The 114153-nt window shown below is 60.8% G+C and carries 106 protein-coding genes and 1 pseudogene (1 of these 107 only partly in view); 87 read left to right on the forward strand and 20 right to left on the reverse strand.

Annotation, left to right across the window (positions count from 1 at the left end):
• Nucleotides 1-3279 (forward strand): type I secretion C-terminal target domain-containing protein (locus MKS85_RS05760; protein WP_310662768.1); only part of this gene is annotated, 3279 nt, incomplete at its 5' end.
• Nucleotides 3280-3407: 128 nt separating this feature from the next.
• Here MKS85_RS05760 and MKS85_RS05765 read toward each other — a convergent pair.
• Together MKS85_RS05765 and MKS85_RS05770 are read right to left on the reverse strand one after the other, a co-directional pair.
• Complete coding sequence (locus MKS85_RS05765; protein WP_188251122.1) at nt 3408-3803, reverse strand: YbaN family protein; 396 nt, start codon at nt 3801-3803, stop codon at nt 3408-3410.
• An 8-nt stretch (nt 3804-3811) separates the two neighbouring features.
• Nucleotides 3812-4399 (reverse strand): YecA family protein, encoded by a 588-nt coding sequence (locus MKS85_RS05770; RefSeq protein ID WP_047226200.1) that lies wholly within the window; start codon nt 4397-4399, stop codon nt 3812-3814.
• 420 nt (nt 4400-4819) lie between these two features.
• Here MKS85_RS05770 and recQ point away from each other — a divergent pair, with 420 nt between their 5' ends.
• From recQ to MKS85_RS05785, 3 genes are all read left to right on the forward strand, one after another.
• Nucleotides 4820-6946, forward strand: coding sequence for a DNA helicase RecQ (recQ, locus tag MKS85_RS05775; RefSeq protein ID WP_139050842.1), 2127 nt, complete (start codon nt 4820-4822; stop codon nt 6944-6946).
• Nucleotides 6947-7064: 118 nt separating this feature from the next.
• Nucleotides 7065-7499 carry a MarR family transcriptional regulator gene (locus MKS85_RS05780; protein ID WP_047226202.1) on the forward strand — a complete coding sequence of 145 codons (435 nt, stop codon included), beginning with the start codon at nt 7065-7067 and terminating at the stop codon, nt 7497-7499.
• Nucleotides 7500-7592: 93 nt separating this feature from the next.
• Nucleotides 7593-9518: a FimV/HubP family polar landmark protein gene (locus MKS85_RS05785; protein WP_310662769.1), complete on the forward strand. Its 1926-nt coding sequence runs from the start codon at nt 7593-7595 to the stop codon at nt 9516-9518.
• A gap of 126 nt (nt 9519-9644) precedes the next feature.
• On the opposite strand, the gene MKS85_RS05790 is transcribed toward MKS85_RS05785, so the two are convergent.
• The gene (locus MKS85_RS05790; protein WP_188251124.1) at nt 9645-11846 is read right to left on the reverse strand and encodes a patatin-like phospholipase family protein; all 2202 of its coding nucleotides are present in this window, start codon (nt 11844-11846) and stop codon (nt 9645-9647) included.
• 71 nt (nt 11847-11917) lie between these two features.
• On the opposite strand from MKS85_RS05790, the gene MKS85_RS05795 reads away from it, so the two are divergent.
• Nucleotides 11918-12205, forward strand: a complete 288-nt coding sequence (locus MKS85_RS05795) for a SelT/SelW/SelH family protein (RefSeq protein ID WP_047226205.1) — start codon at nt 11918-11920, stop codon at nt 12203-12205.
• On the opposite strand, the gene MKS85_RS05800 is transcribed toward MKS85_RS05795, so the two are convergent.
• Both MKS85_RS05800 and MKS85_RS05805 read right to left on the reverse strand, forming a co-directional pair.
• Nucleotides 12199-13092: a DMT family transporter gene (locus MKS85_RS05800; protein ID WP_188251125.1), complete on the reverse strand. Its 894-nt coding sequence runs from the start codon at nt 13090-13092 to the stop codon at nt 12199-12201. The genes MKS85_RS05795 and MKS85_RS05800 overlap by 7 nt on opposite strands.
• A 92-nt stretch (nt 13093-13184) precedes the next feature.
• Complete coding sequence (locus MKS85_RS05805; RefSeq protein WP_076385868.1) at nt 13185-13934, reverse strand: AraC family transcriptional regulator; 750 nt, start codon at nt 13932-13934, stop codon at nt 13185-13187.
• 134 nt (nt 13935-14068) lie between these two features.
• On the opposite strand from MKS85_RS05805, the gene MKS85_RS05810 reads away from it, so the two are divergent.
• Nucleotides 14069-14887: a UDP-2,3-diacylglucosamine diphosphatase gene (locus MKS85_RS05810; protein ID WP_047226208.1), complete on the forward strand. Its 819-nt coding sequence runs from the start codon at nt 14069-14071 to the stop codon at nt 14885-14887.
• A 123-nt stretch (nt 14888-15010) separates the two neighbouring features.
• Here the strand turns inward: MKS85_RS05810 and MKS85_RS05815 are convergent, their stop codons facing one another.
• Together MKS85_RS05815 and MKS85_RS05820 are read right to left on the reverse strand one after the other, a co-directional pair.
• On the reverse strand, nt 15011-15601 hold the full coding sequence (locus tag MKS85_RS05815) for an HD domain-containing protein (RefSeq protein ID WP_188251126.1): 591 nt from the start codon (nt 15599-15601) through the stop codon (nt 15011-15013).
• Nucleotides 15602-15621: 20 nt separating this feature from the next.
• Nucleotides 15622-15933, reverse strand: coding sequence for a DUF962 domain-containing protein (locus tag MKS85_RS05820; RefSeq protein ID WP_047226210.1), 312 nt, complete (start codon nt 15931-15933; stop codon nt 15622-15624).
• Between the two features lie 161 nt (nt 15934-16094).
• Here MKS85_RS05820 and MKS85_RS05825 point away from each other — a divergent pair.
• Nucleotides 16095-17151: pseudogene (locus MKS85_RS05825) on the forward strand (AraC family transcriptional regulator).
• Here the strand turns inward: MKS85_RS05825 and MKS85_RS05830 are convergent.
• A complete protein-coding gene (locus tag MKS85_RS05830) occupies nt 17108-18562 on the reverse strand; it encodes a TrkH family potassium uptake protein (RefSeq protein ID WP_076385864.1) in 1455 nt (484 codons plus the stop codon). The pseudogene MKS85_RS05825 and the gene MKS85_RS05830 sit on opposite strands and share 44 nt — an antisense overlap.
• A 183-nt stretch (nt 18563-18745) precedes the next feature.
• Between MKS85_RS05830 and MKS85_RS05835 the strand changes: the two genes are divergently transcribed.
• Entirely contained in the window at nt 18746-19315 is a 570-nt protein-coding gene (locus tag MKS85_RS05835) for an NAD(P)H nitroreductase (RefSeq protein WP_139050839.1), read from the forward strand.
• A gap of 97 nt (nt 19316-19412) precedes the next feature.
• Here the strand turns inward: MKS85_RS05835 and MKS85_RS05840 are convergent, their stop codons facing one another.
• From MKS85_RS05840 to MKS85_RS05855, 4 genes are all read right to left on the reverse strand, one after another.
• The gene (locus tag MKS85_RS05840) at nt 19413-20606 is read right to left on the reverse strand and encodes an amino acid aminotransferase (protein WP_076385860.1); all 1194 of its coding nucleotides are present in this window, start codon (nt 20604-20606) and stop codon (nt 19413-19415) included.
• A complete protein-coding gene (locus tag MKS85_RS05845) occupies nt 20606-20962 on the reverse strand; it encodes a 4a-hydroxytetrahydrobiopterin dehydratase (RefSeq protein WP_003184087.1) in 357 nt (118 codons plus the stop codon). The genes MKS85_RS05840 and MKS85_RS05845 overlap by 1 nt, the downstream gene beginning before the upstream one ends.
• Before the next feature lie 99 nt (nt 20963-21061).
• Nucleotides 21062-21847, reverse strand: a complete 786-nt coding sequence (gene phhA / locus MKS85_RS05850) for a phenylalanine 4-monooxygenase (RefSeq protein WP_047226214.1) — start codon at nt 21845-21847, stop codon at nt 21062-21064.
• Between the two features lie 147 nt (nt 21848-21994).
• Nucleotides 21995-22186 carry a hypothetical protein gene (locus tag MKS85_RS05855; RefSeq protein WP_188251127.1) on the reverse strand — a complete coding sequence of 64 codons (192 nt, stop codon included), beginning with the start codon at nt 22184-22186 and terminating at the stop codon, nt 21995-21997.
• Between MKS85_RS05855 and MKS85_RS05860 the strand changes: the two genes are divergently transcribed.
• The 64 genes from MKS85_RS05860 to MKS85_RS06175 all read left to right on the forward strand — a co-directional run bounded on the left by MKS85_RS05860 (nt 22185) and on the right by MKS85_RS06175 (nt 91574).
• On the forward strand, nt 22185-23744 hold the full coding sequence (locus tag MKS85_RS05860) for a sigma-54-dependent transcriptional regulator (RefSeq protein WP_076385858.1): 1560 nt from the start codon (nt 22185-22187) through the stop codon (nt 23742-23744). The genes MKS85_RS05855 and MKS85_RS05860 overlap by 2 nt on opposite strands.
• Before the next feature lie 345 nt (nt 23745-24089).
• Entirely contained in the window at nt 24090-24827 is a 738-nt protein-coding gene (locus tag MKS85_RS05865; protein WP_047226216.1) for a flagellar basal body rod protein FlgF, read from the forward strand.
• Nucleotides 24828-24876: 49 nt separating this feature from the next.
• On the forward strand, nt 24877-25662 hold the full coding sequence (gene flgG / locus MKS85_RS05870) for a flagellar basal-body rod protein FlgG (protein WP_047226217.1): 786 nt from the start codon (nt 24877-24879) through the stop codon (nt 25660-25662).
• Between the two features lie 51 nt (nt 25663-25713).
• On the forward strand, nt 25714-26409 hold the full coding sequence (gene flgH / locus MKS85_RS05875) for a flagellar basal body L-ring protein FlgH (protein ID WP_047226218.1): 696 nt from the start codon (nt 25714-25716) through the stop codon (nt 26407-26409).
• Nucleotides 26410-26454: 45 nt separating this feature from the next.
• The gene (locus MKS85_RS05880; protein WP_160892017.1) at nt 26455-27540 is read left to right on the forward strand and encodes a flagellar basal body P-ring protein FlgI; all 1086 of its coding nucleotides are present in this window, start codon (nt 26455-26457) and stop codon (nt 27538-27540) included.
• A 10-nt stretch (nt 27541-27550) separates the two neighbouring features.
• Nucleotides 27551-28855, forward strand: coding sequence for a flagellar assembly peptidoglycan hydrolase FlgJ (gene flgJ / locus MKS85_RS05885; RefSeq protein ID WP_188251128.1), 1305 nt, complete (start codon nt 27551-27553; stop codon nt 28853-28855).
• Between the two features lie 10 nt (nt 28856-28865).
• Nucleotides 28866-30932 (forward strand): flagellar hook-associated protein FlgK, encoded by a 2067-nt coding sequence (gene flgK / locus MKS85_RS05890; RefSeq protein WP_047226220.1) that lies wholly within the window; start codon nt 28866-28868, stop codon nt 30930-30932.
• A 13-nt stretch (nt 30933-30945) separates the two neighbouring features.
• Nucleotides 30946-32511, forward strand: a complete 1566-nt coding sequence (locus MKS85_RS05895) for a flagellar hook-associated protein 3 (RefSeq protein ID WP_139050836.1) — start codon at nt 30946-30948, stop codon at nt 32509-32511.
• A 93-nt stretch (nt 32512-32604) separates the two neighbouring features.
• Nucleotides 32605-36171 carry a glycosyltransferase gene (locus MKS85_RS05900; protein ID WP_188251129.1) on the forward strand — a complete coding sequence of 1189 codons (3567 nt, stop codon included), beginning with the start codon at nt 32605-32607 and terminating at the stop codon, nt 36169-36171.
• A 255-nt stretch (nt 36172-36426) separates the two neighbouring features.
• Nucleotides 36427-37200 (forward strand): glucose-1-phosphate cytidylyltransferase, encoded by a 774-nt coding sequence (gene rfbF, locus MKS85_RS05905; protein WP_139050834.1) that lies wholly within the window; start codon nt 36427-36429, stop codon nt 37198-37200.
• Complete coding sequence (gene rfbG / locus MKS85_RS05910; protein ID WP_188251130.1) at nt 37182-38264, forward strand: CDP-glucose 4,6-dehydratase; 1083 nt, start codon at nt 37182-37184, stop codon at nt 38262-38264. The genes rfbF and rfbG overlap by 19 nt, the downstream gene beginning before the upstream one ends.
• The gene (locus tag MKS85_RS05915; protein ID WP_188251131.1) at nt 38261-38821 is read left to right on the forward strand and encodes a dTDP-4-dehydrorhamnose 3,5-epimerase family protein; all 561 of its coding nucleotides are present in this window, start codon (nt 38261-38263) and stop codon (nt 38819-38821) included. The genes rfbG and MKS85_RS05915 overlap by 4 nt, the downstream gene beginning before the upstream one ends.
• Nucleotides 38818-40044 carry a class I SAM-dependent methyltransferase gene (locus tag MKS85_RS05920; RefSeq protein WP_160891898.1) on the forward strand — a complete coding sequence of 409 codons (1227 nt, stop codon included), beginning with the start codon at nt 38818-38820 and terminating at the stop codon, nt 40042-40044. Before MKS85_RS05915 ends, MKS85_RS05920 begins: the two co-directional genes overlap by 4 nt.
• Nucleotides 40041-40898 carry an NAD(P)-dependent oxidoreductase gene (locus MKS85_RS05925; protein ID WP_076385844.1) on the forward strand — a complete coding sequence of 286 codons (858 nt, stop codon included), beginning with the start codon at nt 40041-40043 and terminating at the stop codon, nt 40896-40898. Before MKS85_RS05920 ends, MKS85_RS05925 begins: the two co-directional genes overlap by 4 nt.
• A complete protein-coding gene (locus tag MKS85_RS05930; protein ID WP_188251132.1) occupies nt 40888-41958 on the forward strand; it encodes a class I SAM-dependent methyltransferase in 1071 nt (356 codons plus the stop codon). The genes MKS85_RS05925 and MKS85_RS05930 overlap by 11 nt, the downstream gene beginning before the upstream one ends.
• A 15-nt stretch (nt 41959-41973) precedes the next feature.
• Complete coding sequence (locus MKS85_RS05935; RefSeq protein ID WP_139050828.1) at nt 41974-42711, forward strand: cephalosporin hydroxylase family protein; 738 nt, start codon at nt 41974-41976, stop codon at nt 42709-42711.
• Between the two features lie 50 nt (nt 42712-42761).
• Nucleotides 42762-45695, forward strand: a complete 2934-nt coding sequence (locus tag MKS85_RS05940) for a TIGR00180 family glycosyltransferase (protein ID WP_188251133.1) — start codon at nt 42762-42764, stop codon at nt 45693-45695.
• 104 nt (nt 45696-45799) lie between these two features.
• Nucleotides 45800-46969, forward strand: a complete 1170-nt coding sequence (gene pseC / locus MKS85_RS05945) for a UDP-4-amino-4,6-dideoxy-N-acetyl-beta-L-altrosamine transaminase (protein ID WP_139050826.1) — start codon at nt 45800-45802, stop codon at nt 46967-46969.
• Nucleotides 46970-47057: 88 nt separating this feature from the next.
• Nucleotides 47058-47759 (forward strand): pseudaminic acid cytidylyltransferase, encoded by a 702-nt coding sequence (gene pseF, locus MKS85_RS05950; protein WP_139050825.1) that lies wholly within the window; start codon nt 47058-47060, stop codon nt 47757-47759.
• Nucleotides 47756-49261 carry a UDP-2,4-diacetamido-2,4,6-trideoxy-beta-L-altropyranose hydrolase gene (gene pseG, locus MKS85_RS05955; RefSeq protein ID WP_139050824.1) on the forward strand — a complete coding sequence of 502 codons (1506 nt, stop codon included), beginning with the start codon at nt 47756-47758 and terminating at the stop codon, nt 49259-49261. Before pseF ends, pseG begins: the two co-directional genes overlap by 4 nt.
• Nucleotides 49254-50306, forward strand: coding sequence for a pseudaminic acid synthase (gene pseI / locus MKS85_RS05960; protein ID WP_139050823.1), 1053 nt, complete (start codon nt 49254-49256; stop codon nt 50304-50306). The genes pseG and pseI overlap by 8 nt, the downstream gene beginning before the upstream one ends.
• Nucleotides 50307-50502: 196 nt before the next feature.
• On the forward strand, nt 50503-51429 hold the full coding sequence (locus MKS85_RS05965) for a ketoacyl-ACP synthase III (RefSeq protein WP_047226235.1): 927 nt from the start codon (nt 50503-50505) through the stop codon (nt 51427-51429).
• An 84-nt stretch (nt 51430-51513) separates the two neighbouring features.
• A complete protein-coding gene (locus MKS85_RS05970; protein WP_139050822.1) occupies nt 51514-52806 on the forward strand; it encodes a motility associated factor glycosyltransferase family protein in 1293 nt (430 codons plus the stop codon).
• Nucleotides 52803-53072 carry a hypothetical protein gene (locus tag MKS85_RS05975; protein ID WP_139050821.1) on the forward strand — a complete coding sequence of 90 codons (270 nt, stop codon included), beginning with the start codon at nt 52803-52805 and terminating at the stop codon, nt 53070-53072. The genes MKS85_RS05970 and MKS85_RS05975 overlap by 4 nt, the downstream gene beginning before the upstream one ends.
• Before the next feature lie 253 nt (nt 53073-53325).
• Nucleotides 53326-54177 carry a flagellin domain-containing protein gene (locus tag MKS85_RS05980; protein WP_139050820.1) on the forward strand — a complete coding sequence of 284 codons (852 nt, stop codon included), beginning with the start codon at nt 53326-53328 and terminating at the stop codon, nt 54175-54177.
• 72 nt (nt 54178-54249) lie between these two features.
• The gene (locus MKS85_RS05985) at nt 54250-54615 is read left to right on the forward strand and encodes a flagellar protein FlaG (RefSeq protein ID WP_047226239.1); all 366 of its coding nucleotides are present in this window, start codon (nt 54250-54252) and stop codon (nt 54613-54615) included.
• Between the two features lie 80 nt (nt 54616-54695).
• Nucleotides 54696-56132, forward strand: coding sequence for a flagellar filament capping protein FliD (fliD, locus tag MKS85_RS05990; RefSeq protein WP_139050819.1), 1437 nt, complete (start codon nt 54696-54698; stop codon nt 56130-56132).
• A 132-nt stretch (nt 56133-56264) separates the two neighbouring features.
• Nucleotides 56265-56660, forward strand: coding sequence for a flagellar export chaperone FliS (gene fliS / locus MKS85_RS05995; protein WP_047226241.1), 396 nt, complete (start codon nt 56265-56267; stop codon nt 56658-56660).
• An 11-nt stretch (nt 56661-56671) separates the two neighbouring features.
• Entirely contained in the window at nt 56672-56968 is a 297-nt protein-coding gene (locus MKS85_RS06000) for a hypothetical protein (RefSeq protein WP_047226242.1), read from the forward strand.
• 169 nt (nt 56969-57137) lie between these two features.
• A complete protein-coding gene (locus tag MKS85_RS06005; RefSeq protein WP_047226243.1) occupies nt 57138-58613 on the forward strand; it encodes a sigma-54 dependent transcriptional regulator in 1476 nt (491 codons plus the stop codon).
• Nucleotides 58614-58724: 111 nt separating this feature from the next.
• On the forward strand, nt 58725-59933 hold the full coding sequence (locus MKS85_RS06010; protein ID WP_076385832.1) for a PAS domain-containing sensor histidine kinase: 1209 nt from the start codon (nt 58725-58727) through the stop codon (nt 59931-59933).
• Nucleotides 59934-59938: 5 nt separating this feature from the next.
• Nucleotides 59939-61327 carry a sigma-54 dependent transcriptional regulator gene (locus tag MKS85_RS06015; RefSeq protein ID WP_047226245.1) on the forward strand — a complete coding sequence of 463 codons (1389 nt, stop codon included), beginning with the start codon at nt 59939-59941 and terminating at the stop codon, nt 61325-61327.
• A 215-nt stretch (nt 61328-61542) separates the two neighbouring features.
• The gene (gene fliE / locus MKS85_RS06020; protein WP_047226246.1) at nt 61543-61869 is read left to right on the forward strand and encodes a flagellar hook-basal body complex protein FliE; all 327 of its coding nucleotides are present in this window, start codon (nt 61543-61545) and stop codon (nt 61867-61869) included.
• 15 nt (nt 61870-61884) lie between these two features.
• The gene (gene fliF, locus MKS85_RS06025) at nt 61885-63669 is read left to right on the forward strand and encodes a flagellar basal-body MS-ring/collar protein FliF (RefSeq protein WP_047226247.1); all 1785 of its coding nucleotides are present in this window, start codon (nt 61885-61887) and stop codon (nt 63667-63669) included.
• Nucleotides 63662-64681: a flagellar motor switch protein FliG gene (gene fliG, locus MKS85_RS06030; RefSeq protein WP_003199086.1), complete on the forward strand. Its 1020-nt coding sequence runs from the start codon at nt 63662-63664 to the stop codon at nt 64679-64681. Before fliF ends, fliG begins: the two co-directional genes overlap by 8 nt.
• Before the next feature lie 7 nt (nt 64682-64688).
• Nucleotides 64689-65534 (forward strand): flagellar assembly protein FliH, encoded by an 846-nt coding sequence (gene fliH, locus MKS85_RS06035; protein WP_188251134.1) that lies wholly within the window; start codon nt 64689-64691, stop codon nt 65532-65534.
• A complete protein-coding gene (gene fliI, locus MKS85_RS06040) occupies nt 65524-66882 on the forward strand; it encodes a flagellar protein export ATPase FliI (RefSeq protein WP_047226249.1) in 1359 nt (452 codons plus the stop codon). Before fliH ends, fliI begins: the two co-directional genes overlap by 11 nt.
• A gap of 6 nt (nt 66883-66888) precedes the next feature.
• On the forward strand, nt 66889-67338 hold the full coding sequence (fliJ, locus tag MKS85_RS06045; protein ID WP_047226250.1) for a flagellar export protein FliJ: 450 nt from the start codon (nt 66889-66891) through the stop codon (nt 67336-67338).
• A gap of 102 nt (nt 67339-67440) precedes the next feature.
• Nucleotides 67441-67836 carry an STAS domain-containing protein gene (locus MKS85_RS06050; RefSeq protein ID WP_331717220.1) on the forward strand — a complete coding sequence of 132 codons (396 nt, stop codon included), beginning with the start codon at nt 67441-67443 and terminating at the stop codon, nt 67834-67836.
• Nucleotides 67837-67845: 9 nt separating this feature from the next.
• Complete coding sequence (locus MKS85_RS06055; protein WP_188251135.1) at nt 67846-69552, forward strand: fused response regulator/phosphatase; 1707 nt, start codon at nt 67846-67848, stop codon at nt 69550-69552.
• Between the two features lie 31 nt (nt 69553-69583).
• A complete protein-coding gene (locus MKS85_RS06060) occupies nt 69584-69928 on the forward strand; it encodes an Hpt domain-containing protein (protein ID WP_092458410.1) in 345 nt (114 codons plus the stop codon).
• 88 nt (nt 69929-70016) lie between these two features.
• Nucleotides 70017-71384 carry a flagellar hook-length control protein FliK gene (locus MKS85_RS06065; protein ID WP_139050817.1) on the forward strand — a complete coding sequence of 456 codons (1368 nt, stop codon included), beginning with the start codon at nt 70017-70019 and terminating at the stop codon, nt 71382-71384.
• Nucleotides 71385-71618: 234 nt separating this feature from the next.
• A complete protein-coding gene (fliL, locus tag MKS85_RS06070; RefSeq protein WP_139050816.1) occupies nt 71619-72122 on the forward strand; it encodes a flagellar basal body-associated protein FliL in 504 nt (167 codons plus the stop codon).
• Between the two features lie 9 nt (nt 72123-72131).
• On the forward strand, nt 72132-73100 hold the full coding sequence (fliM, locus tag MKS85_RS06075) for a flagellar motor switch protein FliM (protein ID WP_003184019.1): 969 nt from the start codon (nt 72132-72134) through the stop codon (nt 73098-73100).
• Nucleotides 73101-73154: 54 nt separating this feature from the next.
• Nucleotides 73155-73613, forward strand: a complete 459-nt coding sequence (fliN, locus tag MKS85_RS06080) for a flagellar motor switch protein FliN (protein WP_047226255.1) — start codon at nt 73155-73157, stop codon at nt 73611-73613.
• Entirely contained in the window at nt 73614-74051 is a 438-nt protein-coding gene (gene fliO, locus MKS85_RS06085) for a flagellar biosynthetic protein FliO (RefSeq protein WP_047226256.1), read from the forward strand.
• On the forward strand, nt 74051-74800 hold the full coding sequence (gene fliP, locus MKS85_RS06090; protein WP_047226257.1) for a flagellar type III secretion system pore protein FliP: 750 nt from the start codon (nt 74051-74053) through the stop codon (nt 74798-74800). Before fliO ends, fliP begins: the two co-directional genes overlap by 1 nt.
• Nucleotides 74801-74824: 24 nt before the next feature.
• On the forward strand, nt 74825-75094 hold the full coding sequence (gene fliQ / locus MKS85_RS06095; protein WP_047226258.1) for a flagellar biosynthesis protein FliQ: 270 nt from the start codon (nt 74825-74827) through the stop codon (nt 75092-75094).
• A 3-nt stretch (nt 75095-75097) separates the two neighbouring features.
• Entirely contained in the window at nt 75098-75880 is a 783-nt protein-coding gene (gene fliR / locus MKS85_RS06100) for a flagellar biosynthetic protein FliR (RefSeq protein ID WP_047226259.1), read from the forward strand.
• Between the two features lie 3 nt (nt 75881-75883).
• Complete coding sequence (flhB, locus tag MKS85_RS06105) at nt 75884-77020, forward strand: flagellar biosynthesis protein FlhB (protein WP_047226260.1); 1137 nt, start codon at nt 75884-75886, stop codon at nt 77018-77020.
• A gap of 181 nt (nt 77021-77201) precedes the next feature.
• Nucleotides 77202-79331 carry a flagellar biosynthesis protein FlhA gene (gene flhA / locus MKS85_RS06110; RefSeq protein ID WP_047226414.1) on the forward strand — a complete coding sequence of 710 codons (2130 nt, stop codon included), beginning with the start codon at nt 77202-77204 and terminating at the stop codon, nt 79329-79331.
• 11 nt (nt 79332-79342) lie between these two features.
• Complete coding sequence (gene flhF / locus MKS85_RS06115; protein ID WP_047226261.1) at nt 79343-80692, forward strand: flagellar biosynthesis protein FlhF; 1350 nt, start codon at nt 79343-79345, stop codon at nt 80690-80692.
• Between the two features lie 117 nt (nt 80693-80809).
• A complete protein-coding gene (gene fleN / locus MKS85_RS06120) occupies nt 80810-81640 on the forward strand; it encodes a flagellar synthesis regulator FleN (protein ID WP_003184001.1) in 831 nt (276 codons plus the stop codon).
• On the forward strand, nt 81637-82380 hold the full coding sequence (gene fliA / locus MKS85_RS06125) for an RNA polymerase sigma factor FliA (protein WP_003184000.1): 744 nt from the start codon (nt 81637-81639) through the stop codon (nt 82378-82380). The genes fleN and fliA overlap by 4 nt, the downstream gene beginning before the upstream one ends.
• A 166-nt stretch (nt 82381-82546) precedes the next feature.
• A complete protein-coding gene (locus MKS85_RS06130; protein WP_003183998.1) occupies nt 82547-82918 on the forward strand; it encodes a chemotaxis response regulator CheY in 372 nt (123 codons plus the stop codon).
• An 18-nt stretch (nt 82919-82936) separates the two neighbouring features.
• Nucleotides 82937-83722 (forward strand): protein phosphatase CheZ, encoded by a 786-nt coding sequence (locus tag MKS85_RS06135; protein ID WP_047226262.1) that lies wholly within the window; start codon nt 82937-82939, stop codon nt 83720-83722.
• 27 nt (nt 83723-83749) lie between these two features.
• Nucleotides 83750-86014, forward strand: coding sequence for a chemotaxis protein CheA (locus MKS85_RS06140; protein WP_188251137.1), 2265 nt, complete (start codon nt 83750-83752; stop codon nt 86012-86014).
• Between the two features lie 48 nt (nt 86015-86062).
• Nucleotides 86063-87169, forward strand: coding sequence for a chemotaxis response regulator protein-glutamate methylesterase (locus tag MKS85_RS06145; RefSeq protein WP_188251138.1), 1107 nt, complete (start codon nt 86063-86065; stop codon nt 87167-87169).
• Entirely contained in the window at nt 87169-87909 is a 741-nt protein-coding gene (locus MKS85_RS06150; RefSeq protein WP_018606553.1) for a flagellar motor protein, read from the forward strand. The genes MKS85_RS06145 and MKS85_RS06150 overlap by 1 nt, the downstream gene beginning before the upstream one ends.
• 15 nt (nt 87910-87924) lie before the next feature.
• Nucleotides 87925-88809, forward strand: a complete 885-nt coding sequence (gene motD, locus MKS85_RS06155) for a flagellar motor protein MotD (RefSeq protein ID WP_047226265.1) — start codon at nt 87925-87927, stop codon at nt 88807-88809.
• Nucleotides 88810-88858: 49 nt separating this feature from the next.
• Complete coding sequence (locus tag MKS85_RS06160) at nt 88859-89650, forward strand: ParA family protein (protein ID WP_047226266.1); 792 nt, start codon at nt 88859-88861, stop codon at nt 89648-89650.
• Between the two features lie 96 nt (nt 89651-89746).
• A complete protein-coding gene (locus MKS85_RS06165; RefSeq protein WP_188251139.1) occupies nt 89747-90619 on the forward strand; it encodes a CheW domain-containing protein in 873 nt (290 codons plus the stop codon).
• Between the two features lie 72 nt (nt 90620-90691).
• Nucleotides 90692-91177: a chemotaxis protein CheW gene (locus MKS85_RS06170; RefSeq protein ID WP_024778681.1), complete on the forward strand. Its 486-nt coding sequence runs from the start codon at nt 90692-90694 to the stop codon at nt 91175-91177.
• 1 nt (nt 91178) lies between these two features.
• On the forward strand, nt 91179-91574 hold the full coding sequence (locus MKS85_RS06175; RefSeq protein WP_047226268.1) for a DUF2802 domain-containing protein: 396 nt from the start codon (nt 91179-91181) through the stop codon (nt 91572-91574).
• Nucleotides 91575-91772: 198 nt separating this feature from the next.
• Here MKS85_RS06175 and MKS85_RS06180 read toward each other — a convergent pair whose 3' ends face one another.
• Nucleotides 91773-92102 (reverse strand): EscU/YscU/HrcU family type III secretion system export apparatus switch protein, encoded by a 330-nt coding sequence (locus tag MKS85_RS06180; RefSeq protein WP_047226269.1) that lies wholly within the window; start codon nt 92100-92102, stop codon nt 91773-91775.
• The gene (locus tag MKS85_RS06185) at nt 92099-93685 is read right to left on the reverse strand and encodes a flagellar hook-length control protein FliK (RefSeq protein ID WP_188251140.1); all 1587 of its coding nucleotides are present in this window, start codon (nt 93683-93685) and stop codon (nt 92099-92101) included. Before MKS85_RS06185 ends, MKS85_RS06180 begins: the two co-directional genes overlap by 4 nt.
• Before the next feature lie 199 nt (nt 93686-93884).
• Between MKS85_RS06185 and ccmA the strand changes: the two genes are divergently transcribed.
• From ccmA to MKS85_RS06245, 12 genes are all read left to right on the forward strand, one after another.
• A complete protein-coding gene (gene ccmA, locus MKS85_RS06190; RefSeq protein ID WP_047226271.1) occupies nt 93885-94520 on the forward strand; it encodes a cytochrome c biogenesis heme-transporting ATPase CcmA in 636 nt (211 codons plus the stop codon).
• Nucleotides 94517-95185, forward strand: coding sequence for a heme exporter protein CcmB (gene ccmB / locus MKS85_RS06195; RefSeq protein ID WP_047226272.1), 669 nt, complete (start codon nt 94517-94519; stop codon nt 95183-95185). The genes ccmA and ccmB overlap by 4 nt, the downstream gene beginning before the upstream one ends.
• Before the next feature lie 94 nt (nt 95186-95279).
• Complete coding sequence (locus MKS85_RS06200) at nt 95280-96035, forward strand: heme ABC transporter permease (protein WP_047226273.1); 756 nt, start codon at nt 95280-95282, stop codon at nt 96033-96035.
• Entirely contained in the window at nt 96032-96208 is a 177-nt protein-coding gene (gene ccmD / locus MKS85_RS06205; RefSeq protein ID WP_007939192.1) for a heme exporter protein CcmD, read from the forward strand. The genes MKS85_RS06200 and ccmD overlap by 4 nt, the downstream gene beginning before the upstream one ends.
• Entirely contained in the window at nt 96205-96660 is a 456-nt protein-coding gene (ccmE, locus tag MKS85_RS06210) for a cytochrome c maturation protein CcmE (protein ID WP_076385818.1), read from the forward strand. The genes ccmD and ccmE overlap by 4 nt, the downstream gene beginning before the upstream one ends.
• Nucleotides 96661-96663: 3 nt before the next feature.
• Entirely contained in the window at nt 96664-98649 is a 1986-nt protein-coding gene (locus MKS85_RS06215) for a heme lyase CcmF/NrfE family subunit (protein WP_047226275.1), read from the forward strand.
• The gene (locus MKS85_RS06220; protein ID WP_047226276.1) at nt 98646-99182 is read left to right on the forward strand and encodes a DsbE family thiol:disulfide interchange protein; all 537 of its coding nucleotides are present in this window, start codon (nt 98646-98648) and stop codon (nt 99180-99182) included. The genes MKS85_RS06215 and MKS85_RS06220 overlap by 4 nt, the downstream gene beginning before the upstream one ends.
• Nucleotides 99179-99652 (forward strand): cytochrome c-type biogenesis protein, encoded by a 474-nt coding sequence (locus MKS85_RS06225; protein ID WP_139050810.1) that lies wholly within the window; start codon nt 99179-99181, stop codon nt 99650-99652. Before MKS85_RS06220 ends, MKS85_RS06225 begins: the two co-directional genes overlap by 4 nt.
• A complete protein-coding gene (gene ccmI, locus MKS85_RS06230; RefSeq protein WP_076385814.1) occupies nt 99645-100847 on the forward strand; it encodes a c-type cytochrome biogenesis protein CcmI in 1203 nt (400 codons plus the stop codon). Before MKS85_RS06225 ends, ccmI begins: the two co-directional genes overlap by 8 nt.
• Nucleotides 100848-100861: 14 nt before the next feature.
• Entirely contained in the window at nt 100862-101269 is a 408-nt protein-coding gene (locus MKS85_RS06235; RefSeq protein WP_047226279.1) for a lipoprotein, read from the forward strand.
• Between the two features lie 167 nt (nt 101270-101436).
• Nucleotides 101437-102312 carry a polyamine aminopropyltransferase gene (gene speE, locus MKS85_RS06240; RefSeq protein WP_076385812.1) on the forward strand — a complete coding sequence of 292 codons (876 nt, stop codon included), beginning with the start codon at nt 101437-101439 and terminating at the stop codon, nt 102310-102312.
• Between the two features lie 291 nt (nt 102313-102603).
• Nucleotides 102604-104697, forward strand: coding sequence for an LTA synthase family protein (locus MKS85_RS06245; RefSeq protein WP_188251141.1), 2094 nt, complete (start codon nt 102604-102606; stop codon nt 104695-104697).
• A gap of 59 nt (nt 104698-104756) precedes the next feature.
• On the opposite strand, the gene MKS85_RS06250 is transcribed toward MKS85_RS06245, so the two are convergent.
• Nucleotides 104757-104909, reverse strand: a complete 153-nt coding sequence (locus tag MKS85_RS06250) for a DUF3309 family protein (protein ID WP_018606531.1) — start codon at nt 104907-104909, stop codon at nt 104757-104759.
• A 367-nt stretch (nt 104910-105276) separates the two neighbouring features.
• On the opposite strand from MKS85_RS06250, the gene MKS85_RS06255 reads away from it, so the two are divergent.
• From MKS85_RS06255 to csrA, 3 genes are all read left to right on the forward strand, one after another.
• A complete protein-coding gene (locus tag MKS85_RS06255) occupies nt 105277-106092 on the forward strand; it encodes an SDR family oxidoreductase (RefSeq protein WP_076385809.1) in 816 nt (271 codons plus the stop codon).
• 57 nt (nt 106093-106149) lie between these two features.
• Nucleotides 106150-106482 carry a YnfA family protein gene (locus MKS85_RS06260; protein WP_139050807.1) on the forward strand — a complete coding sequence of 111 codons (333 nt, stop codon included), beginning with the start codon at nt 106150-106152 and terminating at the stop codon, nt 106480-106482.
• Between the two features lie 151 nt (nt 106483-106633).
• Nucleotides 106634-106834: a carbon storage regulator CsrA gene (csrA, locus tag MKS85_RS06265; protein ID WP_047226284.1), complete on the forward strand. Its 201-nt coding sequence runs from the start codon at nt 106634-106636 to the stop codon at nt 106832-106834.
• On the opposite strand, the gene MKS85_RS06270 is transcribed toward csrA, so the two are convergent.
• The 5 genes from MKS85_RS06270 to mnmC all read right to left on the reverse strand — a co-directional run.
• Nucleotides 106823-107050, reverse strand: coding sequence for a YheU family protein (locus MKS85_RS06270; protein WP_047226285.1), 228 nt, complete (start codon nt 107048-107050; stop codon nt 106823-106825). The genes csrA and MKS85_RS06270 overlap by 12 nt on opposite strands.
• A gap of 222 nt (nt 107051-107272) precedes the next feature.
• Entirely contained in the window at nt 107273-108463 is a 1191-nt protein-coding gene (locus tag MKS85_RS06275; protein WP_139050806.1) for an osmoprotectant NAGGN system M42 family peptidase, read from the reverse strand.
• Between the two features lie 189 nt (nt 108464-108652).
• Nucleotides 108653-110389: an N-acetylglutaminylglutamine synthetase gene (ngg, locus tag MKS85_RS06280; RefSeq protein ID WP_139050805.1), complete on the reverse strand. Its 1737-nt coding sequence runs from the start codon at nt 110387-110389 to the stop codon at nt 108653-108655.
• Nucleotides 110390-110392: 3 nt separating this feature from the next.
• Nucleotides 110393-112165: an N-acetylglutaminylglutamine amidotransferase gene (locus tag MKS85_RS06285; protein WP_047226288.1), complete on the reverse strand. Its 1773-nt coding sequence runs from the start codon at nt 112163-112165 to the stop codon at nt 110393-110395.
• 283 nt (nt 112166-112448) lie between these two features.
• Nucleotides 112449-114153, reverse strand: partial view of a bifunctional tRNA (5-methylaminomethyl-2-thiouridine)(34)-methyltransferase MnmD/FAD-dependent 5-carboxymethylaminomethyl-2-thiouridine(34) oxidoreductase MnmC gene (gene mnmC, locus MKS85_RS06290; protein ID WP_188251142.1) — the 3' portion only. 278 nt of this gene lie beyond the right edge of the window; 1705 of the gene's 1983 nt are visible here — the last part of the coding sequence; the start codon falls outside the window, past its right edge; the stop codon is at nt 112449-112451.

Genomic DNA, 114153 nt, shown 5'->3' on the forward strand with positions numbered 1-114153 from the left:
GGTCCGAATGTCCTGAGTGAAAGCTTTACCTATCAAGCCACCGATTCGCTGGGCAATACCGTCACCAGCACCATCGTTATCAACATCGTTGACGACGTACCCAACGCCCAGGCCGATTTGGCTTCGGTAGTGGAGGGCGGCACGGTCAGCGGCAATGTGCTGGACAACGACGTACTCGGCGCCGACGGTGGCGCAGTGATCGGCGTACGTGCTGGCAACGACACCTCAAACCCTGCAACAGGTGGTCTCAACACCCAGATCAACGGCACCTACGGCTATCTCACGCTCGACGCCAATGGCAACGCGGTCTACCACAGCAACCCGGACGCCGTCGGCGCGCCGGGGGCCACTGACGTATTCACCTACACCGTGCGCGATGCCGACGGCGATGAAAGCACCACCACCATCACCATTGATGTCTACAACAGCTGCCTCGTCGCCGAAACCGATCAGGACATCACCGTCTACGAAAAAGCCCTGGACCTGAATCAGGACGGCCAGGACCTGGCTCCCGGCACCGTCACCGGCAGCGAGCCGAGCGCCACCAGCGAAACCGCCAGCGGTAGCCTGGTCGGTTCGGTGACCGGTGCCAGTGGTGCGCTGACGTTCAGTCTGGTGGGCAACGCCACCGGCGCCTACGGCCAGTTGTTGCTCAACCCCGATGGCTCGTACACCTACACGCTGACTTCGCCCGCCACGACGGCGCCCAACGCCAACGACGGCCCAAATGTATTGAGCGAAAGCTTCACCTACCAAGCCACGGACGCCTTGGGCAACAGTGTCACCGGCAACCTGGTGGTGAGCATCGTCGACGACGTGCCCACGGCCGTCGCGTCCGAGCGTTCGGTGACGGCGGTGGAGATCGACTCGAACCTGTTGATTGTGCTCGATGTGTCCGGGAGCATGGCCGACCCCTCGGGTGTACCGGGGCTCTCGCGGCTGGACCTGGCGAAACAGGCCATCAGTGCCTTGCTCGATAAATACGACGATCTGGGGGATGTGAAAGTCCAGCTCGTGACCTTCAGCAGCAGCGCCACCGACCAGACTTCCGTGTGGGTGGACGTGGCGACCGCCAAGTCGCTCCTCTCCGGCCTGTCAGCGGGCGGTGGGACCAACTACGATGCGGCGGTAGCGGCGGCCAAGACCGCGTTTGTCACCTCGGGGCAACTGACCGGCGCACAGAACATTGGCTATTTCTTCTCCGACGGCAAGCCCACGACGGGCCAGGGGATCGATGCGGCGGACGAAGCGGCGTGGAAAGCATTCCTCGACGCCAACGGCATCAAGAACTACGCCATCGGTCTGGGCGGTGGGGTCAGTGACACTCACCTTGACCCGCTGGCCTACGACGGCAGTACCCACACCAACACCGACGCGGTGCTGGTCACCGACCTGAACCAGCTCAACTCGGTGCTCTCCGGCACCGTGCAGGGTGTGCCCGTCACTGGCGGCCTGCTGGGCGAGGGCGGCTCGTTCGGCGCCGACGGCGGGTTTGTCAAAAGCCTGGTGGTCGATGGCACCACCTACAGCTACGATCCGGCCGCCAACGCCGGACAGGGTGCGCTGACCGCCAGCGGCGGGGCCAACCATGGCACCTTCAACACGGCCAACAACACGCTGAGTATCGCCACCGACCACGACGGCACGCTGGTGGTGAATCTCGACACCGGCGAGTACAGCTACACCTCCCAGACCGCCACCAGCACATTGATCACCGAGACCATCGGCTTCACTGTCAGCGACCACGACGGCGACCTGGCCAGTTCCAGCCTGGTGGTCAAGGTTCTCCCCAACAGCCCGCCCGTGGCAGTCGACGACAACATCATCACCAACGTCCTGTCGGGCAACATCGTGATCCCGGGAGAAATGCTGCTGGGCAACGACAGCGACGCCAACGGCGACCCGCTCACGGCGTCGCCCACCGGCTTCAACACCGGCTGGGTTGCCAGGGGCGCAGACTTCACCGGCAGTACCGGCACGGTCAGCTTCACCGGTAACAACGTGCAGTCGATCAACCTCAACCGCGGCGCTTTTGTCGCCAATGCCGCGACCATGACCGCGGTGCTGGTGGTCAGCGGCGCACTGGGGATGGTGTCCAACCACAACACCAACGATGAAGACCGGCTCAACATCAGCCTCAAGCAGGGGGAAACCCTCACCCTGGACCACAACCTGGCGGCCGGACGGATCGCCCTGGAGTACTCCCTCAACGGCGGGCCTTTCATCGCGATCACCGACGGTGCCTCGTTCACCGCGGCGGCGGATGGCAACTACCAGATCCACGTCACCAACATCGCCAATGGCAGTGGTGGCAACCCCAACGGCGCGGAAAACTACCAACTGACCTTGACCGTCAACTACGCCGGCGCCCAGGACAGCACGCCGGATTACCACGGCAGCTACACCGCCAGCGACAATCACGGTGGCAGCGACAGCGCAGCGGTCGGCATCAGCTATCAGGCAGGCCACACCCTGACGGGTACGACAGGGGACGACGTGCTGATCGCCGGCGAGGGGGACAACATCCTCAACGCGGGCGACGGCAACGACATACTCAGCGCCGGTTCGGGCAACAACGCCTTGCATGGCGAGGCGGGCAACGACTTGCTCTACAGCGGCGCCGGCAACGACCTGCTCGACGGTGGCACCGGCAACGACACCGCCAGCTACGCCCACGCCAGTGCCGGGGTTACGGTGAACCTGGGTCTGTTAGCCGCGCAAAACACCGTGGGCGCCGGCATCGACACCCTGGCGGGCATCGAAAACCTGGTCGGCTCGAACTTCAACGACACCCTCACCGGCGATAGTGCCAGCAACCGCATCAACGGCGGCCTGGGCGACGACGTGCTCAATGGCGGTGGTGGCGATGACGTGTTGATCGGAGGCCTGGGCAACAACACCCTGACCGGAGGCAGCGGCGCTGATACCTTCCAATGGCAGGTGGGCAACAGCGGCCATGACCTGGTCACGGACTTCACTCCAGGTCTCGACAAACTCGACCTGTCGCAACTGTTGCTGGGGGAGAACGGCAGCAGCGCGTCCCTGGACGACTACCTGCACTTCAGCGTCACCGGCAGTGGTGCGTCGGTCATGACCAGCATCGACGTCAGCTCCACGGCCGGCGCCGCGCCGAACCAGACCATCGATCTGGCCGGCGTCAACCTCGCCAGCTACTACGGCGTCACACCGGGCGTGGACGGCATGATCGCCGGCGCGGATACGGCGACCATCATCAACGGAATGTTGAATGATCACTCGTTGAAGGTGGACACCGTGTGAGGTGACCTGAAACAACAAAACCCGTCATGTTCAAATAGGATATGGCGGGTTTTGTGTTTTTGAGGGGATGCACGCTTTTCGGGTGAAGGACATCCATACTCCTGTGGCGAGGGAGCTTCGCGCCGACTTCAGGGCTTATGCAGGGTTTTTTGCTTGAGGATATAAACCGTCACCAGTACCGCACTGGTCAGCATGAATGCGCGCGCCCACGGCAGGGGCACCAGGTAGCAGGACAGGAGGATGCTCACCCACATCAGGCCGATGGCGTAGACCTTGCCCTTGAGCGGGATGCCGTTGCCGCTGAGGTAGTCAGCGATCCAGGGCCCGAGCCGCGGATGGCCCACCAGCCAGCGATAGAAGCGTGGCGAGCTGCGGGCGAAGCAGGCCGCGGCCAGTAGCAGGAAAGGGGTAGTGGGCAATACGGGAATGAAGATCCCGATGACCCCCAGCACCACGCTCAACCAGCCAATGGCCAGCAGGGCGTAGCGCAGGATCAGCGAGCGGTTGCCGATGGGCGCGGGCACCCGGTGGCTCAGTGGTGGCGCGGCTTGAGGATCGCCGGTTTCTCGTCCGGGGCGTTGCACAGCAGGTACAGGGCGGTGAGGGCTTCAGGGATCTGCACGATCATGTCGTCCATCAGGTTCGCGTCGGCGGCGATGTCGGAAAACTCCGGTTGCTCGTCGAACAGACCGGAACCGACCATGATCGGCAGCAGCATTTCGCTGACTTCTTCCTCGGCGGTTTCGAACCAGGCGGCTTCGCGCAGGAACACGCCTTCCATGAAACCGATGCACCAGCCACGCAGTTCCGAATCGTCCGGGTCATCGCCCAGGTCCAGCTCGCATGGCAATTCGAATTCTTCGTCGGAAGCCAACTGACGGGCGATGTGGGCCTTGAGCAACACCAGCGTGGTTTCGATGACCTCACGCTCGGCATCGTCGGCGTAATGCGGCTCTTCGGCGAACAGCGCGTCGATCCACTCACGCTCCGGCACCTGTTCGGAGCAGATGGACAGGGCGGTCAGGTAGCCGTGAGCGGCCACGTAATCCAGCGCCTCTTCGTGCAGCTCATCGGCGTCGAGGAAGACTTGCAGGCGGGTCAGTTGCTCAGCGAAGGACATTACAGGCTACCTTGGGGAATAAACAATGCGGGAATTCTAGGCCTTCTTGAGCGCCCAGGCCAGCCGCGTGGTGTATTTGCCTCTCCAATGCCCGGGGTGGACACAAATTTGCGCTCGCCCACAGATCAAATGTGGGAGCGAGCCTGCTCGCGATAGCGGTGGAGCAGCTTGCATTGATGTTGAATGGGCCGATGTCATCGCGAGCAGGCTCGCTCCCACAGGGACTGATGGCAACCGGAAGACCCCGGACACCTCTTGTCAGCATCACCCTTTACAACGAAACCCTCGGGTATACTGCCGCGTTTTGTGATGCCCTGCGGCGTCCCGGCGTTTCGAAACGCGCACTTACGATTTGCCGGTGCAGCGTTTTTGATTCTGAACCAGCCTTGCAGGGATGTTTCGGTGATTTTTGGAGTTTTTATGCTCGAACAGGCTCAACGCGTCCTCAAGGACATCTTCGGCTACGACAGTTTTCGTGGCCGCCAGGGTGCCATTATTGAGCGCGTGGCCAGCGGTGGCGATGCCCTGGTGCTGATGCCCACCGGCGGCGGCAAATCGTTGTGCTTCCAGGTGCCGGCGCTGTTGCGCAACGGCCTGGCGGTAGTGGTCTCGCCGCTGATTGCGTTGATGGACGACCAGGTCGCGACCCTTGAAGAGCTGGGGGTTGCAGCCGCTTCGCTGAACTCGACCCTCAGCGCCGAGCAGCAACGGGACCTGGCGGCGCGAATCAAGCGCGGTGAAATAAAAATGCTCTACCTGGCCCCGGAACGCCTGGTGCAGCCGCGCATGCTGGCCTTCCTGCAGAGCCTGGAAATCGCTCTGTTTGCCATCGACGAAGCCCACTGTGTGTCCCAATGGGGCCACGACTTCCGCCGTGAATACCTGCAACTGGGGCAACTGGCCGAACTGTTTCCCGACGTGCCACGCATCGCCCTGACCGCCACCGCCGACAAACGCACCCGCGAAGAAATCGTCGATCGCCTGCATTTGCAGAACGCCGAGCGCTTCCTTTCCAGCTTCGACCGCCCCAACATTTTCTATCGCATCGTGCCCAAGGAGCAGCCGCGCAAGCAGTTGCTGGCGTTTATTGCCGAGCGGCGCAGCGATGCCGGCATCGTTTATTGCCTGTCGCGCAAAAAGGTCGATGAAGTGGCGGCGTTTCTCTGCGAACAAGGTTTTCCGGCGTTGCCGTATCACGCCGGCCTGCCCAATGACTTGCGGGCCTATCATCAGAAACGCTTCCTCAATGAGGAAGGCCTGATCATGGTGGCCACCGTGGCGTTTGGCATGGGCATCGACAAGCCCAACGTGCGTTTCGTCGCGCACCTGGACCTGCCCAAATCCCTCGAGGCGTATTACCAGGAAACCGGGCGCGCCGGCCGTGATGGCTTGCCGGCCGACGCGTGGATGGCCTACGGCCTGCAAGACGTGGTGATGCTCAAGCAGATGCTGCAGAACTCCGAGGGCGACGAGCGCCACAAGCGTCTTGAGCAGCACAAGCTCGACGCCATGCTTTCGCTGTGCGAAGAGACCCGCTGCCGGCGCCAGACCTTGCTGGCCTATTTCGACGAAGACATGCCCCAGCCTTGCGGACATTGCGACAACTGCGTCGACGGCGTGGAAACCTGGGACGCCACCGAACCGGCCCGCCAGGCGTTGTCGGCGATTTATCGCACCGGCCAGCGCTATGGCGTGGGGCATCTGGTGGACGTGTTGCTGGGCAAGGACAACGAAAAGGTGCGCAGTTTTGGCCACCAGCATCTTTCGGTGTTCGGTGTGGGCAAGGCACGCACGGAAAGTGAATGGCGTTCATTGTTCCGCCAGCTCGTGGCCCGCGGGTTGGCCGATATCGACCTGGAAGGCTACGGCGGCCTGCGCCTGAGTGCGAGTTGCCGGCCGTTGCTCAAAGGCGAGGTCTCCCTTGAACTGCGCCGTGATCTCAAGCCGGCAACGGCGATCAAGAACAGCAAGAGCCAGGCCAGCCAACTGGTGCGCGGCGAAGAGCGCGACCAGTGGGAAGCCTTGCGCGCCTTGCGTCGCAAGCTGGCCGAAGAGCATGGCGTGCCGCCGTATGTGATCTTCCCCGACTCGACGCTGCTGGAAATGCTCCGCAGCCAACCCACCTCCCTGGCGGAAATGGCCCGGGTCAGTGGCGTGGGCGCGCGCAAGCTGGAGCGTTACGGCGAAGCCTTCCTCCAAGTGCTGGGCGGCGAGGTCGAGGCGCCGAAAGCGGTGGCCGATGTTCGTCACGAATTGATCACCCTGGCCCGCGCCGGCATGACCCCGTTGCAGATTGCCGGACAACTGCAATGCTCGGAAAAGAACGTTTATACGATGCTGGCCGAGGCCATCGGCAAGCAGCAGTTGTCTTTGGAGCAGGCGTTGGATTTACCCGAGGAATTGATGGGCGAGGTGCAGGATGCGTTTCTGGACGGCGAAGGCGAGTTGCCAGCGGTGTCGGAAGTCGCAGCACTGTTTGTCGGTCGGGTTCCGGAAGGTGTCCTGTATTGTGTCAGGGCTGCGTTGCAGTCGGAATTTGAAGTCTGATCAGTGAGTTACCTTCCTTTAACGATTCACTACAGGGTAAACCTTGCCTGAATCCGAAGCTCATGCTTAGCTGACTAATAATTAGTTTTTCTCTATTTCAGATCTGATGAGTTTTTTTATGCCGTTAACCGATCAACACCGTTTTGGCATGCAGTTGGCGCAAATGTCTCGAGGCTGGCGTGCCGAGCTGGATCGTCGCCTGGCCGGGTTGGGTCTGTCTCAGGCCCGCTGGCTGGTGCTGTTGCACCTGGCCCGTTTCGAACAGGCGCCGACCCAGCGCGAACTGGCCCAGAGTGTCGCTGTCGAAGGCCCGACCCTGGCCCGGTTGCTCGACAGCCTGGAAGCTCAGGGCCTGGTGCAGCGTCAGGCCGTGGCCGAGGATCGTCGTGCCAAGAAAATCGTGCTTTGTGCACCGGCGCTGCCGCTGATCGAACAGATCGAAACCATTGCCACGCAACTGCGCCGTGAGTTGTTCGAGGGGGTCGATGAAGCCGACATGCGCGTGTGCATGCGGGTCCATGGCACGATTCTGGCCAATCTGGAAAAATCCTGAGGCATATCCCAGGCATCAGACTTTTGAGATTCGGCGGTTCGCGAACTATAACCAGTACTTAGGCGCTCAGTCTGGTAATCAAAAGGGATGCCCATGCTTGTAAGTTTGCAGTGCACGTTGCGCAGTTGGCTCAACGTGTTGGTAGTTGTGGCAGCCATGGGGTATTCGGCGTTGGCATCGGCGCTGGGGCTTGGGGAGATCACCCTCCATTCCGCCCTGAATCAGCCGTTGCGTGCCGATATCGCTCTGGTCGATGTGACCGGGGTAAGTGAAAGCGATTTGTCGGCCAGCCTGGCGAGCGCGGACGATTTCAGCCGTGCCGGCGTGGAGCGGGTGTTCTATCTCAATAGCTTGCGCTTCACGCCAGTGCTGCGCGGCGAGCGCGGCTACATTCGGGTGACCTCCAGCAAACCGGTGGAGGAACCCTTCCTCAATTTCCTGGTGCAGCTCAATCAACCCAACGGGCGTCTGCTGCGCGAATACACCGTGCTGATCGACCCGCCGGGCACGCCGGGTATCGTACCGGCGCGGGACGAGCCTTCCGCCGCGGCCCAGGCAACGCCTGCGATCAAGCCGCCTGCGGCTACTCAAGGCAAGCGCTATACCGTCGTGCAGGGAGACAACCCCTGGTCCATCGCCAAACGACTGCATGACGCCGGCAGCAATGCTTCGGTCAATGAGCTGATGCAGGGCATCCAGGCCCTGAACCCCGGCAGTGACCGGCTTTCCGTGGGCCAGCGTTTATTGCTGCCCGATTCTGCGGTGCTGCCATCAGCGGCAGAAACGGCTGCCGTCCCGGCCTCCGCCGTGTCCGACGAGCAACTGGCCGCCAGCGTGCTGCAAAACGAGCAGCAACAAAAAACCATCGAGCAACTGCAGGCGCTGCTCCAATCCCAGGACGAAGAAATCGCGAGTCAGCGCAAGCAGATCAGCGAGTTGCAGACACAACTGGCCGAGCTCACGCCAGCCCCTGCTGAATCTGCGCAGCCGGAGTCTGTGCCTGCCGCAACCCCCGCGCCGCCAGATCAAGCACCACCCGTCACAGAACCGGTCCCGGAACCAGAGGAGGGTATTAACTGGTTGTGGATAACGGCGCTGGTGGGGCTGTTGGGGTTGCTCGGGTTATTGCTGTTTCTTCGTCGACGGCAGCAAGAACAGGCGGAAATGGAGCCCCTGCCCGAGCGTCCTGAACCGATGCTTGAAGACGACACCCAAACCTACGCTTCGACCGCCGACACGGAACAGCCTGAGGCCGCCACGTCGTTCAGTAACGGTGATGCACCTTTGGGGGACGTGCTGGAAGGGGTCGGGATTTACCTGACCTACGGTCGTTTCACCGAAGCGGCGGGATTGCTGCGCGCCGCGCTGCTGACAGAGCCCGCGCGCACCGACCTGGGCCTCAAGTTGCTGGAAGTGCTGGGCAAGCAGGGCGATACCATCGGTTTCCAGGCCCAGGAACATCATTTGTTGGCGCAGGGCATTGACGTCAGCACACTCGAAGAAATCCGCGGGCGTTATCCGAAGGTCGCCGCGGTGGCCGCGCCCATGGTCACAGAACCTCAGCCGCCGCTGACTGACGTCGCCCCTGAGTCCAGTGACGAGTTCGAACTCGATCTGGATGCGCTGTCCATGGAAACCAGTTGGGATCTTGCCGAACCGCAGCACAGCGCCACTGAAAAAACACCTGTTGCGTCCGAAGGCTTTGGGGACTTGTCGCTTTCGAGTTTCGACGCGCCGGACCTGCAGTGGAGCGCACCGTCTGAAACCGAATCGCTGGACGATGCATTTCTCGACGGGTTTGCTGATGAAGAACAGTCCCTGGAACTGGAGCCGATGGCCCTCGAACCTGTCCGCCAAGAGCCTCAGGTACCGGAACACTCCGACAAGCTGGAGCAGGCGCAGAACTGCATTGACGATGGCGATCTGAAAACCGCCGTCGCACTGCTGGAAGAGTTGCTCGAAGAGGGCAACGAACCTCTCAGGCAAACCGCGCGCGTGCTCCTGGCGGGGATTCGCTGAAGTCCTTTATTGGTGAGCCTGCTGGCCCCTTCGCGAGCAGGCTCGCTCCCACAGGGGATTGACGGTGAACGCCAAGCCCGCGAACGACACGAAACCAATGTGGGGGCTGCTGCGGATACAGGGCCATCAAAACGTCTGCCCCAGATTCAGATACACCGCCCGCTCATCATCATCGTTAAACCCATAGCTGAAATTCAGTGGCCCCAACGGCGTATCAAACCCCAGGAAAATACTGGCGGCATTGATGTAGCCGCTGTCGAACTCATTGTCGTTGTTCCACGCCCGGCCGCGTTCCAGGGAGCCGCCGATGTACAGCGGGAAATCCAGCGGCAGGTAGGCTCGCGGTGTGAGCCTTCGGTAATACACAGCGCGCATCAGGCTCATGTTCTGCCCGGAGATGCCGTCTTCGCGAAAGCCCGACAGTTGCCGCGCACCACCGAGGACAAAGCTTGAGGTCACCACTTCAGCGGTGTCCAGGGTACGCCCGTAACGCCCGCCGAGGATGAAGGTGTCCGGGCCGTGGCTCAGCGCCTTGTCCAGATTGAGTTCCCATTGGCGGTAACGCTGGTCGGAACCCAATCCTGGCTCATACTGGCGCCAGGTCAGGCCGATGTCTTCGCCTTCATGGGGGAAGTACACATTGTCGAAGGAGTCGAATGAATACTTCAGGTCGTAGAAGCCTTCATTGAAACTTTCGCTGGGCTGGTCGTGATCGCCAATGCGTACATCTGCCTCGCCCCAGGCTTGGCCGACACCGAAACGGATTTCGCCGCTGTTGCCAATCTGCCGGCCCAGGTTCAGGCCAAAGCCATAACGTTCGACGCGGTACTGGGCCACCGGGTCGTTGTCCAGGATGGACTCGACGTTGCGGGATTCGAATTGCCCGTAGGGTGCGATGAAGTAGCGCGAGCCGACATCCAGCGGCTGGTAGAACTCGCTGTACAGCTCCTGCTTGTCGCCAATCTGTGCCCGGGTCAGCCACTCGGCGCCGAGGCGATTGATGCCATTGACCCGATAGCTGGCGCCAAGGTTGAAAGCGCTGTCGCCGCGCATGTCGTCCGACAGGCTCAACCCCAGCCGCAGGTAATCGGTGCCGGTGCGTTTGCCCCGGGCACTGATGACCAGCGTATGGTCCGGGGCCTTGTGCACTACGCGGTACTGCACCTGCTCGAAGTAATCCAGCCCGTACAACGTGCCCATATCGGTCTGCAAACGACCCAGGTCCAGCGGCTCGCCGACTTGCTGGCGAACGTAATAGCGAATCACGTCGTCACCGACTTTGGAGTCATTCTCCACACGAATGGCGGTGATGACCGGCGTGCGCTCGCTTGGGGTACGCGCCGCCATGAGCTCGGGGTCGGCCGGCTCCGTGGGGCGCAGGTGCGCCAGGCGGGCCTCGAGTATTTGGGTGGCACGGTAACCGGCGTCGATCATTTCCTGGGCGCGGCCGAAGTCTGTGGCGCCGAAGCTCGCCAGCGCCGGCTGGATCAGCACATCGTCTTCTCTGAGCGTTGCCAATTGTTCTTCTGAGTTGCGCCGGGTCATCAGGGTGGTCGACTGGTTCAGGACGTCGATCACGGTGACCAATTGCTTGCGGGTGCTCAGCGGGGTGCCGATGTCCACCACGATGGCCCTGTCCACGCCCATTTCCCGGGCCACATCCAGCGGGATGTTGTCGGTCATGCCGCCATCCACCAGCAACCGGCCGTCCAGTTCCACCGGCGCGAATACCGCCGGGATCGACATGCTGGCGCGGATGACCTTGGGCAGGTGGCCCTTGCGAAACACCACCTTCTCGCCACTGGCGATGTCGGTCGCCACGGCGCGGAAAGGGATTGGCAGTTTGTCGAAGTCCCGGGTGTCGCTGGCGTGGGCCAGCAGGCTTTCAAGCAGCAGGGCCAGGTTCTGCCCCTGGATAACGCCCAAGGGCAGGCCGAGGCTGCCGTCATCACGAAAGCTGAGTTTCTGTTTCACCAGAAAGTCCCGATCGTCCTGCTTGCGCCGGAACGGTACGTCCTTGCGCGGCGGAGCGTCGGACAGGGCCTGTTGCCAGTCGATGCCCAGGGCGAGTTTTTCCAGCTCGTCGATTTTGTAACCCGAGGCATACAGCCCACCGATCACTGCGCCCATGCTGGTGCCCGCGATGGCGTCGATCTGGATGCCTTGTTCTTCCAGGGCCTTGAGCACCCCGATGTGGGCCAGGCCCCGGGCGGCGCCGCCGGACAGTACCAGGCCGATTTTCGGACGCGGCGCCTCGACGGCGGGCTCGTTGGCATGAACGAGCAGGGGCAGCAGTAGCAGAAGCAGGCAAGGCAGCAGGCGGCGCATCGTCAATCTCGGGGCGGGCAATCAAAGGCAGGTATTATAGCGATGCCTTTGCCCCCAGGAGTTCACCCGCAATGACCGAGCACAAGCCGGAAGTCGTCATCACCTATTGCACGCAATGTCAGTGGCTGCTGCGCGCCGCCTGGCTGGCTCAGGAACTGCTCAGCACGTTTAGCGACGACTTGGGCAAGGTGTCGTTGGTGCCGGGCACCGGTGGGGTGTTTCATATCAGTTGCGACGGCACGCAGATCTGGGAACGCAAGGCCGATGGTGGTTTTCCCGAGGCCAAGGTTCTCAAGCAGCGGGTCCGCGACCGGATCGACCCGGAGCGGGACCTGGGCCACAACGACCGGGTTCAGTGAGGCGCGGCTTGGGCGCTTACACCCGGTTTCTTTGTGCCGCCACTGAGTTGGCTCGACATCACGATCGCGACGATGATCAGCGCGCCACCCAGCAGCATGCGCAACGTCGGGTTTTCATCGAATAGCAACCAGGCGATGGTGATGCCGTAGACCGGTTCCATGGCAAACACCACCGCCGCCGTGCGGGCCTTGATCACCGCCAGGCTGGCGACAAACAGGCTATGGGCCAGGCCGGTGCAGAACACCCCCAGCAGGGCGATCCACAGCCAGTCGACAGGGCGCACGTCAATCAGTTGCGGCGCTGCCATTGGCAACAGGCAAAAGCCGACCACCAGGTTCTGGCACAAAGCGGCCTGTACCGGCGGCACCCGTGTGGAACCGGCGCGGTTGACCAGCGAAAGCAGCGAGAACAGCAACCCCGAAAGCACGGCCCACAGCAGGCCGGTGGTGGCGCCGCTGGCCAGGTCGAAGTGCGGTGTGACCAGCACCAGGCCGATGCTTACCATTGCCACCAACAGGATTTCATTGGCACGGATCCGCTCGCGGAAAATCAACCCTTCGAGCAGCACCGTGAAGGCCGGGAAGCTGGTAAAGCCCAACGTGGCGATTGCCACACCGGCGACTTTGACCGATATGAAGAAGCTCACCCAGTGCCCGGCGAGCAATAGGCCGCCCAGCAGCAGGCGTCGAAGGTCCTGTGCGTGGAGCTTGTGCCAGCGGGCGCTGCTGGCGAAGCGGGCAAAAAACGCCAGGGCCAGCACGGCGAATACGGCGCGGCCGAACACAATGACCGCTGGCGAGGCGGCGGCGAGCTTGCCGAATACACCGGTCAGGCCAAACATGAGTGCGCCAATGTGCAGGGCGCCGAGGGCGGTACGGGGAGTCATTGCGATCCTTGTCCAACGGTTGAGCGTCTGGGTATTGAACCCGCTACCGGCCGTTCATGTCTGTCGCGATCCTCGCGTTTTTTAGCGCGAAGCTAGCGCTGGCGCCGCAGCTTGCCCGGTGAGGCGCCGAATTCGCGCAGCACTGCGGCGGCAAAGGCGCTTTGCGAGCTATAACCGACCCGGTGGGCGATTTCACCGATGGGCAGTTGCGAATCACGCAGCAGGTCCACCGCCTTGTGTAGACGGCGACTGCGGATGTAGTCCATCGGGGTTTGCCCGCATTCGGCGACGAAGCGTGCATGCAAGCGGGCACTGGAGAGCCCGGCGACCTGGGCCAGGTCCGCCACTTGCAGCGGATAGGCGGCGTACTGGTCAATGTGGGCGTTGAGCGCCGCATAGGGCAGGCGCCGGCCGCCGACGATGTCCTGGCCAGTGCCATTGAGGCTGGCCAGGAGCAGCACGGCCCCTTGTTGGGCGATCACCGGGTCGTCCACCGGGCTGCCCGCCAGCCAGCTGACCAACTGGCTTTGCCCCGCATCCAGGGGCCTGCGCGCGGCATTGTCGAGCAATCGGCGGCTGGCGTCGGCGTGATCACCCAAGGCTTGCCCGATCCAATCATCGCTCGGCACATCCAGCACCAGGCAACGGCTGCCACGGGGGCTGCCGCAGGCGTGATGGGCACCGGCGGGTATCACCACGAAACTCTGCTGCACGACCTGGCTGCCACAACCTTCGACCTCGAAATCCAACAGCCCGGACAACCCGAACACCAGTTGGGCGTGGTCGTGGCTGTGGACAATCAGGTCGTGGCTGTAATGGCGTAGCGTCAGGGTCGGTCTCATCTCGGTCTCCCGGGGCAGGCCGTCAGCATACACCGAGGCCACGCTGCTTCGCGCTGTCATGTAACGGACTTGTGTTTGTCATGGGGTATTAACCGCAGGAAGGCACAGTGGCTAAAACGATCAGAGGGTTGCCCATGACCAGCGCCGAGCTCGCCAGACCCAGCCGCAAACAGCGTGTTCGCACCTTATGGATTTCCGATGTGCACCTGGGCACCCGGGACTGCCAGGCCGAGCATTTGTCGCAGTTTCTCAAGGGCTACCATACCGACAAGATCTACCTGGTGGGTGACATCATCGACGGCTGGAAGCTGCGCGGCGGCATGTACTGGCCACAGGCTCACACCAACGTCATTCGCCGCTTGCTGACCATGAGCAAGCGCGGCACCGAGGTGATCTACGTCACCGGTAACCATGACGAATTTCTGCGGCGATATTCGAAGCTGATCCTGGGCAATATCCAATTGGTGGACGAAGCGGTGCACGTCACCGCGGACGGCCGGCATTTGCTGGTGATCCATGGCGATCAGTTCGATGTCATCACCCGGTACCACCGTTGGCTGGCATTCCTTGGCGATTCGGCCTACGAGTTCACCCTGACCCTGAACCGCTGGCTCAACCATTGGCGGGCCCGTTATGGCTACGGTTACTGGTCGTTGTCGGCGTACCTCAAGCACAAGGTCAAGACGGCGGTCAGCTTCATCAGCGACTTCGAAGAAGCCATCGCCCATGAATGTGTGAAGCGTGAACTGCACGGTGTGGTGTGCGGACACATCCACCATGCCGAGATGCGCAGGGTGGGCGAGGTGGAGTATCTCAATTGTGGCGATTGGGTCGAGTCGTGCACGGCGCTGATCGAGCATTGGGACGGCTCGATCGAGTTGTATCGGTTGGCCGATGCCCAGGCGCGGGAGGCGTTGATCCGGGCTGAGTTGAAAGTCACCGAACCGGCGTGAGCCGATCTGACGCCATCGCGGGCAAGCCTTGCTCCCACAGGTATTCACAGCCTGCGAGAGCAAGCACTACCTGTGGGAGCAAGGCTTGCCCGCGATGGACCGCATAGCGATCCCAGCAATCAGTCAGGCTTGAACCTGTTCAGCCATCGCCGCCTTGTAGATCGACTGCTTCGGTGCGGCAAACAGCCTTTCCAGCATCGGCTCGAAGAAACTCAACGGCAGGGTGTCGTACTCGGCATCGAACGCCGCGGCGTCGTATCGGGCGCAGAAATCAATGGTCGCCTGGTATTGGGGATGCGCTTTGAATTGCTCGCGCAGGTGCCGGTCCATGCCCAGGTGATGGAAGAAGTAATAGCCCTGGAATATCCCGTGTTTCTCCACCATCCACAGGTTTTCGGCGCTGACGAACGGCTTGAGGATGGCGGCGGCAATGTCCGGGTGGTTGTAGCTGCCCAAGGTGTCGCCGATGTCGTGAAGCAAGGCGCAGATCACATATTCCTCGTCCCGTCCGTCACGATAGGCGCGGGTGGCGGTTTGCAGGGAATGGGTCAGGCGATCCACCGGAAAACCGCCGAAATCGCCGTCCAGCAACTTCAAATGGGTCAGGATTCGACCCGGTAATTGCCGGGCATAGGCGCTGAAGTCGGCAGCGATGATTGCCCAGTCTTCCTCAGTACCGTCCTTCATGTGGGTAAAGCGCGCGTGGGAGTTCATGGGCAGTCCTTTGAGAGTGGCTAGAACGCAACTTTGCCCCGCAGCATGTCGCGGTACATGACGAAATCGCCGAGCAGGCTGTAGAACGGGTGCTGGAACGTGGCGGGACGGTTCTTTTCAAAGAAGAAATGCCCGACCCAGGCAAAGCCGTAGCCGGCAATGGGCAAGACGATCAGCCACCAGCCGTTGCCGACGATCAGAGCCAGGGCAACAATCAGGATGACCAGGGAGGTGCCGATAAAGTGCAAGCGCCGGCAGGTGCTGTTGCTGTGTTCGCTGAGGTAATAAGGGTAAAACTCAGCGAACGTATTGAAGCGTCTGGTGTTTTCCACGACTGCGGGCTCTGTGGTTATTGTTCTGTTGGTTCTGGGCGACCAACGGTTTGATTGAAGTCTAGAGCGATCACTTGCAACGACCAGTGACAATGGGCGCCACTTTAGTATCCTTCGCAAATCCAGCCGTACCCTGCGGCTCGTCATGCAAGTAAAACGTCATGAGCGAACGAACGACTTCTTCAAGCTGGGCGATGGGGATTGTCAAGGCACTGGAAATGGACGGCCTGGATTGTCGGATGCTGTTCAAACAGCTGGGGCTGGACTATGACGCGCTGGAAGATCCGGATGCACGTTTCCCCCAGGATTCGATGACCCGACTCTGGCAACGCGCCGTGGAGTTGTCGGGCAACCCGGCCATCGCCTTGAACATGGGTAAAGTGGTGCGCCCGGCGTCGTTTCACGTGGTCGGGTATGCCTTGATGTCCAGCCGCACGCTGGTCGAAGGTTTCCAGCGGCTCGTGCGTTATCAGCGGATCATCGCTGAAAGCGCCGACCTGAGCTTTCGTCAGATGGAGGGGGGCTACGGGTTGGTTCTGACAGTGCATGGCGACCATCTCCCGCCCACCCGCCAGAGTGCCGAGGCTTCCCTGGCTTGTGCGCTGGCCATGTGCAACTGGTTGACCGGACGCACCCTGCACCCGATGAAGGTGCTGTTCCAGGGCGCCGAACCGGTTGATCTGGCGCCTTATCAACAGGCGTTTCCCGCGCCACTGATGTTCGGCGCACCTTACGACGCGTTGATCTTCGAACGTAGTGACATGGAAGCACCGTTACCCACCGCCAACGAGGCCATGGCGCAGCTCCACGACCGGTTTGCCGGTGAATACCTGGCGCGTTTTTCCGAAAGCCGCGTGACCCACCAGACCCGGCAAGTGTTGTGCCGGCTGCTGCCACGGGGCGAGCCTAAGCGTGACGTGGTGGCGCAGACGCTGCACCTGTCCCAGCGCACCTTGCAGCGACGCTTGCAGGAAGAGGGCACCACGTTCCAGAGCTTGCTCGATGATACCCGCCGCGAACTGGCCGAACAGTATCTGGCGCAGCCGGCCCTGACCCTGCTGGAAATCGCCTATCTGCTGGGCTTCGCCGACCCGAGCAATTTTTTCCGGGCCTTTCGACGCTGGTTCGACACAACGCCCGGCGAATACCGGGCGCGGTCAAACGGCCAGCCCGGTCAGTGACGCCAGAACGCCGGGATACACAGCACGAACACGGTGATGATCTCCAGTCGGCCCAGCAGCATGCCAGCCGACAGAATCCACTTGGCCGCATCCGGCAGCGGCGCAAAGTTGCCGGCCGGGCCGATGGTCTCTCCCAGTCCCGGGCCGACGCCGGACACGGTGCTGGCCGCGCCGGTCAGGGCGGTCATCCATTCCACGCCCAATAGCGAGAGCAGCAGGGCGATCACGCAGATGGTGATGGCGAAGAAGAATGAGAAGGTGAGAATCGAGCGTACGATTTCTTCGTCGAGGCGGTGGCCGTTGTATTTCTGCTTGATCACCGCGCGCGGGTGGATCAATTGCTTGAGGTTGGCCCTGAGCAGGATGTAGGCAACCTGGAAGCGGAAGATCTTGATCCCGCCGGCCGTCGAACCGGAACAGCCGCCGACGAAACCCAGGTAGAAGAACAACATCAGCGAGAAATTGCCCCACAGGCTGTAGTCTCCCAGCGCGAAGCCTGTGGTGGTGACGATCGACGTCACGTTCAACGCCACATGCCGCAGGGCCTCCAGCCAGTGCAGGTCGGTTGTCGCCCAATACCAGGTGCCCAGTACCACCCAGGTCACCAGCAGCACCGCCAGCAGGCCTTGGACCTGTTGGTCCTTGATCAGCGCCCGGCGATTGCCCCGCAGTGTCGAGACGTACAAGGCAAACGGCAGGCTGCCGAGAATCATGATGACGATAGTGACCCAATGCACCGCCGGTTCGGTCCATTTGGCCAGGGATTTGTCCGACGTCGAGAACCCGCCGGTGGAGATCGCCGACATCGCATGGTTGATGGCATCGAACAGGTTCATCCCCGCCCACCACAGTGCGAGGGTGCCGAGAATGGTGATGCCTACATAGGACGCCACGATCAGCCGCGCCACCATGTGGGAGCGGGGCATGACTTTCTCCGAGCGGTCGGAGGATTCGGTCTGGAACAGCCTCATGCCACCGATGCGCAACAGCGGCAGGATCGCCACCGCCATCGCAATGAAGCCGATCCCGCCGAGCCAGTGCAACAACGACCGCCACATCAGGATGCCGGGGGACATGTTATCCAGGCCGCTCAGGACCGTGGCGCCGGTGGCGGTGATCCCGGACATGCTTTCGAAAAACGAGTCGGTGTAGCTGATGTGCTGGGTCAGCAGGAAGGGCAACGCGGCAAAGATACACACCACCAGCCAACTGCTGACGGTCAGCAGGTACATGTCCCTGGGCCGCAGATGCACGTGTTCCGGGCGTCCGGGAAGGATCAGGGCCAGGCCGGCGACAAAAGTGATCATGCTCGACCAGAGGAACGATGGCAGGTCGTTGGTGCGCTCGAAGATCAGCAAGGTGGCCATGGGCACGACCATGAAGATCGCCAGGGTGATCAGGAAGATGCCGATGATGAAACCAATGATCCGTAGGGTCGGCAACGCCATGAAGTCCGCTCGGGCTGAAAGGGAAGGGCGTCATTCTACCCGCGACAAGCGGCATGTAAACCGGCACCCGGTGGCGCGTGAGGCCAGTGGCCTGCGTAATGGACTTCTGGTTGCGGAATTTGAGCTAACGAACTCGCCGTACAAGCCACTAGAATAGCTGGACATTTTTTCAGGAGGTGGCCGATGCAGGCTCTCGACGCTTTGCTCAACCGTGTTTCCGTCCCGCGCCTGGTGGACCCGGCGCCTACCGCCGAACAGCGCGAGGTCATGTTCGCCGCGGCGATGCGGGCTCCGGATCATGGCCAGTTGCGGCCATGGCGTTTTCTGACGGTCGAAGGGCAGGCGCGTCATCGCATGGGCGAGCTGCTGGCCGAAGCAGCGCGGTTCAATGATCCGCTGGTAGCCGAGGCCGTCGTGGAGAAGGCGCTCAACGGCCCGCTGCGCGCGCCGCTGGTCGTGGTGGTGATTGCACGGTTGCAGGACCATTTCAAGATTCCCAAATCCGAACAAATGCTGGCGGCCGGCTGTGCGGCCCACGCAATCCTGTTGGCGGCGTATGCCCAAGGGGTGGGCGGAGTCTGGCGTACGGGTGAGCTGGCGTATTCACCTCATGTGGCCAAGGGGCTTGGTCTTGAGGACGGGGAAGAGGTGATCGGTTTTCTCTACTTGGGCACACCGCAGAAAGAAGCACGCACGGCGCCGAAGGAAGACGTCGGTCAGTTTGTCCGGGAGTGGACGGGCCCGCAGGTCTAGCGTCTGGCGCAGCTCTTGTGGTGAAAAGGACTTATCTGTGGCGAGGGGATAAATCCCCCTCGCCACAAGGGGATGTGTTCAGCTATTCAAAGGCTGGTTACTTGCACACGTCAGCAATAGCCTCAGCCAGCAAATCCAGGCGCGTGGCGTCGATGCCTGCCACGTTGGCCCGGCCTGTGCCGACCATGTACACGCTGTGGCGTTCGCGCAGGAGCCTGACCTGTTCCGGCGTCAGGCCGGTGTAGGAAAACATTCCCCGTTGCACGCCGATATGGGCGAAGCGCTCACGCAACCCGTGGGGTTCGAGCGCTTCCAGCAGGCCGCTGCGCAACTGCGCAATGCGCAGGCGCATGGTCTGCACTTCGTCGGCCCACAGGCTTTTGAGGTCCGGGTTGCCCAGGATCGTCGCCACTACCGCCGCGCCATGATCCGGCGGCGTCGACCACAGGTTGCGAGCGATGTTCGCCAGTTGGCTGCGGATATCCACCAGTTTGTCGGCATCGCCGGCGCAGACGATCAGCGCACCGGTGCGGTCGCGGTACAGGCCGAAGTTCTTCGAACAGGAACTGGTGATCAGAACTTCAGGCAGTGCCTGGGCAAACAGCCGGACGGCCCAGGCGTCCTGCTCCAGCCCATCGCCGAAACCTTGATAAGCGAAGTCGATCAACGGCAGCAGGTTGCGGCTGCGCATCACTTCCAGCACCTGGCGCCATTGTTCCTGGGTCAAGTCGAAGCCGGTGGGGTTATGGCAGCAGGCATGCAGCAACACCACATCGCCCTTGGGTGCCTGGCTCAGGGTCGCCAGCATCGCTTCGAAATCCAGGCGGTTGTCGGTGCCTACATAGGGGTAATGGCTGGCCTTGACCCCGGCGGCGGCGAAGATGGTTTCGTGAATCGGCCAGGTCGGGTTGCTCAACCAAACGCCGCGGCCCGGCAGGCACTGGGCAATGAAGTCGGCACTCAGGCGCAGGGCGCCGGTGCCGCCCGGCGTCTGGGTCGCACCGGCACGTTTGTCCTTGATCAGCGTCGAGTCGGCGCCCAGCACCAGTTCATTGATCAACTGGCCGAACGCGGCGTCGCCATGACCGCCGATGTAGGTCTTGGTGCTCTGGCGGTCCACCAGGCGCTGCTCGGCCTGTTTGACTGCCGCAAGAATCGGCGTCAGGCCTTGGGCGTCTTTATAGACGCCCACGCCCAGGTCGAACTTGCCCGGATTGCTGTCCGCCGCGTAAGCCTCCATCAGGCCGAGGATCGGATCGCCGGGCACCCGGCCGATGGCATCGAAATGCATTACTTGCGGCCCTCGGCGGTCTTGGCCACGTCATCGGTGCGGGCGGCCATGATGAAGTCGTTGCGGTGCAAGCCCTTGATGGAGTGGCTCCACCAGGTCACGGTGACTTTGCCCCATTCGGTGAGCAGACCCGGGTGATGACCTTCAGCCTCGGAGATTTCACCGACGGCGTTGGTGAAGGCCAGGGCGTGCTTGAAATTCTTGAACAGGAAGACTTTTTCCAGCTGCATCACGCCGTCGCGCACTTCGATGTTCCAGTCCGGGATCTGCTTGATCAGTACCGGCAGTTCTTCGTCGCTGACTTGTGGCGCGTCGGCGCGGCAGGCTTCGCAATGGGCTTGGTTCAGAGTGTTCATGGTGTGTTCCCGGATCGAATATTTGAAAAACGTCGATGCACTCACGCTAAAGCAAAGCCGCGTTGTGCAACAGACTCAATTGAGATTAAAAGACGCGGTTCACGCAGCTTTTGGCGGAAATTTCGGAGCGTGCAGGCCCAGTTCGCGACCGCGCTTGACCATGCCCATGATGTCTTCGTGGGCCAGGTCGAACAGGCGCTTGAGCTCGGGGAGCACGAAATACACCGGCTGCAGGATGTCGATGCGATACGGCGTGCGCATGGCTTCCAGCGGATCGAAGGCTTGATGCTCCGGCTCGTCCGACAGGCAGTAAACAGTTTCCTTGGGCGAAGACAGGATGCCGCCACCGTAGATGCGTCGGCCTTGCGGGGTTTGCACCAGGCCGAACTCAATGGTCATCCAGTACAAGCGCGCCAGGTAGACGCGTTCTTCCTTGGAAGCCTGTAGGCCGAGTTTGCCGTAGGTGTGGGTAAATTCTGCAAACCAGGGGTTGGTCAGCAGCGGGCAGTGGCCAAATATCTCGTGGAAAATGTCCGGCTCTTGCAGGTAATCCAGTTCTTCGCGGGTACGAATAAACGTCGCGACGGGAAACTGCTTGCTGGCGAGCAATTCAAAAAAGGTCTGGAAGGGGATCAGCGCTGGTACCCGGGCCACTTGCCAACCGGTGGTTTCACCCAACACCTTGTTGATTTCACCCAATTGCGGAATACGGTCGTGGGGCAGGCCCAGCTTGTCGATACCGTCCAGGTACTCCTGGCACGCACGGCCTTCGATGACTTTGAGCTGGCGGGTGATCAGCGTGTTCCACACCGCGTGTTCTTCGGCGGTGTAGTGAATAAAACCTTGCGCATCGGGCTCGCGGGCCACGTATTGCGTCTGCTTCATGCTGCTCTCCTGCTGATTTCCCTCTGGGGGACGGCTTGTTTGTTGTTATGTCCAGCGATGCATTAGAGATAACCCGAAGCAGGGATGTGTGCAGCAGGCAGGCAAGAGTGGGTATCGCGATAAAGGTGTGGTTTCGTAAAGTTTTCGTTACGGCTCCAGCTGTTCTTCGATATTGTCGGGTTTTTCGACTGGGAAATGGCCTACAACTGTCACATAATCTTGACGTTTATTTGCGCTGCCACGCAGAAAAAACTTGTGGCGAGGGAGCTTGCTCCCGCTGGGCGGCGAAGCAGCCCGCTCTCCCATGCTTGCATACACATCGATATCGGGCCTTTTCATGCGCATCAAAGTCCATTGCCAGAACCGCATCGGCATCCTGCGAGACATCCTCAACCTGTTGGTGGAGTACGGCATCAACGTCGCCCGCGGGGAAGTGGGCGGTGAGCACGGCAATGCCATTTATCTGCACTGCCCGAATCTGATCAACATCCAGTTTCAGGCGCTTCGCCCGAAGTTCGAAGGCATTGCCGGGGTCTTCGGCGTCAAGCGGGTGGGGTTGATGCCCAGTGAACGTCGGCACATGGAGCTCAACGCGCTGCTCGGCGCCCTGGAGTTTCCGGTGCTGTCCATCGACATGGGCGGTTCCATCGTCGCCGCCAACCGGGCTGCGGCGCAGTTGCTCGGGGTGCGAGTGGACGAAGTGCCGGGGATTCCACTGTCCCGGTACGCCGAGGATTTTGACCTGCCGGAGCTGGTGCGCGCCAATCAGTCACGCATCAACGGTTTGCGGGTCAAGGTCAGGGGCGATGTGTTTCTGGCGGACATCGCGCCACTGCAATCGGAGCACGACGACAGCGAGGCCATGGCCGGTGCGGTGCTGACGTTGCATCGGGCGGACCGGGTTGGCGAGCGCATTTATAACGTGCGCAAGCAGGAACTGCGCGGCTTCGACAGCATTTTCCAGAGTTCGAAGGTGATGGCGGCGGTCGTCCGGGAAGCCCGGCGCATGGCGCCACTGGATGCGCCGCTGTTGATAGAAGGCGAAACCGGCACTGGCAAAGAGTTGCTGGCTCGCGCCTGTCACCTGGCGAGTCCGCGCGGGCAGTCACCGTTGATGGCACTCAACTGTGCGGGGTTGCCCGAATCCATGGCCGAGACCGAACTGTTCGGCTACGGCCCCGGTGCTTTCGAGGGGGCCCGGGCCGAAGGCAAGCTCGGTTTGCTCGAACTGACCGCCGGAGGCACGTTGTTCCTCGACGGGGTAGGGGAAATGAGCCCGCGCCTGCAAGTGAAATTGCTGCGCTTTTTGCAGGACGGTTGCTTCCGTCGTGTAGGCAGCGATGAAGAGGTGTACCTGGATGTCAGGGTGATCTGTGCGACCCAGGTGGATTTGTCTGAGCTCTGCGCCCGAGGGGAATTTCGTCAGGATCTGTACCACCGTTTGAACGTCCTTTCGCTGCACATCCCGCCCCTGCGCGAATGCCTCGATGGCTTGATGCCGCTGGTGGAGCATTTTCTTGACCAGGCCAGTCGGCAGATTGGTTGTGCGCTACCGAAACTGGCCCCGGCGGCGATGGACCGTCTCAGCCACTACCACTGGCCAGGCAACGTTCGGCAGTTGGAGAACGTGCTGTTCCAGGCTGTCTCCCTGTGTGATGGCGCAACGGTGAAAGCCGAGCATATCCGTCTGCCGGACTACGGCGTGCGTCAGCCTCTGGGGGACTTTTCCCTGGAGGGTGGGCTGGACGACATCGTCGGGCGATTCGAGAAAGCCGTGTTGGAGCGGCTGTATTCCGAACACCCCAGCAGCCGGCAACTGGGCAAGCGGCTGGGGGTTTCCCATACCACCATTGCCAATAAGTTGCGTGAGTATGAGGTGGGTAAGGCCGGCTCATAATAGTTGCTTACCTGTTGTGTTTGGTGGGGACTTCTATCGCGAGCAGGCTCGCTCCCACAGGGGTATCGAGTCTTCAAAAATCCTGCGAGCACCCAAGATCCATGGTGGGAGCGAGCCTGCTCGCGATGACGGCAGTAGCCGTTGCCAGAAGGTCAAGCGTTGCCACCAAACGGCATGACACCGCCGGTTTTTCGTCTTCGATACATTTCCCCAAATCCCTTCAATAACCCTGAAGCCCTTTGTTTGTGCGGCTCGACGGCGCCAGAAAAAAGTTGGTCTGCAAATTGCTTAGTGCTCAGCAGTACAGCAGTGGACGGCAAACGTCCGGCATGCAGAGGAACGACAGTGGACAAGTACCTTTATGTGGCAATGACCGGCGCCAGCCAGAACGCACTGGCGCAGCGGGCCCATGCCAACAACCTGGCGAACATCTCCACCAACGGTTTTCAGAAAGACCTGGAGCAGGCTCGTTCGATGCCGGTGTTTGGCGACAGCTTTCCGGCGCGGGCATTTGCCATGTCCGAGCGTCCAGCCACCGACTTCACCCCTGGCGCGCTGGTGGAAACCGGCCGCGACCTCGACGTGGCAGTCAGCGGGCCGGGCTGGATGGCTGTGCAGAACCCTGAAGGCGGTGAAAGCTACGTGCGCACCGGCAGCCTCAACGTTGACGCCCTGGGCGTGCTGCGGGCCGGCAACGGTATGCCGGTGATGGGCAACGGTGGTCCGATCGCCGTGCCGCCAGAGCAGAAAATCGAAATCGGCCAGGACGGCACCATCAGTATCCGCGCCATGGGTGAAGGCCCGCGCGTGATGGCTGAAGTCGACCGCATCAAGCTGGTCAACCCGGATCTTCGCAACATGACCAAGGGCCTGGACGGCACCATCCGCACCAAGGACGGCCAGCCGGCTGTCATTGATGCCAACGTGCAACTGGTGTCGGGTTTCCAGGAAGCGAGCAACGTCAATGCCGTGGACGAGATGACTTCGGTGCTGGCCCTGGCCAAGCAGTTCGAGCTTCACGTCAAGATGATGAACACCGCCAAAGAAGGCGACGAAGCCATGGCTCGGGTCTTGCAGATCTAATCATTAATTACAGCGTCGCGCCGAAAAACAGGCGTACGAGGAGAATCGAATGCTTCCGGCTCTTTGGGTTGCCAAAACAGGTCTGTCCGCCCAGGACACCAACCTTTCTACTATTTCCAACAACCTGGCGAACGTGTCGACCACGGGCTTCAAGCGTGATCGCGCCGAATTTCAGGACCTGCTGTACCAGGTCAAACGCCAGCCAGGCGCCCAATCGACCCAGGACAGCGAATTGCCGTCGGGCCTGCAAGTGGGTACCGGTGTGCGCATCGTCGGCACCCAGAAAAACTTCACCGCCGGTAGCCTGCAAACCACCGAGCAGCCGCTGGACATGGCCATCGACGGTCGCGGTTTCTTCCAGATCCTGCAGCCCGATGGCACCACGTCCTACACCCGTGACGGTACGTTCCACCTCGATTCCAATGGCCAGATCGTCAACGCCAGCGGTTTCGCCCTGGAACCGGCGATCATCATCCCGAACGACGCCCAAACGTTCACCGTGGGCCGCGACGGCACCGTGTCCATCACTGTGGCGGGCAACCCTGCTTCGCAGGTGATCGGCAACCTGCAGACTGCCGACTTCATCAACCCGGCCGGCCTGCAAGCGGTGGGTAACAACCTGTTCCTGGAAACCGCGGCCAGCGGCGCGCCACAAGTCGGCACGCCAGGCCTGAACGGCTTCGGTACCACGCTGCAGAACACCCTGGAAACGTCCAACGTGAGCACCGTGGAGGAGATGGTCAACATGATCACCACCCAGCGCGCCTACGAGATGAACTCCAAGGTGATCTCCACCGCCGACCAGATGCTCTCGTTCGTTACGCAGAATCTGTAATCACGTCTATAGGGCGGCCTGAGGCCGCCTGCAACACCAAGAGGTAGGGTCATGAATCGCTTCGTATCTGTTCTGGCACTGAGTGGAGTTACTGCGCTCGCGGGCTGTGTCGCGCCAACGCCCAAGGCCAATGACCCGTACTACGCTCCGGTGTTGCCGCGCACGCCGTTGCCGGCCGCTGCCAACAACGGTTCGATCTACCAGGCTGGCTTCGAGCAGAACCTGTATAGCGACCGTAAGGCTTTCCGGGTTGGGGACATCATCACCATCACCCTGAACGAACGGACCCAGGCCAGCAAGAACGCCAACTCGCAGATCGACAAGACCAGCGAGACCAGCGTTGGCCTGACGTCGTTGTTCGGCTCCAGCCTGACCACCAACAATCCCATCGGTGGCGGGGACCTGAGCCTCAACGCCGGTTATGGCTCCGACCGGGCCACCAAGGGCGACAGCAAGTCCGGACAGAGCAACAGCCTGACCGGCTCGATCACCGTGACCGTCGCCGATGTGTTGCCCAATGGCATCATCGTTGTGCGGGGCGAGAAGTGGCTGACCCTCAACACCGGTGACGAGCTGGTGCGCATCGCCGGCATGGTTCGCGCCGATGATATCGCTACCGACAACACCGTCTCGTCGACCCGTGTAGCCGATGCACGTATTACCTACTCGGGCACCGGTGCTTTTGCCGATGCGAGTCAGCCAGGCTGGTTCGACCGTTTCTTCCTCAGCCCGAAGTTCCCTTTCTAGGTGGCCCAGTTGAATCTTAAGCGGTTGAATCTCAAGCAGCTGTTGATGGGGGCACTGCTGATGTCGGCGGCCTTCACCGCTCAAGCCGAGCGTCTGAAGGACATCGCCAGCATTTCCGGCGTGCGCTCCAACCAGTTGATCGGCTATGGCCTGGTCGTGGGTCTCAATGGCACGGGCGACCAGACCACCCAGACCCCGTTCACCCTGCAAACCTTCAACAACATGTTGTCGCAGTTCGGCATCAAGGTGCCGGCGGGTTCGGGCAACGTGCAGTTGAAGAACGTGGCGGCGGTGTCGGTCAGTGCCGACCTGCCGGCGTTCGCCAAGCCCGGGCAGCAGGTGGATATCACTGTTTCGTCCATCGGTAACTCCAAGAGCCTGCGCGGCGGCACCCTGTTGTTGACGCCGCTCAAGGGTATCGACGGCAACGTCTACGCCGTCGCCCAGGGCAACCTGGTGGTGGGTGGCTTTGACGCCGAAGGCCGTGACGGTTCCAAGATCACCGTCAACGTTCCGTCGGCTGGCCGCATTCCTGGTGGTGCGTCGGTGGAACGTGCGGTGCCGAGCGGTTTCAACCAGGGCAACAGCCTGACTCTGAACCTCAACCGTTACGACTTCACGACCGCCAAGCGCATCGTTGACAAGATCAATGACATGCTCGGCCCTGGCGTGGCACAGGCCATCGACGGCGGCTCGGTGCGCGTCACCGCGCCTCTGGATCCGAGTCAGCGGGTCGACTATTTGTCGATCCTGGAGAACCTCGAAGTCGATCCGGGCCAGGCGGTTGCGAAAGTCATCATCAACTCGCGCACCGGCACCATTGTGATCGGCCAGAACGTCAAGGTTTCACCCGCCGCGGTGACCCACGGCAGCCTGACCGTGACCATTACCGAAGACCCGATCGTCAGCCAGCCTGGACCCCTGTCCAACGGCCAGACCGCCGTGGTGCCCCGTTCGCGGGTCAATGCCGAGCAGGAAGCCAAGCCGATGTTCAAGTTCGGCCCGGGCACTACCCTGGATGAAATTGTCCGGGCGGTGAACCAGGTCGGCGCGGCGCCGGGCGACTTGATGGCGATCCTCGAAGCCTTGAAGCAGGCCGGCGCGTTGCAAGCCGACCTGATCGTGATTTAAGGAACGAGCCATGGATATGCGCAAGGGCGCTTTGATCAGCGGGGATTCGGGTTCCTACTCGGACCTCAATCGCCTGAACCAGCTCAAGGTCGGCGACAAGAACAGTGACGGCAACCTGCGCAAAGTGGCGCAGGAATTCGAGTCGCTGTTCATCGGTGAAATGCTCAAGTCCATGCGTGCGGCGACCGAGTCGATGGGCAAGGACAATCCGCTCAATACCGCTGAAGCCAAGCAGTACCAGGAAATGTACGACCAGCAGTTGGCCGTTTCCATGTCTCGCGAGGGCGGTGGTATTGGCCTGGCTGACGTGCTGCTGCGCCAGATGTCCAAGAACAAACCCCTGGTGTCAGGCGAGGCGGCAACGCTGTCGGCCGGCAAGCAGGAGCAAGCGTTGGACGAGGCCGTCAAGGCCCCGGTGCCGACGCCCATTGCCGCCGGCACGTTGCCCGACGGGCCATTGTCGCGCTCCAACGGCCAGCGTCCGCTGTGGGCTTCGCGGGCCGTGAGTGCGCCGCAAGGGGCGGGCGAGGGCGTTCACCGCAACGACATGGAATTGCTCAACCAGCGCCGCCTGGCCCTGCCGCCCAAACTGGCCGATCGGCTGCTTGCCGGGTTGGTGCCTTCGGCTGCCGTCGCGCCTGACGTCAAGGCGCAGAATATTTTGCCGGATCGTGCCATCACCGCCGTCAAGCCTGCCACCGGCGAACTGGCCAATGGCGACTGGCTGGCCGCGCTCAAGGCGTCAGAGCCGAGCGGGTCCATGCAGGTGTACGGGCGTGCCGTGGCGCAGCCACCCCTGGCGCCAGCCCGCAAAGCCTTCCGCGATGCTGACGAGTTCGTCGATGCCATGCTGCCAATGGCCAAGGAAGCCGCGGACCGTATCGGCGTGGACCCTCGTTACCTGGTGGCCCAGGCGGCCCTGGAAACCGGCTGGGGCAAGTCGGTCATGCGTCAGCCTGATGGCAGCAGCAGCCACAACCTGTTCGGTATCAAGGCCAGCAAGAACTGGACGGGCGATTCGGCGCGGGCGATCACCAGCGAATTCCGCAATGGCGAGATGGTCAAGGAGACGGCTCAGTTCCGTTCCTACGCCTCGTATCGCGACAGCTTCCATGACCTGGTCAATCTGCTGCAAAGCAACAGTCGCTATCAAGATGTGCTGAAGTCGGCCGATAACCCGGAACAGTTTGTGCGTGAGTTGCAGAAGGCCGGTTACGCCACCGACCCGAACTACGCCAGCAAGATTTCGAATATAGCCCGGCAGATGACCAGTTACCAAAACTACGCTTCGGCTGGCGCCACTACGACTTTATAAGGTCTGAACCATGAGTTTGCTCAACATCGGGATGTCGGGTCTGTCCGCAAGTCAGACCTCATTGGTGACCACGGGTAATAACATTGCCAACGTTGATACCGCCGGTTATTCGCGTCAGCAGACCGTGCAGACCACCAAGGCGTCCAATCAATACGGCAACGTCTTCATCGGCTCCGGCACCACCTTGGCCGATGTGCGCCGGGTCTATAACGCCTACCTTGAAGCGCAGTTGAAGACCACGACCTCGCTCAACAGCGATGCGGCCGCGTATCAAGGGCAGATCACCCCGCTCGATGCCTTGCTGTCGGACAGCGGCACGGGCCTCAATGGCGCGCTGACCAAGTTCTTCGCCTCGGTGCAGAACGTCAACGCCAAGCCGGGCGATGATGCATCCCGTCAGCTGCTGCTCAGCGATGCGCAAGCCTTGAGCAATCGTTTCAATTCGGTCGCCAGCCAATTGACGGAGCAGAATCAGAACATCAACGGCAACCTGTCGAGCATGGTCGATCAGGTCAACAAACTGGCTACCACCGTCGCTCAGTTGAACAAGAAAATCGCCGAAGTCTCCAACTCCGGCGGTGCTCCCAACGACCTGCTCGACGCCCGCAACCAGACCATTCTCCAGCTCTCGGCCTTCACCGGCACTCAGATCGTGGAGAACGGCAGCAGCCTGGACATCTACTTGGGGTCCGGCCAGCCGTTGGTGATGGGCAATACCGTCAACACCCTGGAAACCGTGCCGGACAAGAACGATCCGGGCCGCCTGGGGATCCAGCTCAATAGCGGTTCCAGTGTCATGGACCTCACCCAGGTACTTACCGGCGGCGAGATCGGCGGCCTGATGCGCTATCGCAGCACTGTGCTTGACCCGGCCATGAATGAACTGGGCCGCGTGGCCCTGGTGGTCGCCGACCAGATGAACGCGATCCAGGCCTCGGGCATCGACAAGAACGGCGCCTTCGGTTCCAACCTGTTCACCAACATCAACAGTGCCGCGCAGATGAGTCAGCGCAGTATTGCCGCGTTGAACAATAGCGCCGGTTCCGGCAACTTCAACGTGGCCATCGAAGACACCGGCGCGCTGACCACCAATGATTACAAGGTGAAGTTCACCAGCGCCACCGACTACACGGTCCAGCGCCTGCCTGACGGCACTTCGATGGGTTCGTTCAATACCGCGACGACGCCGCCGCCGGTGATCGACGGCTTTTCGATGACCTTCGCCAATGGCACCGCTGCCGCTGGCGATTCGTTCAAGATCACCCCGACCCGCAACGCGGCGACCAGTATCAAGACCGAGATGACCGACTCCAAGCGGTTGGCGATTGCCGCGCCGCTGGGCGCAGCCATCGTGCCGGGCGGCAGCGGTACGCTGACCATTCCGGCCAGCGGCCAGCCGACCATGACGTCGCAGTTGGACATCTACGACGAAGCCACCACCACCATCATCCAGAACGGCATCAAGACCTCGATGCCAGTCAAGGTGGTCTTCGGCGCGACGTCCGCCGACGGTACCAGCCAGGCTTACCAGTTGCTCGATGCCACGGGTGTCGAGATCAGCAATGGCACGATCAAGCCCGGCCAGAGCAATACCTTGAGCCTGAGCGTTCCACTCAAGGATGCCAGCGGCAACCCGATCATGGACTCCTCGGCACCGCCGGTGCAGCGTACCGTCACCTTCGACATGTCGATTGCTGGCGCACCGTCCAACGGTGCCGCGATCGATGTGAGCGTCAGCCAGGCCGGCAGCCTGGATAACCGTAACGGCACTGTCCTGGCCGGTTTGCAGACTGCCAAGACCGTGGACACCGGTTCCGCCAGCAAGGGCATTTCGTTGAACGATGCCTACGGCAAGCTGGTGGAGGGCGTAGGTTCCAAGGCCGCCCAGGGCAAGCTCGACAGCGCTGCCACCGGCGCGATCCTGGATAACGCCAAGGGCGCTCGCGATTCGCTGTCGGGCGTGGACCTGGACGAAGAAACCGGCAACCTGGTCAAGTATCAGCAGTACTACACCGCGTCTTCGCAGATCATCAAGGCTGCGCAGGAAATCTTCAGCACATTGATCAACAGTCTTTAAGGAGTCGTAGCCCATGCGAATTTCTACCGCCCAGTTTTACGAATCCACGGCTGCGAACTATCAGAAAAACTTCGCCAATGTGGTCAAGACCAGCGAAGAGGCCAGCAGCCTGGTGCGCGTCAATACCGCTGCTGATGACCCGGTAGGGGCTTCACGTCTGCTGCAACTGGGCACACAGGCCTCGATGCTGGCTCAGTACGAAACCAACGCCAACACCATCAAGGCGACGCTGGGCACCACTGAAGCGGTGATGACCAGCATTGGCAACGTGCTGCAGCGCGCCAAGGAATTGGCCGTCGGTGCCGGCAACGCTGGCTACACCGACGCCGACCGCCAGGCCAACGCCTCGGAGCTGGCGCAGATCGAAGAGCAGTTGCTCAGCCTGATGAACAGCAAGGACGAAAACGGCAAGTACATTTTCGCCGGTTCCAAGGGCGATACCATCCCGTTCACCCGCAACACCGATGGCAGCTACAGCTACAACGGTGACCAGGTGACCCTCGACCTGCCGGTCGGCGATACCATGTCGATGGCCACCAACAGCACCGGCTGGGAAGTGTTCCAGCAGGCCGTCAACACCAGCCGCAGCCAGGTCACCATGACCGCGCCGGCGGTGGACGATGGTCGCGTGGTGCTGTCCAACGGTCAGGTCTCGTCCAGTGTCAGCTACAACAGCAAATTCCGCAGCGGCGAACCCTATACCGTTGAGTTCACCAGCGGTACGCAGCTGAGAATCACCGACTCCGGCGGCAACGACGTCACCGCCGAAGCCAGCCAGGGCGGCGCTTTTGATCCCAGCAGCAAAAAAGGTCAGGCGGTGCAGTTCCGTGGTCTGGAACTGACCCTGAACATCAATCTGCAAACCGGTGATGATGCCAATACCGTGTTGCCGGGCCATACCTTCACCCTGGCCGCCAAGCCGGACACCTTTGCCGCGACCCGCAGCCCGGGCAACCCGACCACCGTCCAGGTCACGGGCAGCGAGATCACCGACCCGGTGGCGTATCACGCCAGTTTCCCTACCGGTTCGGCCGTATTGAAGTTCACCAGCGCCACCGACTTCGACCTGTACGCCGCGCCGTTGACCGCCAACAGCCAGCCGGTGTCCAGCGGCACCCTGGCCGGCAACGTGGCCACCGCCTCGGGCGTGAGCTTCACCCTGGACGGTACGCCCGGTGCGGACGATCAGTTCAGCATCGCGGTCAATACCCACGAGACCCAGAACATTCTGGACACCGTGAACCAACTGAAAACCGCGTTGAGCACGCCAACCAACAACGATCCGATTGCGCTGCAAAAGCTGCAGGCTTCGCTGGCCTCCGGTATTGGCAACCTGGCCAGCGGTACCGATCAGTTGTCCAGCGCCTTGAGTTCGGTAGGTGGGCGTGGTCAGGCTCTGGAAACCCAAAGCGACACGAACCAGAGCCTGTTGTTGGCCAATAACCAGACCCAATCGTCGATCCGCGATTCCGATCCGGCCGAAGTGATGACCCGCTTGACGTTGCAACAGACCATGCTGCAAGCCTCGCAACTGGCTTTCAGCAAGATCACCCAACTGGGCCTGTTCAACAAGATCTGAGCCGGTATCGACCGAGCCGCCAACCGTCTTTTTTAAGCGGTTCCGGGGCTCCGGCCTGAAAAGGTCGGGGCCCGCCGCTCGAGAGTTTTCGCCGTGAAACCATTGCCCCTCGTCAGTATTGTCATTCCTGCGTACAATCCCCGGTTCTTCGACCAGGCACTGCTCAGTGCCCTGGCCCAGACTTACGAGCAGATCGAAATCGTTGTTTGCGACGATTCGCCTGGCGATGAAATTCGCCGGACAGTCGATTCCTTCACTGAGCCGTCCCATCCGATCCGCTATCTGCGAAATCCGCAGCGACTGGGGCTTCAGGGCAACCTGTTGCGTTGTGTCGAAGAGGCCAGGGGCGAGTTCATCAAAGTGTTGTGCGACGATGATCGGCTGTTTGCGCCGAGCATTGCGATGCAGGCCCAGGCGTTGATGGATCATGCTGACGTCAGCGTTGTGTTCGCGCTTCGGTTGTTGTGTGACGCCGGTAACTTCATCTTGCCGCCTCGCGTCGATAATTGCCGATTCTCGCCGAACGATGCTCTGCTCAAGGGCGATGACATGCTGGCGATTTTCGAGAGCACGCCGACTAATTTCGTTGGTAATTTCAGTTCCGCCCTGATGCGCCGGGCCGATGTGCTCGAGCTGCTACCAGCGCTGGTCCAGGGCGGAGCCGGTTTCGTTGCCACCCTCGACTTTGCCTTGTTTGTCTGTCTGATGCGCCGCGGTAACCTGGCAGCGCTCAATACGGTTTTGAGTATCGAGCGCTTGTACCCTGAGCGTTTGAGCAAGACTGCTGAAATGCTCAAGGCTGCGAAAGTGGAGTGGCAATGGTTGGCGCAGATGCTCGCCGCACGCAACGGTGAAGCGGCTCCGGCCTCTGGCTGGGTGCGTTGCGTTGATCTGGACAAAGTCACCGATCAGCCTCACGCCTGGCAGGAATTATGTGTGACCCGCGTGCTGGGCAATCGCAATACGGTCGTCAATGGCCGGGTAGGTGCCCAGAGCGAGAGTTATGCCGAGTTCTACCGCGAGTGGCTGTCGATTCGTCGCTTCAGCGAGGTCGAGCAGCGTGTCATGCCTGCGCGCATCGACAGTTGGCCATTGCGTCCCAACATCGTGCCGATTGTCATCGACAGTGCCGGCGACGACGTGGCATTGGCGACCACGCTGCGCAGCATAGAGGGCCAGCTCTATCCGGCCCAGGCTGTCATGGTGCTTTCCGACGCCCGTTGTGAGGTCAATGATCGGGTGTTGCAGTTGCCTTATCAGTCCGACTGGGCGCGTCAACTCAATGCCATCGTTGCGCAGTTGGAGGGCGCACATTGGTTCTATCTTCTGCGTGCTGGCGATACCCTCCGTGATTCAGCGTTGTTGATCCTGGCCGAACGCGTGGCGGGCAAGAGCGGAGTTCTCTGCGCTTACAGCGACGAAGGCGCGCTGGTAAACGGCGAGTCCATCGAACCGGTGTTCAAGCCTGATTTCAACCTCGACCTGATGCGCGCCTATCCCTACGTCGGTCGGGCCCTGGCCTTCGAGCGTGAACGCTTCATGACCCTGGGCGGGTTCGACCCGGCTCGCGGTGAGCTGGCGCCTCACGATCTGCTCTGGCGGCTGGTGGAAGAGGCCGGCCCGCAAACCATCGAACACATTGCTGAGATCCAGGTTGAATCCACACTGAGCTTCGCCCAGTGGTTGTCGTGGCCCGAGGTGATCGAGGGCAACGCTCCTATGGTCGGCGCTCACCTGGAGCGTATTGGCGCACCTCACGAGATTCGCCAGGATGTGTTGCCGCTGATCAATCGCATCGACTACCGCTACGGCACCCGTCCGTTGGTGTCGATCATCCTGCGCACGGGTGATTCACTGGCAGCCTTGCAGCGCTGCTGCGAAAGCCTGATCGAGCGCACTGCCTATACGCGCTATGAAATCCTGATCGTGGACAGCGGCGTCCGGGATTCGGCCATGCTTAGCTGGCTCGAGGACATGGCGCAGCTGGGCGCGAGCATGCTGCGCGTGCTTCGCTACGCCGGTGACGACAATGACGCCTCGGTGCGTAACTTTGCCGCGGGTCAGGCTCAGGGCGACTACCTGGTGCTGCTGAGCCCGCAGATTGTCATTTGCGAAAGTGACTGGTTGGACGAGATGATCAACCATGCCCTGCGCCCGGAAGTCGCGGTGGTCGGCGCAAGGATACTCAGCCCCCAGGGCACGGTTGTCGGTGGTGGGCAAATTCTTGGGTTGGCCGGGCCGGTGGGAACACCGTTTTATGGCGAACCGGCGGCCGCTCGTGGCTACATGCAACGTCTGCACACGACCCAGAACTGGAGTTCGGTCAACAGCGACTGCCTGATGGTGCGCAAGCAGGTGTTCGAGGAACTGGGTTGTCTTGATGACGCGACATTCAGCCAGGGCCTCAGTGACGTCGATTTGTGCTTGCGTGCAGGTAAAGATGGCTACCTGGTGGTCTGGACACCCTACGCCAGCGTCATGCATACGACCGGACAATCGTCAGCCCAGTCGGAAGAAGTGTTGCAGGAGCGCGAGCGCGAAGTTTTCTATCGCAAATGGTTGCCGCAGATTGCTCGTGACCCGGCTTACAGTCCTGCCTTGAGTCTTGGGGCTTCCAGTTTCAGTCTGGAACCGTCACTGCGCAATAACTGGAATCCGTTCTGCACCCGTGCATTGCCCTTGGTACTGGGACTGCCGGTCAACTCCACCGCGGTCGGCCACTATCGGGTCACCGCCCCGCTGGCCGAACTCGAAGCCAGCGGGCGGGTGATTGCCCGGGTGGCCTACGAGTCGCCTTCGACCGTGGAAATCGAGCGGCTGTCCCCGGATACCATCGTTTTGCAGGGGCGCTACAGCGAAGGCGCTGCCGGTGACATCCTGCGGATGAAGAAGTACTCCGGCGCCTTGCGGATTTTCGAGCTCGATGACTACGTCGTCAGTGCCCCCAAGAAAAATACCCACGCCCGCAACAAACCGGTCAACACTGAGCAGATGCTGCGCGAGGGAATTGGCTTGTGTGACCGGGTGGTGGTGACGACCCAGGCGCTGGCCGATGCCTTGTCGAGCATGCATAGCGAAATTCGGGTAGTGCCCAACATGCTGCCGCCCGAACCGTGGACCCGGTTGACCAGCCGGCGCGGAACATCTTCCAAGCCGCGGGTTGGCTGGGGCGGCGGGACCAGCCACAGCGGTGACCTGGAAATCATTGCCGACGTCGTCCGCGAACTGGCCAATGAGGTGGAGTGGGTGTTCTTCGGGATGTGCCCGGACGCGTTACGCCCCTACATTCATGAGTTCCACGGCTCCGTCGGGTTGCAGACTTACCCGTTCAAACTGGCCAGCCTGAACCTTGACCTGGCGCTGGCGCCGCTGGAGTTCCACATCTTCAACGACTGCAAGAGCAACCTGCGCTTGCTGGAATACGGCGCCTGCGGCTACCCGGTGATCTGCACCGATACCAAGGCTTACGACGGCTTCCTGCCGTGTACCAAGGTACGCAGCAACAGCACCGAGGAATGGATCGCGGCGATCCGCATGCACCTGGCCGACCCTGACGCCAGCTACCGCATGGGCGATGAACTGCGCGAAGCGGTGCTTCGTGATTTCATGCTCAGTGGCGACAACTTGCAGCATTGGTTGTGGGGTTGGTTGCCGGACTGAGCATGAGCTGTTTGGGCCGGAAGGCCGTGGCGAGGGGATAAAATTCCCTCGCCACTAAGATCAGTATTCAACCCTGTTTTGATTCAAATCCCCTCCGGCGAGCTGGCGCGTTTCCTGCAAGCCCCCCTCATATCGCCATAAAACGAGCGCTTGCGGCATACCGCGGCGCCCGGATCGGCATCGAAGGTGTAATCCCCGCGCCCGCAAAGCGAAACAACGCTTGGCCGAGCCCGGTGATGGACAAGAGGGGAGACGATGAAGGCAGTTATCTTGGCAGGTGGTCTCGGCACGCGGATCAGCGAGGAGTCGCACCTCAAGCCAAAACCGATGATCGAAATCGGTGGCAAGCCAATTCTTTGGCACATCATGAAGCAGTATTCCGCTCATGGAATCCACGACTTCGTCATTTGCCTGGGCTACAAGGGCTACGCCATCAAGGATTTCTTCGCCAACTACTTCCTGCACACCTCCGATGTCACGTTCGACATGTGCAACAACCGCATGGACGTTCACCAGAACTACAGCGAGCCGTGGCGCGTGACCTTGATCGACACCGGTGAAGACACCATGACCGGCGGCCGGCTGCGGCGGGCGGCGCGTTATCTGGAAAACGAAGAGGCGTTTTGCTTTACCTATGGCGACGGCGTCTCGGACCTCAACATCGGTGCGCTGGTGGATTTTCACCTGGCGCACGGCAAGCTCGCCACGGTGACGGCAGTCCAGCCTCCTGGACGTTACGGTGCGCTGGAGCGCGACGGCGATAGCGTCTTGGGTTTCACCGAAAAACCTCGGGGTGACGGCGGCTGGATCAACGGTGGTTTTTTTGTCCTATCGCCGAAGGTCCTGCCCTATATCGCTGACGACCAGACTTCCTGGGAGGCCGAGCCGCTGGCAGCGTTGGCAACGCAACAGCAACTGCAGGCGTTCCAGCACGACGGTTTCTGGCACCCGATGGACACCCTGCGCGATAAAAATCATCTTGAGGCCCTGTGGCAAAGCGGGGAGGCCCCATGGAAACAATGGGGTTGAGCCCGGAGTTCTGGCGCGGCAAGCGGGTGCTGGTCACCGGCCACACCGGTTTCAAGGGCAGTTGGCTGGCGCTGTGGCTGCAAAGCCTGGGCGCTCGGGTCAGCGGTTTTTCCCTGGATCCGGCCACCGAGCCCAGCTTGTTCGAGCTGGCACGGGTAGGCGAGGGCATCGATGATCGGCGCGGTGATTTGCGCGACCTCGGCGCGTTGCTGGAAGTGCTCGCCGACGTGCAGCCGCAGATCGTCCTGCACCTGGCGGCTCAACCATTGGTACGCGAGGGTTATCGCGATCCGCTGGGCACGTATTCCAGTAACGTCATGGGCACCCTGAACCTGCTCGAAGCGGTCCGCCAGATCGGCGGCGTGCGAGCCTGTGTCCTGGTCACTACCGATAAGGTCTACGCCAATCAGGAATGGCTGTGGCCCTACCGCGAAAACGAAGCCCTGGGTGGCCATGATCCTTACAGCAGCAGTAAGGCCTGCTGCGAGTTGCTGGCGCAGTCTTATGCCGCCTCGTTTTTCTCCGCCGATCGTTACGCCGAACACGGCCTGGCCCTGGCCACGGCCCGGGCTGGAAACGTACTGGGTGGCGGTGATTTTGCCCCTGAGCGGCTGATTCCAGACGTGCTCAAGGCCTGGTCGGCGGACGAACCGGTGACGCTGCGTTATCCCCAGGCCGTACGCCCCTGGCAGCACGCCCTGGAGCCGTTGGCCGGTTACCTGCAATTGGCCGCGCGCCTCTATGAGCAAGGCCCGGAGTTTGCCGGTGCCTGGAACTTTGGCCCCGGCGAGGCCGACATGTGCAGCGTCGGCGAAGTCGTCCAGTTGCTCGCCGAGCGCTGGCCGCTGGCGCCGGGCCTGCGGATCGAAGCGAGTGATTTGCATGAAGCCGGCCTGTTGCGCCTGGACAGCAGCCGTGCTCGTCAGTTGCTGGGTTGGCAACCGCGCTGGTCGTTGCAGCAGTGTCTTGCCCAGACCCTCGATTGGCATTTGGCGTGGCAAAACGGCGATGACATGCGTCAGGTCACCCTCGGCCAATTGAACCTGTACCGAGGCGCGTTGTGAGCGAGTTTTTGTTAAAGGCATTGCCTCTTGCCGGGCTGTTCAGCGTCCAGCACAAACGCTTCGAAGACCAGCGCGGGCATTTTGCCCGGCTGTTCTGCGAGGGCAGTCTGAGCGCGTTCGGCCAACCGTTTCATATCCGTCAGATCAACCATTCCTGCACCCGTGAGCGAGGTAGCGTACGGGGTCTGCATTACCAGAGCGCGGCGCAACCGGAGGCCAAATTGATCACTTGCCTGCGCGGTGAGGTCTGGGATGTGGCGGTGGATTTGCGCCCCGATTCCGACACTTTCCTGCACTGGCATGCCGAACAGTTGATAGCGGGTGACGGCCGCAGCCTGTTGATCCCGGCCGGGTTTGCCCATGGGTTCCAGACCCTGACCGACGATGCCGAGCTCCTGTATCTGCACAGTGCCGATTACGCCCCGGAGCATGAGGGTGGCGTATCGGTCAATGATCCGCGGCTGGCGATTGCCTGGCCGCTGCCTGTCAATAATCTGTCGATGCGGGACAGCAGCCATCCCTTGCTCGACGAGCATTTCGCTGGAGTGCGTGTATGAATTGCCGAGGTTGCGGGACTGCCCTGGTGTTGCCACTGATTGACCTTGGCACGTCGCCGCCGTCCAACGCATACGTGCGGGCCGACCAACTGGAGCAGGCCGAGCAGTGGGTGCCGCTCAAGGTTGCGGTATGCCAGCAGTGCTGGCTGGTACAGACCGAGGATTACACCCGCGCCGACAGTCTGTTCGATGCCGACTACGCCTATTTCAGTTCGTTCTCCAGTACCTGGCTGGCCCATGCCGAGCGCTATGTGGCCGAGATGGTCGAACGCTTCGATTTGACCCCGGACAGCCGCGTGGTGGAGATTGCCGCCAACGACGGTTACCTGTTGCAGTACGTGGCCAAGCGCGGCATTGCGTGCCTGGGCGTCGAGCCGACCCGCAGCACCGCCGAGGCGGCTCGTGAAAAAGGTCTGGAAATTCGCGAGCTGTTCTTTGGCCGCGATACCGCGTCGCAACTCATGGGTGAGGGTTGGGCAGCCGACCTGATGGCGGCCAATAACGTGCTCGCCCATGTGCCGGACATCAATGATTTCCTCGCCGGTTTCGCCACGCTGCTGAAGCCGACGGGCGTCGCGACGTTTGAGTTTCCGCAATTGCTCACGCTGATGGCCGGGCAGCAGTTCGACACCCTGTATCACGAACATTTTTCCTACCTGTCGCTGACGGCCGTGCAAACACTGTGCGAGCGCAACGGGCTGGAAGTATTCGATGTCAGCCAACTGTCGACCCACGGCGGCTCGTTGCGGGTGTTCGTCCAGCGCTCCGATGGCGAGCGTCGTCCGGTGCTGGCCACGGTGCAACAGCAATTGCAGGCTGAGCTGTCCGCTGGCGTGAAAACCTCTGCGTATTACGCCACCCTGGCGCCGGCCGCTGAGGCCATCAAGCATGGTTTGCTGCGCTTCCTGTTGCAGGCCAAGGCTGATGGCAAGCATGTGGTCGGTTATGGCGCGGCCGCCAAAGGTAATACGTTGCTCAACTATGCCGGGGTCAAACCCGACCTGCTGGCATGGGTAGCCGATGCCAATCCGCACAAACAGGGCAAGTACTTGCCGGGCAGCCGAATCCCGGTCGTATCGCCCGAGCGTATCGCGCGGGAGAAACCCGATTACGTCCTTGTCCTGCCCTGGAACCTGTTGAGCGAAGTCAGCCAGCAGTTGGCCGAGGTTCGTCAATGGGGTGGGCAGTTCGTGATCGCCGTGCCTGAGTTGACGGTGCTATGAAGGTCCTGGTGACTGGCGCTACAGGGTTCGTCGGCCGTCATCTGGTCCAGGCGTTGCTAGCGCGTGGCTGTGAGGTAAGGGCTGTTGCTCGTCGGGTCGAACCGGCGAGAGCATTGCCTTGGTTCGACCAGGTCGAGTTCGTGGCGGCTGATGTCCACGACGAGGCGCTGGACGTCGCGGCGCTGGTCGAAGGGGTCGATGCGTTGGCGCACCTGGCCTGGCCTGGGTTGCCGAATTACCAGGCACTGTTTCATTTCGAACACAACTTGATGGCTGATTATCGCTTCATCAAAAAGGCCGTCGAGGCAGGCATTTCCCAAGTGCTGGTCACTGGCACCTGTTTCGAATACGGCCTGCAAAGCGGGCCGCTCGACGAGCAGACTGCGCCGCAACCGGCCAATCCTTACGGATTGGCGAAAAACACCTTGCGCCTGTTTCTCGAACACCTGCAACGCGAGCATCCCTTCACCTTGCAGTGGGCCCGCTTGTTCTACCTGCATGGCGCTGGCCAGAACCCCAACAGCCTGCTGGCAGCGCTGGACCGGGCCATCGATGCGCAAGCAGCGGTATTCGATATGTCCGGGGGGGAGCAGTTGCGCGATTACCTGCCGATCGAGACTGCGGCCGCCCATTTGGCTGGCCTGCTGCTGCGGCGCCGTTTCAATGGCGTGGTCAATTGTTCCAGCGGCGAACCGGTGTCAGTGCGCGCGCTGGTGGAAGCACACCTGCGCGAGCGTGGTGCCGCCCTTCGCCTGAACCTGGGCCATTATCCTTACCCGACTCACGAACCCATGGCGTTCTGGGGCGTGGCTGACCGTTTGCAAAACTTATTGGGAGCCGCACATGACGCGTGAGCTGTACCGGGCCACCGGTCTTCCGGTTTTGCAAAACCGGACCTTTGTCGATGAGCAGTCGGCCAAAGCCTCGGCGTGTGCCGATATGGTACTCGTCCAGGACGAAGTGAGCGGGTTGGTCTTCAACCAGGCATTCGATGCCGACAAGCTCAGCTACGACAGTGATTATCAGAACGAACAGGCCCACTCGGAGCAGTTCCAGCGGCATCTGTCTGAGGTAGAAGGCATCATTGCCCGGCACTTCAGCGCTCAGGAGCTGATCGAGGTCGGTTGTGGCAAGGGCTATTTCCTGGAACTGCTCAAGCAGCGTGGCTACGCCATCACGGGCATCGACCCGGCCTACGAGGGCGATAACGCCGATGTGATCAAGGCGCCGTTCACTCGTGACCTGGGCCTGTCGGCCGACGCGGTGGTGCTTCGTCATGTGCTTGAGCACATCCAGGACCCGCTGAGCTTTCTCACCGAAATCGCAGCGGCCAATCAGGGCGGCCAGATCTACATCGAAGTGCCATGCCTGGACTGGATCCTGGAGCATCGCGCCTGGTTCGACCTGTTCTACGAGCATGTCAATTATTTCCGCCTCGATGACCTGCGCCGAATGTTCGGCACGGTGCATGAAGCCGGACATCTGTTCGGCGGCCAGTACCTGTACATCGTGGCTGACCTGGCTACGTTGCGCCTGACGCCGGAAGAACCCGCGGTGGAACTTGCGTTGCCGGACGGCTTCACTGCCAGTCTCGAGCGCGCGGTGCAGATTATCCAGGCTGCGCCGCAGCAGGGCTCGGCGATCTGGGGGGCTTCGTCCAAAGGTGTGATCTATTCGCTGTTCCTGCAACGCGCTGGTGTTGCGGTGGACTGCGTGGTGGATATCAACCCGGCCAAGCAGGGACGGTATCTGCCCTTGAGTGGCGCACGTGTCTGCTCACCGGATGAGGCGATGGATACCTTGCCTGAAGGGGCGCACGTGTTTGTGATGAATTCCAATTACCTTGAAGAGATCAAGCGGATGACCGGTGGGCGTTACGTCTACCACGCCGTTGACAGTGCTTCGTTCCAATAACCACGAGATTCGAACATGACCGACAACACGATCCATAAAGCCTTCGAAGCCCAATGCCAGACCGAAATCGCCGGTCAAGGCCAAGACCAGAAACTCGTTGGCCTGGCCAAAGAGTTCTTCAACGAATCGGCCCGTCACAAGTACAGCTACCATTTTTCCTGGATGGGCCGCCCCATCATACAGTTGCCGCAGGACATGATGGCCATGCAGGAACTGATCTGGCAGATCAAGCCTGACCTGATCATCGAGTGCGGCATCGCCCACGGCGGTTCGATCATCTACTACGCCTCGTTGCTGGAACTGCAAGGCCACGGTGAAGTGCTGGGCATCGACCTGGATATCCGCCCGCATAACCGTGAAGCCATCGAAAACCACCCGATGAGCAAACGCATCTCGATGATCGAGGGTTCGAGCATCGATGCGGCTATCGCCGAGCAGGTCCATGCAGCGGCCAAAGGCAAGAAAGTCATCCTGGTGCTCGATTCCAACCACACCCACGACCATGTGCTCGAAGAACTGCGTCTGTACGCGCCGCTGGTTTCGGTAGGCAGCTATTGCGTGGTGATGGACACCGTGGTCGAGGACATGCCGGCGGACTTTTTCCCGGATCGTCCATGGGGCCCGGGCGACAACCCGAAAACCGCGGTGTGGAAATACCTCGAGGAAAATGGCGATTTCGAAATTGACCGGCAGTTGCAGAACAAGCTGCTGATCACCGTCGCACCGGATGGCTATCTGCGCCGGGTTCGTTAATTCATCCGTATCAAATCATTGGCGTCTGGCAGGTTGTGGGGACAGGAAATATGCAGGTTCGAAACAATGCTCAAAGCAACGTGGCACCGCTGAACGAGCGGTTCACAGTGGTGGTGATCTCCCACAACCGCAGTGCGTTCCTGCGCCGGACATTGCATTACTACAGCGGTTATCCATGTTCGGTGCTGGTGCTTGATTCATCGGTCGAGCGCGATGAGCAAATTGCCCGGGACTTTCCCTCGGTCGATTACCGGCACTTGCCTCAGTTCACCTACAAGGGGCTGCAAGACAAGCTGGTGTACGGCGTCAATCAGGTCACGACGCCCTACATGGTGTTCGCCGCCGATGACGATTTCCTGCTGCACGATGCCTTGACCGAATCGGTGGAGTTCCTCGAAGCCAACCCTGACTATGGCCTGTGCCATGGCTACGGGATCATGTATTTGTCCTGCGCCACAGAAGTCTGCTATTTCCGCCGTGATCGCAAGGTGCATGAGGACTACAACAGCGAACTGGCCGAGGACCGTGTGATTCGCTTCATGGATCAGTTCCTTCCGCCGTTCTACGCCGTGACCCGCACCGACCTGCTGCAGCAGTGGTACGGCATGCTGCCGCCAGGCACCAGTTTCGAATGGCAGGAAATCGGTCATACCTTTTACTTGCTGGCGTGCGCCAAGGCGCGGATCCTGCCGATTCCGTTCGCCGTGCGCGAACTCAACTACGGCGGTTCCGAACACAACACCAATGTGTTGACCGTGCTTAGCTACAAGGACGCCAAAAGCGTTGCCGAGCGGGAACAGTTCGCCGAGTTTCTCGCATCCGTGCCTACCCAGCTTACCGAGCAGGCTCCGGAGCGTATCAAACAGATTGCTTTGGACAGTTTTGCGGCCATGGCTGACTGCTTGCAGCAGGGGCGCTCACTCAAAGGTACACAGATCATTCGTTCCGCCTGGCTGGAAGCAGGGGGCGAGCCGATACGTTCGTTTGGCCCACAGCAGTTTGTCGAAATGCCATTTTATAATCAGAGGGTTTTCGATCTGCTGACCCAGTTTGAATTCCTGCTGCATGCAATGCCGGCCGGTCGCCTTCAGCTTCAGCAACTGGAAGGCATCCTGCTGCGCCAGCACGAATTGATGCAGGTGCAACCCAACGACAACGAACGCACGATACGCAGCCGCTTGTGGGAAGCCCAAGGTCTTTATGCGTTCAACCGTACCGTGGTCAAGCGCCTGGCCGAGTCGTTGAAGAACAGCGACGAGCCTGAAGAGGCGGTGAAATTGCAGGCCTGGCTCGAGCGTCTGGACTCGGTGCCGGGGCAGCAGGATCGCCGGTTACTGGAGAACATGCACTCTGGTCGCTTGTTGAGCTGGCTTGAAGCACGTAACCCTGATGAACAGCAACTCAAGTCCATCGCCGCCCACCTGGTCGAGCATCAGGGCGGGCCGCGGTTTGGCATCCTGTTGCTGGATCTGGACGCTGACATGTTCAAGTTGCAGGCCACCTTCGACAGCCTGGTCAACGGCCATTGCAAAGCATTCAACGTCGTGGTGTTCACCACGGGTGACTTGCCGGCGACCACCACCGTGCGTGACACCGTGCACTTCGTCAAAGTCAGCACCACCAATTACGTCGAGCGCATCAATCAGATCGTCGGGCAATCCACAGCCGACTGGCTGTTGCTGGCCGAAGCGGGTGACCAGTTCACCCAAAGCGGCCTGCTGCGCGCCAGTCTCGAACTGATCGGTGCCGAGGGCGTGCGCGCGGTGGCCATGGATGAAATCCAGCGCAAGGCCGATGGCGGCCTCACCGACGTATTCCGTCCGGGGGTCAACCTCGATCTGTTGCAATCGGTACCTTCGTTGATGGCGCGGCACTGGCTGATTCGCCGTGAGGTGCTGACCCAGGCCCGTGGCTTTACCGCGCAATACACCCAGGCCCTGGAACTGGACCTGCTGTTGCGCCTGATCGAGGACGAAGGGCTCAGCGGCCTGGCGCATCTGGCCGAGCCGTTGTTGATCTGCAACGCCCCGACGCAGGAAGAAAACCCTCAAGAGCGTCAGGTGTTGACCCGTCACTTGACTGCCCGGGGCTATCGCGCCCAGGTCACTTCGGCCCAGCCGCTGACCTACCAGATCGATTACCAGCACGCCGAACGGCCGCTGGTGTCGATCATCCTTGAGAGCCGCGACAACTTCGAACACATCCAACAGGCGTTGGTCAGCGTGCTGCAGCGTACCCGCTACCATCGTCATGAAATCGTGATTGCCGACAACCACAGCCAATCCGAAGACCTGATCCAGTGGCTGGATAGCCTGGAAGGCAAGGGCGACCGGATTAGCATCCTGCGCAGCGACCGGCGCTTGAGTACTTCGGCGTTGTACAACTGGGCCAGCGGCCAGGCCAAAGGTGACTATCTGGTGCTGCTGTCGGCCCAGGTGCAAGTGATCAATGCCAACTGGCTCGACAGTCTGCTCAACCAGGCCCAGCGGCCTGAAGTGGGGATCGTCGGCAGCAAACAGATGGACATCCGCGGTGTCACCACCCAGGCCGGTCTGGTGCTTAAACCCGACGGCCAGGTGGGCTCGGTGTTTGTTGGCGAACGCAAGGACGCCAAGGGCTACCTCAACGGTCATCAGGTGGAGCAGAGCTACTCGGCGGTGTCGGGCGCTTGCCTGATGATCCGCAAGGAGCTGTTCGAAGCCGTGGACGGCCTGGACGAGGAGCACTTCGCTGACGCGTTAGCCGATGTCGATCTGTGCCTGAAAGCGGCCGATGCGGGGTATCTCACCGTCTGGACCCCTCAGGCCCAGATGCTGCACCCCGGCACATTCGCCCAAGCGCCACAGGCTGCCGGCGCTCTGCAGGACAAATGGCAGGCGCGCTTTGAACACGACCCGGCCCGTAACCCCAATTTGGCCTTGACCGGCACCGGCTTTGCGCTGGGCACTGCTACGGTCGTGGACTGGGCGCGGTTGCTTGCATAGGCCTGGCTGTCAGGCAAAGGGACTCAAGGTATGCTCAACGACAAGCTGAAAGTTAACGAAACTCGCATGTGCTGGCTGGATACGTCTTGTGTTGAGTGCCAATTATGATGCCGTATCGGATTCCTTATGGCAGGCAAAGCATCAATCAGGCGGATATCGACGCTGTTATGGAAGTGCTTAATTCGCCTTGGCTGACACAAGGCCCCACTATTGAGCGCTTTGAGAAAGCCCTGGCCGATCATTGCCAAGCGAGTTATGCAGTCGCCGTTTGCAATGCCACTGCAGCTTTGCATATTGCCTGCCTTGCCGCAGGGTTGGGGCCAGGAGATCGCCTTTGGACGAGCCCCAATACCTTCGTAGCGTCGGCAAATTGCGGCCGCTATTGCGGGGCAGAGGTCGATTTCGTTGACATTGATCCGGGCACGCTCAACCTTGACGCGAATTTGCTGGCAGACAAGCTCGCAGCAGCTGAGGTAGCCGGAAAGCTGCCCAAGGTGGTAGTAGCTGTTGCATTTGCAGGGCAGAGTTGCGACATGCGGGCTATTTCGCAGTTGTCTGTGCGTTATGGATTCACGTTGATAGAGGATGCTGCTCACGGAGTAGGTGCCTCATACCTTGGACGACCGGTAGGCTGCGGCCAATACGCTGCGATGACCATCTTCAGTTTCCATCCTGTCAAAATCATCACCAGCGCCGAAGGCGGCATGGTACTCACTAATCATGCGGATCTTGCCGAACGCCTTCGACGATTGCGAAGCCATGGAATTACAGGTGATCCTGCGCAGATGAACCTGCCCGCCACTGGCCTATGGTATTACCAGCAGCTGGAGTTAGGCTTCAATTACCGAATGACCGACCTTCACGCCGCGCTGGGCTTGTCTCAACTGGCGCGTCTGGATGCTTTTGTTGCCAGGCGTCGTCAACTGGCTACACGTTATGAGGTGCTGTTGGCGGATGTAGCGGTCACCTTGCCAGCCATTCAACCGGGCGCCGAGTCCGCATGGCACCTTTATGTGGTGCGATTGCAGTTGGCTCAGATCAAATTGAGCCAGACACAAATTTTTGATGCCTTGAGAGCTGCGGGACTGGGTGTGAACTTGCACTACATTCCGGTACATCTACAGCCTTACTATCAAGCCCTGGGATTCAGACAGGGTGACTTTCCTGAAGCCGAGCGCTATTTCAGTGAGGCTCTCAGCTTGCCACTTTATCCTGACCTCACGGACGAACAGCAGGTTGAAGTGGTGGAGATTTTGAGGCGGGTGTTGGGTTGAACATGGGAAAAAGTCGGTCAAAAGCGATTTGTTCAAGGGGCCGGGGGCGACTTTTTTATGGCCAAAGAACGTCGTCGAGAAGTTTCACTTGAACGCCATCGCGATCATTCCCGCCCGGGGCGGCAGCAAGCGGATTGCGCGCAAAAACCTGAAGCTGTTCGCTGGCGTACCCATCATTGTCCACTCGATTCGCACGGCCCTGGCCTCGCGGCTGTTCGATGAGGTGATTGTCAGCACCGACGACGAAGAAATCGCCGAGCTGGCGCAGGTTCATGGCGCGCGGGTACCGTTCATGCGTCCGGGCGCGCTGGCTGATGATTTCACCGGGACGGCAGCGGTGATCGCCCATGCGGTGGGCGAGTTGCGCGAGCGGTCGTTCGATTTCGCCTGTTGTATCTATGCCACCGCGCCGCTGTTGCAGGCGCGGTTCCTGCGTGAGGGATTTGAGTTGTTACGCGAGCACCCCGACAAGTCGTTCGCGTTTTCAGTGACCGGTTTTGGTTTTCCCGTACAACGGGCCTTGACCCTGGATGAGCAGGGCGCGCTGACCCCGCTTTATCCGCAGTTTCGCGACACTCGCTCTCAGGACCTGCCGGAAGCTTTCCAGGATGCCGGCCAGTTTTATTGGGGGCGTCGGGAGGCCTGGTTGCGGGGTGACGTGCTGTTTTCTCCCAACAGCCTGCCGGTGATCCTGCCCCGCCATCTGGTGCAGGACATCGATACCCCTGAAGACTGGAAACGGGCCGAATACCTCTACGCCGCCTTGAAAGCAGGCGGGGAGCTGCAATGAGGGTACTGATTCGCGCGGACGCCTCGCCAACCATTGGCAGCGGGCACATTGCTCGCTGCCTGACGCTGGCTCGCGTGCTGCGCGGGCAGGGGGCGCACGTCGCGTTTGCCTGTCGCTCGCTGTCAGGGCATCGATTACAGGCACTAGAAACCGAGGGCTTTGAAACATTTGCCTTGCCGGATCTTTATCCCAGCGAGGACCCGCTGCAGGCGATCGAGTCGTTGCTGCCCTGGCAGGCGGATATCACTGCGTTGGAACAGGCCTTGAGCGCTCAGCAGCGTTTTGACTGGATCATCGTCGACCATTATGGCCTGGATCATCATTGGCAAACCGCCGCACGGCGCTTTGCGCCCCGGATCATGGCCCTGGACGACCTGGCAACACGCACCTATAGCGTCGATCTACTGCTCAATCAGAACCTGTCCGGCACCCGGGACGCGTACGCAGGGCTATTACCCGAGCACTGCCAGACACTGCTCGGGCCGCGGTACGCGTTGTTACGTGATGAGTTTTGTGGTCGGGCGATTGAGCCAAAACCCAATGTCAGACGGGTACTGGTCAACTTCGGCGGGTTTGATGCCGCGATGCAAACCCATCACGCCATGCAAGCGCTGGCGGATTTTCATGATCTTGACGTCGATTTTGTCGCCGGTGCCGACAACCCGGCCTGGGCTCAGATGCAGGCGATGGTGGCGACTCGGCCGCGCTGGCGGTTGCACAGTTTCGTGCGCAACTTTCATCAGCTCATGTTCGAGGCGGACCTGTTCGTCGGCGCCGGTGGAGGTACCAGTTGGGAGCGCGCCGCGATGGGCCTGCCTACGATTTGCATTGCGGTGTCGAACAATCAGCAGGCCAATGGCGAGGTGATGGCGACGTTCGGCGCACACGTTTATCTCGGACCTCGGGAGACGGTCAGCATCGAGCAGTTGCGCCAAGCCATCGGGTTCGTTGCGGACAATCACGGCATGCGCTGTAGTTTGGCCCAGCGCTCACGGCAATTGGTCGATGGCTTGGGCGCAAAAAGGGTCGCAGCGACGCTGGCCGGTGCTTTGCTGCGGATTCGCCCGGCCACGCAAGCCGACGCCCGGCTGCTTTTTGACGGACGTAACGCCGAGGCCGTGCGCCGCGTATCGCTGGATACGTCGATCATTGACTGGGACGGCCATTGCCAATGGCTGCAAGCAAGCCTGGTGAACGCACAGCGCCTGTTGCTGATCGGTGAAACCACGGACGGGCCCGTGGGCGCGTTACGTTATGACTTGCAAGGCACCGAGGCGCTGGTGTCGATTTATCTGTTCGAAAGTCGCCTGGGGCTGGGGTGGGGCAGGGCGCTGCTGGCCCATGGCGAAGCCTTTGCCAGCGCCCATTGGCCTCAACTGCGGACTCTCACCGCGCAAATACTGCCCGGTAATCAAGCATCCCTGAACCTGTTTCGGCAGGCCGGTTTTATTCAAAGTACCTGCGTGTTTACGCGTGTATTGAAGGATCACCCCCATGAGTAGTTTCAAGATCGGCCACCGCAGCATCGGGTCGCAGGTGCCACCGTTCATCATTGCCGAGATGAGCGGCAACCATAACCAGTCCTTGGACGTGGCGTTGCAGATCGTCGAGGCCGCCGCCCGGGCCGGTGCCCACGCCTTGAAGCTTCAAACCTACACCGCCGATACCATGACGCTGGATTTGAGCGAAGGTGAGTTCTTCATCAAGGACCCCAACAGCTTGTGGGCCGGGACCTCGCTTTATGACTTGTACGAAAAGGCTCATACACCGTGGGAATGGCATGCGCCGATTTTCGCCCGGGCCAAGGCGCTGGGCATGCTGGCGTTCTCGACGCCGTTTGACGAGACAGCCGTGGATTTCCTCGAGAGTCTGGAGGTGCCGGCCTACAAGATCGCCAGTTTCGAAAACACGGACCTGCCGCTGATCCGTCGGGTCGCCGCCACCGGCAAGCCGTTGATCATTTCCACCGGCATGGCCAGCATCGCAGAACTCGACGAAACCGTGCGTGCCGCCCGCCAAGCCGGCTGCAAGGATCTGGTGCTGCTCAAATGCACCAGCACCTATCCGGCCACGCCGGCCAACAGCAACGTGCGCACCATTGCTCATTTGCGAGAATTGTTCGGCTGTGAGGTGGGCTTGTCGGACCATTCCATGGGCGTCGGGGTGTCTGTCGCCGCCGTGGCGTTGGGCGCCACCGTGGTGGAAAAACATTTCACTCTTGACCGCGCCGCCGGCGGAGTGGACGCCAGTTTCTCGCTGGAACCGGCGGAACTCGCGGCGCTGGTGATCGAAACCGAGCGCGCCTGGCAGGCGCTTGGGCAGGTGCACTATGGCGTGACGGAGGCTGAGCGCAAGTCGCTGGTCTATCGTCGTTCGCTGTACGTGACGCAAGACATGAACCCTGGTGATGCGTTTACACCGCAGAACCTGCGGGCCATCCGCCCGGGTCTGGGACTGGCTCCCAAGCATGCGGACGCCGTGATGGGCCGGCACGCGCGCCAGGCGATCGCGCGGGGTACACCCCTGGCCTGGGCACTGGTTGAATAGCTTTGTGATCGAGCTAATCAGTAAAATCGCGTGACCTGTGAGTCATAACGCGCATCTTCACTGTATTGTATTGACCGGGAAGATGGCGCCTGGCCCTTATCAGGCCCAGTGATAGCCCTTTACACTTCCCGTTTGTCGGCGCCCCTCGAATCCTTGCGAGCGGTGGTATTGGGCTGTTTTTAATTGGGAAGCCGTAATGATTGGCATAAAAGGCATTGCGAGCTACGTTCCTGTAGCCGGCGTGGACAATTACGCACAAGGTGCGAAGTTCGACAAGGATGAAGAATTCATCCTGGGCAAGATCGGTTCCGCCTTCTTGCCGCGCAAGGATGACGGGCAGGAAACCTCGGACCTGTGTGTAGAAGCGGCCAATGCGCTGTTTGCCAACAATCCCGGACTGAAGCGCGAATCTGTCGATGTACTGATCGTCGTTACCCAGAACGGCGACGAAGAAGGCTTGCCTCATACGGCGGCCATCGTTCAGGACAAGCTCGGTTTGCCGACCACCGTGGCGGCGTTTGATATTTCCCTGGGCTGCTCGGGTTATGTCTATGGCATCTACGCCATCAAGGGCTTCATGGAAGCCGCCGGCCTGAAGAATGGCCTGCTGATAACGGCGGACCCGTATTCGAAAATCGTTGATCCAGAAGATCGCAACACCACGATGTTGTTTGGCGACGCCGCTACCGCTACCTGGATGGGCGAGGATGCACCGTGGCACCTGGGCAAGGCCAAGTTCGGCACGGACGGTTCCGGTGCGCCGCACCTGAAGGTCAGCGACGGGGTGTTCTTCATGAACGGTCGCCAAGTGTTCAATTTCGCCTTGATCAAGGTTCCGGCTCATTTGCATGAGTTGCTCGCCGATTCCGATCTGCAAGCCAGCGACATCGATGCGTTCTGCATTCACCAGGGCAGTGCGGCGATTGTCGATGCGGTGGCGCGGCGTTTCGAAGGCGAGCCGGAGAAGTTCATCAAGGATATGGTCGAGACCGGGAACACCGTGTCGTCGAGCATTCCATTGCTGCTGGAAAAGCACGTGCTCGATTCCGACTGGAAACGCGTGGCGTTAAGTGGTTTTGGCGTGGGCCTGTCCTGGGGGTCGGCGATCATTTATCGTCCTTGAGCCGTTAATGCCCGAGCACAAAAAATAGCGTCCAAGGTGTAACCTTGAACGCTATTTTTTTGCCTGATGGAAAAGCGAGACGCCATGAGCGAGTTCTTTGAGCGCAATTTTCAGGTGATCGAGCAACGCTGGCCGGCCGTGGCCCAGCGGCTGCTGCTGGAGAATGCCGGTGAGTTGCAGGCCGATCTGGTGGAGGGCCTGGGTTCGACCCTGAGCATCAACGGCATCCAGCTGACCAGCCGGCATGACCGTCTCGCCGAAGCTGATCTGCAAGCCGGCAGCCTGCCGCCAGACGCCACTGCGGTGCATGTCTATGGCACCGGGCTGGGGGATCTGCAAAACCGGCTGCTGGAGCAGGCAGAGGTTGAACGTCTGTACGTGCATATCCTCAATGGCTCAGTGTTCGCCCTTGTGTTGCAGTTGCTGGACCAGTCGTCATGGCTTGCTGACCCGCGTGTCGAAATGCTTTATGCCGGCGATCTGGCGGAGCTCCAGTTGCCGTTTTTCGCCCTGCCCGCCGAACTGGTGCTGGCCGACGATTTCAACGCGAAGATACGCGACCGGCTGATCAGTGAAACGCATCTGGCCTTCAACAACCGGGAATTCGACCCACGGGCTCCGGAGATCATCGAGCGTCTGCAATCCACCTTCGGTCTCGTGCAAAGGGATCGCGATGTCGCCGAGCTGTTTGGCACCCTCAATGGACGCGAAGTTTTTGTCATCGCCACCGGGCCAAGTCTCGAACAGCACTTCGAGCAGCTGCGCGGCTTGAATAGCCAAGCCGAGCGGCCGCTATTGATCTGTGTCGATACGGCTTATCGGCCCTTGATCACCCAGGGCATCCGACCGGATATCGTGGTAAGCATTGATCAACGCATTTCGGCGCGCCACCTTCCGCCCGAAGACACTGGTGCCATTGCACTGGTTTACCTGCCAATGGCGGACCCATCGGTGATTGAAGCCTGGCAGGGCCGCCGTTATGCCGGTTATTCCGCCAGCCCTGTCTATCATCAAATGCGCCAGCAACTGCCTCGGGGCGAGCTGTACGTAGGTGGCAGCGTGATTCATCCGGCCGTGGACCTGGCCGTCAGGATGGGCGCAGAGCAGGTCACTTTGTTCGGAGCCGATTTCGCTTTTCCCCATGACAAGACCCATGCGGGTTGGGGCGACGGCGACCTGGGGCCACAGTTGGACGCATCCAGGCACTGGGTGCTTGATGGCCATGGCCAGCGGGTCAAGACTCAGCTCAACTTCCGTAGCTATCTGTGTGAGCTGGAGCGATTTGTCGCCGGGCACCCTCAGGTGCGCTTTTATAACAGCAGTCGAGATGGAGCGATGATCGTGGGCACTGCTTTTCATCCGGAGTTTGTGCGATGAGCAGCCTTGAGGTGGTCATCGAAGACGCGCGCGGGTGTGCTCGGCTGTTTCGTCTTGGCCGCGATGTCGAGGCGGGGCTGGCGATGGTTGCAGTGGTCGAGGCGGCCCAGCCTTTTGTCGAGCTTATGCCAGGCGATGTCCAGTCATCGTGGGGCGGTTTGCTTGGCTTGATGTTCAACGATCAGCAGGCTCAGAACTGGCTTTCACTGGCGGACTATCTGGAGTTCGAGCTGGTTGACCTATTGACCGCTGGTCAGGCGGTTTAAGTCTTTTCTCCCTCAGCTAGGGCCGCCGCCTGGACGAGTGGCGGTTCCGGCATTTCCCTGTCGTCATTTTTTTACCTTCTGAGCGCTGCCAAGTCCTTGATTTACGAGGGGTGGCACCCTGATGGCAAATTATTTGAAAAAACAGCTAAAGCAAGTTCCGATTACGACGATAACTATTACGAAGGTTCTCTAGGCCACACCCGGCGGTTGCCAGGGCCGGAAGCCGCAGTACCCAACCAACGAGGAATTCGTCATGGCTTTAACAGTAAACACCAACGTCACATCGTTGAACGTTCAGAAGAACCTGAACCGGGCTTCCGATGCTCTGTCCACTTCGATGACCCGTCTGTCTTCCGGCCTGAAAATCAACAGCGCCAAAGATGACGCCGCCGGCCTGCAGATCGCTACCCGTATGACTTCGCAAATTCGCGGTCAGACTGTTGCGATCAAAAACGCCAACGACGGTATCTCCATCGCTCAGACCGCTGAAGGCGCTCTGCAGGAATCCACCAACATCCTGCAGCGTATGCGTGAACTGGCTGTCCAGGCTCGAAACGACTCCAACGGTACTGCTGACCGTGAAGCTCTGAACAAAGAATTTGCTCAGATGTCGGACGAACTGACCCGTATCGCCGAGTCGACCAACCTGAACGGCAAGAACCTGATCGACGGTTCCGCTGGCACCATGACTTTCCAGGTCGGCTCCAACACTGGTGCTACCAACCAGATCACTCTGACCTTGGATAGCGGCTTCGACGCTGCAACCTTGAGCGTTGACTCTGGTGCCATCGCCATCACCGGTAACAGTAGCGCCACTGCTGAAGCAAGCACTTCGGCTGCAATCGACGCAATCGACGCTGCTCTGGCAACCATCAACTCCAGCCGTGCTGACCTCGGTGCTGCACAAAACCGTCTGACCAGCACCATCTCCAACCTGCAGAACGTCAACGAAAACGCCGCTGCTGCACTGGGTCGTGTACAAGACACCGACTTCGCTGCTGAAACTGCCCAGCTGACCAAGCAGCAGACTCTGCAACAGGCTTCCACTTCGGTTCTGGCCCAGGCCAACCAACTGCCATCCGCTGTACTGAAGCTGCTTCAGTAATCGTCGGATGAGTTTTAGCGGGGGAGTGCGCTTGCGTACTCTCTCGCTTTTTCCGTTCAAGAGGTGATGGACATGGATATGAGCGTGAAGCTGAACTTGTCTTATCCAGCTGCGAAGCCGGCGACGACATTTGCCGACAAGCCAGTGGAGAAGCCTCGAGCCGATGCTGCCACCGTGGTACCGGTCAAGGATGAGCCAAAAGACGCTGAGGCCGAGCAGGAAAAGCTGAAGAGAGCGGTTCAGGAAATCGAAACCTTTGTTCAGTCGGTCAAGCGCAACCTGGAGTTCTCAATCGATGAGCCTTCAGGCAAAGTGGTCGTCAAAGTGATTGCCAGTGGTTCCGGTGAAGTGATTCGCCAGATCCCTAACGAAGAAGTGCTCAAACTGGCGAACAGTTTGAATGATGCAAGCAGCCTGTTGTTCAGCGCACAAGCCTGATAGCTGGCACGAATTTTGTTGTTTGGTTCTTTTGACGTTTAAAGGTCAAAAGACCGGCGGCACACTGAAGGGAGTCCCACATGGCAAGTCCAATTCTACCTGGCTTGGGTTTAGGCTCTGGCCTTGATACCGGTGCTATCGTCAAGGCATTGGTGGATTCTGACAAAGCAGCCAAGCAAGGTCAGATTGACCGTGCCACCAAGACCAATACGGCCAATATTTCGGGGATCGGCACCCTGAAGTCACTGTTGGCTACCTTCCAGTCCGCGCTTGAAAGCCTGGGCAGCACGACCACGCCTCAATTCACCGGTGTTTCTGCTACTTCGGCCAATACCAGTGCGCTGACGGTGACAGCCGGGAACTCGGCGGTAAGTGGTATCTACTCGGTCGACGTCACTCAGCTGGCAACCTCCTCCAAAGTTGCCACGGCGGCTTTTGCAGGTGGTGCTTCCAGTGCGGTGGAGACCGGTACGCTGACCATCAGTCAGGGCGGTACGGATTACACCCTTGATATCCCTGCTGATTCGACGCTGCAGTCGGTTCGGGACGCTATCAACAGCAAATACTCCTCCAGCGGTCTGACCGCCAACATCGTGACCGACAGTTTTGGTTCACGTCTTGTGGTGGGCTCGACTAAAACTGGTGCGGGTAACGATATTTCCCTCAGCGGTGTTGCCAGTCTTGCGGCTGACGGCTCTGTAGCGATGGCTACCCCCCCCACCGCGACTTCTTCAGGTTCTCTGGTGTTCGCACAGGATGCCGAGTTCAGCGTCGACGGCCTGGCGATGACCAGTCCGACCAACAAGTTGGATAACGTGGTCTCAGGCTTGAGCATGACGTTAGTCGTTGCCGATACCGGCCCGACGACCGTCACCGTTGCTGCCAATACCGACGGTCTGAAAGCTTCGATCCAGAAATTTGTCGATGCTTATAACGCGATCGCGAAGGCCGTGACTTCCCTGACCAAGCCATCGACAGATGCCGAAGGTAACTCGGTTCCGGCAGCATTGACCGGCGACTCATTGCCTCGTTCGCTTTTGGCGGCCATTCGCGCGCCTTTGTCCGAAACCGGTGCTGGCGATAAGCTGACCGTGTTGTCGCAGCTGGGTATTACCACCAATCAGACGACTGGTGCCCTGGATTTTGACAGTACAAAGTTTGCAACCGCTGTGAACGAAAAGCAGTTGGGTGGGGAAATCCAGACCCTGTTCACTGGGGAGAATGGCCTGATCGAGCGCATGCAGAATGCACTCAATCCCTACACGGAGACCAGTAAGAAGGACTCCAACGGGAAGACCGTGGATAACATCCTGACGGCTCGATCCAAGAACCTGGAAGTTCTCAAGGCGAAACTGAGCGAAGATCAGTTGGCCCTTGATCGCCGAATCGAGACCCTCACCGCGGTGCTGACCAAAAAGTACAACGACATGGACACCCTGGTGGGCAGGCTGAAAGCCACTGCCAGTAACATCACCTCGATGTTCGAAGCCATGACGGCACAGCAGAAAAACAGCTGATTCTGGTCGATACACAAAAGCCCGGTAGCGTCTCAGGACGCTCCGGGCTTTCGGCTTTTTCGATCTAAAGTTTTTTGACGCGGCGTCGATACGCTGTTTATACGAACCGAAGTTTTTTTGATGAGGTAGAACATGAATCCGATGTTAGCCCTTCGCCAATACCAGAAGATTGGCGCCCAGGCGCAAACCTCCGAAGCAAGTCCCCATCGTCTGGTGCAGATGCTGATGGAGGGCGGGCTGGACCGCATTGCCCAGGCCAAGGGTGCGATGGAGCGCAAGGATATCGCCAATAAAGGCGTACTGATCAGCAAGGCCATCGGCATCATTGGCGGTTTGCGTGAAGGCCTGGACCTGGAAAACCAGGCTGAGTCGGTCACCGAGCTGGATAGCCTCTATACCTACATGATGAAGCGCCTGGCCGAAGCCAACGCCAAGACTGATCCGAAGATCCTCGACGAAGTCGCCGATCTGCTGAGCACGGTCAAGGAAGGTTGGGATGCCATCGCCGTACCGGGTCCGCAATTCTAAGGAGCACGCTCATGAGTCTTGTCTTGCAGCGAATCGAACAAACCCGTGATGCCCTGGTCGGTGCCCTGGCCGAGCGCAACTGGGAGGCAATCGGTCAATTGGACCTGGCTTGCCGTTCCTGCATGGAAGACGTTCTGAGCGAGCCTGAGGTAGACGAGGCGGCGTTGCGGAGCAATCTTGAGGAGTTGCTGGGGGTCTATCGGCAGCTGCTGGAGGCGGCCACTGGCGAGCGTCAGGCGATTGTCGACGAGATGTCGCAGATCCATCAAGCGCAGAACGCGGCAAAGGTTTACCATCTGTTCGGTTAACGCTCAGTTAATCCGAACAAAGTGCGCCATAAATTTGACTGTGCACGGTTTTTTGACTTAACTAGTGGCTGTTTACAGATTTCAGGCGTCTACAGGCATGACAAGTCTGCAAGCGTCTAGCTTGCCCCCAAATTCCGGGCATTGAGTTGACTAGGGAAGTTGCTATTGCATGTGGCGTGAAACCAAAATTCTCCTGATCGATGACGATAGCGTCCGCCGCCGCGATTTGGCGGTGATCCTAAATTTTCTTGGTGAAGAAAATTTACCCTGCGGAAGCCATGACTGGCAGCAGGCCGTCGGCTCTTTGTCGTCCAGTCGTGAGGTCATTTGCGTTCTGATCGGAACCGTAAATGCACCCGCAACGCTTTTGGGCTTGCTAAAGACACTCTCAACCTGGGATGAGTTCCTTCCGGTTTTGTTAATGGGCGAAAATTCTTCCGTTGACTTGCCTGAGGACCAGCGCCGCCGGGTGCTTTCCACGTTGGAAATGCCACCCAGCTACAGCAAGTTGCTCGATTCGCTGCACCGCGCCCAGGTTTATCGCGAGATGTACGACCAGGCGCGCGAGCGCGGCCGGCATCGCGAGCCCAACCTTTTCCGTAGTCTTGTTGGCACCAGTCGGGCGATCCAGCATGTGCGCCAGATGATGCAGCAGGTCGCCGATACCGACGCCAGCGTGTTGATCCTGGGTGAGTCGGGCACCGGCAAGGAAGTGGTTGCGCGTAACCTGCACTACCATTCCAAGCGTCGCGAAGCGCCGTTCGTGCCGGTCAACTGCGGTGCGATTCCGGCCGAGTTGCTCGAGAGCGAACTGTTCGGACACGAGAAGGGAGCCTTCACCGGCGCCATCACCAGCCGGGCCGGGCGGTTCGAGCTGGCCAACGGGGGCACGCTGTTTCTCGATGAAATCGGTGATATGCCGTTACCGATGCAGGTCAAGTTGCTGCGAGTCTTGCAGGAACGCACCTTCGAGCGCGTGGGCAGCAACAAGACCCAGAGCGTCGATGTGCGAATCATCGCCGCGACCCACAAGAACCTCGAGAGCATGATCGAGGTGGGCAGTTTCCGCGAAGACCTCTATTACCGCCTCAATGTTTTCCCGATTGAAATGGCACCGCTGCGTGAGCGGGTCGAAGACATCCCGCTGCTGATGAACGAACTGATTTCGCGCATGGAGCACGAGAAGCGCGGCTCGATCCGTTTCAACTCGGCGGCAATCATGTCCCTGTGCCGCCACGGTTGGCCGGGTAACGTCCGTGAGCTGGCCAATCTGGTCGAGCGCATGGCGATCATGCATCCCTACGGTGTGATCGGCGTGGTCGAGTTGCCGAAGAAATTCCGTTATGTCGACGATGAAGACGAGCAAATGGTTGATAGCCTGCGCAGCGATCTGGAAGAGCGCGTGGCGATCAACGGCCATACGCCCGACTTCACCGCCAATGCCTTGCTGCCACCAGAAGGCCTTGACCTCAAGGATTATCTGGGAGGCCTGGAACAAGGCCTTATCCAGCAGGCCCTGGACGATGCCAACGGTATCGTGGCCCGCGCCGCCGAACGCCTGCGCATCCGTCGTACCACCCTGGTGGAGAAGATGCGCAAGTACGGCATGAGCCGTCGCGAAGGAGATGAACAGGCGGATGATTGACGCCTGTTTTCCAACCGCCTGATTTTTCAGGCGGTTTTTTTTCGGCACGGGTATTGCTACATCCCTCGCAACGTTCCGTTTAACTGACGGTCAGCCAAGCGAGAGAGCACGATGACCCAAGCCGCCCAGATCTCACCTGTCCCCGAGCCGGGGATCATGCCGTCCGCCGAGCAGGCAAGCCGGGTTGGACTTGAGCAGGCCTTTTCGCTGTTCGACCAGATGTCCAGCCGGTTGACCGATTCCTACAGCCTGCTCGAAGCTCGCGTCACTGAGCTCAAGGGCGAGCTGGCAGTGGTCAGTGCCCAGCGCATGCAGGAGCTGGCGGAAAAGGAACGGCTGGCTAATCGGCTGCAAAATCTCCTCGACCTGTTGCCCGGTGGCGTTATCGTCATCGATGCTCATGGGCGCGTGCGCGAAGCCAACCCGGCGGCCTGCGAGCTGCTTGGCCTGCCATTGGAGGGCGAGTTGTGGCGTCACGTCATCGCCCGCTGCTTCGCCCCACGTGAAGACGACGGCCATGAAGTGTCGCTCAAGGACGGTCGGCGCCTGTCCATCTCCACTCGTTCGCTGGACGCCGAGCCCGGGCAGCTCGTGTTGCTCAATGACCTGACTGAAACCCGTCACCTGCAAGATCAACTGGCCCGCCACGAACGCCTGTCTTCCCTGGGGCGGATGGTGGCCTCGCTGGCTCATCAGATTCGTACGCCGCTGTCGGCTGCTTTGCTGTACGCCAGTCATCTGACCGAGCAGCAACTGCCGGTGGAAACCCAGCAACGCTTCGCCGGGCGCTTGAAAGAGCGGCTGCACGAGCTGGAGCATCAGGTGCGCGACATGCTGGTGTTCGCTCGTGGCGAGTTGCCATTGACCGATCGCGTGACCCCCAAGGTCTTGCTGCAATCCTTGCAAGCCGCCGCATTGACTCACGTGCAGGACCTGCCAATTCGCTGGCAATGCGACAGCCATGATGGCGAGGTGTTGTGTAATCGCGACACCCTGGTGGGCGCAGTGTTGAACCTGATCGAAAACGCGGTCCAGGCCAGCGGCGGCGACGTCCGGCTGAAAGTGCACTTGTACACACGGGGCAACACCTTGCGCTTGTGTGTCAGTGACAGTGGTAGCGGCATCGAGCCAGCGGTGCTGGCGCGTTTGGGCGAACCCTTTTTTACCACCAAGACCACAGGCACGGGCTTGGGCCTGACCGTAGTCAAGGCAGTGGCGCGTGCCCATCAGGGAGAATTGCAACTGCGCTCGCGTCTGGGGCGTGGCACCTGTGCACTGGTGCTTTTGCCATTGTTTTCCAGTACGCCGGGAGTGGAGTGAAGGTCATGGCGATCAAGGTGTTACTGGTTGAGGATGACCGGGCCCTGCGTGAGGCGCTGGCCGATACCCTGGTGCTGGCCGGGCACGATTACACCGCCGTCGGTTCGGCGGAAGATGCTTTGCTGGCCGTGGCTCAAGAGACCTTCGGCCTGGTGGTCAGTGACGTCAACATGCCGGGCATGGATGGGCACCAGCTGCTTGGTTTGTTGCGCGCCCGCCAACCTCAATTGCCGGTCCTGCTGATGACTGCCCACGGTGCCGTCGAGCGCGCCGTGGATGCCATGCGCCAGGGGGCTGCGGATTATCTGGTCAAGCCGTTCGAGCCCAAGGCGCTGTTGGACCTGGTGGCCCGCCATGCCCTGGGCAGCCCTGCCGTCGAGGGTGAAGGCCCGGTCGCGATCGAACCGGCCAGTGCGCAGTTGCTGGCGTTGGCCGCGCGGGTGGCTCGCAGCGACTCCACTGTTTTGATTTCCGGCGAATCCGGCACCGGCAAGGAGGTGCTGGCGCGCTACATTCACCAGCAATCCCGGCGTGCCAGCGAACCGTTCATTGCCATCAACTGTGCGGCGATTCCCGACAATATGTTGGAGGCGACGCTGTTCGGTCACGAGAAGGGCTCGTTTACCGGCGCCATCTCGGCCCAGGCCGGCAAGTTCGAGCAGGCTGACGGTGGCACCATTCTGCTCGATGAAATTTCCGAAATGCCCCTTGGCCTGCAAGCCAAGCTGTTGCGCGTGTTACAGGAGCGGGAAGTGGAGCGGGTGGGTGCGCGCAAGCCTATCAGCCTGGATATCCGCGTGGTGGCGACCACCAACCGCGACCTGGCTGGCGAAGTGGCGGCAGGGCGTTTTCGCGAAGACCTTTACTACCGTCTGTCAGTATTTCCGCTGGCCTGGCGACCGTTGCGCGAGCGCACCGCCGATATCCTGCCGCTGGCCGAGCGTCTGCTGACCAAACACGTCAATAAAATGAAGCATGCGGCAGCCAGGCTGTCCCCCGAGGCCCAGGCGTTTCTGATCGCCTACCCTTGGCCTGGCAACGTACGGGAGCTGGATAACGCGATTCAGCGGGCATTGATTCTGCAGCAGGGCGGTCTGATCCAGCCGGAAGATTTTTGCCTGAGCGGTCCGGTGGCCTGCGCGCCATTGCCGGCCGTGTCAGCGGTCCCGGCGTTCGCCCCTCCGGCGGAAGTGGAGGGCGAATCGGCCGGTGCTTTGGGAGACGACCTGCGTCGTCGCGAATTCCAGATGATCATCGACACCCTGCGCGCCGAGCGCGGGCGTCGCAAGGAAGCGGCCGAGCGCCTGGGGATCAGCCCGCGCACCCTGCGCTACAAGCTGGCGCAAATGCGTGACGCCGGCATGGACGTCGAGGCCTACCTGTTCGCCAGTTGAGTGATGTGCACCGAATATCCCTTGTGGGAGCGGGCTTGCTCGCGAAAGCGATTTACCAGTCGCCGTTGCATTGACTGAACCACCGCCTTCGCGAGCAAGCCCGCTCCCACATGCATTTGTTTTTTACGGTCACGGAGCTGGCACCCTTGTTGCTAATACCTGTGTACCCGCTGAGTAAGTGTCAAAAAAATGCGGGCCGCCAGAGAGAGTAGACCATGAGCCAAGGTATTGAATTTAATCGGTTGATGCTGGACATGCGGGCCATGCAAATGGACGCCATGGCACAGCCTAAGTCGGTCGCGGTCCCGGAAGTGGGCGCCAGCAGTTTTTCCGACATGCTCGGTCAGGCCGTCAATAAAGTGAACGATACCCAGCAGGCATCGAGTCAGTTGGCCAGTGCTTTCGAGATTGGCAAAAGTGGCGTCGATCTGACGGACGTGATGATCTCTTCGCAGAAAGCCAGTGTCTCGTTTCAGGCGTTGACCCAGGTTCGTAACAAGCTGGTTCAAGCCTACCAAGACATCATGCAGATGCCGGTCTAAGGAAATTATTGAGTCATGGCAGAAGCAGTCGCTGATAACGTTCCGGCCAAGGCCACTCCGCCCGACGGCAAACCGCCGCTGTTCGGTCTGTCCTTCCTGGAAAACCTCTCCGAGATGACCATGCTGCGTCAGGTGGGCCTGTTGGTCGGCCTGGCTGCCAGCGTGGCGATCGGGTTTGCCGTGGTGCTGTGGTCCCAGCAGCCAGACTACCGTCCTTTGTACGGCAGTCTGGAGGGCATGGACGCCAAGCAAGTCATGGAAACCCTGGCTGCCGCCGACATTCCTTATACCGTCGAACCCAATTCCGGCGCCTTGCTGGTCAAGGCCGACGACGTGGCGCGCGCGCGCCTCAAGCTCGCCGCTGCTGGCGTAACGCCCACCGATGGCAATATCGGTTTCGAGATCCTCGACAAGGACCAGGGCCTGGGTACCAGCCAGTTCATGGAGGCGACCCGTTATCGTCGCGGCCTTGAAGGCGAATTGGCGCGCACCATTGCCAGCCTGAACAACGTCAAGGGTGCCCGTGTGCACCTGGCGATTCCAAAAAGCTCGGTGTTTGTGCGCGATGAGCGCAAGCCAAGCGCCTCGGTACTGGTTGAACTGTATTCCGGTCGCTCTTTGGAGCCCAGCCAAGTCGTGGCCATCGTCAATCTGGTGGCTACCAGTGTTCCCGAGTTGAGCAAGTCCCAGATCACCGTGGTCGACCAGAAGGGCAACCTGTTGTCCGATCAGGCGGAGAACTCTGCTCTGACCATGGCCGGCAAGCAATTCGACTACAGCCGTCGCATGGAAGGCATGCTGACTCAGCGTGTGCACAACATCCTGCAACCGATCCTGGGTAACGACCGCTACAAGGCCGAGGTGTCGGCCGATGTGGATTTCAGCTCCGTCGAATCGACGTCCGAACAGTTCAACCCCGATCAACCGGCGTTGCGCAGCGAACAGTCGGTGAACGAGCAACGCACCGCCAGCAATGGCCCGCAAGGCGTGCCTGGTGCGCTTAGCAACCAACCGCCGTCGCCGGCCAGCGCGCCCCAGACCACCGGTGGTGCCACTGCGGCCGCTGGCATGGTGCAACCGGGCCAGCCGCTGATCGACGCCAACGGCCAACAGATCATGGACCCGGCCACCGGTCAGCCGATGCTGGCGCCATACCCGGCCGACAAGCGCCAACAATCGACCAAGAACTTCGAACTCGACCGCTCCATCAGCCACACCAAGCAGCAACAGGGCCGTTTGAATCGCCTGTCGGTGGCGGTGGTGGTGGACGATCAGGTCAAGATCAACCCGGCCAATGGCGAAACCAGCCGTGCGCCGTGGAGTGCCGACGAACTGGCGCGGTTCACTCGCCTGGTGCAGGACGCGGTCGGTTTCGACGCCAGCCGTGGCGACAGCGTGAGTGTGATCAACGTGCCGTTCTCCCAGGAGCGCGGCGAAGAAATCGCCGACATTCCATTTTATTCGCAACCCTGGTTCTGGGATGTGGTCAAGCAAGTATTGGGTGTGCTGTTCATCCTGATCCTGGTGTTCGGCGTGCTGCGTCCGGTGCTCAACAACATTACCGGTGGCGGCAAGAACAAGCAGTTGGCTGGCTTGGGTGATGTAGAGCTGGGAGGCATGGGCGGCCTGGATGGAGAATTGGCCAATGATCGCGTCAGCCTCGGTGGGCCGCAGAGCATTCTGCTGCCAAGTCCGAGTGAAGGCTATGACGCTCAGTTGAACGCTATCAAGAGTCTGGTGGCAGAAGATCCGGGTCGTGTGGCCCAGGTCGTGAAAGAGTGGATTAACGCAGATGAGTGATAATCGAGCCGCTGTTGCCAAATTGTCCCGGGTCGACAAAGCCGCGATTTTGCTGCTGTCCCTGGGATCGACCGACGCCGCCCAAGTGTTGCGTCACATGGGGCCCAAGGAGGTCCAGCGCGTGGGCGTGGCCATGGCGCAGATGGGCAACGTGCACCGTGAGCAGGTCGAACAGGTGATGAGCGAGTTCGTCGACATCGTCGGCGACCAGACCAGCCTGGGCGTCGGATCTGACGACTACGTGCGCAAAATGCTCACCCAGGCCCTGGGCGAGGACAAGGCCAATGGCCTGATCGACCGGATTCTGCTGGGCGGCAATACCAGCGGCCTGGACAGCCTCAAGTGGATGGAGCCGCGCGCGGTGGCTGACGTGATTCGTTACGAGCACCCGCAGATCCAGGCGATCGTTGTGGCTTACCTCGACCCGGACCAGGCTGGTGAAGTGCTGGGCAACTTCGATCATAAGGTGCGCCTGGACATCATCCTGCGGGTATCGTCGCTCAATACCGTGCAGCCGGCGGCCCTGAAAGAATTGAACCAGATTCTCGAGAAGCAGTTCTCGGGTAACTCCAATGCCTCGCGCACCACTCTGGGTGGCATCAAGCGCGCGGCGGACATCATGAACTTCCTCGACAGTTCGATCGAAGGCCAGCTCATGGACTCGATCCGCGAGTTCGACGAAGACCTGTCCGGTCAGATCGAAGACCTCATGTTCGTGTTCAACAACCTGTCCGATGTCGACGATCGCGGCATTCAGGCGCTGTTGCGCGAAGTGTCCTCCGACGTCCTGGTACTGGCCCTCAAGGGGTCGGACGAAGGCGTCAAGGAAAAGATCTTCAAGAACATGTCCAAACGGGCGGCCGAACTGTTGCGCGACGATCTCGAGGCCAAGGGCCCGGTACGTGTCAGCGACGTGGAAACCGCACAAAAGGAAATCCTCACCATCGCCCGCCGTATGGCCGAAGCCGGAGAGATCGTGCTCGGTGGCAAGGGCGGCGAAGAGATGATCTAAGGTCGTTATGTCTGCCAAGAGTGATGGTTCACCCAGCGACCTGATCCGCGCTCGGGACGTCGGTGGTTTTGACGTCTGGTCGCTGCCCAGCTTCGATCCCCACGTGCCCGAGCCTGAGCCTGAGCCCGAGGAAGAACTGCCGGAAATGGAGGAGGTGCCGCTGGAAGAAGTCCAGCCACTGACCCTCGAAGAAGTCGAAAGCATTCGTCAGGAGGCCTACAACGAAGGCTTCGCCATTGGTGAAAAAGAAGGTTTCCATAGCACCACGCTCAAGGTTCGCCAGGAAGCCGACGTAGCGCTGACAGCCAAGCTCCGCGCGCTGGAATCGCTGATGCTCAACCTGTTCGAGCCTATCGCCGAGCAGGACACTCAGATCGAGAAGTCCCTGGTCGGGCTGGTGCAGCACATCACTCGACAAGTGATCCAGCGGGAACTGGCCATTGATTCGAACCAGATCGAACACGTCATGCGCGAAGCCCTCAAGCTTTTGCCGTTGGGCGTGGGCAATGTGCGGCTGTACATCAATCCTCAGGATTTCGAACTGGTCAAGGCGCTGCGTGAGCGTCATGAAGAAACCTGGCGCATCGTCGAGGACGAATCCCTGCTGCCGGGCGGTTGCCGCGTGGAAACCGAGCACAGCCGCATTGATGCGACCATCGAAACCCGCATCAGCCAGATCATGGCCAAGCTCTTCGACCAGTTGCACGAACAGGCACTGCACCCGGCTGCTGCCGACCTGAGCCTGGAATTGCCGGACGAACCCCAGGTTGACACCCCTAGTGATCCAGACGCCGCAGAGTCGGATGCTCTTGAACTCAGTACCCCTGAACTGGGCGGCCGCGATGCGCCTTGAGCGAACCAGTTTCGGCAAGCGCCTGGGCAGCTACGCCGAGGCCACCGAGCTGGCCGGGCAGCCGATCCTGGAAGGGCGCTTGCTGCGCATGGTTGGCCTGACCCTCGAAGCCGAGGGCCTGCGTGCCGCCATGGGCAGTCGCTGCATGGTGATCAACGACGACAGTTATCACCCGGTCCAGGTCGAAGCCGAAGTCATGGGCTTCTCCGGCAGCAAGGTCTTTCTGATGCCGGTGGGCAGCGTAGCCGGCATCGCACCTGGCGCTCGGGTTGTGCCTTTGGCTGACACCGGTCGGCTGCCCATGGGCATGAGCATGCTCGGACGGGTGCTGGACGGCGCCGGGCGTGCCTTGGACGGCAAGGGCGGCATGAAGGCCGAGGATTGGGTGCCGATGGACGGCCCGACGATCAACCCCCTCAAGCGCGACCCCATCAGCGTGCCGCTGGACGTGGGCATTCGTTGCATCAACGGTTTGTTGACGGTCGGGCGCGGTCAGCGTCTGGGCCTGTTTGCCGGTACGGGGGTGGGCAAGAGTGTGCTGCTGGGCATGATGACCCGATTCACCGAGGCGGACATTATCGTGGTCGGGCTGATCGGCGAGCGGGGCCGCGAGGTGAAGGAGTTCATCGAGCACATCCTCGGCGAAGAGGGCCTCAAGCGATCAGTGGTCGTGGCTTCGCCAGCCGATGATGCACCGTTAATGCGCCTGCGGGCCGCCATGTACTGCACGCGAATCGCCGAGTATTTCCGCGACAAGGGCAAGAATGTCCTGCTGCTGATGGACTCGTTGACCCGTTTCGCCCAGGCCCAGCGGGAAATCGCCCTGGCCATCGGCGAACCGCCGGCCACCAAAGGCTATCCACCCTCGGTATTCGCCAAGTTGCCCAAGCTGGTTGAGCGCGCCGGTAATGCGGAAAAGGGCGGCGGTTCGATCACGGCGTTCTATACCGTGCTGTCCGAAGGCGACGATCAGCAGGATCCCATTGCCGACTCGGCCCGTGGCGTGCTCGACGGTCACATCGTGTTGTCCCGGCGTCTGGCCGAAGAAGGGCACTATCCGGCCATCGACATCGAGGCGTCCATTAGTCGCGTCATGCCGTCGGTCATCAGCGCCGAGCACCTCAAGCGCGCCCAACAGTTCAAGCAATACTGGTCGCGCTATCAGCAAAGCCGCGATCTGATCAGCGTCGGTGCCTACGTGCCCGGCGGTGATCGTGAGACCGATACCGCCATCAATCTCTATCCGGCAATGGCGGTCTATCTGCGCCAGAGCCTGAACGATAACATCGGCATGGGCGCCAGCGAAGCGCACCTGCAGAGCATCTTCACTCCGGTCGCCGGCGGGTAACCGGCCATGGCCACGAGTCGTGCGGCGCGTCTGGCGCCCGTGGTGGAGATGGCGGAAAAAGCCGAAAAAACTGCCGTCCAGCGTCTGGCATATTTCCAAGGGCAGGTGGCTGTCGCCGAAAGCAAACTGGCGGACCTGGAAAATTTCCGTCTCGAATACCAGGAGCAGTGGATCGCCCGTGGCAGCCATGGGGTTTCCGGCCAATGGTTGCTGGGTTACCAGGGCTTTCTTGCGCAATTGGGCACCGCCATTGACCAGCAGCGCCAGAGTCTGGTCTGGCACCAGAACAACCTGGAAAAGGCTCGCCAGAGTTGGCAGGAGGCTTTCGCCCGGGTCGAAGGGCTGCGCAAACTCGTACAGCGTTATATCGACGAAGCGCGGCGATTGGAGGACAGGCGCGAGCAAAAACTGCTGGATGAATTGTCCCAGCGTTTGCCACGTCAGGATCCGTATTGATCATCGGGCCGGGATTTTGAGAGGGAAGTGTTCCAAACCTTGCTCAGACTTCTACCAGGTGCTAAACCTTGTACACGTATGTCCATGACAAGGAAGCCGAACATGTCAGTCGTTACCGAAGTATCCCCCGATGGGCAAAAGCTGACGATCTCGATCAAGGGTCGTTTCGATTTTGGGCGGCATCAGGAGTTTCGCGAGTCTTACGAGCGGCTCAACAAAAAGCCCGAATCCATTGTGGTGGACTTGAAAGAAGCCACTTATCTCGACAGTTCCGCCTTGGGCATGCTCCTGTTGCTACGCGATCATGCCGGCGGCGAAGATTCGGATATCCGGATCGTGAACAGCAACAGTGACGTCAAGAAAATCCTCGCGATCTCCAACTTCGACAAGCTGTTCGATATCTATCCTAAAGAAGAAGCAGGGAAAGACAGCTCGGGAGAAAAAGACAAGCCACAGGCAGGCCATCTCCAGGATAAACTTCATCCCGGAAAAGCTTGACCGGCAGCCATGTTGTCCGACCTCGAACCGCTGACGGTCCTGATTGCCGAAGACAGTGCCGCTGACCGACTGCTGCTGTCGACTATTGTCCGTCGTCAGGGCCATCACGTGCTCACTGCGGCTGACGGTGCCGAAGCGGTGGACATCTATATCCAGCAGCGTCCGCACCTGGTGCTGATGGATGCGATGATGCCGGTGATGGATGGTTTCGAGGCGGCGCAAAAGATCAAGCAACTGGCCGGGGAGCAGTTGGTTCCGATCATCTTTCTCACCTCGTTGACCGAAAGCGAAGCCTTGGCCCGATGTCTGGAAGCCGGGGGCGACGATTTTCTGGCCAAGCCGTATAACCAGGTCATCCTGGCCGCCAAGATCAAGGCCATGGACCGCTTGCGTCGGTTGCAGGCCACTGTCGTGGAGCAGCGTGACCAGATATCCCGGCACCATGACTACCTGCTCAACGAGCAGCGCGTGGCCAAGGCCGTGTTCGACAAGATCGCCCATTCCGGCTGTCTGAGCGCACCGAACATCCGTTACCTGCAATCCCCTTACGCCCTGTTCAACGGTGATCTGCTGCTGGCCGCATTCAACCCGGCGGGCGATATGCACATCCTGCTGGGGGATTTCACCGGACACGGTTTGCCGGCTGCTGTCGGCGCGATGCCGCTGGCGGAGGTGTTCTACGGCATGACCGCCAAAGGTTATGGCCTGGCGCAGATCCTGCGGGAGATGAATGCCAAGCTCAAGCGCATCCTGCCGGTGGACATGTTCTGTTGCGCGACCCTGTTATGCCTGAGTTTCCAGCGCTGCACGGTGGAAGTCTGGAACGGCGGCATGCCCGATGGTTACCTGCATGACAGCCTCAGCGGTGTGCGCACGCCATTGCCGGCGCGGCACCTGCCGCTGGGCGTGCTCACTCCCCAGTTGTTCGATGACCGCACTGAAGTACACCCCATGTCGCTGGGTGACCGGGTATTCCTGCTGTCCGATGGCGTGATCGACACCGCTGACGACAATGAGCAGCTGTTTGGCGTGGAGCGTTTGCAACAGGTCTTTTCGACCAATCGTGAGCCCGACTGTCTTTTCGAAGACATCCAGCAAGCCTTGCGGGACTTTCGCGGCGAGCCGCGGGACGACTTCAGCATGGTCGAGGTGCGCTTGGTCGCGCCGACGCAACTCAACCCGCCACCGCCGGTCTATTCCGATAGCGGCCAGTCCAGTCCGCTGGACTGGTCGATGAGTTTCGAGTTTCGCGCGCAGACGCTCAGGCGGTTCAACCCGATGCCGTACCTGTTGCAGCTGTTGCTTGAGGTTCATGGGCTCAGGGCTCAGAGTGGCGCTCTTTACAGCGTGCTGTCGGAGCTCTACTCCAATGCGCTGGACCATGGCGTATTGGGGCTCGATTCGAGTCTCAAGCGCGACGCGTCGGGTTTCGCCCGTTACTACAGCGAGCGCAACCAGCGCCTGGATGAATTGAACAGCGGTCACGTCCGGGTTCATGTGCACGTCACGCCTCACGGTGACGGTGGTCGTCTGGTCATTGAAGTCGAAGACAGTGGTAAGGGCTTCGATGTCGCCCGGGTGTTGGCACGACCTGCGGACAGTAACCGGTTGTCGGGGCGCGGCGTGAGCCTGGTGCGTCAGTTGAGCCATCAGGCCTGCTGGTCCGACGATGGTCGTAGTGCACGCGTGGAGTTTTTCTGGGAGGCTCTGGCATAATCGGCGCCATTCTTGATCAGGGAGCGAACAAGTGAGTGAGATTCATCTGGACCGCGACGTACTGAGTACGTTGAAGGAAGTCATGGAGGACGGGTATCTGGAGCTGCTGGATACCTTTCTTAACGATTCCGAAGCACGCCTGCGTGTGCTGCATGAGGCTCGGGACGCGGAAAAGCTCAGTGCCACGGCCCACAGCTTCAAGGGCAGCAGCAGCAACATGGGCGCCATCCGCCTGGCAGAACTGTGCGGCGAACTGGAGCAACGTGCCAAACAGCCGTCGTTAGGCGGGATTGAAAAGCTGGTCAGCGAAATCGACAGTGAATTCGCCCACGTTCGCAAGCTTTGCAGGGAAGAGCGTGAAGGGTTCCACTGCTGAGATTCGAGCATTGCCAATAGGTTGGCCCGTCCCTTGCATTGTCCTCTCTCGACTGTACCTATGATTCCAGTGCAGCGGAGACCTTTTTATGCCCGTAACGCCCAATACACTGCTTCAGGCCACCCCGCAGGCCAAGCCTCAGGCCGCCGTCAATTCACCGGCAGCGGCCCCTGAGTTCGGGAATAAAGCCTCCAGCTTCGCCCAGGTCTTCGCCCGCCAGGCCCCCGCCAAGTCGTCGACGGCCCCCGAGCCATCGGTTAAACAGGTACGCGACCAGGCTTCTGATAACACCGTCAAAAAAGACGAAGGCAACGAAACGGCTGCCGCCTCCGAGACGACGGTTGCCGATAGCGGCAAATCCTTGCCCGCCGACAAACCGTCAACGGCCGATGACAAGGTGGCCAGTGATGACGGTGCCGACACGACTGAAACCCCAGTGGCGGAAGTTGATTCTGACGATCCGGCTGTGGACCCCGCGCTGCTGCCGGATATGATCGCAACGGTTGTCGCAACCGAGGCAGAACCCGCCCCCGTGGTGGCCACGACGACGCCTCAAGTCGCCGCTGCGGCGGCGCCGGTTGCTCCATTGGCCACAGCGGCCCAGGCTTCGGTGGCGGTCGATCCTGAGTTCGATCCGGCGGCCGATCCGCTCGATGCATTGCCTGCCTTGCGCCTGGCGATGGAGCAGAGCGGCCATGTTTCCGCTGCCAGCCAGGCGCAGTCCAAGACACCTGCCCCTGCATCGCTTGACGGTGAGCCGACATCGGCCCAAACCTTTGCCGCTGGCATGGCAAGCATGCTCACCGTCCAGGCTGACCAGAACAGTACTGGCCCCGGCAGCCAAGGCGGTGAAAAGGCATTTGGCGGCTTGATCAATGAGGGCCTCAAGGATCTGACCGCTGCTTCCAGCGATACTCGCGTGGATGACTTCGCCAACCGTCTGGCAGCGCTAACCCAGGCCGCCACGCCAAAAACCGCCAATGCGATACCGGTCAACCAGCCTATCGCCATGAATCAGAGCGGCTGGACCGAAGAAGTGGTCAATCGGGTGATGTACCTGTCGAGTGTCAACCTCAAGGCGGCCGATATCCAGTTGCAGCCGGCCGAACTCGGTCGTCTGGATATTCGGGTGAACATGGTTCCGGATCAGCAGACCCAAGTGACGTTCATGAGCGCTCATTCCGGCGTTCGCGAAGCGCTCGAAGGTCAGATGCATCGCCTGCGCGACAGTTTTGCCCAGCAGGGCATGGGCCAGGTCGACGTCAGCGTGTCCGACCAATCCCGTGGCTCCCAAGGGCAGGAACAGCAAGCGCAGCAACAGGCTCAGGCTGGGCGCACAACATCGTCCGGCGGGCGGGTGGATTCGGTAGAGGAAGACCTGCCAGCCAGCATTGCTGAAGTAGCAGCCACCGCCACCAGCGTGATCGGCACCAGCGCGGTCGATTTCTACGCCTGACCCCAAGATGCCCCCAATGTGGGAGCGAGCCTGCTCGCGATAGCGGAGTGTCAGTCACCCATTTGGGGGACTGATCCATCGCTATCGCGAGCAGGCTCGCTCCCACATTGGTTTTATGGCGTTCTGCAGATTGCATCCCAATCGTGATCCTTGTGCCCCGACACTTCTGGCATAACACTTGCTCCTGCCTTGCCGTGCAACAGTGAAAACCCCGATTAGTGACGGATTATTGGCATGGCGAAGAGCGAAGCAGCAGCTGTAAAGGACCCGGCAACCAAGGGCAAAATCAAGCTGATCATCTTGATCGTGGTGGGCTTGCTCCTGGCCATTGGGGTCTCTGTGGGGGCGACCTGGTATTTCATGCACAACGCTCAAAGCAAGCCGGCCGTGGCGGTCGAAGCCGCGCCAGTGGGCAAGCAGCCGGCGATTTTCGAGCCGATGGCGCCCGCTTTCGTGACCAACTACACCCAGAACGGCCGCCAACGCTACATGCAGGTCAGTATCACCCTGTTGGGCCGCAATCAGGCTGATCTGGAAGCGCTGCGGGTGCACATGCCACTGATCCGCAATAACCTGGTGATGCTCTTTTCCGGACAGAATTTCGACACCCTGGCCACGCCCGTCGGCCAGGAAATGCTGCGTCAGAAAGCCACGGCCAGCGTGCAGGAAGTGGCTCAGAAAGAGCTCGGCAAAGTGGTGATCGAACAGTTGCTCTTCACTAACTTCGTATTGCAGTAGGAACCCGACATGGCCGTGCAGGACCTGTTGTCCCAGGATGAAATCGACGCGCTGTTGCATGGTGTCGACGATGGCCTGGTGCAGACCGAAAACGCTGCTGAGCCGGGCAGCGTCAAAAGCTACGACCTGACCAGCCAGGATCGCATCGTTCGCGGACGGATGCCGACCCTGGAAATGATCAACGAGCGTTTCGCCCGATACACCCGCATCAGCATGTTCAACATGCTGCGCCGTTCGGCCGATGTGGCCGTCGGTGGCGTGCAGGTGATGAAGTTCGGTGAATACGTGCACTCGCTGTATGTACCCACCAGCCTCAACCTGGTGAAGATCAAGCCGTTGCGCGGCACAGCGCTGTTCATCCTTGACGCCAAACTGGTGTTCAAGCTGGTGGACAACTTCTTCGGCGGTGACGGTCGTCACGCCAAGATCGAAGGGCGTGAATTCACCCCGACCGAGCTGCGGGTAGTGCGCATGGTGCTGGAGCAGGCCTTTGTCGATCTGAAGGAGGCCTGGCAGGCGATCATGGAAGTGAACTTCGAGTACATCAACTCGGAAGTGAACCCGGCCATGGCCAACATCGTCGGCCCGAGCGAAGCCATTGTGGTTTCGACCTTCCACATCGAGCTCGATGGCGGTGGTGGCGATCTGCACGTGACCATGCCGTACTCGATGATCGAGCCGGTACGGGAAATGCTCGACGCCGGCTTCCAGTCGGATCTCGACGATCAGGACGAGCGCTGGATCAATGCTTTGCGTCAGGATGTGCTGGATGTCGACGTGCCGATCGGCGCGACGGTTGCCCGGCGTCAGCTGCGCCTGCGGGACATCCTGCATATGCAGCCGGGGGACATTATTCCTGTCGAGATGCCTGAAGACATGATCATGCGCGCCAACGGTGTACCGGCCTTCAAGGTCAAGATGGGCTCTCACAAAGGCAACCTGGCGTTGCAGGTGATCGAGCCGATCGAACGCCGCTGAGCGGTGTCGAATCCTTACGTTTTTAACTGAATTTTTGCCCGCCGAGGACAAATGATGGCTGACGATATGAACACCCAGGATGACCAGGCGCTGGCCGACGAGTGGGCTGCGGCCCTGGAAGAAACCGGCGACGCCGGGCAGGCCGACATTGACGCTTTGCTGGCGGCCGACACTGGCGCTCACGCCTCCAACCGCCTGCCGATGGAAGAGTTTGGCAGCGTGCCCAGAAGCAACGAACAGGTGACGCTGGACGGGCCGAACCTGGACGTGATTCTCGACATCCCGGTGTCGATTTCCATGGAAGTGGGCAGCACCGACATCAACATCCGCAATCTGCTGCAGCTTAACCAGGGCTCGGTGATCGAGCTGGATCGCCTGGCTGGCGAGCCGTTGGATGTATTGGTCAACGGCACGCTGATCGCCCATGGCGAGGTAGTGGTGGTCAACGAGAAGTTCGGCATTCGCCTGACGGACGTGATCAGCCCGAGCGAACGCATCAAGAAGTTGCGCTGAGTGAAAGGTTTTTTCGCCGCAGCCTTGATGCTGCCATTCAGCGTGCTGGCGGCCGAACCGGTAGCCACCGTAGCGGCTGCGCCGGCGGCGGGTAGCGGGATCGCCGGGCAACTGGCGCAATTGGTGCTCGGTCTGCTGCTGGTGCTGGGGTTGATCTTCTTCCTGGCCTGGTTGCTGCGGCGTGTGCAGCAGGCGGGGCCAGCCGGCAAGGGGCAGGTCATCGACATCGTCGGTTCCCGCGCGCTTGGCCCGCGGGACCGGCTGGTGCTGGTTCAGGTTGGCAACGAGCAGATTCTGCTGGGGCTGAGCCCGGGCACCATTACTGCATTGCATGTTCTCAAGGAGCCGGTGCAGGTGCCTGCCACCGACCAGGCCACCCCCGAGTTTGCCCAGCGTCTCATGGAACTGTTGGGTAAAGATCAGAAGGATAAAAAGTAATGCCATTGCGCATTCTGTTGGCGGTGGTCCTGATGCTGGCCGCGCCGTTGGTGCTTGCCGCCGATCCACTGTCGATCCCGGCAATTACCTTGGGCACCAACGCCGAAGGAGCTCAGGAGTATTCGGTCAGCCTGCAGATCCTGCTGATCATGACCGCGCTGAGTTTCATCCCGGCGTTCGTCATGCTGATGACCAGTTTCACTCGGATCATTATCGTCTTTTCGATCCTGCGCCAGGCCCTGGGCTTGCAGCAGACGCCGTCGAATCAGATTCTTACCGGCATGGCGCTGTTCTTGACGATGTTCATCATGGCACCGGTCTTCGACCGGGTGAACCAGGATGCGCTGCAGCCCTATCTGGCGGAAACCATCACCGCCCAAGACGCGGTGGCCAAGGCTGAAGTGCCGATCAAGGATTTCATGCTGGCCCAGACCCGCACCAGCGACCTGGAACTGTTCATGCGCCTGTCCAAGCGCACTGACATTGCCAGCCCGGATCAAGCGCCGCTGACCATCCTGGTGCCGGCGTTCGTGACGTCCGAGCTCAAGACCGCGTTCCAGATTGGTTTCATGATTTTCATCCCGTTCCTGATCATCGACCTGGTGGTCGCCAGTGTGCTCATGGCCATGGGTATGATGATGCTGTCGCCATTGATCATTTCCCTGCCGTTCAAGATCATGCTGTTCGTGCTCGTGGACGGCTGGGCCCTGATCATCGGCACCCTGGCGGGCAGTTTCGGCGGTGTTTAGGCCATTTGTGCGGGTAGCAAGAATATGACGCCTGAAGTAGCGGTAGACCTGTTCCGCGAAGCGCTCTGGCTGACGACCATGATGGTCGCCGTGCTGGTGATACCCAGCCTGCTGGTGGGCTTGCTGGTGGCGATGTTCCAGGCCGCGACCCAGATCAACGAACAGACCCTCAGCTTCCTGCCGCGCCTGCTGGTGATGCTGGTGACGTTGATCGTCGCCGGTCCCTGGCTGGTGCAAACTTTCATGGAATACATCCTGCAGCTTTACGGCAGTATTCCGCAGTTGATCGGCTGACCGATGTCGATGCTCGAACTGACGGATACCCAGATCAGTACCTGGGTGGCGTCATTTATCCTGCCGCTGTTTCGTGTCACCGCGGTGCTGATGAGCATGCCGGTGTTTGGCACTACCCTTGTGCCGACCCGCGTACGGCTGTATTTCGCCCTGGCGATTACGGTGGTCATCGCGCCAGGGTTGCCGCCTATGCCGCCGGTCAACGCTCTGGACCTCAGTGCATTGATGCTGGTGGCCGAGCAGATTCTGATTGGCGTCTTGATGGGCTTTTCGCTGCAGCTGTTTTTCCAGGCGTTTGTGGTGGCCGGGCAAATCATTTCGATCCAGATGGGCATGGCGTTCGCCTCCATGGTCGACCCCACCAACGGCGTGAACAGCGCTGTGATCGGGCAGTTCCTGACGATGCTGGTGACCCTGCTGTTTCTGGCCATGAACGGGCACTTGGTGGTGTTTGAGGTGTTGACCGAGAGCTTCACCACATTGCCGGTGGGCAGCGCGATGCTGGTCAATCATTTCTGGGACATCGCCGGCAAGCTTGGCTGGGTTCTAGGGGCGGCGATGGTGTTGGTATTGCCCGCGATTACCGCGTTGCTGGTGGTCAATATTGCCTTTGGCGTGATGACCCGGGCGGCGCCGCAGTTGAACATTTTCTCCATTGGCTTTCCGTTGACCCTGGTGCTGGGCCTGGTGATTTTCTGGATCAGCCTGGGGGATCTTCTCAATCAGTACCAGCCGCTGGCGACCCAGGCCCTGCAGCTGTTACGCGACATGGCACAGGCGCGCTGAACCATGGCCGAAAGCGAGAGTGGGCAGGACAAGACAGAAGACCCCACGGAGAAGCGCAAGAAGGAGTCTCGGGACAAGGGCGAGATTGCGCGCTCCAAGGAGCTCAATACCCTGGCGGTGATGTTGGCCGGGGCGGGCGGTCTGTTGATTTATGGCGGCGGGCTGGCCCTGGATCTGCTGGAAATCATGCGCCTGAATTTTTCCTTGCCCCGCGAGGTACTGCTCAGTCCCGGTGCCATGGGGCAATACCTGCTGCACTCCGGCAAGATCGCGATCCTGGCCGTGCAACCGGTCCTGATCTTTCTGCTGTTGGCGGCCATTATTGGCCCGATTTCCCTGGGGGGCTGGCTGTTTGCCGGTAAGAGCCTGGCGCCCAAGTTCAGTCGGATGAACCCGGCCAACGGCCTCAAGCGAATGTTTTCCAGCACGGCGCTGATGGAGTTGCTCAAGGCGCTTGGGAAGTTTTTCCTGATCCTGTTTGTCGCGCTGACGGTACTGCAGGCCGATATCGACGACTTGCTGCGCATCGCCCATGAACCCTTGGAGCAGGCGATTATCCACAGCGTGCAGCTGGTGGGCTGGAGTACCTTGTGGATGGCTTGCGGCTTGATTCTGATCGCCGCCATCGACGTGCCGATCCAGCTGTATCAGAGCAAGCAGAAGCTGATGATGACCAAGCAGGAGATCCGCGACGAGCATAAGGACCAGGAGGGCAAGCCGGAGGTCAAGCAACGGATTCGCCAGTTGCAGCGTGAAGTGTCCCAGCGCCGGATGATGGCGGCGATCCCGGATGCCGACGTGGTCATCACCAACCCGACTCACTACGCCGTGGCACTCAAGTACGACCCCGATAAAGGCAATGCTCCGGTGTTGCTGGCCAAGGGCAGTGATTTCCTGGCGCTGAAAATCCGCGAGATTGCCGTAGCCAACGAAGTGATGCTGCTCGAATCCCCCGCGTTGGCGCGATCGATTTACTACTCCACCGAACTCGACCAGGAAATCCCCGGAGGCCTGTACCTGGCCGTGGCCCAGGTGTTGGCCTACGTCTATCAGATCCGTCAACACCGCGCCGGCAAGGGCAAGCGCCCCGAGCCTCTCAAGGATTTGCCGATTCCACCGGATTTGCGCCGCGACTCCTGATTCGGGCCTGCGTTGATTGCGCTCGGATGCAGAACCAGTGGGAGCGAGCCTCGATTGCATACGGCGCCTTGGCTAGCGCCTCTATTTCAGCCTCTGACAAAAGTTGGAAGGCTTCTTGCAATACCCCGTCTACGCCCGTTCCGGGCGTCAAAAGTTTGCTTCACAGGAACGGGGATTATTGGTGGATCGCTCTCAGTTATTCAACACCGCGCGCAACAACGTAGCCGACCTCAGCCGGGGTAATCTGGGCGTGCCGTTGTTGCTGCTGGTCATGCTCGCCATGATGATGCTGCCGGTGCCACCGTTTCTGCTGGACGTGTTCTTCACGTTCAACATCGCTTTGTCCATCGTTGTACTGCTGGTGTGTGTGTACGCATTGCGGCCACTGGATTTCGCGGTGTTCCCGACCATTCTGCTGGTGGCGACGCTGATGCGCCTGGCGCTCAACGTGGCGTCCACCCGGGTGGTGATGATCCACGGGCATGAAGGCCACGCCGCTGCCGGTAAGGTGATCCAGGCCTTCGGTGAAGTGGTGATCGGCGGAAACTACGTGGTGGGTATCGTCGTCTTCGCCATTTTGATGATCATCAACTTTGTCGTGGTGACCAAGGGTGCCGGACGGATTTCCGAGGTGAGCGCGCGTTTCACCCTCGATGCAATGCCCGGCAAGCAAATGGCAATCGACGCCGACCTCAACGCTGGCCTGATCGATCAGGGCCAGGCCAAGGCCCGTCGTCTGGAAGTGGCCCAGGAAGCCGAGTTCTATGGCTCCATGGACGGTGCCAGTAAATTCGTGCGCGGCGATGCCATCGCCGGCCTGCTGATCCTCTTCATCAACCTGATCGGCGGTATGGCTGTCGGTATCTTCCAGCACGGCATGACATTCGGCGATGCCGGCAAGGTTTACGCGCTGTTAACCATTGGTGACGGTTTGGTGGCGCAATTGCCATCACTGTTGTTATCCACAGCTGCCGCGATCATGGTGACCCGTGCGTCCGGCTCCGAAGACATGGGTAAGCAGATCGGCCGGCAGATGTTTGCATCGCCCAAGGCGTTGGCCGTTGCAGCCGGACTGATGGCCGTGATGGGCCTGGTCCCCGGGATGCCCCATTTCTCGTTTCTGAGCATGGCCGCATTGGCGGCGGGTGGCGCCTACCTGTTCTGGAAGAAACAGAACGTACAAAAGGTTCAGGCCCTGCAGGAGGTCAAGCGTCAGCAGGAACTGTTGCCGTCGCCGGCTCGTGCCATGGAAACCAAGGAGCTGGGCTGGGACGACGTGACGCCGATCGACATGATCGGCCTGGAAGTCGGTTACCGTCTGATCCCCTTGGTGGACCGCAATCAGGGTGGTCAATTGCTCGCGCGGATCAAGGGTGTGCGCAAGAAGCTGTCCCAGGACCTGGGCTTTTTGATGCCCACTGTACATATTCGTGACAACCTCGATCTGGCGCCAAGTGCCTATCGCTTGACGCTGATGGGGGTGATCCTGGCCGAAGCCGAGATTTACCCGGACCGTGAACTGGCGATCAACCCGGGACAGGTCTACGGTTCGCTCAACGGCATTACCGCCAAGGATCCGGCTTTTGGTCTGGAAGCGGTATGGATCGAAATCAGCCAGCGGGCCCAGGCCCAGTCCCTTGGCTATACCGTGGTGGACGCCAGTACCGTGGTCGCGACCCACTTGAACCAGATTCTGTACAAGCACTCCAGCGAGCTGATCGGTCACGAAGAAGTCCAGCAATTGCTGCAAGTGCTGGCCAAAGGCTCGCCGAAGCTGGCCGAAGAGCTGGTGCCTGGCGTGGTTTCGTTGTCGCAATTGCTCAAGGTGTTGCAGGCGCTGTTGGCTGAGCAGGTGCCGGTGCGCGACATTCGCAGCATTGCCGAGGCTATCGCCAACAACGCTTCCAAGAGTCAAGATACCGCCGCTCTGGTGGCTGCGGTGCGGGTTGGCGTATCCCGCGCAATCGTCCAAAGCATTGTAGGCACTGAGTCGGAGCTGCCTGTGATCACGTTGGAGCCAAGGTTGGAACAGATATTGCTCAATAGTCTGCAGAAGGCAGGACAAGGCTCGGAAGAGGGCGTTCTGCTGGAGCCAAGCATGGCCGAGAAGCTGCAGCGTTCGCTGATCGATGCAGCCCAGCGGCAGGAGATGCAAGGCCAACCGGTGATCCTGCTGGTGGCCGGTCCGATTCGCGCGATGCTTTCGCGATTCGGGCGCCTCGCGGTCCCGGGGTTGCATGTGCTGGCGTACCAGGAAATACCGGACAACAAGCAAGTGACCATCGTTGCGACAGTAGGGCCCAACGGCTGAGGTAGTGGTTTATGCAAGTGAAGCGTTTTTTCGCCGCCGATATGCGTCAGGCCATGAAGCTGGTTCGTGACGAGCTGGGCGCTGAAGCCGCCATCATCGGCAACCGTCGGATCGCCGGCGGTGTCGAGCTGACGGCGGCTCTGGATTACAAATTGTCGGCGCTGGCCCCACGTGTTCCCAACATGGAACTCGAGGATGAGCTGCGCAAGACCCAGTCGCGCATCGCCAGTGCCCAGGCCGAATTGAGCTTGCGCAGCAGTGACGGCGAAGCCAGCGCGGGCACCAATCGTCAATTGTTCGCCGGCCAGCCTCTGACCGCCGGATTGCCGTTGACCGCTGCTGAGCCACTGGTCGAGCAGGCCAAGGCCGAGCCGCGTCGTCCGGCGCCGGTTCAGGCTGCCTCAGGCGGTGGCGTCGACCCGCGCGCCCTGGACTCGATGCGCTTCGAACTCAACAGCCTGCGTGAACTGATGGAAGTTCAGCTCGGCTCCCTGGCCTGGAACCAGTTGCAAGGCAACCGTCCGGCCCAGGCAAACCTGTGGCGTCGCCTGCAACGTATCGGCCTGTCCGGTCCGTTGTCCCGCGACCTGCTGGCGCTGATCAACGATATCGAAGAACCTCGTCAGGCCTGGCGCATGTTGCTGGCGCACCTGGCGCGGATGATCGCCACGCCGGAAGTCGAGCCTCTCGAAGAAGGTGGCGTCATTGCCATGGTCGGCCCGGCCGGCATGGGCAAGACCACCACCCTGGCCAAGCTCGCGGCGCGTTATGTACTCAAGTACGGCGCCCAGAGCATCGCCCTGGTGAGCATGGACAGTTTCCGTATCGGTGCCCAGGAACAACTCAAGACCCTTGGCCGGATCCTCAATGTGTCGGTGACCCATGTGGATCCGGGCCAGTCCCTGGCCCAGGCGCTGGAACCGCTGCTGCGCAAGCGCGTCGTGCTGATCGATACCGCCGGCCTGCAAGCCAGCGATCCGGCCCTACGCATGCAGCTTGAAAGCCTGGCCGGGCGTGGGATCCGGTCAAAAAATTATCTCGTGTTGGCAACCACCAGCCAGAAACAGGTTCTAACCGCCGCATACCACAGCTACAAACGCTGCGGGCTGGCCGGCTGCATCCTGACTAAGCTGGACGAAACGGCAAGCCTGGGCGAGGTGTTGAGCCTGGCGATCGGTCATGATTTACCGGTGGCCTACCTGACCGACGGGCCGCGGATCCCGGATGATTTGCATCTGCCGCGCCGTCATCAACTGGTCAGTCGTGCCGTGAGTGTGCAAATGCAGGAAGAACCCAGCGAAGAAGCCATGGCTGATATGTTCGCTGATATCTACCACAGCCCGACCAAGCAGGTCGGCTGAGGTAATCATGAATATTTTTTGTACCTACATCGATGGTCTGCCATGCATTGTTCCTTCATGCGAGCGCGCAGCCAGTAATGTGGCCTCCGTCTAAGTAAGACAAGGTAAAGAACGAACATGGGCAGCATGCATCCCGTACAGGTGATCGCGGTGACCGGCGGCAAAGGTGGCGTCGGCAAGACTAACGTGTCAGTGAACTTGTCCCTGGCTCTGGCAGAGCTTGGCCGACGGGTCATGCTGCTGGACGCCGACCTGGGCCTGGCGAACGTCGACGTGCTGCTGGGGCTCACGCCCAAGCGCACGCTGGCGGACGTGATAGAGGGCCGCTGCGAACTGCGCGACGTGCTGCTGCAAGGGCCGGGCGGGATTCGCATCGTGCCGGCTGCCTCGGGCACCCAGAGCATGGTTCACCTGACCCCGGCTCAACACGCCGGCCTGATCCAGGCCTTCAGCGACATCGGTGACAACCTCGATGTGCTGGTGATCGACACCGCTGCCGGTATCGGTGATTCGGTCGTCAGTTTCGTACGCGCTGCCCAGGAAGTCTTGCTGGTGGTCTGCGACGAACCGACGTCCATCACCGACGCCTATGCCCTGATCAAGTTATTGAACCGTGACTACGGCATGAACCGCTTCCGCGTCCTGGCCAACATGGCCCAGAGCCCGCAGGAAGGTCGCAATCTGTTCGCCAAGTTGACAAAGGTCACGGATCGTTTCCTGGACGTCGCCCTACAATACGTCGGCGCTGTGCCCTACGACGAAAGCGTACGCAAGGCCGTCCAGAAGCAACGTGCGGTTTATGAAGCCTTTCCCCGTTCCAAATGCGCACTGGCGTTCAAGGCTATTGCCCAGAAGGTTGATACCTGGCCACTGCCAGCCAACCCTCGCGGGCATCTGGAGTTTTTCGTCGAGCGTCTCGTGCAACAAACAGCAGGGCCCGTGTTATGACAGCCAGCGGTTACAACCATCTCTACAAGAAATCGGCACGGGACGCCCAGTACGAATTGATTGAGCGATACGCGCCTCTGGTCAAGCGTATCGCCTATCACTTGCTGGCGCGGTTGCCGGCCAGTGTCCAGGTTGAAGACCTGATCCAGGCGGGCATGATCGGCCTGCTCGAAGTGTCGAACAAATACGACGCGAGCAAGGGCGCCAGTTTCGAGACCTATGCCGGTATTCGCATTCGCGGGGCGATGCTCGATGAAGTCCGTAAGGGTGATTGGGCGCCGCGTTCGGTGCATCGCAATACCCGCATGGTCAGTGACGCCATTCGCGCCATTGAAGCTAAAACCGGGCGTGACGCTAAAGATCACGAGGTTGCGGCCGAACTCCAATTGAGTCTCGATGATTATTACGGGATTTTGAACGATACCTTGGGCAGTCGCCTGTTCAGTTTCGACGACCTGCTGCAGGACGGCGAACACGAAGGGCTGCACGAGGACGGCGCGAGTGCTCACATGGAGCCATCGCGTGACCTGGAAGATGAGCGTTTCCAGAGCGCGCTGGCGGATGCGATTGCCAATTTGCCGGAGCGTGAGCGACTGGTCTTGGCGCTGTACTACGACGAAGAGCTGAACCTCAAGGAAATCGGTGAGGTCCTGGGTGTCAGCGAATCGCGGGTCAGCCAGTTACACAGCCAGTGCGCGGCCCGTTTGCGGGGGCGTTTGGGGGAGTGGCGAGCGCGCTGACAGCAGTGTGGGGACACTGCGAACGAGGCTGGCCTGGCATGTGCTGAGCCAGTCTTTCTCTGTTGTCCTCCAGACCGTTGTCGAGTGTTGTGCCGGATTGATTGAAATGGCGCGTTCAGGTGCTGGGCGCGTTTAAGACTGCTTGGAGGTCGAATTGGACAAGAACATGAAAATCCTCATCGTTGATGACTTCTCAACGATGCGGCGGATCATAAAAAACCTGTTGCGTGACCTTGGGTTCACCAACACGGTCGAGGCCGACGATGGCACCACTGCCATTCCGGTTCTCAACAGCGGAAGCATCGACTTTCTGGTGACTGACTGGAACATGCCCGGCATGACCGGTATCGACTTGCTGCGCCATGTGCGCGCCGACGAAAAACTCAAGCACCTTCCGGTGCTGATGGTCACTGCCGAAGCCAAGCGCGAGCAGATCATCGAAGCGGCCCAGGCCGGTGTGAACGGCTACGTGGTCAAACCCTTCACGGCCCAGGCGTTGAAAGAGAAGATCGAAAAAATCTTCGAACGCATCGGTTAACGGCGCCACGGGGGAGCTATGGATAACGAATCTTCAATGGGTGATTTCGAATCGACCCTGAAAAAACATGCCCGCGAACTGGTCGACAGCCTTGAGAAAGGCCGCTTTGGCGATGCGGTTCAAATGATCCATGAGCTCAACCAGACCCGTGACCGCGGTCTGTATCAGGAAGTGGGCAAGCTCACGCGTGAACTGCACAGCGCGATTGTCAATTTTCAGATCGATCCGAACATGCCGCAGGCCGAGGAGGTCTCGCAGATCACCGACGCGACCGAGCGTCTGGGTTATGTGGTCAAGCTGACCGAGGCCGCGGCCAACCGCACCATGGACCTGGTGGAGAACGCAACGCCGCTGGTCAATGGCCTGAGCGATGAAGCCCAGGCCTTGAGCACCGACTGGGGTCGCTTCATGCGGCGCGAAGTCGGGGCTGAAGAGTTTCGCGAGCTGGCCCGTCGGGTCGACGGTTTCCTTACGCGCAGTAGCGCCGAGAACCGCGCCGTGGCGAGCAACCTCAACGACATTCTGCTGGCTCAGGACTATCAAGACCTGACCGGCCAGGTGATCAAGCGGGTGACCCAACTGGTCACCGAAGTGGAAAGCAACCTGCTCAAACTGGTGTTGATGGCCAGCCAGGTAGACCGCTTTGCAGGCATCGAACACGACCGTGAAGCGATGCTCGCTGAAAAAGATCCACAAAAACATCTCTCTCAGGGTGAAGGTCCGCAAATTCATGCCGATAAAAGAGAAGACGTTGTGTCCGGTCAGGACGATGTGGACGATTTGCTGTCCAGCCTTGGATTTTAGGTTTTAGACCTCTAGGAGCACCCATTAATGAGCTTCGGCGCCGATGAAGAGATCCTTCAGGATTTCCTGGTTGAGGCCGGCGAGATTCTAGAGCAACTGTCCGAACAGCTGGTCGAGCTGGAAAGCCGACCTGATGATGCGGATCTGCTCAATGCAATTTTTCGCGGTTTCCACACTGTAAAAGGAGGCGCCGGCTTCCTCCAGCTCAATGAGCTGGTGGAGTGCTGTCACATTGCCGAAAACGTGTTCGACATCCTGCGCAAGGGTGAGCGTCGCGTTGACTCGGAATTGATGGACGTGGTGCTCGAAGCGCTGGATGCGGTCAACAGCATGTTCAGTGAAGTGCGCGAGCGCTCACCGATCACCGCTGCTACGCCTGAGCTGCTCGCCGCGCTGTCGCGCCTGGCCGAGCCGCAGTCGGCTGACGAAGCTGCACCGGTAGCCGCGCCAGTGGTTGAGGAACCGGTCGCCGAGGAATCAGGCGACATCACCGATAACGAATTCGAACAACTGCTGGACTCGCTGAACGCCGTCAAGGCTCAAGCCCAGGCTCCGGCAGCGCCTGCTGCCTCGGCTGCGCCGGCCGCCGATGCCGCCGCCAGCGATGAAATCACCGACGCCGAGTTCGAGTCGCTGCTCGATCAGCTTCACGGCAAGGGCCAGTTCGCCGTGGATGCCGTCGCCCCCCCGAGTGCCCCGGCCGCCCCGAAAGCGGCGGGCGACAACTCCGATATCACCGACGATGAGTTCGAGGCTTTGCTCGATCAGTTGCACGGCAAGGGTAACTTCGCCGTGGACGCACTGGATTCGGCTATCGCCTCCGCGCCGACCCCAGCCAAGCCTGCCGCCGCCGCAGCGGGCAGCGACCTGATCAGCGATCACGAATTCGAATCACTGCTCGACGAACTGCACGGCAAGGGCAAGTTCAGCGAAGTCGGCACCGCCTCAACAGCCACTGCGCCTGCCGCCACTGCCACAGCGGCTGCGCCAGCGGAGAAGGCCGCGGTCAAACCCGCCGCCAAGGCACCGGAACCGAAGGCTGAGACACCCAAGCCTGCTGCCGCCGCCCCGGCGCCAGCCCGCGCACCGGCGGCCGCGCCGGCGGAAAAGCCGGCCAGCGAAGCCGAGACCACTGTTCGGGTCGACACCGCTCGCCTGGACGAGATCATGAACATGGTCGGCGAACTGGTGCTGGTGCGTAACCGCCTGGTGCGCCTGGGCCTCAACAGCCAGGACGAAGCCATGGCCAAGGCCGTGTCGAACCTGGACGTGGTCACGGCTGACTTGCAGACGGCGGTCATGAAGACCCGGATGCAGCCGATCAAGAAAGTCTTCGGGCGCTTCCCGCGCCTGGTTCGCGACCTGGCACGCCAGCTCAAGAAAGAAATCAACCTGGAACTGGTGGGCGAAGAGACCGACCTGGACAAGAACCTGGTCGAGGCTCTGGCCGATCCGCTGGTCCACTTGGTGCGCAACGCGGTCGACCACGGTATCGAGTCGCCGCAAGAGCGCGAAGAGTCAGGCAAGCCCCGCAGCGGCAAGGTGGTATTGGCCGCCGAGCAGGAAGGCGACCACATCCTGCTGTCGATCTCCGACGACGGCAAAGGCATGGACCCGAACGTACTGCGCTCCATCGCGGTGAAGCGCGGTGTGATGGACAAGGATGCCGCCGACCGCCTGAGCGACACCGAGTGCTACAACCTGATCTTCGCCCCGGGGTTCTCGACCAAGACCGAGATTTCCGACGTGTCGGGCCGTGGCGTGGGCATGGACGTGGTGAAAACCAAGATTTCCCAGCTCAACGGTTCGATCAACATCTACTCGACCAAAGGCCAGGGCTCGAAAATCGTCATCAAGGTCCCGCTGACCCTGGCGATCATGCCGACCCTGATGGTGATGCTGGGCAACCAGGCATTCGCCTTCCCGCTGGTCAATGTCAACGAAATCTTCCACCTCGACCTGTCGCGCACCAACGTGGTGGACGGCCAGGAAGTGGTGATCGTGCGGGACAAGGCACTGCCGCTGTTCTACCTCAAGCGCTGGCTGGTCAGCTCCGCCGCTCATGTCGAGCAGGGTGAAGGCCATGTGGTGATCCTTTCGGTGGGCACCCAGCGGATCGGCTTCGTCGTCGATCAGTTGGTGGGCCAGGAAGAAGTGGTCATCAAGCCGCTAGGCAAGATGCTCCAGGGCACCCCGGGCATGTCCGGCGCCACCATCACCGGCGACGGTCGCATCGCGTTGATTCTCGATGTGCCAAGCATGCTCAAGCGTTACGCCGCACGGCGTATTTGATTCTGGAGGGGCGCGGCCCGCAGCCGCGTCTCGTCTAACGGAGTGTTTATGGTAGTTAAAGTCCTGGTGGTGGACGATTCGGGGTTTTTCCGCCGCCGCGTCTCGGAAATTCTCTCGGCGGACCCGAGTATTCAGGTCGTCGGTACGGCGACCAACGGCAAAGAGGCAATCGATCAGGCGCTGGCGCTCAAGCCGGACGTGATCACCATGGACTACGAGATGCCGATGATGGATGGCATCACGGCGGTGCGGCATATCATGCAGCGCTGCCCGACCCCAGTATTGATGTTCTCCTCCCTGACCCATGAAGGCGCCCGGGTGACCCTCGATGCGCTGGACGCCGGGGCGGTGGATTTCCTGCCGAAAAATTTCGAAGACATTTCGCGCAACCCCGACAAGGTTCGGCAGTTGCTGTGCGAGAAGGTCCACAGTATTTCCCGCAGCAACCGGCGTGTCGGTGCCTATAGCACACCTGCGCCAGCCCCGGCTTCATCGGGCAGCTTCAATCCGGCCCCAGCGCGCAGTGCCCCGGCCCCAGCGCCAGCTCGTTCCGCGCCCGCCAGTACGTCATCGTCGCCGGCCCCCAAGCGCAAAGCCTACAAACTGGTCGCTATTGGTACGTCCACCGGCGGCCCGGTGGCGTTGCAGCGGGTCCTGACCCAGTTGCCGGCCAACTTTCCGGCGCCGATCGTGCTGATCCAGCATATGCCCGCGGCCTTCACCAAGGCGTTCGCCGAGCGTCTGGACAAGCTGTGTCGTATCAGCGTCAAGGAGGCCGAGGATGGCGACATCCTGCGTCCGGGCCTGGCGCTGTTGGCGCCAGGCGGCAAGCAGATGATGATCGATGGTCGCGGCGCGGTGAAAATCCTGCCCGGCGATGAGCGGCTCAATTACAAACCGTGTGTGGACATCACTTTCGGCTCCGCCGCTAAATCCTACGGCGACAAAGTTCTGGCGGTGGTGCTCACCGGCATGGGCGCCGACGGTCGCGAGGGCGCGCGCCTGCTCAAGCAGGGCGGTAGCGCCATTTGGGCCCAGGATGAAGCCAGTTGCGTGATCTATGGCATGCCGATGGCGATTGTCAAAGCGGATCTGGCCGACGCGGTGTACGGGCTGGACGACATCGGTAGACACCTGGTCGAGGCGTGCCTGTAATGGATGTGCTCAGCCTGATCGGCATCATCATGGCGTTCGTCGCCATTATTGGTGGCAATTACCTGGAAGGCGGTCACCTGGGGGCCTTGGCCAACGGCCCGGCGGCGTTGATCGTGATCGGCGGCACCGTGGGCGCGGCGCTGTTGCAATCGCCCATGAGCGCCTTCAAGCGCGCCATGCAGGTGCTCATCTGGATTCTGTTCCCGCCGCGCGTCGACCTGGCCGGGGGCATCGACCGCGTGGTGAACTGGAGCCTGACCGCCCGCAAGGAAGGTTTGCTGGGCCTGGAAGGGGTGGCCGACGCCGAACCCGACAACTATTCGCGCAAAGGCCTGCAACTGTTGGTGGACGGCGCTGAGCCGGAAGCCATCCGCAGCATCCTGGAAGTGGATTTCTACACCCAGGAAAGCCGTGACATCGAAGCGGCCAAAGTCTTTGAAAGCATGGGTGGCTATGCGCCGACCATCGGCATCATCGGTGCGGTGATGGGCCTGATCCACGTGATGGGCAACTTGGCCGATCCGTCGCAACTGGGCAGTGGTATCGCCGTGGCTTTCGTCGCGACCATTTATGGTGTGGCCAGTGCCAACCTGGTGCTGCTGCCGATCGCCGCCAAGCTCAAGTCCATTGCGTTGCGCCAGTCGCGTTATCGCGAAATGTTGCTGGAAGGGATCCTGTCGATCGCCGAAGGTGAAAACCCGCGTTCCATTGAGTTGAAGCTTCAGGGCTTCATGGACTGATGGGAGACATGGAAAATGGCACGTCGCAGGCATCGTGAAGAACACGTCAACCATGAACGCTGGCTCGTCTCTTACGCCGACTTCATCACGCTGCTGTTCGCTTTTTTCGTGGTCATGTATTCGATCTCGTCGGTCAACGAAGGCAAGTACAAGGTTATTTCCGAGGCGCTGATCGGCGTGTTTACCGACTCCGATCGTGCCCTCAAGCCCATCCCCATCGGTGATGAGCGGCCCAAGACCACCACGCCGGCCAAACCGCTGGTCAGGGACTCCGAGCAGGTCGATGCCGGTATCGCTGGCGGCAGCGATCCGTTGAAAAGCATTGCCGATGACATCAGCGCGGCGTTTGGTGATCTGATCAGCTCCAATCAGATGACCGTGCGCGGCAACGAGTTGTGGGTTGAGATCGAACTCAATTCCAGCCTGTTGTTTGGCAGCGGCGATGCCATGCCCAGCGACATGGCGTTCAACATCATCGATAAAGTGGCCGCGATCCTCAGGCCTTTCGACAACCCGATCCACGTAGAAGGCTTCACTGACGACCAGCCGATTCGCACTGCGCAGTACCCGACCAACTGGGAACTGTCCTCGGCGCGTTCGGCGAGCATCGTGCGCATGCTCGCGATGCAGGGCGTAAACCCCGGCCGGCTGGCGTCGGTGGGCTATGGTGAATTCCAGCCGGTGGCCAACAATGCCACCGCCGAGGGGAGGGCGCGCAACCGGCGAGTGGTGTTGGTGGTGTCGCGCAACCTTGAGGTGCGCCGCAGCCTGACCGGGACCGGTACGGCCCATGCAACACCGGATGCGGCATTGAAGCGTGCTGGCACACAAACTGCACCGACCCAGCCCAAGTCGCCGGGAAGACAGAGCGCCGTCAATTCTCCGTCACCCGCTTTATAACCGAGCTATTTCTCGGTCGAGCCTTTATCGACCGGGAGGAACAATCCGAATGAGAGTCTGGGCAGTCGCCAATCAAAAAGGTGGTGTGGGTAAAACCACATCTTCCATCGCTTTAGCCGGATTGCTGGCCGAGGCGGGCAAGCGCGTGGTCATGGTCGATCTGGACCCCCACGGCTCGATGACCAGCTACTTTGGTTACGATCCCGACAGTCTGGAGCACAGCAACTACGACCTGTTCCTGCACAAGGGCGGTGTGCCCGAAGGCCTGCCGGGGCAGTTGCTGCTGTCCACCAGCGATGAGCGGATTTCCCTGTTGCCATCCAGCACCGCCCTGGCGACCCTGGAACGGCAGTCCCCGGGACAAAGCGGTCTGGGCCTGGTGATCGCCAAGAGTCTGGCGCAACTGTGGCAGGATTTCGATTACGCGATCATCGACAGCCCGCCGCTGCTGGGCGTGCTGATGGTCAACGCCTTGGCGGCCAGCCAGCAACTAGTTATCCCGGTGCAGACCGAGCATCTGGCAGTCAAGGGCCTGGAGCGCATGGTCAATACCCTGGCGATGATCAACCGCTCACGCAAGCAATCGTTGGCCTTCAACATCGTGCCGACCCTGTTTGATCGTCGCACCCAGGCGTCCCTGGGCACCCTGCGCGTGCTACGGGACATGTACCCGGATGACATCTGGCAAGGCTACATTCCGGTCGACACGCGTTTGCGTGACGCCAGCCGTGCCGGTGTGACCCCTTCGCAATTCGATGGCAAGAGCCGCGGCGTGCTGGCCTACCGGGCGCTGCTCAAGCACCTGCTGGCCCAGCAGCTCGTTTCGCAGCAGGTGGCTTAAGGTGACGAGGCTTACCAAAGGCATTGCACACGCTTGTGAGCGCTCAAGTCCTGGCGCATACATGCCGATAACCTTTTCAAGTGGCGCACTGTTCCCATGAGCCGCCCGATAAAGACAACCTCGCGTCCGCAACTGGCCCTGCAGTCTTATCTGGATGGGCTGCTGCAGGAAGCAACCGAAGAACTGCCAGCGCAACCGAGCGTGATCGAGGCGTTGCCCGAGACCGTCGAAGCCGAAGGTGGACTGGATGAATTTCAGGCGGCCGTGCTCGAAGAGCAGGCCCGTGATGCACACAAAACAGTGATTGCCGCGGCAGTCGAGGCTCCGTTCATCAAGCCTCAGGTGGCAGTGATGCAAGCGCCTGCGCCGATCCTGGCGCCGGTCTCGACCGTTGCACCGTTGCTGCAGGGCCTGGTGACGCCGGTGGTGGAAGTTCATCTGCCACCAAGCAGCCCACCGCCGCCGGTGCCGACCGACGACCGTCCGGCCTGGGCCGCCGAGCCGTTCGAGTGTTTGTTGTTCGATGTGGCCGGGTTGACCCTGGCGGTGCCGCTGGTATGCCTGGGATCGATATATTCCCTGGCCGGGCAGGAACTGACGCCTTTGTTCGGTCAGCCGGAATGGTTCCTGGGGATCCTGCCGAGCCAGGCCGGCAACCTGAAGGTGCTGGATACCGCGCGCTGGGTGATGCCGGACCGTTATCGCGATGATTTTCGCCAGGGCCTGCAATACGTGATTTCGGTGCAAGGGTATGAATGGGGTTTGGCGGTGCATCAGGTCAGTCGCTCGCTGCGCCTGGACCCGAACGAGATCAAGTGGCGCAGCCATCGAGGCCAACGGCCATGGCTGGCCGGTACGGTGATCGAGCACATGTGCGCCTTGCTGGACGTTTCCGAGCTGGCCGAATTGATCGCCAGTGGCGGGGCAAAACACCTGGGCGGCGCCAAGCCGGTTCAGAAACCGAAATAAGACAACCCGTGGCGCACCACGTCACGGGGCAGAACACACACCGCCACAGGCGGTTTTTCGAGGGGTCAGGGTATGAATGATAAGGCGTCGTCTCTCAAGGGTTCCGAAGATCCGATTTTGCAATGGGTGACCTTCAAGCTCGATAACGAAACCTACGGCATCAACGTGATGCGCGTTCAGGAAGTGCTGCGCTATACCGAGATCGCCCCGGTTCCCGGTGCGCCAAGCTACGTGCTGGGCATCATCAACCTGCGCGGTAACGTGGTCACGGTGATTGACACTCGCCAGCGGTTTGGCCTGAACTCCACCGAGGTCAACGACAACACCCGTATCGTGATCATCGAGGCCGACAAGCAAGTGGTCGGCATCCTCGTCGACAGCGTTGCCGAAGTGGTTTACTTGCGTCAGTCGGAGATCGAAACCGCGCCTAACGTCGGTAACGAAGAGTCGGCCAAGTTCATCCAGGGCGTGTGCAACAAGAACAACGAGTTGCTGATCCTGGTCGAGCTGGAGAAGATGATGAGCGAAGAGGAATGGTCGGAACTGGAGAGTATCTGATTTGATTCTTGAGGTAGCAGTCATTGTCCTGTTCCTTTTCTGGGCAGGCACGCTGGCGATGTTTGTCGCGTACATACGCGGCCAGCGGCAGATCGCCGCTCAGCAGGCCCAGGGCGATGCGTTGCGTGATCAACGCATCCGCGACCTGGCCAAACGCGTCGACGATTACCAGAACGGCACCGTGCGCATGGGCGAAGCCCTGCACGAGCTACGCGCCGTGGTCGCTCCGTTGCCGGACAAACTGGCCCAGCTGGAGCAGCGCGACCCCTCCAGCCTGTCCTTCGCCCAGGCCGCTCGCCTGGTGGGCATGGGCGCCAGCGTCGACGAACTGACCCAAGCCTGCGGCCTGACCCAGGCCGAGGCGGAGTTGATGAGCAAGTTGCATAAGGGCGGCTGATAGTTTCAAGCGGCAAGCTGCAAGAAAGATCAAGAGATCGCAGCCTTTGGCAGCGTCTACAGGGTTCACATTACCCTGTAGGCGTTGCTGAAGGCTGCGATTTTTTTTACAAAGGCCCTCCTATCTTCAGTGAATACATCACCGTGGCGAGGGAGCTTGCTCCCTCGCCACAAGAGCGGTCCTTGCTGGATCTGGAGATCAATAATCGTCGCCGCGATCGGTCACATCCTTCTCGACACTTGGCGCGTTCGGGTCATAGCCCTGGGGGAATTTGCCTTTCAAGTTCCAGGCAAAGGCAATGATTTCGGCAATGGTGCGATACAACTCTTCCGGGATGCTGTCGCCCAGTTCCATCCGCGCCAACAGCTTCACCAATTCAGCGTTTTCATAGATCGGCACTTCGCTTTCGCGGGCGATCCGCAGGATTTCCTCGGCCAGGGCTTCGTCGCCCTTGGCGGTGAGGGTCGGGGCGTGGAGGCCGTCGTACTTGAGGGCGATGGCCTGGCGTGGTGCGGTGTCGGTTGTCATGCGGTTTCGTCCACCCAGCGTTGTTCCAGTCGCGTCTTGGGGCCTTGGGGCGGGGTGCCGAGGTGGCAATCCAGGTCGCCAACGTTCAGGCCGCAGGTCACCAGGCGTTCACGCAGCGCGGTCAGATTGTTTTCGATCAAGCTGGCGGTATACGGCCGCTCTGCCCATAGCTGGCTCGACAGGCTGCCGCTGAGCAACTGGGCCTGAATCTGCAGCGGCCCCAGTGGCTCCATGTCGAACGCCAGCTCGACCCGCCAGAGTTGCTGTTTCGGTTCGCGCTCTTCACGGCGTTCCGGTGACTCCTCCCGGGGCGGGGTTTCCTCGCGCTGGAACTTGACCTGCAGCGGCACGATGTCCTGCAGGTTGCGCATGGGGATTTCCAACTGCCAGGTGCTCATCAGCCGACCGTCGTCGGTCAGGCCCGTCTGTTCCAGGCTCGACAACTGATGGCTTTGCAGGCGCGACACGGCAGCGGCGGCCAGGCGCAACAGCTGTTCCAGATCGCCTTCATCGTCCTGGCCTTTCAACAGGCGCGAGGGCAGGGGGAAACTGGTGGGTTGCGGCTTGACGCTGACCTGGCCGAGGGTGCCGAGGGCGTTACGCACGAAGCTGGGCAGCGCCTGGGCCAAGGTGTTGGCGGCGATGATGGCGGCGAGGTTGGTTGAGGCGGGCAGGGCCGGGGTCAGTTGGGCGATCAGTTTCAGCAGATCGCCCTTCATGTCTGGCGCCAGGCTCGGTACTTGCCCGGCCAGCAGTTTGCTTTCCAGGAACGCGCCGCTGGCGGCCATGGCCTGGGCCAGGCCCTTGGGTGTACTCAGTTGCTGGATGTCCGGCAGGCCCGCCAACAGGCGTGTCACCGCAGCGCGCAACTCGACGCCAGTGTCGTCGCTGGCCGGAAGCTTTTGCAGCGCAGTGTTTTGCAGCGCGGTGACCAGGCTGTCCAACGAGCCCTGGCGGCTCATCTGCGTGACCAGTTGCTGACTCACCGCCAGTTGTTCCTGGCGGTTGCTCAAGGGGACAAATTTCAAGGTTTGGGCATCTTGTACCTGAGCGCTCAATAGCGTGCCGATGCGCAGCGGTTGCGGGCTGTCGATGTCCAGGGTACTTCCGGCCTGGGCGGTGTTGAGCAGGCTCACCAGCGACCGGTACACCGCGGGTTGCCCCGGCAACTGCGGCAACGCCTGACTGGTCAGTACCTTGCCTTGCAGCAGCGTGCCGACCGGCATCTGTGCCGTGTCGATACGGGTCAGGGTGGCGACGCTCGAGGCGATGGCCTGCTGCACGGTAATCGCCAGGTTGCTGGCGGACGGCTGAGTCACGGCCAAGCTGGTGCCTTGGGGCAATGGCTGGGTGCTGGTGGCTTGCACGGTGGTTTGGCGACCGCTCTCCAGGGTGACCTTGAGCAACAGCTGGAAGGTCTGTTCCGCCTGCTTGAGCGACAACACCTCGGCCTTGGCGGTCTGGCCCGCACCGATCAGGCCTTCGACCGGCGTCAGCAATTTGAGCAGCTCGCCCGTGACCGCCGGCATACGGGTTGTTGCCGAGGCCTGAGGCAACGGCGGGATGTTCATGTCGCCTGTCATCTGCGGTCTTACCTTGGGAAACTAATTGAGCACGCCCCCTGGGGCATGACATGTATAATGCCGCCGGTCTTTCAGGGAGTGGCGAAAACCTTGCAATTGTTTGACGCAGCTCTGTGGAACCGGCCGCCAAAGCATCTATGCTGCACCTCTTTAACGGCCGCTGCATTGCCGACTTGAACCGTATAAGGCCCGCTATCCCTTGACCAGTCCTCTCCTGCAAACCGTTGGCCTCGCCTGTGAGCGAGATTTGCGGCTGCTTTTCGAGAATCTCCAATTGAGACTCTCGCCTGGCGATATGGTGCAGATCAGCGGCCCCAACGGCAGTGGCAAGACCAGCCTGTTGCGCCTGTTGGCCGGGTTGATGCAGCCGACCGCCGGCCAAGTGCTGCTCAATGGCCAGCCGTTGCACAGCCAGCGCAGCGAACTGGCCCGCAATCTGCTCTGGATCGGCCATGCCGCCGGCATCAAGGATTTGCTGACGCCTGAAGAAAACCTCAGTTGGCTCTGCGCGCTGCATCGACCGGCCGGGCGCGAGGCGATCTGGCAGGCGCTGGCGACGGTGGGCCTGCGCGGCTTCGAAGACGTGCCGTGCCACACCCTGTCCGCCGGCCAGCAGCGCCGCGTGGCCCTGGCCCGGTTATATCTCGACAGCCCGCCGCTGTGGATTCTCGACGAGCCGTTCACCGCTCTGGACAAGCAGGGCGTGGCGCAGCTTGAGGAGCACCTGGCCGGGCACTGTGAGAGGGGCGGCATGGTGCTGTTGACCACCCACCACACATTGGCGCGGATGCCATCCGGTTATCGCAACATCGATCTTGGGAACTGGGCTGTATGAGTGTGTTTGGCCTGCTGCTTGCCCGCGAGGCGCGCCTGTTGTTCCGCCGTCCGGCCGAACTGGCCAATCCGCTGGTGTTCTTCGCGATTGTCATCGCACTGTTCCCGCTGGCGGTCGGTCCCGGGACTCAATTGTTGCAAACCTTGTCGCCGGGGCTGGTCTGGGTGGCGGCCCTTTTATCGGTCCTGCTCTCGCTGGACGGGCTTTTCCGCAGTGATTTCGAGGACGGATCCCTGGAACAGTGGGTCCTTTCGTCGCACCCCCTGGCCCTTCTGGTTTTGGCCAAGGTACTGGCACACTGGGTTTTTTCCGGCCTGGCACTGGTGCTGCTCTCGCCGCTGCTGGCAATGATGCTGGGCTTGCCCGCTGCCTGCATGCCGGTATTGTTGGTATCGCTGTTGCTGGGCACGCCGGTGTTGAGCCTGCTCGGCGCAGTCGGCGCGGCATTGACGGTGGGGTTGAAGCGCGGCGGCCTGTTGTTGGCGCTGCTGATCCTGCCGCTGTATATCCCGGTGTTGATCCTCGGCAGTGGCGCCTTGCAAGCCGCGCTGCAAGGCATGCCGGCAACCGGTTATCTGCTGTGGCTTGGGAGCCTGACCGCCCTGGCGATAACCCTGACACCCTTTGCAATAGCCGCTGGCCTGAAAATCAGCGTCGGCGAATAATAATGAGGCCTGGTCAAGAACTGACCACTTCTTTTGAAGTAAAGGCAGACCTGGCGACTCGTAATGACGAGTCGCAACCGTGATGGAAACAGCAATGAACTGGACCTGGTTTCATAAGCTCGGCTCACCCAAGTGGTTCTACGGCATCAGCGGCAAACTGCTGCCCTGGTTGAGCATCGCCGCACTGCTGCTGATCGGCATCGGCGTGGTCTGGGGCCTGGCCTTCGCACCGCCGGACTACCAGCAGGGCAACAGCTTTCGCATCATCTACATTCACGTTCCCACGGCGCTGTTGGCCCAGTCCATCTACGTGATGCTGGCGGTGTGTGGCGTGGTCGGGCTGGTGTGGAAGATGAAACTGGCGGACGTGGCCCTGCAATGCGCCGCGCCGATCGGTGCCTGGATGACCGCCGTAGCGCTGGTCACCGGGGCGATCTGGGGCAAGCCGACCTGGGGCTCATGGTGGGTCTGGGATGCCCGACTGACGTCGATGCTGATCCTGCTGTTTCTGTACTTCGGTCTTATTGCGCTGGGCAACGCCATCAGCAATCGTGACAGCGCCGCCAAGGCCTGCGCGGTACTGGCGATTGTCGGCGTGATCAACATCCCGATCATCAAGTACTCGGTGGACTGGTGGAACACCCTGCACCAGGGCGCGACCTTCACCCTCACCGAAAAACCGGCGATGCCTGTGCAAATGTGGCTGCCGCTGTTGCTCACCGTGCTGGGTTTCTACTGTTTCTTCGGCGCGGTGCTGCTGCTGCGCATGCGCCTGGAAGTGCTCAAGCGCGAGTCCCGGGCCAGTTGGGTGAAGGCCGAAGTACAGAACAGCCTGGAGGCCGCTCGATGAGTTTTGCATCATTCGGCGATTTTCTCGCCATGGGCCATCACGGCCTGTATGTCTGGTCCGCCTATGGCATCTGCCTGGCGGTGCTGGCCCTCAACGTGGCGGCGCCGATCCTGGCCCGCAAGCGGTATCTGCAACAAGAGGCGCGTCGTCTGCGCCGGGAGAATGGTCAGTGAATCCGCTGCGCAAAAAACGTCTTGTCATCATTCTTGCCATCCTGGTGGGGGTCGGCGCCGCAGTCGGCCTGGCCTTGAGCGCCTTGCAACAGAACATCAACCTGTTCTACACCCCGACCCAGATTGCCAACGGCGAAGCACCCAAGGACACGCGCATTCGTGCCGGCGGCATGGTGGAGGAGGGGTCCCTGGAGCGTTCCGGGGATTCGCTGGACGTGAAATTCAACGTCACCGATTTCAACAAGACCGTGACCATCACCTATCGTGGCATCCTGCCGGACCTGTTTCGCGAAGGGCAGGGCATCGTCGCCCTGGGTAAGCTCAATGCCGAAGGCGTGGTGGTGGCCGATGAAGTCCTGGCCAAGCACGACGAAAAATACATGCCGCCGGAAGTGACCAAGGCTTTGAAAGACAGCGGCCAGTCGGCGCCCGCTCCCGTGAAGGAGGGTTGATCGATGACCGGTCTGTTTATTCCCGAGCTGGGTCACCTGGCGATGATCCTGGCCTTGTGTTTCTCCATCGTTCAGGCGGTGGTGCCTTTACTCGGTGCCTGGCGTGGCGATCGTTTGTGGATGAGCCTGGCCCAGCCGGCGGCTTGGGGGCAGTTCGCCTTCATGTTGTTCGCCTTCGGTTGCCTGACCTACGCGTTCATGGCTGATGATTTCTCCGTGGCCTACGTTGCCGGTAACTCCAACAGCGCCTTGCCTTGGTACTACAAGTTCAGCGCGGTGTGGGGCGCCCATGAAGGGTCTCTGTTGCTCTGGGCGTTGATCCTCGCCGGCTGGACCTTCGCGGTCTCGGTGTTCTCCCGGCAGTTGCCCCAGGTAATGCTGGCCCGGGTGCTGGCGGTGATGGGGATGATCAGCATCGGTTTCCTGTTGTTCCTGATCGTTACCTCCAATCCGTTCGAGCGCATCCTGCCCCAGGTGCCGATGGACGGTCGCGACCTCAATCCGTTGCTGCAGGACATCGGCCTGATCGTTCACCCGCCGATGCTCTACATGGGCTACGTTGGATTCTCCGTGGCCTTCGCCTTCGCCATCGCCGCGTTGCTGGGCGGTCGTCTCGATGCCGCCTGGGCGCGCTGGTCGCGTCCCTGGACCATCGTCGCCTGGGCCTTCCTGGGCATTGGCATCACCCTGGGTTCGTGGTGGGCCTACTACGAACTGGGCTGGGGTGGCTGGTGGTTCTGGGACCCGGTGGAAAACGCCTCCTTCATGCCCTGGCTGGTGGGCACCGCGCTGATCCACTCCCTGGCCGTCACAGAAAAACGTGGCGTGTTCAAGAGCTGGACCGTGCTGCTGGCCATCGCCGCATTCTCCCTGAGCCTGCTGGGAACCTTCCTGGTGCGTTCCGGCGTACTGACTTCGGTGCATGCCTTTGCCTCTGACCCTGAGCGTGGCGTGTTCATCCTGATGTTCCTGCTGTTCGTGGTCGGCGGCTCGCTGACGCTGTTCGCTGTGCGCGCGCCGGTGGTGAAAAGCCAGGTCGGCTTCAACCTCTGGTCCCGGGAAACCCTGCTGCTGGGCAACAACCTGGTGCTGGTGGTTGCCGCGTCGATGATCCTGCTGGGCACGCTGTACCCGTTGGTGCTCGACGCGCTGACCGGCGCCAAGCTGTCGGTCGGCCCGCCGTACTTCAATGCTCTGTTCATTCCGCTGATGGCGATCCTGATGGTGGTGATGGCTGTCGGCATGCTGGTGCGCTGGAAAGACACACCGGTCAAATGGCTGATGGGCATGCTGACGCCCGTGCTGCTGGGCACTGCTGCCCTGGCCGTCATCGCCGGGATCGCGTATGGCGATTTCAACTGGGCGGTGCTGGCGACCTTCGTGCTGGCGGCCTGGGTGTTGCTGGCCGGGGTCAGGGATATCTTCGACAAGACCCGCCACAAGGGCTTGATCAAGGGCCTGCCAACCCTGACCCGCAGCTACTGGGGCATGCAGCTCGCCCACCTGGGTATCGCGGTCTGTGCCTTGGGCGTGGTGCTGTCCAGCCAGAACAGCGCCGAGCGCGACCTGCGCCTGGCGCCCGGAGAGTCCATGGATCTGGGTGGCTATCAGTTTGTCTTCGAGGGTGCCAAACATTACGAAGGCCCGAACTTCACTTCCGACAAAGGCACCGTGCGGGTGCTCCGCGACGGCCAGGAAGTGACCGTGCTGCATCCGGAAAAGCGCCTCTATACCGTGCAGAATTCGGTGATGACCGAAGCCGGGATCGATGCCGGTTTCACCCGCGACCTCTACGTAGCGCTGGGTGAGTCCCTGGGCGATGGCGCGTGGGCTGTGCGGGTCCACGTCAAGCCGTTCGTGCGCTGGATCTGGTTCGGCGGCTTGCTGACCGGCCTGGGTGGCGTGCTGGCGGCCTTGGATCGTCGTTATCGGGTCAAGGTAAAAACCCGGGTGCGTGAAACCCTGGGCATGACGGGAGCCCCTGCATGAAACGTTGGTTGATGCTGTTGCCGCTGGCGCTGTTTTTGTTGATGGCGGTGTTTTTGTACCGGGGGCTCTACCTGAACCCGGCCGAATTGCCCTCGGCAATGATCGGCAAGCCGTTCCCTGAGTTTTCCCTGCCGTCGGTGCAGGGCGACAAGACACTGACCCGGGCGGACCTGCTGGGTAAACCGGCACTGGTCAATGTCTGGGGCACCTGGTGCATTTCCTGCCGGGTTGAACATCCGGTATTGAACAAACTGGCCCAGAACGGCGTGGTGATCTACGGCGTCAATTACAAGGACGTCAACGCCGATGCCTTGAAGTGGCTGGCCGAATTCCACAACCCGTATCAACTGGATATCCGCGATGAAGAGGGTTCCCTGGGCCTGAACCTGGGCGTCTACGGGGCGCCGGAAACCTTTTTCATCGACGCCAAGGGTGTCATCCGCGACAAGTTCGTCGGCGTGATCGACGAACAGGTCTGGCGCGAGAAGCTGGCCGCCAAGTATCAGGCGCTGGTCGACGAGGCCAAGCCATGAAGCGCTGGTTAGCAGCCCTCATCCTCGGGGTGAGCCTGGCGGGCGTTGCCCACGCTGCCATCGATACCTATGAATTCGCCAACGAGGGCGAGCGCGAGCGGTTTCGTGAATTGACCAAGGAGCTGCGCTGCCCCAAGTGTCAGAACCAGGACATCGCCGATTCCAACGCACCGATTGCCGCCGACCTGCGCAAGGAAATTTTCCGCATGCTCGGCGAAGGCAAGGACAACCAGCAGATCATCGATTTCATGGTGGACCGCTATGGGGAGTTCGTGCGCTACAACCCGGCCTTGACCTCCAAGACCGCGCTGCTCTGGTTTGGCCCCGCCGGCTTGTTGCTCGGTGGTTTCGTTGTCATCGCGGTGATTGTGCGCCGCCGCCGGGTCCAGCGCACGGCTGCCCCGGACACGCTTTCTGTCGAAGAGCGCCAGCGCCTCGACCAACTGTTGGATAAAACCAAGCATGATTGATTTCTGGCTCGCCGCAGGTCTGCTTCTCCTGGTTGCCCTGAGTTTTCTGTTGATCCCTGTATTGCGCGGTCGCCGCGCCCAGCGCGAAGAGGACCGCACCGCGCTCAACGTGGCGCTGTACCAGGAGCGTGTCGCCGAGTTGCAGGCCGAGCAGGAAGAGGGCGTGCTGAACGCCGCGCAACTGGACACCGGCCGCGCCGAAGCCGCGCGTGAACTGCTCGCCGACACCGAAGGCGCCGATGCGCCGCGCGAGTCTCGCTTGGGTAAACCGTTGCCGTTACTCGCCGCCGTGCTGGTGCCGGTGTTGGGCCTGGGGTTGTATCTGCATTTCGGCGCCAGCGACAAGGTCGAGCTGACCCGTGAGTTCGCCCAGGCACCGCAGTCGATGGAAGAAATGACCCTGCGCCTGGAGCGCGCGGTGGCCGCGCAACCGGATAACGCCGAGGGCTTGTATTTCCTCGGTCGCACCTACATGGCCCAGGACCGACCGGCGGATGCGGCGAAGATCTTCGAGCGCACCGTGGTGGTGGCCGGCCGGCAACCCGAGCTGCTCGGGCAGTGGGCTCAGGCGCAGTATTTCGCCGATGGCAAGAAATGGTCGGACAAGGTCCAGGCCCTGACCGACGAAGCGCTCAAGCTCGATCCTAAGGAAGTCACCAGCCTGGGCCTACTGGGAATCGCCGCGTTCGAAGGCGAGCGCTATCAGCAAGCCATTGATTATTGGGGCCGCCTGCTCGCGCAACTGCCGGAAGGCGACAAGTCCCGTGAGGCGCTGCAGGGCGGTATCAGCCGCGCCACCGAGAAGCTTGAGGCCAGCGGCGGCAAGGTCGCCCAAGCGCCAGTGAGCAAGGCTGCGGCATTGCTCAAGGTGCGCGTCGAGCTGGCGCCAGCGCTCAAGGCCAAGGTGCAGCCGGGCGACAGCGTGTTCATCTTTGCCCGCGCCGCTTCCGGCCCGCCGGCGCCGCTGGCGGCCAAGCGCCTGACCGTCGCTGATCTGCCTGTTACCGTGGAACTGGGCGACGCGGACGCCATGATGCCGCAACTGAAACTGTCGAACTTCCCTGAAGTCCAACTGGTGGCGCGCATTTCCCGGGCCGGTCAACCGACCGCCGGTGAATGGATCGGCCGCAGCAAGCCTCTGGCGAGCAGCACCACGGCGCAGCAACAACTGACTATCGACAGCCCGGATAAATAACAGGAATTCGCACCATGACCGCCATCGCTCGTATCACCCTGCTCACGCTCGTCCTGGGCCTGAGTGCTTGTGCGGTCCAGCGTCCGCCGCAGCCGTCGGCGCCGCTGCCTCCCATCCCGTCTTCAGGCCCGGCCACCAAGCCGGGGCCGTCGACCGCCCCAAGCAAGCCCGTCACGCCGAACACACCGGCCAAGCCGTTGCCTCGTACTTCCGCCAGCTTCGCCCCACCACCCGGCGGCAATAGCCACTGGGACGCCAAACTTGGGGTCTATGTGCTGGACAACCACACCAACACCTTCTATCGCCAGCGCACCTATTACCGCTGGAGCAACGGCTGGAGCCGCTCCATCAGCCCGAACGGGCCGTGGGAAGAAACCACCATCGAAGGCGTTCCGGCGGGGTTGGGGCGTCAATTCCACTAAGAGAGACCAGCCTGTGGCGAACCGGCTCGCCCCGGCTGGGCTCGACAGCTGCTACGCAGTTTGGCCGGTGATGAGTTCAAGGTTCGACCTGTCATGCCCGGCGTCGTAGAATGCGCGCCTTTGCGAGCCTTCACCGGCCAACCGCGTATTTATCGGAGCACCTGACCATGACGACTACCCCGACCGGCGACTACCTGGAAACCCTCTACGAAGGCTACGGCCAGCGTTTTCGGATGGACAAGCTGCTGCACGAAGTGCGCACCGAGCACCAGCACCTGGTGATTTTCGAGAACCCGCGCATGGGCCGGGTGATGGCGCTGGATGGCGTGATCCAGACCACCGAAGCCGATGAATTCATCTACCACGAAATGCTGACCCATGTACCGATCCTCGCCCACGGCGCGGCCAAACGCGTGCTGATCATCGGCGGTGGCGACGGCGGCATGTTGCGTGAAGTGACCAAGCACCTGGGCGTTGAGCACATCACCATGGTGGAAATCGACGGCACCGTGGTGGACATGTGCAAGGCGTTCCTGCCCAACCACTCCAAGGGCGCCTACGACGACCCGCGCCTGAACCTGGTGATCGATGACGGCATGCGTTTCGTCTCCACCACCCAGGAGAAGTTCGACGTCATCATCTCCGACTCCACCGACCCGATCGGCCCGGGTGAAGTGCTGTTTTCGGAAAACTTCTACCAGGCCTGTCATCGCTGCCTGAACGAAGGCGGCATTCTGGTGACCCAGAACGGCACACCGTTCATGCAACTGGGCGAAGTACAAACCACTGCCGGGCGTCTGCGTGGCCTGTTTGCCGACTGGCATTTCTACCAGGCCGCCGTGCCGACCTACATTGGCGGCGCCATGACTTTCGCCTGGGGCTCGACGGATACTGCCTATCGCAAGCTGACCCGCGAGACCCTGCGTGAGCGCTTCATTGGCAGCGGCATTGTTACCCGCTACTACAACCCTGAAGTTCACATCGGCGCGTTCGCCATGCCGCAGTACGTCTTGCAGGCGATCAACAAGCCAAGCAACGACTGATCAGGACTCACAAGCTGTGGCGGGGGTTATATCCCCTGACCACAGAGAGGTTCGACACAGACTCATCGGGCAATCCGGGGTTTTTTTGTGTTTGCTAATAGTTATTGAACAAAATTTTCACAGGACCTTGCGGACAATCCCGGCGCCTGTTGCCGTCGGTGAATGAATGGCGATGCTCAGCCATTCATTCAACGCTCGCGCACTCGCGCAGACCCAGGGACCCGGGTGATGGTCGGCATAGGACGCGCCGTTGTTCTATTCGCCCTCAACCCCATTAGGTCCTTACACGACATGGCAATCCCGGACGCCCTGAGTCAGCAACGCACCACGCATCGCCTGCTGCAACCGACCGTCAAATCTCACCTGGCCTACACGTTGCTCTGTGCCCTGGTCATGATGATCATGTTCAGCCTGTTGCGCGTTGCGCTACTGGTCTATAACCGCGAAATGATCCTCGACACCCCGGCCTCGACCTTCGTCGAGGCGTTCGTCAACGGTCTGCGTTTTGACCTGCGTCTGGTGGTCTATCTGTGTATTCCGCTGCTGCTGGCCTTGTTCAGCGCGCGGGCCATGGCGGCTCGTGGTTTTTTTCGTTTCTGGCTGACCGTGACCGCCAGCATTGCGCTGTTCCTCGGTCTGATGGAGATGGACTTCTACCGCGAGTTTCACCAGCGTCTCAACGGCCTGGTCTTCCAGTATGTGCAGGAAGACCCGAAAACCGTGATGAGCATGCTCTGGTATGGGTTCCCGGTGGTGCGCTACCTGTTGGCGTGGGCCGTGGGCACGCTGATCCTCACGATGGCGTTCAAGGGCGCCGACCGCGCGACTCGACCGCGCGGGCCGTTCAGTGGCGGCACCATTGGCACACGCCAGGTGGCTCCGTGGTACGGGCGTGTCGCGGTGTTCATGGTCTGCTTGGTCGTGGCCGTGGGCGCCGCCCGGGGTACCTTGCGCCAGGGGCCGCCGCTGCGCTGGGGTGACGTCTACACCACCGATTCGAACTTTGCCAACCAGTTGGGCCTTAATGGCACGTTGTCACTGGTGGCCGCGGCCAAGAGCCGGATGTCCGAACACCGCGACAACATCTGGAAAGCCACCCTCGAGCAACCGCTGGCCCAGCAGACGGTGCGGGACATGCTGGTGATGCCCGACGACAAACTGGTCGATGCAGACACCGCCGCCGTACGTCGTGACTACACGCCACCGGCCGACAAGACTTTGCCGATCAAGAACGTGGTAGTGATTCTCATGGAAAGCATGGCGGGGCACTCGGTAGGTGCCTTGGGCGCGCCGGGCAATATCACGCCTTATCTGGACAAACTGTCCAAGGAAGGTCTGCTGTTTGACCGCTTCTTCTCCAATGGTACCCACACCCATCAGGGCATGTTCGCCACCATGGCCTGCTTCCCGAACCTGCCGGGCTTCGAGTACCTGATGCAGACACCTGAAGGCAGCCACAAGTTTTCGGGGCTGCCGCAACTGCTCAGTGCCCGCAACTACGACGACGTGTATGTCTACAACGGTGATTTCGCCTGGGACAACCAGTCGGGTTTCTTCAGCGGCCAAGGTATGACCACGTTCATCGGGCGCAATGATTATGTGAACCCGGTGTTCTCCGACCCCACCTGGGGCGTGTCCGACCAGGATATGTTCGACCGCAGCCTGATCGAACTCAAGGCACGGGAAAACGGCAAACCGTTCTATGCGTTGCTGCAGACCCTGTCCAACCACACGCCGTATGCGCTGCCGACACCGTTGCCGGTGGAACCGGTCACTGACCGTGGCAGCCTGAATGCGCACCTGACTGCCATGCGTTATTCCGATTGGGCCTTGGGTCAGTTCTTCGAAAAGGCCCGCAAGGAGCCTTATTTCAAGGAGACGCTGTTTGTCATCGTCGGAGACCACGGCTTTGGTAACGAGCGCCAGATTACCGAAATGGACTTGGGCCGTTTCAACGTACCGATGCTGTTGATCGGCCCGGGTATCCAGGAAAAGTTCGGCCAGCGCAACCACACCGTGGGCACACAGGTCGATATCGTCCCGACCATCATGGGCCGGATTGGCGGGCAAGTGCGTAACCAGTGCTGGGGTCGCGATCTGTTGAACCTGCCGCCAGGCGACAGCGGATTTGGCGTGATCAAACCGTCGGGCAGTGATCAGACCACGGCGATCATCCGCGACGACAAAATTCTGGTACTGCCAAGGGAAAAGGAGATGGCGCCGAAGCTGTATCGCTACCAACTGGGTACTCAGCCACGCGCGGATGTCATTTCCGACGCGCCGCAGGCTGCCGAAATGAAACTCAAGCTGGAGGCGTTTCTGCAAACTGCCACCAAGAGCCTGCTGGATAACACTGCCGGCGTGACACATGGTGTTCCAGACTGAGAAGTTCAGCCCATAAAAAAGAGGCCTTAACGGGCCTCTTTTTTTTGTCACTTAGTGGTTCATATCTTGCCCAGTAATAGCAGGATCAACAGCACTACCAGTACGACACCGATGATTCCGGACGGACCGTAACCCCAACTTCTAGAGTGCGGGAAGACCGGCAGGCCACCGATCAGCAGGAGGATCAGGATAATGATGAGTATTGTGCCCATTGTTGATTTCCTTATTGGTCAGTTCTGGAGTGATGCAACTTTCAACTACCAGCACGCATGCGTTAAATCCGGGCGGCTTAATAAGTACGACCGTAACGTCCTGTAAAAAATTCAAAGTCTTTTTGAGGCGTGAAAGAACCCGTCTTCGGGAGCAAAGCGGGCTCGCGCTGCAAACGACACCATCTTCCAGAACTGCGTCGCGCCGATCGTGAGCAAGCTTTGCTCCCGCAGGCGGTTCCACTGGGTTGTTCCCCTCAAAACCTATTAAGGTTTGCCCTCGCCATTCAGCACTCTGATGGAGCGTGGGTGCGGCGGGGTCCTTCGCTACACTCGGCGCATCTCTCCCGGAACAACAAGGCTGTTTCCTATGCAAAATCGCATGATGATTACCGGTGCCGGTTCTGGCCTGGGTCGCGAAATCGCGCTGCGCTGGGCCCGCGAAGGCTGGCGCCTGGCCTTGTCGGATGTCAGTGAGCCGGGCCTTCAGGAAACCCTCAGGCTGGTGCGTGACGCGGGCGGCGACGGTTTTGTCCAGCGCTGCGACGTGCGCGACTACAGCCAACTGACGGCGTTTGCCCAGGCCTGCGAAGAGAAGCTCGGTGGCATCGACATCATCGTCAACAATGCCGGTGTGGCCTCGGGTGGGTTCTTCAGTGAACTGTCCCTGGAGGATTGGGACTGGCAGATCGCGATCAACCTGATGGGCGTGGTCAAGGGTTGCAAGGCGTTCTTGCCGTTGCTGGAAAAAAGCCGCGGTAAGATCATCAACATCGCCTCCATGGCCGCCCTGATGCAAGGCCCGGCCATGAGCAACTACAACGTGGCCAAGGCTGGCGTGGTGGCGCTGTCGGAAAGCCTGTTGATCGAGCTGGCACAGCAGGAAATCGGTGTGCATGTGGTGTGCCCGTCGTTTTTCCAGACCAACCTGCTGGACTCCTTCCGCGGCCCGACTCCGGCGATGAAAGCCCAGGTTGGCAAGTTGCTGGAAAGCTCGCCGATTAGCGCTGCCGAGATTGCCGATTACATCTATGAACAGGTCGCCCAGGGCCAGTTCATGATCCTGCCCCACGAGCAAGGGCGCATGGCCTGGGCCATCAAGCAGAAGAATCCGCAATTGCTGTACGACGAAATGACCGTCATGGCCGACAAGATGCGCGCCAAGGCTCGACAGAACCCGAGTTGACCTGAGTGTCCGGCGTCCTCAGGATGGCCGCATTCGGCCCTCCTGATGGACGCTCACATGCTCAACTATTTTTGGTTCTTTCTCGCCGCGCTGTTTGAAATCGCCGGCTGTTACGCGTTCTGGATGTGGCTACGCCAGGGCAAGAGCGCCTGGTGGATTGTGCCGGCCCTGTTGAGTCTTACGCTGTTCGCCCTGTTGCTGACCCGCATCGAAGCGACCTACGCCGGTCGTGCCTACGCCGCTTATGGCGGTATCTATATCATCGCCTCGATCGGCTGGCTGGCCGTGGTGGAGCGAGCGCGGCCGCTGACTTCCGACTGGGTGGGGGTGGCGCTCTGCGTGTTGGGGGCGAGTGTGATTCTGTTCGGTCCGCGGTTTTCCGCCTCTTGAATAAGCCCGCTAGCTGACAGGGTTTTGCAGGACGTTTCCTTCAGTTGCCAGAGTGTTGCTTGTAGGGCGTTACTGAATTCTTGAAGGTGTCTTGAGAACCTCAGGCGGGGCGGGCATGGTCAAGGTCCAGATATTCTTAAGGACAAGAACCATGCTCGTACTTAGCCGCGCTGTGGGTGAACTGATTTCCATCGGTGATGATATTTCCGTCCGAGTGCTCTCGGTCAACGGCACCACTGTTCGTTTTGGCGTGGAAGCGCCACGGCACATCGACGTTCATCGCTCCGAGATATACGAAAAGATTCAGAAAAAAAGGGCCCTGGCCAGTCGCAAGGTCTGCTCAGTCGAATAGATGCTTGGGCACGTCGTGCTTGAGCATCAACTGGCACTGTTCGCTTTCCGGGTCGAAGACGATCATCGCCTGGCCTTTGGTCAAGGCCTGCCGGACCCGCAATACGCGGGTCTCCAGCGGCGTGTCATCGCCATTGTCGGTGCCGTCGCGGGTCACGAAATCTTCGATCAGGCGAGTGAGCGTGTCGACTTCGAGTTGGTCGTAAGGGATCAGCATGGGGTACCTCGGCTAGACAATGTCGCGATGCTACGACCAAAGGGCTTTTGCGGCTAGCCTGGCTTGGGGCTTGCGGTGTCTGTTGCGGCGCTATCGCGAGCAGGCTCGCTCCCACAGTGGGCCCGCGTCGGGCACGAACTTTATGCTCAACGAAGGTCTCCTTGTGGGAGCGAGCCTGCTCGCGATGGCGTCATGACGGGCACTGAGATTCTGGAACTGTGCTCAGTTATCCGACCGCTGCCCAATCAAACTATCCACCGACGGCACCCGGGTATCGCTTTCCATCTGCGCATCGTGTTCGAGTTGATGGCTGAAGCGGTCCAGCGAACCCTGGGCCGGTTGGGCGTCGCTGGCGAATACCGGTGGGCTGAGGATGTAGGCGCCCAGCAGGCGGCTCAGGGCGGCCAGGCTGTCGATGTGGGTGCGTTCGTAGCCATGGGTGGCGTCGCAGCCGAAGGCCAGCAGGGCGGTGCGGATATCGTGGCCGGCGGTGACAGCGGAATGGGCATCGCTGAAGTAATAACGGAACAGGTCGCGGCGCGCCGGCAGTTCGTTTTCCCTGGCCAGCTTCAGCAAGTGCCGTGACAGGTGATAGTCGTAAGGGCCCCCGGAATCCTGCATCGCCACGCTCACCGCGTGTTCGCTCGAGTGCTGGCCCGGTGCGACCGGCGCGATGTCGATGCCGACGAACTCGCTGACATCCCAAGGCAGTGCAGCCGCCGCGCCGCTGCCGGTTTCTTCGGTAATCGTGAACAGCGGGTGGCAGTCGATCAGCAGTTCTTCGCCACTGTCGACAATCGCCTTGAGCGCCGCCAGCAGCGCCGCGACCCCGGCTTTATCGTCCAGGTGCCGAGCACTGATATGGCCACTCTCGGTGAACTCCGGCAAAGGATCGAACGCCACATAGTCGCCAATGCCCACCCCCAGTGTTTCGCAATCGGCGCGGGTGGTGCAGTAGGCGTCCAGGCGCAGTTCGATGTGATCCCAACTGATGGGCATTTCGTCCACGGCGGTGTTGAATGCATGCCCGGACGCCATCAGCGGCAGTACGCTGCCTCGGATCACCCCCGTGTCCGTAAACAGGCTGACGCGACTGCCCTCGGCAAAGCGGCTGGACCAGCAACCCACCGGAGCCAGGGTCAGGCGCCCGTTTTCCTTGATGGCACGCACCGAGGCGCCGATGGTGTCCAGGTGAGCCGACACGGCCCGATCGGGGCTGCTCTTGCGGCCCTTGAGGGTGGCGCGGATCGTGCCGCGCCGGGTCATTTCAAACTCGATACCCAACTCTTCGAGCCGCTCGGCGACGTAGCGCACGATGGTGTCGGTGAAGCCGGTGGGGCTGGGAATGGCGAGCATTTCCAGCAGGACTTTTTGCAGGTATTCGAGATCCGGTTCGGGAATTTTGCTGATCATGGAAACTCCTGATGAGTTGAGCGCATCGATGGTTTCGATGAGGAAGGGAATGTCTCTGACCTATGAAAGGTTGGTGTCCTTCAAGCCGCCATCGCGAACAGGTTCGCTCCCACAAGGTTTCTGCGGCGGTGCATACCCCCGGGTGGGAGCGAGCCTGCTCGCGATGAGGCCCGCCCAGGCACTACACCTCTATTGGGCCACCGCCTGACTATGGGGAAACAACAAATCCACAAAGCGTTCGGCAGTGGGTTGCGGTTCGTGGTTGGCCAGGCCGGCGCGTTCGTTGGCTTCGATGAACACGTATTCGGGCTGATCGGCCGCCGGCACCAACAGGTCGAGGCCAACCATGGGAATATCCAGGGCCCGCGCGGCGCGTACCGCAGCTTCGCTCAGGGTCGGATGGAGGATGCCCGTGACATCTTCCAGCACGCCGCCCGTATGAAGGTTCGCCGTACGCCGTACGAACAGGTGTTTGCCGGCGGGCAGCACACTGTCGTAGTCATAACCTGCCGCGCTCAATGTGCGTTGCGTCTCGGCGTCCATGGGAATCTTGCTTTCACCTCCCGTGGCCGCTTGTCGGCGGCGGCTCTGGGCTTCGATCAGCGCGCCGATGGTGTGCCGACCGTCGCCGATCACCTCCGCTGGTCGCCGGATCGCCGCTGCCACCACTTCAAAACCAATCACCAGCACGCGCAGGTCCAGGCCCTCGTGGAAGCTCTCCAGCAGCACCCGGCTGTCAAACTGGCGGGCCGTTTCAATGGCGCTCTGCACCTCTTCAATCGTGCGCAGATCCACCGCCACACCCTGGCCCTGTTCACCGTCCAGTGGCTTGACCACCACCCGTTCGTGCTCATCGAGAAAGGCCAGGTTGTCATCGGCGTTGCCTGCCAACTGTTGCGCCGGCAAGTTCAAGCCGGCGTTTTTCAGCACCTTGTGGGTCAGGCTTTTGTTCTGGCACAGGGTCATGCTGATAGCGCTGGTCAGGTCGCTGAGGGATTCACGGCACCTGATCCGGCGGCTGCCGTGGACCAGGGTAAACAATCCACCTTCGGCGTCGTCCACCTGGACTTCGATGCCCCGGCGGTGAGCCTCTTCGACAATGATGCGCGCATAAGGATTGAACTGCGCCTCGGGGCCCGGCCCCAGGAACAACGGCTGATTGATGCAGTTCTTGCGTTTGATGGCGAACGTCGAAAGATTACGGAACCCGAGCTTGGCGTAGAGACTTTTCGCCAGGCGATTGTCGTGCAGCACCGAAAGGTCCAGGTAACTCAGGCCCCGGCTCATGAAGTGCTCGATGAGGTGGCGCACCAGGACCTCCCCGACACCGGGCCGCGAGCACTGCGGATCCACGGCCAGGCACCAGAGGCTGCTGCCGTTTTCCGGGTCGTTGAAGGCTTTCTGGTGATTCAGGCCCATGACGCTGCCGATCACCGCGCCGGTGTCATCATCTTCGGCCAGCCAGTAGACTGGCCCGCCCTCATGGCGCGGCGTGAGTCGTTGCGGATCGATGGGCAACATGCCCCGGGCCTGATACAGCAGGTTGATCGCCTGCCAGTCGGCGTCGCTTTGCGCCCGGCGAATCCGGAAACCGCGAAATACCCGGGTGGCCTGGCGATAGTCGCTGAACCACAGGCGCAAGGTGTCGGATGGATCGAGAAACAGCTGCGCCGGTTCCAGCCCGAGTATTTGCTGGGGGGCGGCGACGTACAAGGCAATGTCGCGCTCACCCGATTGCTCATTGAGCAGCTCTTGGGCCAGGCTTGCCGGGTCCGGGAAGGTGTGGCCGATCAGCAATCGGCCCCACCCGCAGTGCACCGCGATCGGGTCGGCGCCCAGTTCGCTGCCGTCTTCGGCCAGTCGCGCCTGCAGGCGTTCGTAGGAGGGCGCCTGGCCCCGCAGCAGGCGTTGATTGTGGGGTTTCATCGATCAGATTCCTTGCTCGCTGAGCCACAGGTTCAGCGCCGCCAATTGCCACAGCCTTGAGCCGCGTAACGGAGTGAGCTGGCCGTTGGGGTCGGTCAGCAGTCGATCAAGCATCGCCGGGTTGAACAGGCCGCGATCCTGGCTCGGGTCCAGCAGCAATTCGCGGACCCAGGCCAAGGTGTTGCCTTCCAGATGCTTGAGACCGGGTACAGGGAAATAGCCTTTTTTGCGGTCGATGACCTCGCCGGGGATCACCCGTCGAGCGGCTTCCTTCAGGACCTGTTTGCCGCCGTCGGGCAGCTTGAATTTCGCCGGGACCCGTGCCGAGAGTTCCACCAGTCGGTAATCCAGGAATGGCGTGCGCGCTTCCAGGCCCCAGGCCATGGTCATGTTGTCGACGCGCTTGACCGGGTCGTCCACCAACATCACCGTGCTGTCCAGACGCAGGGCCTTGTCCACCGCTGCGTCGGCGCCCGGTTGGGCGAAGTGTTCCTTGACGAAATCACCGGCCGCGTCATTGGCCGTCAGCCATTTGGGCTGCACGGTAGCGGCATATTCTTCGTAGCTGCGATCAAAGAATGCGGCGCGATAGGCCGCGTATGGGTCACTGGCGCCGTCCACTTGTGGATACCAGTGGTAACCGGCGAACAGTTCATCGGCGCCCTGGCCGCTTTGCACCACTTTGCAATGCTTGGACACTTCCCGCGACAGCAGGTAGAAGGCGATGCAGTCGTGACTGACCATCGGCTCGCTCATGGCCCGAAACGCCGCCGGCAGTTGCTCGATGATTTCTTTTTCGTCGATGCGTAACTGGTGGTGATGAGTGCCGTAGTGCTTGGCGATCAGGTCCGAATACTGGAACTCGTCACCGCGCTCGCCACCGGCATCCTGGAAGCCGATGGAGAATGTGGAAAGGTTTTCCACACCGACTTCCCGCAGCAGGCCCACCAGCATGCTGGAGTCCACGCCGCCGGAAAGCAGCACGCCGACATCCACGGCGGCACGCTGACGAATGGCGACCGCTTCACGGGTGCTGTCGAGCACGCGGTCGATCCAGTCTTGCAGATTCAGGTGCTGTTCGTCGGCCCGGGGACCGTAGGGCAGGGTCCACCAGGTTTTCTGCTCGGTGGTTCCGTCGGCTTCGACCCGCATCCAGGTGGCAGGCGGCAGCTTTTCGACGCCGGCCAGCAGGGTGCGAGGCGCCGGGACCACGGCATGGAAGTTCAGGTAATGGTTCAGCGCCACCGGGTCGAGCATCGGACTGATGTCGCCGCCCTTGAGCAGCGCCGGCAACGCCGAGGCAAAGCGCAGGCGCTGGCCGGTGCGCGACAGGTACAGCGGTTTGACACCGAGGCGGTCGCGGGCGATGAACAGCCGCTTGGCGTCGCGTTCCCAGATGGCGAAGGCGAACATGCCGTTGAGCTTGGGCAACAGTGCTTCGCCCCAGGCGTGGTAGCCCTTGAGCAGCACTTCGGTGTCGCCACCGGAATAGAAGGCGTAGCCCAGGCCTTCCAGCTCGGCGCGCAATTCAGGGTAGTTGTAGATCGCGCCGTTGAAGGCCAGGGACAGGCCCAGTTGATTGTCGATCATCGGCTGGGCCGAACCGTCGGACAAGTCCATGATTTTCAGGCGCCGATGGCCCAGGGCAATGGGGCCCTGACTGTGGAAACCCCACGCGTCTGGGCCGCGAGGAGCCAGGTGATGGGTGATTCGCTCTACGGCCGCAAGGTCCGCAGGTTGTTGATCGAAACGTAACTCTCCAGCTAATCCGCACATAAGTCCTTACCGGTTTTTCCGTTGGGGAGGGTCAAACACCATACGCCAAAATGGCGGGTACTTTGAAACTGACCGGTGGGATTGGTGTGAGTTTTAGATCAATGCGTTATAAGCAGCTGAAGTAGGGACGCTCGGGCGACTGAAAAACCACGGCAAAACATCAGCCTGTGGGAGCGAGCCTGCTCGCGATCGCGGTGTGCCAGTCACTTGGATGCCAGATGATCTGGCGCAATCGCGAGCAGGCTCGCTCCCACAGGTTTTTGTGGCATACCGGCAATCTGCATTAGGCCTTGCCCCGAACCAGCGCCCGCAACGCAAACCGGTTCGGATGACAGGCCTCGGCCACGCTTCGGGGCAGGGGCAAAGGTTCGTTGTCCAGCCAGGCGGCAATCAACTCGCCCGACAATGGCGCGGTGATCAGGCCCCGGGAGCCGTGGCCGCTGTTGATGTACAAGCCATCGAGCCAGGGGCATGGGCAGTCCGGAACTTGGCGGGCGTCCTTGCTCAGCGCCGAGTATGCCTGGGTGAAGGCCTGACTCTCGGCCAACGGGCCGACAATCGGCAGATAGTCCGGACTGGTGCAACGGAACGCCGCGCGGCCCTGGAGGTGTGCCGGGTCCAGGGTGCTGGCGTCCAGGCGTTCCACCAGATCAGCGGAGATTTGCTCCAGCATCTGCAGGTTGCCGGCGTGCTCGGCGGCGGTAGGGGTCAGGTCGTCGTTCTTGAAATCGAAACTGGCCCCCAGGGTGTGCTCGCCCAACCGTGCCGGAGCCACGTAGCCTTCGGCGCAGACCACCGTGCGCAGTGCCTGGCTGTGGGCGGTTTGCGACAGGCGGGTGATTTGCCCGCGAATGCGCTTGAGGGGCAAGTCGGCGGCCGCATCGAAGCGTTTGATCTCGGCGGCGCTGGCGAGGATCACTACCGGTGCGCTGGCCAGGCAACGTTCACCATCCCAGGCCTGCCATTGGCCGTCGATGCGGCGCAACTCGAGGACTTCATGGTGGGCTTGTACCTCAATTTTGGGGGCGGATGCCTGCCAGCGGCACAGCGCGGGCGGATGGACCCAACCGCCTTGCGGGTAAAACAGACCGCCACAGGACAGGCCGATACCGGACTGCGCCTCGGCCTGGGACTGATTCAGGAGGTGTAGCAAATCTTCGGCAAAGGCCTCGGACAATTGCGCCTGGCGCTCGGCTTCCTTGGCGCTGAAGGCCAGTTGCAAGACACCGCAGCCGTCCCAGTCCACACCTCGCTGCAGATGTTCGAGCAGGCGCCGGGTGTAACCGAAACCGCTGAGGATCATCTGCGACAGCGCCGTACCATGGGCCGAAAGCTTGAGATACAACACGCCCTGCGGGTTGCCGGACGCTTCTTCGGCCAACCCGGCATGCCGTTCCAGCAGCGTCACCTGCCAGCCACGGGCCGCGAGGCTGGACGCGCTGGCGCAACCGGCCAGGCCGCCACCGATCACCAGGGCTCGCCGCTCGCCGCTGTGCGCCGTGGGGCGGGTGTACCAGGGTTTTACTGGGGGCGGTGCGGGTGTCAGTTGCGGCCAGCCGAGAAACACCCCGCGAAGGATTTCCCATTTATGGCCGATGCCCGGCGTACGCTTCATCTTGAAGCCTGCCGCGTTCAACAACCGTCGCACCCAGCCGGTGCTGGTGAAGGTGCTGAGGGTCGCGCCGGGGGCAGCCAAGCGCGCCAGTTCGGCAAACAGCTCGGCGGTCCACATCTCGGGATTTTTCGCCGGCGCGAAACCGTCCAGGAACCAGGCATCGATTTGCGCATCCAGCTGCGGTAATTGCTCCAGGGCGTCGCCGATCAACAAGGTCAGGGTCACCCGGCCGTCTCCCAGCGTCAGGCGCTGGAAGCCCTGATGGATGGCGACGTACTGCGCAAGCAATTGATCCGCCTGAAGCTTGAGTTGCGGCCACAAATCCAGCGCCCGGCGCAGGTCGGGGGGGCTCAAGGGGAATTTCTCGACACTG

The organism is Pseudomonas sp. JL2 (assembly GCF_031570495.1).
Lineage (GTDB): Bacteria > Pseudomonadota > Gammaproteobacteria > Pseudomonadales > Pseudomonadaceae > Aquipseudomonas > Aquipseudomonas rhizophila.

What these genes read in the sequence shown, in the direction of transcription:
- MKS85_RS05770 (WP_047226200.1), bottom strand. Translation starts at nt 4,399, where the DNA reads ATGTCCTTCGCTGAGCAACTGACCCGCCTGCAAGTCTTCCTCGACGCC.
- recQ (WP_139050842.1), top strand. Translation starts at nt 4,820, where the DNA reads ATGCTCGAACAGGCTCAACGCGTCCTCAAGGACATCTTCGGCTACGAC.
- MKS85_RS05780 (WP_047226202.1), top strand. Translation starts at nt 7,065, where the DNA reads ATGCCGTTAACCGATCAACACCGTTTTGGCATGCAGTTGGCGCAAATG.
- MKS85_RS05785 (WP_310662769.1), top strand. Translation starts at nt 7,593, where the DNA reads ATGCTTGTAAGTTTGCAGTGCACGTTGCGCAGTTGGCTCAACGTGTTG.
- MKS85_RS05790 (WP_188251124.1), bottom strand. Translation starts at nt 11,846, where the DNA reads ATGCGCCGCCTGCTGCCTTGCCTGCTTCTGCTACTGCTGCCCCTGCTC.
- MKS85_RS05795 (WP_047226205.1), top strand. Translation starts at nt 11,918, where the DNA reads ATGACCGAGCACAAGCCGGAAGTCGTCATCACCTATTGCACGCAATGT.
- MKS85_RS05800 (WP_188251125.1), bottom strand. Translation starts at nt 13,092, where the DNA reads ATGACTCCCCGTACCGCCCTCGGCGCCCTGCACATTGGCGCACTCATG.
- MKS85_RS05805 (WP_076385868.1), bottom strand. Translation starts at nt 13,934, where the DNA reads ATGAGACCGACCCTGACGCTACGCCATTACAGCCACGACCTGATTGTC.
- MKS85_RS05810 (WP_047226208.1), top strand. Translation starts at nt 14,069, where the DNA reads ATGACCAGCGCCGAGCTCGCCAGACCCAGCCGCAAACAGCGTGTTCGC.
- MKS85_RS05815 (WP_188251126.1), bottom strand. Translation starts at nt 15,601, where the DNA reads ATGAACTCCCACGCGCGCTTTACCCACATGAAGGACGGTACTGAGGAA.
- MKS85_RS05830 (WP_076385864.1), bottom strand. Translation starts at nt 18,562, where the DNA reads ATGGCGTTGCCGACCCTACGGATCATTGGTTTCATCATCGGCATCTTC.
- MKS85_RS05835 (WP_139050839.1), top strand. Translation starts at nt 18,746, where the DNA reads ATGCAGGCTCTCGACGCTTTGCTCAACCGTGTTTCCGTCCCGCGCCTG.
- MKS85_RS05840 (WP_076385860.1), bottom strand. Translation starts at nt 20,606, where the DNA reads ATGCATTTCGATGCCATCGGCCGGGTGCCCGGCGATCCGATCCTCGGC.
- MKS85_RS05845 (WP_003184087.1), bottom strand. Translation starts at nt 20,962, where the DNA reads ATGAACACTCTGAACCAAGCCCATTGCGAAGCCTGCCGCGCCGACGCG.
- phhA (WP_047226214.1), bottom strand. Translation starts at nt 21,847, where the DNA reads ATGAAGCAGACGCAATACGTGGCCCGCGAGCCCGATGCGCAAGGTTTT.
- MKS85_RS05860 (WP_076385858.1), top strand. Translation starts at nt 22,185, where the DNA reads ATGCGCATCAAAGTCCATTGCCAGAACCGCATCGGCATCCTGCGAGAC.
- MKS85_RS05855 (WP_188251127.1), bottom strand. Translation starts at nt 22,186, where the DNA reads ATGAAAAGGCCCGATATCGATGTGTATGCAAGCATGGGAGAGCGGGCT.
- flgG (WP_047226217.1), top strand. Translation starts at nt 24,877, where the DNA reads ATGCTTCCGGCTCTTTGGGTTGCCAAAACAGGTCTGTCCGCCCAGGAC.
- flgH (WP_047226218.1), top strand. Translation starts at nt 25,714, where the DNA reads ATGAATCGCTTCGTATCTGTTCTGGCACTGAGTGGAGTTACTGCGCTC.
- MKS85_RS05880 (WP_160892017.1), top strand. Translation starts at nt 26,455, where the DNA reads ATGGGGGCACTGCTGATGTCGGCGGCCTTCACCGCTCAAGCCGAGCGT.
- flgJ (WP_188251128.1), top strand. Translation starts at nt 27,551, where the DNA reads ATGGATATGCGCAAGGGCGCTTTGATCAGCGGGGATTCGGGTTCCTAC.
- flgK (WP_047226220.1), top strand. Translation starts at nt 28,866, where the DNA reads ATGAGTTTGCTCAACATCGGGATGTCGGGTCTGTCCGCAAGTCAGACC.
- MKS85_RS05895 (WP_139050836.1), top strand. Translation starts at nt 30,946, where the DNA reads ATGCGAATTTCTACCGCCCAGTTTTACGAATCCACGGCTGCGAACTAT.
- rfbF (WP_139050834.1), top strand. Translation starts at nt 36,427, where the DNA reads ATGAAGGCAGTTATCTTGGCAGGTGGTCTCGGCACGCGGATCAGCGAG.
- rfbG (WP_188251130.1), top strand. Translation starts at nt 37,182, where the DNA reads ATGGAAACAATGGGGTTGAGCCCGGAGTTCTGGCGCGGCAAGCGGGTG.
- MKS85_RS05920 (WP_160891898.1), top strand. Translation starts at nt 38,818, where the DNA reads ATGAATTGCCGAGGTTGCGGGACTGCCCTGGTGTTGCCACTGATTGAC.
- MKS85_RS05925 (WP_076385844.1), top strand. Translation starts at nt 40,041, where the DNA reads ATGAAGGTCCTGGTGACTGGCGCTACAGGGTTCGTCGGCCGTCATCTG.
- MKS85_RS05930 (WP_188251132.1), top strand. Translation starts at nt 40,888, where the DNA reads ATGACGCGTGAGCTGTACCGGGCCACCGGTCTTCCGGTTTTGCAAAAC.
- MKS85_RS05935 (WP_139050828.1), top strand. Translation starts at nt 41,974, where the DNA reads ATGACCGACAACACGATCCATAAAGCCTTCGAAGCCCAATGCCAGACC.
- MKS85_RS05940 (WP_188251133.1), top strand. Translation starts at nt 42,762, where the DNA reads ATGCAGGTTCGAAACAATGCTCAAAGCAACGTGGCACCGCTGAACGAG.
- pseC (WP_139050826.1), top strand. Translation starts at nt 45,800, where the DNA reads ATGATGCCGTATCGGATTCCTTATGGCAGGCAAAGCATCAATCAGGCG.
- pseG (WP_139050824.1), top strand. Translation starts at nt 47,756, where the DNA reads ATGAGGGTACTGATTCGCGCGGACGCCTCGCCAACCATTGGCAGCGGG.
- pseI (WP_139050823.1), top strand. Translation starts at nt 49,254, where the DNA reads ATGAGTAGTTTCAAGATCGGCCACCGCAGCATCGGGTCGCAGGTGCCA.
- MKS85_RS05965 (WP_047226235.1), top strand. Translation starts at nt 50,503, where the DNA reads ATGATTGGCATAAAAGGCATTGCGAGCTACGTTCCTGTAGCCGGCGTG.
- MKS85_RS05970 (WP_139050822.1), top strand. Translation starts at nt 51,514, where the DNA reads ATGAGCGAGTTCTTTGAGCGCAATTTTCAGGTGATCGAGCAACGCTGG.
- MKS85_RS05975 (WP_139050821.1), top strand. Translation starts at nt 52,803, where the DNA reads ATGAGCAGCCTTGAGGTGGTCATCGAAGACGCGCGCGGGTGTGCTCGG.
- MKS85_RS05980 (WP_139050820.1), top strand. Translation starts at nt 53,326, where the DNA reads ATGGCTTTAACAGTAAACACCAACGTCACATCGTTGAACGTTCAGAAG.
- MKS85_RS05985 (WP_047226239.1), top strand. Translation starts at nt 54,250, where the DNA reads ATGGATATGAGCGTGAAGCTGAACTTGTCTTATCCAGCTGCGAAGCCG.
- fliD (WP_139050819.1), top strand. Translation starts at nt 54,696, where the DNA reads ATGGCAAGTCCAATTCTACCTGGCTTGGGTTTAGGCTCTGGCCTTGAT.
- fliS (WP_047226241.1), top strand. Translation starts at nt 56,265, where the DNA reads ATGAATCCGATGTTAGCCCTTCGCCAATACCAGAAGATTGGCGCCCAG.
- MKS85_RS06000 (WP_047226242.1), top strand. Translation starts at nt 56,672, where the DNA reads ATGAGTCTTGTCTTGCAGCGAATCGAACAAACCCGTGATGCCCTGGTC.
- MKS85_RS06005 (WP_047226243.1), top strand. Translation starts at nt 57,138, where the DNA reads ATGTGGCGTGAAACCAAAATTCTCCTGATCGATGACGATAGCGTCCGC.
- MKS85_RS06010 (WP_076385832.1), top strand. Translation starts at nt 58,725, where the DNA reads ATGACCCAAGCCGCCCAGATCTCACCTGTCCCCGAGCCGGGGATCATG.
- MKS85_RS06015 (WP_047226245.1), top strand. Translation starts at nt 59,939, where the DNA reads ATGGCGATCAAGGTGTTACTGGTTGAGGATGACCGGGCCCTGCGTGAG.
- fliE (WP_047226246.1), top strand. Translation starts at nt 61,543, where the DNA reads ATGAGCCAAGGTATTGAATTTAATCGGTTGATGCTGGACATGCGGGCC.
- fliF (WP_047226247.1), top strand. Translation starts at nt 61,885, where the DNA reads ATGGCAGAAGCAGTCGCTGATAACGTTCCGGCCAAGGCCACTCCGCCC.
- fliG (WP_003199086.1), top strand. Translation starts at nt 63,662, where the DNA reads ATGAGTGATAATCGAGCCGCTGTTGCCAAATTGTCCCGGGTCGACAAA.
- fliH (WP_188251134.1), top strand. Translation starts at nt 64,689, where the DNA reads ATGTCTGCCAAGAGTGATGGTTCACCCAGCGACCTGATCCGCGCTCGG.
- fliI (WP_047226249.1), top strand. Translation starts at nt 65,524, where the DNA reads ATGCGCCTTGAGCGAACCAGTTTCGGCAAGCGCCTGGGCAGCTACGCC.
- fliJ (WP_047226250.1), top strand. Translation starts at nt 66,889, where the DNA reads ATGGCCACGAGTCGTGCGGCGCGTCTGGCGCCCGTGGTGGAGATGGCG.
- MKS85_RS06050 (WP_331717220.1), top strand. Translation starts at nt 67,441, where the DNA reads ATGTCAGTCGTTACCGAAGTATCCCCCGATGGGCAAAAGCTGACGATC.
- MKS85_RS06055 (WP_188251135.1), top strand. Translation starts at nt 67,846, where the DNA reads ATGTTGTCCGACCTCGAACCGCTGACGGTCCTGATTGCCGAAGACAGT.
- MKS85_RS06065 (WP_139050817.1), top strand. Translation starts at nt 70,017, where the DNA reads ATGCCCGTAACGCCCAATACACTGCTTCAGGCCACCCCGCAGGCCAAG.
- fliL (WP_139050816.1), top strand. Translation starts at nt 71,619, where the DNA reads ATGGCGAAGAGCGAAGCAGCAGCTGTAAAGGACCCGGCAACCAAGGGC.
- fliM (WP_003184019.1), top strand. Translation starts at nt 72,132, where the DNA reads ATGGCCGTGCAGGACCTGTTGTCCCAGGATGAAATCGACGCGCTGTTG.
- fliN (WP_047226255.1), top strand. Translation starts at nt 73,155, where the DNA reads ATGGCTGACGATATGAACACCCAGGATGACCAGGCGCTGGCCGACGAG.
- fliP (WP_047226257.1), top strand. Translation starts at nt 74,051, where the DNA reads ATGCCATTGCGCATTCTGTTGGCGGTGGTCCTGATGCTGGCCGCGCCG.
- fliQ (WP_047226258.1), top strand. Translation starts at nt 74,825, where the DNA reads ATGACGCCTGAAGTAGCGGTAGACCTGTTCCGCGAAGCGCTCTGGCTG.
- fliR (WP_047226259.1), top strand. Translation starts at nt 75,098, where the DNA reads ATGTCGATGCTCGAACTGACGGATACCCAGATCAGTACCTGGGTGGCG.
- flhB (WP_047226260.1), top strand. Translation starts at nt 75,884, where the DNA reads ATGGCCGAAAGCGAGAGTGGGCAGGACAAGACAGAAGACCCCACGGAG.
- flhF (WP_047226261.1), top strand. Translation starts at nt 79,343, where the DNA reads ATGCAAGTGAAGCGTTTTTTCGCCGCCGATATGCGTCAGGCCATGAAG.
- fleN (WP_003184001.1), top strand. Translation starts at nt 80,810, where the DNA reads ATGGGCAGCATGCATCCCGTACAGGTGATCGCGGTGACCGGCGGCAAA.
- fliA (WP_003184000.1), top strand. Translation starts at nt 81,637, where the DNA reads ATGACAGCCAGCGGTTACAACCATCTCTACAAGAAATCGGCACGGGAC.
- MKS85_RS06130 (WP_003183998.1), top strand. Translation starts at nt 82,547, where the DNA reads ATGAAAATCCTCATCGTTGATGACTTCTCAACGATGCGGCGGATCATA.
- MKS85_RS06135 (WP_047226262.1), top strand. Translation starts at nt 82,937, where the DNA reads ATGGATAACGAATCTTCAATGGGTGATTTCGAATCGACCCTGAAAAAA.
- MKS85_RS06140 (WP_188251137.1), top strand. Translation starts at nt 83,750, where the DNA reads ATGAGCTTCGGCGCCGATGAAGAGATCCTTCAGGATTTCCTGGTTGAG.
- MKS85_RS06145 (WP_188251138.1), top strand. Translation starts at nt 86,063, where the DNA reads ATGGTAGTTAAAGTCCTGGTGGTGGACGATTCGGGGTTTTTCCGCCGC.
- MKS85_RS06150 (WP_018606553.1), top strand. Translation starts at nt 87,169, where the DNA reads ATGGATGTGCTCAGCCTGATCGGCATCATCATGGCGTTCGTCGCCATT.
- motD (WP_047226265.1), top strand. Translation starts at nt 87,925, where the DNA reads ATGGCACGTCGCAGGCATCGTGAAGAACACGTCAACCATGAACGCTGG.
- MKS85_RS06160 (WP_047226266.1), top strand. Translation starts at nt 88,859, where the DNA reads ATGAGAGTCTGGGCAGTCGCCAATCAAAAAGGTGGTGTGGGTAAAACC.
- MKS85_RS06165 (WP_188251139.1), top strand. Translation starts at nt 89,747, where the DNA reads ATGAGCCGCCCGATAAAGACAACCTCGCGTCCGCAACTGGCCCTGCAG.
- MKS85_RS06170 (WP_024778681.1), top strand. Translation starts at nt 90,692, where the DNA reads ATGAATGATAAGGCGTCGTCTCTCAAGGGTTCCGAAGATCCGATTTTG.
- MKS85_RS06180 (WP_047226269.1), bottom strand. Translation starts at nt 92,102, where the DNA reads ATGACAACCGACACCGCACCACGCCAGGCCATCGCCCTCAAGTACGAC.
- MKS85_RS06185 (WP_188251140.1), bottom strand. Translation starts at nt 93,685, where the DNA reads ATGACAGGCGACATGAACATCCCGCCGTTGCCTCAGGCCTCGGCAACA.
- ccmB (WP_047226272.1), top strand. Translation starts at nt 94,517, where the DNA reads ATGAGTGTGTTTGGCCTGCTGCTTGCCCGCGAGGCGCGCCTGTTGTTC.
- MKS85_RS06200 (WP_047226273.1), top strand. Translation starts at nt 95,280, where the DNA reads ATGAACTGGACCTGGTTTCATAAGCTCGGCTCACCCAAGTGGTTCTAC.
- ccmD (WP_007939192.1), top strand. Translation starts at nt 96,032, where the DNA reads ATGAGTTTTGCATCATTCGGCGATTTTCTCGCCATGGGCCATCACGGC.
- MKS85_RS06215 (WP_047226275.1), top strand. Translation starts at nt 96,664, where the DNA reads ATGACCGGTCTGTTTATTCCCGAGCTGGGTCACCTGGCGATGATCCTG.
- MKS85_RS06220 (WP_047226276.1), top strand. Translation starts at nt 98,646, where the DNA reads ATGAAACGTTGGTTGATGCTGTTGCCGCTGGCGCTGTTTTTGTTGATG.
- MKS85_RS06225 (WP_139050810.1), top strand. Translation starts at nt 99,179, where the DNA reads ATGAAGCGCTGGTTAGCAGCCCTCATCCTCGGGGTGAGCCTGGCGGGC.
- ccmI (WP_076385814.1), top strand. Translation starts at nt 99,645, where the DNA reads ATGATTGATTTCTGGCTCGCCGCAGGTCTGCTTCTCCTGGTTGCCCTG.
- MKS85_RS06235 (WP_047226279.1), top strand. Translation starts at nt 100,862, where the DNA reads ATGACCGCCATCGCTCGTATCACCCTGCTCACGCTCGTCCTGGGCCTG.
- speE (WP_076385812.1), top strand. Translation starts at nt 101,437, where the DNA reads ATGACGACTACCCCGACCGGCGACTACCTGGAAACCCTCTACGAAGGC.
- MKS85_RS06245 (WP_188251141.1), top strand. Translation starts at nt 102,604, where the DNA reads ATGGCAATCCCGGACGCCCTGAGTCAGCAACGCACCACGCATCGCCTG.
- MKS85_RS06250 (WP_018606531.1), bottom strand. Translation starts at nt 104,909, where the DNA reads ATGGGCACAATACTCATCATTATCCTGATCCTCCTGCTGATCGGTGGC.
- MKS85_RS06255 (WP_076385809.1), top strand. Translation starts at nt 105,277, where the DNA reads ATGCAAAATCGCATGATGATTACCGGTGCCGGTTCTGGCCTGGGTCGC.
- MKS85_RS06260 (WP_139050807.1), top strand. Translation starts at nt 106,150, where the DNA reads ATGCTCAACTATTTTTGGTTCTTTCTCGCCGCGCTGTTTGAAATCGCC.
- csrA (WP_047226284.1), top strand. Translation starts at nt 106,634, where the DNA reads ATGCTCGTACTTAGCCGCGCTGTGGGTGAACTGATTTCCATCGGTGAT.
- MKS85_RS06270 (WP_047226285.1), bottom strand. Translation starts at nt 107,050, where the DNA reads ATGCTGATCCCTTACGACCAACTCGAAGTCGACACGCTCACTCGCCTG.
- MKS85_RS06275 (WP_139050806.1), bottom strand. Translation starts at nt 108,463, where the DNA reads ATGATCAGCAAAATTCCCGAACCGGATCTCGAATACCTGCAAAAAGTC.
- ngg (WP_139050805.1), bottom strand. Translation starts at nt 110,389, where the DNA reads ATGAAACCCCACAATCAACGCCTGCTGCGGGGCCAGGCGCCCTCCTAC.
- MKS85_RS06285 (WP_047226288.1), bottom strand. Translation starts at nt 112,165, where the DNA reads ATGTGCGGATTAGCTGGAGAGTTACGTTTCGATCAACAACCTGCGGAC.